General features: G+C 67.2%; 81 protein-coding genes and 1 riboswitch (1 of these 82 running past the window's edge). Of the genes, 37 read left to right on the plus strand and 44 right to left on the minus strand.

All coding sequences use genetic code 11. From position 1 onward, the window contains the following. From Q7V45_RS14035 to Q7V45_RS14110, 16 genes are all read right to left on the minus strand, one after another. A protein-coding gene (locus Q7V45_RS14035; RefSeq protein WP_304852988.1) for a heme lyase CcmF/NrfE family subunit crosses the window boundary here: on the minus strand, positions 1-753 show its 5' portion. 1197 nt of this gene lie to the left of the window's left edge; only the first 753 of its 1950 coding nucleotides appear in the window; its start codon is at positions 751-753; the stop codon falls past the left edge of the window. Between the two features lie 157 nt (positions 754-910). Further along, positions 911-1345: a cytochrome c maturation protein CcmE gene (gene ccmE / locus Q7V45_RS14040; RefSeq protein WP_304852990.1), complete on the minus strand. Its 435-nt coding sequence runs from the start codon at positions 1343-1345 to the stop codon at positions 911-913. Further along, a complete protein-coding gene (gene ccmD / locus Q7V45_RS14045) occupies positions 1342-1482 on the minus strand; it encodes a heme exporter protein CcmD (protein WP_304852992.1) in 141 nt (46 codons plus the stop codon). The genes ccmE and ccmD overlap by 4 nt, the downstream gene beginning before the upstream one ends. After that, the gene (locus Q7V45_RS14050; RefSeq protein ID WP_304852995.1) at positions 1479-2198 is read right to left on the minus strand and encodes a heme ABC transporter permease; all 720 of its coding nucleotides are present in this window, start codon (positions 2196-2198) and stop codon (positions 1479-1481) included. Before Q7V45_RS14050 ends, ccmD begins: the two co-directional genes overlap by 4 nt. Positions 2199-2212: 14 nt before the next feature. Beyond that, the gene (gene ccmB / locus Q7V45_RS14055; RefSeq protein ID WP_304852997.1) at positions 2213-2878 is read right to left on the minus strand and encodes a heme exporter protein CcmB; all 666 of its coding nucleotides are present in this window, start codon (positions 2876-2878) and stop codon (positions 2213-2215) included. Continuing rightward, entirely contained in the window at positions 2875-3549 is a 675-nt protein-coding gene (ccmA, locus tag Q7V45_RS14060; RefSeq protein ID WP_304852999.1) for a heme ABC exporter ATP-binding protein CcmA, read from the minus strand. The genes ccmB and ccmA overlap by 4 nt, the downstream gene beginning before the upstream one ends. 418 nt (positions 3550-3967) lie before the next feature. Then, positions 3968-5143: an ABC transporter permease gene (locus tag Q7V45_RS14065; RefSeq protein ID WP_304853002.1), complete on the minus strand. Its 1176-nt coding sequence runs from the start codon at positions 5141-5143 to the stop codon at positions 3968-3970. Between the two features lie 7 nt (positions 5144-5150). After that, the gene (locus tag Q7V45_RS14070; RefSeq protein WP_304853005.1) at positions 5151-6149 is read right to left on the minus strand and encodes an ABC transporter permease; all 999 of its coding nucleotides are present in this window, start codon (positions 6147-6149) and stop codon (positions 5151-5153) included. A gap of 1 nt (position 6150) precedes the next feature. Then, positions 6151-8103 (minus strand): ABC transporter ATP-binding protein, encoded by a 1953-nt coding sequence (locus Q7V45_RS14075; RefSeq protein WP_304853008.1) that lies wholly within the window; start codon positions 8101-8103, stop codon positions 6151-6153. Continuing rightward, entirely contained in the window at positions 8100-8603 is a 504-nt protein-coding gene (locus tag Q7V45_RS14080; protein WP_304853011.1) for a hypothetical protein, read from the minus strand. Before Q7V45_RS14080 ends, Q7V45_RS14075 begins: the two co-directional genes overlap by 4 nt. Next, entirely contained in the window at positions 8600-9379 is a 780-nt protein-coding gene (locus Q7V45_RS14085; protein ID WP_304853014.1) for a polysaccharide deacetylase family protein, read from the minus strand. The genes Q7V45_RS14080 and Q7V45_RS14085 overlap by 4 nt, the downstream gene beginning before the upstream one ends. After that, a complete protein-coding gene (locus Q7V45_RS14090) occupies positions 9376-10524 on the minus strand; it encodes a glycosyltransferase family protein (protein WP_304853018.1) in 1149 nt (382 codons plus the stop codon). The genes Q7V45_RS14085 and Q7V45_RS14090 overlap by 4 nt, the downstream gene beginning before the upstream one ends. Beyond that, positions 10521-11108 carry a histidine phosphatase family protein gene (locus Q7V45_RS14095; RefSeq protein ID WP_304853021.1) on the minus strand — a complete coding sequence of 196 codons (588 nt, stop codon included), beginning with the start codon at positions 11106-11108 and terminating at the stop codon, positions 10521-10523. The genes Q7V45_RS14090 and Q7V45_RS14095 overlap by 4 nt, the downstream gene beginning before the upstream one ends. Next, complete coding sequence (locus tag Q7V45_RS14100) at positions 11105-12220, minus strand: glycosyltransferase family 4 protein (RefSeq protein ID WP_304853023.1); 1116 nt, start codon at positions 12218-12220, stop codon at positions 11105-11107. The genes Q7V45_RS14095 and Q7V45_RS14100 overlap by 4 nt, the downstream gene beginning before the upstream one ends. A gap of 2 nt (positions 12221-12222) precedes the next feature. Continuing rightward, positions 12223-13500: a glycosyltransferase family 4 protein gene (locus tag Q7V45_RS14105; RefSeq protein WP_304853025.1), complete on the minus strand. Its 1278-nt coding sequence runs from the start codon at positions 13498-13500 to the stop codon at positions 12223-12225. Positions 13501-13514: 14 nt separating this feature from the next. Continuing rightward, on the minus strand, positions 13515-14807 hold the full coding sequence (locus Q7V45_RS14110) for a glycosyltransferase family protein (RefSeq protein WP_304853028.1): 1293 nt from the start codon (positions 14805-14807) through the stop codon (positions 13515-13517). A 170-nt stretch (positions 14808-14977) separates the two neighbouring features. On the opposite strand from Q7V45_RS14110, the gene Q7V45_RS14115 reads away from it, so the two are divergent. From Q7V45_RS14115 to Q7V45_RS14125, 3 genes are read left to right on the plus strand one after another with little or no spacing between them, the layout of a single operon-like run. Beyond that, positions 14978-17698, plus strand: coding sequence for an ABC transporter ATP-binding protein (locus tag Q7V45_RS14115; RefSeq protein WP_304853030.1), 2721 nt, complete (start codon positions 14978-14980; stop codon positions 17696-17698). Between the two features lie 20 nt (positions 17699-17718). Further along, positions 17719-18168: a cyclic nucleotide-binding domain-containing protein gene (locus Q7V45_RS14120; RefSeq protein ID WP_304853032.1), complete on the plus strand. Its 450-nt coding sequence runs from the start codon at positions 17719-17721 to the stop codon at positions 18166-18168. 26 nt (positions 18169-18194) lie between these two features. Further along, on the plus strand, positions 18195-18683 hold the full coding sequence (locus tag Q7V45_RS14125; protein WP_304853034.1) for a class I SAM-dependent methyltransferase: 489 nt from the start codon (positions 18195-18197) through the stop codon (positions 18681-18683). A 4-nt stretch (positions 18684-18687) separates the two neighbouring features. Here Q7V45_RS14125 and Q7V45_RS14130 read toward each other — a convergent pair whose 3' ends face one another. Next, positions 18688-18933: a GlsB/YeaQ/YmgE family stress response membrane protein gene (locus tag Q7V45_RS14130; protein WP_370692602.1), complete on the minus strand. Its 246-nt coding sequence runs from the start codon at positions 18931-18933 to the stop codon at positions 18688-18690. A gap of 12 nt (positions 18934-18945) precedes the next feature. Beyond that, complete coding sequence (locus Q7V45_RS14135) at positions 18946-19767, minus strand: exodeoxyribonuclease III (protein WP_304853037.1); 822 nt, start codon at positions 19765-19767, stop codon at positions 18946-18948. 67 nt (positions 19768-19834) lie between these two features. Here Q7V45_RS14135 and Q7V45_RS14140 point away from each other — a divergent pair, with 67 nt between their 5' ends. Beyond that, complete coding sequence (locus tag Q7V45_RS14140) at positions 19835-20776, plus strand: neutral zinc metallopeptidase (RefSeq protein WP_304853040.1); 942 nt, start codon at positions 19835-19837, stop codon at positions 20774-20776. A gap of 125 nt (positions 20777-20901) precedes the next feature. Here Q7V45_RS14140 and Q7V45_RS14145 read toward each other — a convergent pair whose 3' ends face one another. Then, complete coding sequence (locus Q7V45_RS14145) at positions 20902-21603, minus strand: fumarylacetoacetate hydrolase family protein (RefSeq protein ID WP_304853043.1); 702 nt, start codon at positions 21601-21603, stop codon at positions 20902-20904. A 52-nt stretch (positions 21604-21655) separates the two neighbouring features. On the opposite strand from Q7V45_RS14145, the gene Q7V45_RS14150 reads away from it, so the two are divergent. Next, positions 21656-22267 carry a L,D-transpeptidase gene (locus Q7V45_RS14150; RefSeq protein WP_304853046.1) on the plus strand — a complete coding sequence of 204 codons (612 nt, stop codon included), beginning with the start codon at positions 21656-21658 and terminating at the stop codon, positions 22265-22267. A 106-nt stretch (positions 22268-22373) separates the two neighbouring features. Here Q7V45_RS14150 and hrcA read toward each other — a convergent pair whose 3' ends face one another. Then, positions 22374-23480: a heat-inducible transcriptional repressor HrcA gene (hrcA, locus tag Q7V45_RS14155; RefSeq protein ID WP_304853050.1), complete on the minus strand. Its 1107-nt coding sequence runs from the start codon at positions 23478-23480 to the stop codon at positions 22374-22376. Positions 23481-23614: 134 nt separating this feature from the next. On the opposite strand from hrcA, the gene rph reads away from it, so the two are divergent. The 4 genes from rph to Q7V45_RS14175 are packed head-to-tail and all read left to right on the plus strand — an operon-like array spanning position 23615 to position 26974. Then, on the plus strand, positions 23615-24334 hold the full coding sequence (gene rph / locus Q7V45_RS14160; RefSeq protein ID WP_304853053.1) for a ribonuclease PH: 720 nt from the start codon (positions 23615-23617) through the stop codon (positions 24332-24334). Continuing rightward, positions 24334-24948, plus strand: coding sequence for an RdgB/HAM1 family non-canonical purine NTP pyrophosphatase (rdgB, locus tag Q7V45_RS14165; RefSeq protein WP_304853055.1), 615 nt, complete (start codon positions 24334-24336; stop codon positions 24946-24948). Before rph ends, rdgB begins: the two co-directional genes overlap by 1 nt. Then, entirely contained in the window at positions 24945-26099 is a 1155-nt protein-coding gene (gene hemW, locus Q7V45_RS14170) for a radical SAM family heme chaperone HemW (RefSeq protein ID WP_304853058.1), read from the plus strand. The genes rdgB and hemW overlap by 4 nt, the downstream gene beginning before the upstream one ends. Next, complete coding sequence (locus Q7V45_RS14175) at positions 26096-26974, plus strand: transporter substrate-binding domain-containing protein (RefSeq protein WP_304853061.1); 879 nt, start codon at positions 26096-26098, stop codon at positions 26972-26974. The genes hemW and Q7V45_RS14175 overlap by 4 nt, the downstream gene beginning before the upstream one ends. Before the next feature lie 294 nt (positions 26975-27268). Here the strand turns inward: Q7V45_RS14175 and Q7V45_RS14180 are convergent, their stop codons facing one another. Then, on the minus strand, positions 27269-27928 hold the full coding sequence (locus Q7V45_RS14180; protein ID WP_304853064.1) for a GntR family transcriptional regulator: 660 nt from the start codon (positions 27926-27928) through the stop codon (positions 27269-27271). Positions 27929-28142: 214 nt separating this feature from the next. On the opposite strand from Q7V45_RS14180, the gene Q7V45_RS14185 reads away from it, so the two are divergent. The 6 genes from Q7V45_RS14185 (at position 28143) to Q7V45_RS14210 (ending at position 34539) form a co-directional block, all read left to right on the plus strand. Beyond that, a complete protein-coding gene (locus tag Q7V45_RS14185) occupies positions 28143-29255 on the plus strand; it encodes a BMP family ABC transporter substrate-binding protein (protein ID WP_370692603.1) in 1113 nt (370 codons plus the stop codon). Between the two features lie 306 nt (positions 29256-29561). Then, complete coding sequence (locus Q7V45_RS14190; protein ID WP_304853066.1) at positions 29562-30617, plus strand: ABC transporter permease; 1056 nt, start codon at positions 29562-29564, stop codon at positions 30615-30617. A gap of 2 nt (positions 30618-30619) precedes the next feature. Then, complete coding sequence (locus Q7V45_RS14195; protein WP_304853068.1) at positions 30620-31546, plus strand: ABC transporter permease; 927 nt, start codon at positions 30620-30622, stop codon at positions 31544-31546. 8 nt (positions 31547-31554) lie between these two features. Beyond that, positions 31555-32238, plus strand: coding sequence for a cysteine hydrolase family protein (locus Q7V45_RS14200; protein ID WP_304853071.1), 684 nt, complete (start codon positions 31555-31557; stop codon positions 32236-32238). A 47-nt stretch (positions 32239-32285) separates the two neighbouring features. Continuing rightward, entirely contained in the window at positions 32286-33743 is a 1458-nt protein-coding gene (locus Q7V45_RS14205) for an ABC transporter ATP-binding protein (RefSeq protein ID WP_304853215.1), read from the plus strand. Between the two features lie 133 nt (positions 33744-33876). Further along, complete coding sequence (locus Q7V45_RS14210; RefSeq protein WP_304853074.1) at positions 33877-34539, plus strand: cysteine hydrolase family protein; 663 nt, start codon at positions 33877-33879, stop codon at positions 34537-34539. Here Q7V45_RS14210 and hspQ read toward each other — a convergent pair whose 3' ends face one another. Next, the gene (gene hspQ / locus Q7V45_RS14215) at positions 34540-34911 is read right to left on the minus strand and encodes a heat shock protein HspQ (protein ID WP_304853078.1); all 372 of its coding nucleotides are present in this window, start codon (positions 34909-34911) and stop codon (positions 34540-34542) included. Positions 34912-35110: 199 nt separating this feature from the next. Between hspQ and Q7V45_RS14220 the strand changes: the two genes are divergently transcribed. The 9 genes from Q7V45_RS14220 to Q7V45_RS14260 all read left to right on the plus strand — a co-directional run bounded on the left by Q7V45_RS14220 (position 35111) and on the right by Q7V45_RS14260 (position 43865). Further along, positions 35111-35959, plus strand: coding sequence for an MBL fold metallo-hydrolase (locus Q7V45_RS14220; RefSeq protein WP_304853081.1), 849 nt, complete (start codon positions 35111-35113; stop codon positions 35957-35959). A gap of 10 nt (positions 35960-35969) precedes the next feature. Next, the gene (locus Q7V45_RS14225) at positions 35970-36806 is read left to right on the plus strand and encodes a class I SAM-dependent methyltransferase (protein WP_304853083.1); all 837 of its coding nucleotides are present in this window, start codon (positions 35970-35972) and stop codon (positions 36804-36806) included. Continuing rightward, positions 36806-38158: an adenylate/guanylate cyclase domain-containing protein gene (locus Q7V45_RS14230; RefSeq protein ID WP_304853085.1), complete on the plus strand. Its 1353-nt coding sequence runs from the start codon at positions 36806-36808 to the stop codon at positions 38156-38158. The genes Q7V45_RS14225 and Q7V45_RS14230 overlap by 1 nt, the downstream gene beginning before the upstream one ends. A gap of 90 nt (positions 38159-38248) precedes the next feature. Then, on the plus strand, positions 38249-38968 hold the full coding sequence (locus Q7V45_RS14235) for a Tim44/TimA family putative adaptor protein (RefSeq protein ID WP_304853087.1): 720 nt from the start codon (positions 38249-38251) through the stop codon (positions 38966-38968). A 17-nt stretch (positions 38969-38985) separates the two neighbouring features. Beyond that, the gene (locus tag Q7V45_RS14240) at positions 38986-40086 is read left to right on the plus strand and encodes a murein transglycosylase A (RefSeq protein ID WP_304853089.1); all 1101 of its coding nucleotides are present in this window, start codon (positions 38986-38988) and stop codon (positions 40084-40086) included. Between the two features lie 119 nt (positions 40087-40205). Further along, on the plus strand, positions 40206-40997 hold the full coding sequence (locus Q7V45_RS14245; RefSeq protein ID WP_304853092.1) for a (Fe-S)-binding protein: 792 nt from the start codon (positions 40206-40208) through the stop codon (positions 40995-40997). Then, positions 40997-42415 (plus strand): LutB/LldF family L-lactate oxidation iron-sulfur protein, encoded by a 1419-nt coding sequence (locus tag Q7V45_RS14250; protein WP_304853094.1) that lies wholly within the window; start codon positions 40997-40999, stop codon positions 42413-42415. The genes Q7V45_RS14245 and Q7V45_RS14250 overlap by 1 nt, the downstream gene beginning before the upstream one ends. Beyond that, the gene (locus Q7V45_RS14255) at positions 42412-43098 is read left to right on the plus strand and encodes an LUD domain-containing protein (protein ID WP_304853096.1); all 687 of its coding nucleotides are present in this window, start codon (positions 42412-42414) and stop codon (positions 43096-43098) included. The genes Q7V45_RS14250 and Q7V45_RS14255 overlap by 4 nt, the downstream gene beginning before the upstream one ends. After that, positions 43098-43865: a class I SAM-dependent methyltransferase gene (locus Q7V45_RS14260; protein ID WP_304853099.1), complete on the plus strand. Its 768-nt coding sequence runs from the start codon at positions 43098-43100 to the stop codon at positions 43863-43865. Before Q7V45_RS14255 ends, Q7V45_RS14260 begins: the two co-directional genes overlap by 1 nt. Before the next feature lie 76 nt (positions 43866-43941). Here the strand turns inward: Q7V45_RS14260 and Q7V45_RS14265 are convergent, their stop codons facing one another. Beyond that, positions 43942-45324 (minus strand): porin, encoded by a 1383-nt coding sequence (locus tag Q7V45_RS14265; protein ID WP_304853102.1) that lies wholly within the window; start codon positions 45322-45324, stop codon positions 43942-43944. Between the two features lie 421 nt (positions 45325-45745). Between Q7V45_RS14265 and Q7V45_RS14270 the strand changes: the two genes are divergently transcribed. After that, positions 45746-46285, plus strand: coding sequence for a DUF3576 domain-containing protein (locus Q7V45_RS14270; protein WP_304853106.1), 540 nt, complete (start codon positions 45746-45748; stop codon positions 46283-46285). 30 nt (positions 46286-46315) lie between these two features. On the opposite strand, the gene Q7V45_RS14275 is transcribed toward Q7V45_RS14270, so the two are convergent. From Q7V45_RS14275 to Q7V45_RS14285, 3 genes are all read right to left on the minus strand, one after another. Continuing rightward, a complete protein-coding gene (locus Q7V45_RS14275) occupies positions 46316-47038 on the minus strand; it encodes a response regulator (protein WP_304853108.1) in 723 nt (240 codons plus the stop codon). A 40-nt stretch (positions 47039-47078) separates the two neighbouring features. Continuing rightward, entirely contained in the window at positions 47079-47525 is a 447-nt protein-coding gene (locus Q7V45_RS14280; RefSeq protein ID WP_304853111.1) for a hypothetical protein, read from the minus strand. A 588-nt stretch (positions 47526-48113) separates the two neighbouring features. Continuing rightward, complete coding sequence (locus Q7V45_RS14285; protein WP_304853114.1) at positions 48114-48401, minus strand: hypothetical protein; 288 nt, start codon at positions 48399-48401, stop codon at positions 48114-48116. A 208-nt stretch (positions 48402-48609) separates the two neighbouring features. On the opposite strand from Q7V45_RS14285, the gene Q7V45_RS14290 reads away from it, so the two are divergent. The 4 genes from Q7V45_RS14290 (at position 48610) to holA (ending at position 57392) form a co-directional block, all read left to right on the plus strand. After that, positions 48610-53418, plus strand: a complete 4809-nt coding sequence (locus tag Q7V45_RS14290; RefSeq protein ID WP_304853117.1) for a PAS-domain containing protein — start codon at positions 48610-48612, stop codon at positions 53416-53418. Positions 53419-53517: 99 nt separating this feature from the next. Then, complete coding sequence (gene leuS / locus Q7V45_RS14295) at positions 53518-56112, plus strand: leucine--tRNA ligase (protein ID WP_304853120.1); 2595 nt, start codon at positions 53518-53520, stop codon at positions 56110-56112. A gap of 28 nt (positions 56113-56140) precedes the next feature. Then, positions 56141-56311: a hypothetical protein gene (locus Q7V45_RS14300; protein ID WP_304853123.1), complete on the plus strand. Its 171-nt coding sequence runs from the start codon at positions 56141-56143 to the stop codon at positions 56309-56311. 37 nt (positions 56312-56348) lie between these two features. Beyond that, positions 56349-57392, plus strand: a complete 1044-nt coding sequence (holA, locus tag Q7V45_RS14305; protein ID WP_304853126.1) for a DNA polymerase III subunit delta — start codon at positions 56349-56351, stop codon at positions 57390-57392. Between the two features lie 4 nt (positions 57393-57396). Here the strand turns inward: holA and Q7V45_RS14310 are convergent, their stop codons facing one another. Together Q7V45_RS14310 and Q7V45_RS14315 are read right to left on the minus strand one after the other, a co-directional pair. Next, the gene (locus Q7V45_RS14310) at positions 57397-58212 is read right to left on the minus strand and encodes a family 1 encapsulin nanocompartment shell protein (protein ID WP_304853130.1); all 816 of its coding nucleotides are present in this window, start codon (positions 58210-58212) and stop codon (positions 57397-57399) included. After that, complete coding sequence (locus Q7V45_RS14315) at positions 58209-58604, minus strand: ferritin-like domain-containing protein (protein WP_304853133.1); 396 nt, start codon at positions 58602-58604, stop codon at positions 58209-58211. The genes Q7V45_RS14310 and Q7V45_RS14315 overlap by 4 nt, the downstream gene beginning before the upstream one ends. A gap of 123 nt (positions 58605-58727) precedes the next feature. Here Q7V45_RS14315 and Q7V45_RS14320 point away from each other — a divergent pair, with 123 nt between their 5' ends. Then, the gene (locus tag Q7V45_RS14320) at positions 58728-59198 is read left to right on the plus strand and encodes a hypothetical protein (protein WP_304853137.1); all 471 of its coding nucleotides are present in this window, start codon (positions 58728-58730) and stop codon (positions 59196-59198) included. Positions 59199-59203: 5 nt separating this feature from the next. Here the strand turns inward: Q7V45_RS14320 and rutD are convergent, their stop codons facing one another. The 8 genes from rutD to Q7V45_RS14360 are packed head-to-tail and all read right to left on the minus strand — an operon-like array spanning position 59204 to position 66107. Further along, the gene (gene rutD, locus Q7V45_RS14325; protein ID WP_304853140.1) at positions 59204-59986 is read right to left on the minus strand and encodes a pyrimidine utilization protein D; all 783 of its coding nucleotides are present in this window, start codon (positions 59984-59986) and stop codon (positions 59204-59206) included. Positions 59987-59996: 10 nt separating this feature from the next. After that, positions 59997-60383 (minus strand): pyrimidine utilization protein C, encoded by a 387-nt coding sequence (rutC, locus tag Q7V45_RS14330; protein WP_304853143.1) that lies wholly within the window; start codon positions 60381-60383, stop codon positions 59997-59999. Further along, entirely contained in the window at positions 60383-61141 is a 759-nt protein-coding gene (rutB, locus tag Q7V45_RS14335; RefSeq protein ID WP_304853146.1) for a pyrimidine utilization protein B, read from the minus strand. Before rutB ends, rutC begins: the two co-directional genes overlap by 1 nt. 56 nt (positions 61142-61197) lie before the next feature. Continuing rightward, positions 61198-62181 carry a ParB/RepB/Spo0J family partition protein gene (locus Q7V45_RS14340; RefSeq protein WP_304853149.1) on the minus strand — a complete coding sequence of 328 codons (984 nt, stop codon included), beginning with the start codon at positions 62179-62181 and terminating at the stop codon, positions 61198-61200. Then, positions 62178-63014 carry a ParA family protein gene (locus Q7V45_RS14345; protein ID WP_304853151.1) on the minus strand — a complete coding sequence of 279 codons (837 nt, stop codon included), beginning with the start codon at positions 63012-63014 and terminating at the stop codon, positions 62178-62180. Before Q7V45_RS14345 ends, Q7V45_RS14340 begins: the two co-directional genes overlap by 4 nt. Then, the gene (rsmG, locus tag Q7V45_RS14350; RefSeq protein ID WP_304853153.1) at positions 62935-63573 is read right to left on the minus strand and encodes a 16S rRNA (guanine(527)-N(7))-methyltransferase RsmG; all 639 of its coding nucleotides are present in this window, start codon (positions 63571-63573) and stop codon (positions 62935-62937) included. The genes Q7V45_RS14345 and rsmG overlap by 80 nt, the downstream gene beginning before the upstream one ends. Before the next feature lies 1 nt (position 63574). After that, a complete protein-coding gene (gene mnmG / locus Q7V45_RS14355) occupies positions 63575-65434 on the minus strand; it encodes a tRNA uridine-5-carboxymethylaminomethyl(34) synthesis enzyme MnmG (RefSeq protein ID WP_304853156.1) in 1860 nt (619 codons plus the stop codon). 22 nt (positions 65435-65456) lie between these two features. Beyond that, positions 65457-66107 carry a histidine phosphatase family protein gene (locus tag Q7V45_RS14360; RefSeq protein ID WP_304853159.1) on the minus strand — a complete coding sequence of 217 codons (651 nt, stop codon included), beginning with the start codon at positions 66105-66107 and terminating at the stop codon, positions 65457-65459. Positions 66108-66170: 63 nt separating this feature from the next. Continuing rightward, positions 66171-66371, plus strand: a riboswitch (cobalamin riboswitch). Between the two features lie 141 nt (positions 66372-66512). On the opposite strand from Q7V45_RS14360, the gene Q7V45_RS14365 reads away from it, so the two are divergent. The 5 genes from Q7V45_RS14365 (at position 66513) to Q7V45_RS14385 (ending at position 71977) form a co-directional block, all read left to right on the plus strand. Then, positions 66513-68381 carry a TonB-dependent siderophore receptor gene (locus Q7V45_RS14365; protein WP_304853164.1) on the plus strand — a complete coding sequence of 623 codons (1869 nt, stop codon included), beginning with the start codon at positions 66513-66515 and terminating at the stop codon, positions 68379-68381. Between the two features lie 71 nt (positions 68382-68452). Further along, a complete protein-coding gene (locus Q7V45_RS14370) occupies positions 68453-69241 on the plus strand; it encodes a carbon-nitrogen hydrolase family protein (RefSeq protein WP_304853167.1) in 789 nt (262 codons plus the stop codon). A gap of 176 nt (positions 69242-69417) precedes the next feature. Further along, entirely contained in the window at positions 69418-70236 is an 819-nt protein-coding gene (locus Q7V45_RS14375; protein ID WP_304853169.1) for an ABC transporter substrate-binding protein, read from the plus strand. Beyond that, positions 70233-71189 (plus strand): iron ABC transporter permease, encoded by a 957-nt coding sequence (locus Q7V45_RS14380; protein WP_304853172.1) that lies wholly within the window; start codon positions 70233-70235, stop codon positions 71187-71189. Before Q7V45_RS14375 ends, Q7V45_RS14380 begins: the two co-directional genes overlap by 4 nt. After that, positions 71186-71977 carry an ABC transporter ATP-binding protein gene (locus Q7V45_RS14385; RefSeq protein ID WP_304853174.1) on the plus strand — a complete coding sequence of 264 codons (792 nt, stop codon included), beginning with the start codon at positions 71186-71188 and terminating at the stop codon, positions 71975-71977. Before Q7V45_RS14380 ends, Q7V45_RS14385 begins: the two co-directional genes overlap by 4 nt. A 114-nt stretch (positions 71978-72091) precedes the next feature. Here the strand turns inward: Q7V45_RS14385 and Q7V45_RS14390 are convergent, their stop codons facing one another. From Q7V45_RS14390 to Q7V45_RS14410, 5 genes are all read right to left on the minus strand, one after another. After that, a complete protein-coding gene (locus tag Q7V45_RS14390; protein WP_304853177.1) occupies positions 72092-73003 on the minus strand; it encodes a Ku protein in 912 nt (303 codons plus the stop codon). Positions 73004-73049: 46 nt separating this feature from the next. Then, positions 73050-75683: a DNA ligase D gene (ligD, locus tag Q7V45_RS14395; RefSeq protein ID WP_304853180.1), complete on the minus strand. Its 2634-nt coding sequence runs from the start codon at positions 75681-75683 to the stop codon at positions 73050-73052. A 73-nt stretch (positions 75684-75756) separates the two neighbouring features. Then, positions 75757-77100: a tRNA uridine-5-carboxymethylaminomethyl(34) synthesis GTPase MnmE gene (gene mnmE / locus Q7V45_RS14400; RefSeq protein WP_304853182.1), complete on the minus strand. Its 1344-nt coding sequence runs from the start codon at positions 77098-77100 to the stop codon at positions 75757-75759. Next, a complete protein-coding gene (locus tag Q7V45_RS14405; protein WP_304853185.1) occupies positions 77097-77438 on the minus strand; it encodes a helix-hairpin-helix domain-containing protein in 342 nt (113 codons plus the stop codon). Before Q7V45_RS14405 ends, mnmE begins: the two co-directional genes overlap by 4 nt. Before the next feature lie 11 nt (positions 77439-77449). Continuing rightward, positions 77450-78355 (minus strand): sugar ABC transporter substrate-binding protein, encoded by a 906-nt coding sequence (locus tag Q7V45_RS14410; protein WP_304853188.1) that lies wholly within the window; start codon positions 78353-78355, stop codon positions 77450-77452. Positions 78356-78399: 44 nt separating this feature from the next. Here Q7V45_RS14410 and Q7V45_RS14415 point away from each other — a divergent pair, with 44 nt between their 5' ends. Next, positions 78400-81192: a [protein-PII] uridylyltransferase gene (locus Q7V45_RS14415; protein ID WP_304853191.1), complete on the plus strand. Its 2793-nt coding sequence runs from the start codon at positions 78400-78402 to the stop codon at positions 81190-81192. A gap of 55 nt (positions 81193-81247) precedes the next feature. On the opposite strand, the gene Q7V45_RS14420 is transcribed toward Q7V45_RS14415, so the two are convergent. Genes Q7V45_RS14420 through Q7V45_RS14430 form a run of 3 tightly spaced genes read right to left on the minus strand, consistent with a single transcriptional unit; the run spans position 81248 to position 83503 of the window. After that, positions 81248-82228: a tripartite tricarboxylate transporter substrate binding protein gene (locus Q7V45_RS14420; protein ID WP_304853193.1), complete on the minus strand. Its 981-nt coding sequence runs from the start codon at positions 82226-82228 to the stop codon at positions 81248-81250. A gap of 11 nt (positions 82229-82239) precedes the next feature. Then, a complete protein-coding gene (locus Q7V45_RS14425; protein WP_304853195.1) occupies positions 82240-82647 on the minus strand; it encodes a hypothetical protein in 408 nt (135 codons plus the stop codon). Between the two features lie 22 nt (positions 82648-82669). Further along, complete coding sequence (locus Q7V45_RS14430) at positions 82670-83503, minus strand: pyruvate, water dikinase regulatory protein (RefSeq protein ID WP_304853198.1); 834 nt, start codon at positions 83501-83503, stop codon at positions 82670-82672. Between the two features lie 322 nt (positions 83504-83825). Here Q7V45_RS14430 and hemE point away from each other — a divergent pair. Then, the coding region (gene hemE, locus Q7V45_RS14435; protein WP_304853201.1) for a uroporphyrinogen decarboxylase at positions 83826-84647 on the plus strand (822 nt) is incomplete at its 3' end.

Below are 84647 nucleotides of genomic sequence, written 5' to 3' on the forward strand. Positions count from 1 at the left end.
CGGCATCAGCGAGGCGTTCTCGACAGGATCCCAGAACCAGAACCCGCCCCAGCCCAGGATGTAATAGGCCCACCACGAGCCCAGCGCGATGCCGAGCGTCAGGAAGCACCAGGCGGCCAGCGCCCACGGCCGCACCCAGCGCGCCCAGGCGGCATCGACCCGGCCTTCGAGCAGGGCGGCGACCGCGAAGGCGTAGGTCACCGAGTAGCCGACATAGCCGAGGTAGAGCAGCGGCGGATGGAAGGCGAGGCCGGGATCCTGCAGCAGCGGGTTGAGCCCGTTGCCGTCGGGCGGCGCGGGATAGACGCGCGCGAACGGGTTGGAGGTGAAGAGCAGGAAGGCCAGGAAGCCGACGCCGATCAGCGCCTGGATCGCCAGCACGCGGCTGCGCAACGTGTCGGGCAGGTTGGCGCCGAAGACCGCGACCGCCGCGCCGAACAGCGCGAGGATCAGCGCCCACAGCAGCATCGAGCCCTCGTGGTTCCCCCACACGCCGCTGATCTTGTAGAGCATCGGCTTGGCCGAATGCGAATTGTCGACGACGTTGAGGACCGAGAAGTCCGACGTGACATAGGCCTGCGTCAGCGCGCCGAACGAGACCAGCACGAGGAAGGCTTGCGTGAGGGCGGCGGTGCGGCCGAGGGCCATGAGGCGCAGATCGCCTCTGCTCGCGCCAATGAGCGGCAGCGTGCCCTGCACCAGCGCGACCGCGAGCGCCAGGATCAACGCGAAATGGCCGAGTTCGGGTATCACGACGCCTCCAACGGAAGCGAAAGGTCCCTCGCTACGCGCGGGATGACAGCAATTTTTGAATTAAAGCACTGCGCCAACCACAACAAAATTGTCATACCGAACGAAGTGAGGGACCTTTGCGTCACAGGCGCCAGCCCTGCGTCACAGACGACGGGGCTCACTTCTTGTCCTTCCACTGGCCGCTTTCCTTCAAAGCCTTCGCGACCTCCGGAGGCATATAGTTCTCGTCATGCTTCGCCAGGATCTCGCGCGCCGCGAACACGCCGTCCGGGCCGAGCGAGCCCTCGGCGATCACGCCCTGCCCCTCGCGGAACAGGTCCGGCAGGATGCCGCGATAGACGACCTTCAGCGTCTTGTTGGTATCGGTGATGGTGAAGCGCACGATCTGCCCCTCCTTCTGGACGCTGCCCTCCTCGACCAGGCCGCCCAGCCGGAAACGGCGCTCGGGGCCGAGGCTCTTCTCGGCGACCTGGGTCGGCGAATAGAAGAAGACGAGGTTGTCGTTCAGCGCCGTGAGCACGAGCGCGGCGGCGACGCCGAGCGTCGTCAGCGATCCCAGCAGCAACCAGAGGCGGCGGCGTTTCGGGGTCATCGGCGCTTCTCCAGTCCGCGCGCCGCCAGGTCGCGCCGCACCTTGCGGCGCGCGCCGAGCGAGGCGATCACCAGCCCGCCCAGGATGAAGGCGGAGACCAGCCAGGAGGCGAGGATATAGGCCGCGTGGCTGCTCATGAAGCGGCCTCGGCATTCTCGAGCCGGCGGCGGTCGATCTCGGTCTCGGTGCGCAACAGCACCAGCCAGACGAACAGGAACAGCAGCGAGACCGCCATCCAGAGCAGCGGCACCAGGATCGAATTGTGGATCGCCGGCGCATCGAGCCGCGTGATCGAGGCGGGCTGGTGCAAGGTGTTCCACCAGTCGACCGAGAACTTGATGATCGGCAGGTTGATCACGCCGATCAGCGCCAGGATCGCGGCCGCGCGATCGCCGCGCTCGGGCGAATCGTAGGCGCGGCTCAAGGCGATGTGGCCGAGATAGAGGAAGAACAGCAGCAGCATCGAGGTGAGCCGCGCGTCCCACACCCAGTAGGTGCCCCACATCGGCCGGCCCCACAGCGAGCCGGTCAGAAGGCACACCGCCGCGAAGCTGGCGCCGACGGGTGCGGCGGCGCGCGCCATCAGCGCCGCCAGCGGATGGCGCCACACCAGCAGCGAGGCGCCGAGCACGGCCAGCATGGCGTAGCCGCCCATCGACAGCCAGGCGGACGGCACGTGCACGAACATGATCCGCACCGTGTTGCCCTGCTGGTAGTCCTGCGGCGCCACGAAGAAGGCCATGTAGACGCCGACCGCCAGCATCAGCACCGTGGCAAAGCCGAGGCCCGGCAGCACGCGCTGGCTGAAGCGGCGGAACCGCGCAGGATTGGCGAGAAAATGCAGGTCGGCCATCGGCCCCATCCTCCCTATTCGCCGGCTTGCCGCAAGGCTGCGGCAATCGCCCAAGGCGTCGTGGCCAGGGCGACCAATGCAAGAGCGGCGAGGATCGCGACATGTGTCACGATGCCGTCACCCGCCGCCAGCGTCTCGATCGCGCCGGCGCCGAAGATCAGGGTCGGCACGCAGAGCGGCAGCGCGAGCAGCGCCAGCAGCGCGCCGGATTTGCGCGCCCCCAGCGTGAGGGCCGCCGCGAGCCCGCCGATCAACGACAAAGTGGGCGTGCCCACCAGCAGGGTGGCGCCCAGCGCCAGCAGGCTCTGCCCGTCGAGGCCGAAGGCGACGCCCAGCACGGGCGCCAGCAGGCTGAGCGGCAGGCCGGTCACGATCCAGTGAGCGAGGCATTTGGCCAGCGCCGCCAGCTCGAGCGGCCACGGCGCCAGCAGCAGCAGGTCGAGCGTGCCGTCCTCGTAGTCGGCGGCAAACAGCCGCTCCAGCGACAGAAGTGCTGCAAACAACGCGGCGCACCACAGGACGCCCGCCGCGATGCGCGCCAGCACATTGGTCTCCGGGCCGATGCCCAGCGGGAACAGCACCGTCGCCACGACGAAGAAGGCCAGCACGACACCGACATCGCCCGGCCGCCGCAGCACCAGGCGCAGGTCGCGCATGAGGAGCGTCGTGAAGCCGCTCATGCGACGTCACCATCATGTTCCTCTCCCCCTAGCGGGGGAGAGGTGCTTGAAAGGGTTGGGCCGAGTTCGAGCGAGCGTCCCTCGATGCCCAGCTCCGCGTGGGTCGCGGCGATGGCCAGTCCGCCCGCCGCGAGATGGGCCTGCAGGGCCGTCCGGAAGGCTGCCTGCGCCGGTGCATCGAGCGCGTTCAGCGGCTCGTCGAGCAGCCAGAGCGGCGCCTGGGACAGCACCACCCGGGCCAGCGCCGTGCGGCGACGCTGCCCCGCCGAAAGAGTGCGCACCTCCCGTGCGGCCAGTCCGGTGAGATCGAGGGCCACCAGGGCGCCGTCCAGCCGGTCGCCGGCCTCGCCGCCCCGCAGCCGCTCGGCCACAGCCAAGTTCTCGATCACCGTGAGGTCGCCCTTCAGCCCCTCGAGATGGCCGAGCCAGGCCAGCCGGCCGCGCCAGGTCTCGGGATCCTCGGCGACGTCGACGCCCTGCCAGGCGACCGTCCCGGCCTCCGGCGGCGTCAGTCCGGCGAGCGCCCGCAGCAGGCTGGTCTTGCCGCTGCCGTTGCGGCCCGTCAGCGCCAGCAGCTCGCCCGCGCCCAGCCCGAAGGACAGGCGGTCGAACACCGGCCGGCCGCCGCGGCGGCAGGACAGGCCGGTCACTTCGAGAAGCGGAGGCACCATGGGCGCCCTCGTAGCATGTGGGCAGGGGGCATGCCGCCCGCGGGCAAAGAAAAAGGCCGTCATCTCGGGGGAGGTGAGATGACGGCCTGAGCGCCTCCGAGGAGGCTAGAACGTGGCTTTGGGGGGACCACGTTCGGGGGAGATACCCAACCTAGATGGAAGCCCGGCGTGGCTGTCGCTAGACCCAAATGGGGCAAAATCGGGGTATTTGAGCCGCTTGCGGCTCAAATACCCCGATTTGGCGAGCGGCAGGGCCTGCAGGCGCGCAGCGACGAAGGCCCGAGAGCTCGCTCGGTGCAGAATAGATATGGATTTCGAAGGTTTGAGGGTGTTTCACCACCCTCATCCGTTCTGAACCGTGCGGGCTCCCGGGCCTGATTACAGGCCCTGCCGCCCGCCACGCCTAAGCGCGCAGCGCTTAGGCGTAGGGATCCGCCGCATCTCTCATACCGTCGCCCATGAACTGGTACGCCAGGATCACGAGAATCACCGGCACCACCGGCAGCATCAGCCACCAGTTCACCGCCACGACGTTGATGTCCGTCGCCTCGTTCAGCAGGACGCCCCACGAGGTGATCGGCGGCCGCAGGCCGAGGCCGAGGAACGACAGCGCCGTCTCGGCCAGGATCATCGATGGGATCGACAGGGTGGCCGAGGCGATCAGGTGGCTCATGAAGCCGGGCAGCAGGTGCCGGCCGATGATGCGGGCGGGCTTGGCGCCCATCATCTGGGCCGCCGCCGCGTAATCCTCCTCGCGCAGCGACAGGAGCTTGGAGCGGACGGCGCGTCCGAGGCCCGGCCAGTCGAGCAGCGCCAGGATGATGGTGATGCCGAAATAGACCAGCAGCGGCGACCAGGTCACAGGCAGGGCCGCCGACAGAGCGAGCCACAGCGGCAGGTGCGGGAAGCTCTTGATGATCTCGGTCAGCCGCTGGACGACGCTGTCGATCCAGCCGCCGTAATAGCCCGCCAACCCGCCCAGGATCAGGGCGAGCGCGAAGGACAGCGCGATGCCGATGATGCCGATGGTGAGCGAGATGCGGGCCGCGTAGACGATGCGACTGAACATGTCCCTTCCCAATCGGTCGGTACCGAGCAGGAACAGGGTCCCGTCCTCCGGGGGGCAGACGAAGTGGAAGCGGCCCTCGATCAGGCCCCAGAATTCGTAGCTCTCGCCCAGGCAGAAGAAGCGCAGCTTCTGCGGCTTGGTCGTGTCGGGCGAGTAGATGCGCTGCAGGGTGGCCGGATCGCGCTCCATCTTGAGGCCGTAGACGAACGGCCCGAGGAAGGAGCCCTCGTGGAAGAGATGGACCGACTGCGGGGCGGCGAAGATGTAGCGCGAGTGCCGCGTATGCAGGTCGTAGGGCGCGATGAACTCGCTGATGAGCGTCGAGAAGTACATCAGCAGCAGGAAGACCATGGAAATGACGGCCGGCTTGTGGCGGCGGAAGCGCCACCACATGAGCTTCCACTGGCCCGCCATGTAGTAGCGTTCCTGCTCGGCGGTCAGCTTGTCGGCGACGTAGGGGTCCCACGGCTCCTGCGAGACGAAGTGGGGCGTGCGGCGCGGAGGATTGGGTGTCGTGTCGGTCATGGCACCCTCACTTTTCCGAACTTGCGCCGAAGCGGATGCGCGGATCGAGCGCGGCGAGCGCCAGGTCCGAGATCAGCATGCCGACGACGGTAAGCGCCGCCACGAACAGCAGGAAGGTGGCGGCCAGGTTGACGTCCTGGGTCTTGAGCGCGCTCAGCAGCATGGGACCCGTGGTCGGCAGCGACAGGACCACCGAGACGATGACCGACCCGGAGATGACGTCGGGCAGCAGGCCGCCGATGTCGGCGACGAACGGGTTGATGGCGTGCCGCAGGGGATACTTCACCAGCAGCCTCATCGGCGGCAGGCCCTTGGCCCGGCCGGTGACGACGTACTGCTTCTGCAGCTCGTCGAGCAGGTTGGCGCGCAGCCGGCGGATCATGCCGGCGGTTCCCGACATGCCGATCACGACGACCGGAATGATGAGATGCTGCATCACCGACACGGCCTTGCCCCAGCTCAGCGGCTGGTCGATGTATTCGGGGTCCATGAGGCCGCCGATCGACAGGCCGAAATAGACCTTGCCGACATAGAGCAGCACCAGCGCCAGCAGGAAGTTCGGGATCGACAGGCCGATGAAGCCGATGAACGAGGCAACGTAGTCGCCCAGTTTGTACTGATGCGTCGCGGCGTAGACGCCGATGACGAACGACACGACCCAGATGAAGATGATCGTGCAGGTCTCCATGATGATGGTGAGCATCATCCGTTCGCCGATCAGGTCCGAGACCGGCACCGTGTCCTGGCACGACAGCCCGAAGTCCCAGCGGAAGATGCCGGCGACCCATTCCAGGTAACGCTGCCAGAGCGGGTGATTGAGGCCGTAGAGTTCGCGCAGCTCGTCGGCGCGCTGGTGGGCGTCGGGATCGCCGCGCGCCAGCAGCTCCTCGATCTGCGAGGTGACGCAGTCGCCGGGCGGCAGGTCGATGATGAAGTAGACGAGCGCGCTGATCACGAACAGCGTCGGGATCATCAGCAGGATGCGGCGGACAATGAAGTGCAGCATATCAGACCACCTCTCGTCCGGCGGATTGCGAGACGCGCACGAAATGACCGGGTTCGGCCTCGGTCCAGAGAAGCGGCGTCTGGCCGTCGTCGCGGAATGGCTCGGGCCAGACCGAGGGATCGGACGCCTTGCCCTCCATCAGCGCCCCGAGATCGAGGCGGGCGTCGGGATCGGGCATCGGCACCGCCGACAGAAGGGCCTTGGTATAGGGATGCATGGGGTTGCGGAACAGCTCGCCGGCCGGCGCCAGTTCGACCAGGCGGCCGGCGCACATCACGGCGATACGGTCGGCGATGTAGTCGACCACCGCGAGATTGTGGCTGATGAAGAGGTAGGTGAGGCCGAGCTGCTTCTGCAGGTCCTTGAGCAGGTTCAGGATCTGCGCCTGGATCGACACGTCGAGCGCCGAGACCGGCTCGTCGCAGATCACCATGTCGGGCCTAAGCGCGAGCGCGCGCGCGATGCCGATTCGCTGACGCTGGCCGCCTGAGAACGAATGCGGATAGCGGCTCAGGTGCCGGCGGTCGAGACCGACCATCTCCATCAACTCGGCCACCATCTCGCGTCGATAGGCGTCGTCGCCGATCTTATGGATGACCAGCGGCTCGACCAGGATGTCGAACACCGTCATGCGCGGATTGAGCGAGCCGAACGGGTCCTGGAAGATGAACTGCAGCTTGGTGCGGAAACGGTTGAGCTCTGTGCCTTCGAGGCTGAACACGTCGATCTTGCGGCCCCAGTCGTCGAAGATCACGCGGCCGCCCTGACCGGCGTCGGCCGAGACGCCGCGCATCAGCATCTTGCTGAGCGTGGTCTTGCCGCACCCCGATTCACCGACCAGACCGAGGCACTCGCCGCGCAGCACGTCGAAGCTCACGTCGTTGACGGCGCGGATGGAGCGCGTCGTTCCGCGGCCCATCAGCTGTTCCATCAGCGTATCGGCCTTGCGGATGGTGAACGTCTTGGTGACGTGACGCACCTTGAGCACCGGCGCGTCGGGATTGAACGTCTCGGTGGGGGCGGAGACCGGCTTCTCCTTCAACAGATGGCCGGTCGTGCCCTTGATCTCGCGGATCGGCTGCAGCCGCTCGCCAGGCTCCATGTCGAAGCGCGGTACCGCATGCAGCAGCGCCTTGAGGTAGGGATGCTGCGGATCGCGGAAGATGTCGCGCAGGTCGCCCGATTCGACGACCTTGCCGCGATACATCACGACCACGTCGTCGGCGACGTTGGCGACCACGCCGAGATCGTGGGTGATCATCAGCAGCGCCATTCCCAATTCGGACTGCAGATCCTTCATCAGGCGCAGGATCTGGGCCTGGATGGTGACGTCGAGCGCGGTCGTCGGCTCGTCGGCGATCAGCAACGCCGGCCGGCAGACCAGGGCCATGGCGATCATGGCGCGCTGGCGCAGCCCGCCGGACAATTCGAAGGGATAAGTCCTGAGCGCCCGCTTGGGATCGGGAAAGCCCACCATGCGCAGCATGTCCATCGTGAGCCCGTCGATCTCGGCGCGGCTGAGCTTGCGCCCGGCCTCGCCGCCCAGAGGACTGCCGGGTTGCCCGCCGTGCAGCTCGACGGCCTCGCCGATCTGGTCGCCCACCGTGTGGAGGGCCGACAGCGAGGTCATCGGTTCCTGGAAGATGATCGAGATCTGGCCACCGCGGATGCGCCGCATGGCCGGACCAGCGCGATCGATGCGGGCGATGTCGACGACGCCCTGGTTGACGCGCGGGTCCTGGAACAGGATGGAACCGGAGGCGATGGTCGCGGTGCGCGGCAGCAGACCCATGATCGCCTGGCTGCAGACCGACTTGCCCGACCCCGACTCGCCCACCAGCGCCACCGTGCCGCCGGGCGGGATCGAGAACGACACCTTGTCGACGGCGCGCAGCACGCCTTCGTGCACCCCGAATTCGACGGTCAGGTCCTCGACGCGCAGCAGATCCTTCATAATTCTTCCCGACCCACCACCACGATGCCCATCGATCTCAGGTTCGCCCGCGTCGCATCGCTGAGCGGCGCACCTGTCGCCTCGGCCGCCCGCGCCGCCCGCTCCACGATATCGTGAAAGCCTTCCAGCGTGGAATCGACCTTTATCAATCTGCCGCCTGTCGAGCCGACGCTAAGCTGCATCCATCCGTCCGATCGATCGCGCTTGGTCGAGAAATAGCTGAGTTTCAGCCGGTCGAGACGATTCCACTCCACCAGAGTTCCGACGGGCCCGTCGGCGCAGAGCGTATCCGGCCCCAGGACGAAGCGCGTGCGATGGCGCAGGGCCGTGCGAACCAGAAACAGCGCAAAGAGCGCGAAACCCACCAGCAGGAATGCCGCCAGCCAGCGGTTGACGTCGAGCAGCAGGAGCGGCGCGCCGCACAATGCCACGCCCGCCGCGGCGCGCAGATAGTCCGCCACCAGCGTCTGCTGCGGATAGCGCAAATCTGCGGAAGTCACCCGCGCCCTCCCCGACGTCCGGCTTCAGGAGCAAACAGCTCGCGCGCGCTGCGCACACGGATGTTCTCCAGCTTTGTCATTCTTTCCCACAAGGACCTTAGGAAATCCCATGCCCCGGCGTCCATCGCAAGATGATGACTGAGGATGCCGATCGGCTCGCCGTCGCCGCCGCGTGCACGTGCGAGCGCGGTCACGAGGGCGGCAAGCACCGTCTCTTCACCCGCGAAGGTGCGACCGCCCTTCCAGTCGATCAGGTCGACATGAGTATTGACCTGCAGCAGGCCGCGAACCGGATGGAGACGCGGGCGCGGCCCGAACGTCGAAAGGCCGCGATAGCCGATCTCCGGCAGGGTCGGCACCAGCACCGGCGCAATACGGTTCCATGGCGGTACCATGACAGCGAGCGCCCGCGAGCCGAACAGTCGCTCCAGCGCCATCCAGCCGGTGCCGAGCTCGCCAAGGGTCAGCATCGCAGGGCGCTGCAGGCCGAGCTCGATACTCTTCTCCGGCGCGACCGAATGACTGGTGTGAGCATAGCCATGCTGCAGCACGTCGACGCCGGGCTCTCCGGCAAGTCGGTCCGCCAGTGCCGCCGTGGCTCGAGCCGGCACCACGGCCATCGCCAGCGGCGTTTCCCTGTCGCGTACGATGGCGAGGAGGCGATCGAGAGCAGGGCCGGCATCGGTAGCGTCGTCGTCGCGCCACCACAGCTCGGCGATTCGGCCCTCGTCGCGCCAGCGCGCTGCCTCGTCGGCGAGCGCCTGCCAGCTGCTCATGGCATCACCATCTGCTTCAGCGCGGCGACCGTGGCGGCGGCGCCGTTCGCATCGACCGGCGGAAAGCTGCGGATCGAAGGGCCGGCCCATGCCCTGCCGATGGCGGCCGCGAGGCTCGCGGGCGTCAGATCGTCGGGCGCGACCGAGGCGACCATGCCGCGCTCGACCAGCACGCGCGCGCGATCGGCCTGCTCGGTTTCACGCGCCGTGCCGAACGGCACCAGGACGGCGCGATCGCCATGGCAGAGCGTCTCGACCACCGTGTTGTAGCCGGCCTGCGAGACCGACAGCACGGCGTTGCGGAGCAGCGACGGAAAGTCGGCGCGCACCGGCTCGACGATGATGCCGTCACCGGCAGACGCGCGGAGCACTTCTGTTTCCGCTTCCGGCATGTTCGGCCCGACCAGAAGGCGCCACCGGCGATCGGCCAGGGGCGAGAGCGGCCGCGCCGCGATGGCGGCATGAAGAAGCGGGGCGCCGACGGCGCCGCCTCCGGCCGACACGATCACCTCACCCTTGCCGACAGTGTCCCCGGAAGCCGGCATGGCCTCTGAATCCATGACGTAGCCGGTATAGAGCGCGCGGTCCTGGATGTCGGGCCAGGCGGGGAAACTGTCGTCCAGTCGCACCAGGGCAGGATCGGCGTGGACCAGCACGGTGTCGAAGGCCTCGAACGTCTGGACCATCTCGTCGACCCTTGCCGGCGACGCGGTGCGGCGCAGCACGTCGCGGATCGACGATACGATCCACGGCGCCGATGGCCGGTCCTGCGCCGCCTCGAGCAACGGCAGCAGCTCGAAGCGCAGCTGCGTGCGGCCGAAGGGGAACTGCTCGGTGAGCAGGATGTCGGGTTCCTCGGCCTCGAACAGATCGAGCAGTTGGCGCGTGCGCGTCGCGCGGAAAGCCTCGTCGACCGGCGTGCCGTCGAGCCGCGCCAGTTCCTTGAGCCGTGCGTCGGCGGCGCGCACCGGGGGCAGTTGATGAAGCCGGGCGCCGCCCAGCGCCAGCCCGTCGACCGGGGCGCCGCCGGAGACCAGCAGCACGTCGAAGCCACCTGCCGCCAGCGCCCGCGCCAGGGCAGCGGCGCGGCGCAGATGGCCGATGCCCAGCAGGTGCTGCACGTAGAAGAAGACGCGCGCGGTCATGAGGTGAGCGACACGTTGAGCCGCTCGATCGTCACGCGGCCGTCGCCGTGGGCCACGAAGAAGTGCAGACACGTCCAGTCGAGCTTGTGCGGCGGACGACCCAGCATGTTCCAGCCGGTCGCCCAAGCCAGCAGCGCGCGGATCGCGGCCTTGTGCGATACCGCGACCACGGGTTCCGTCAGCGTCGAACTCCAGTGCGACAGGCGGGCCATCGCGAGGCGCGGCGACTCTCCGCCGGGCGGATGGAAGTCGAGGCCGGCCGCTTCCGCCGCCGCGAAGACCTCGCCGCCGGTCGCGCGCAGCTGCTCCACCGTGAAGCCTTCCCAGACGCCGAAACTCATCTCGCGCAGACGCGAATCGATGGCGACAGGCGCCGAGGGCTGCACGAGTTCGGCCGTCCGGCGCGCGCGTTGCAACGGGCTGCTCAGGCGCTTCCAGTGCGCGGCCGGCGGCGGCAGGCGCCATTGCCGCGCCGCCGCCTCGCCTTCGGGGCTGAGGCCGGTGTCGGTCAGTCCCTGCAGGCGGCCGGCGGCATTCCAGCGCGTCGGGACGTGGCGCAGCAGCGCGAAGGGCACGGCCCTCATCGCTTCACGCCCCGCAAGGTCGCGAGGGCCGCCCGCAGCGCGTGCGCCGCGGCACGCTCGTCGTGATGCGCCGCCACCCGGTGCGCCGCGGCGGTGCCAAGGCGTGCGCGTTCGGCCGGATCCTCCAGCAGCCGGGCCACGGCCGCCGCGAAGGAAGCCGCATCGCCGATCGGCGTCAGCTGACCCGTGACACCGTCGGCCACGACCGCGGGCACGCCGCCGGTGCGGCCGGCGACGACGGGCAAGCCGGCCGCCTGAGCTTCGAGAAAGGCCATGCCATACGCTTCGTTGATTGCGGGCCAAAGGTAAAGGTCCGCCGACGCGTAGAGTGCCGGCAACTCGACGTGCGGCACGGCGCCGGCAAAGCGCACGCGGGAGCCGAAAGGCGCCATCAACCCCTCGATCTCGGCGCGCGCGGGACCGTCGCCGACCAGCAGGGCGCGCCATTCCCTGTCCCCCAGCAGGGCGAAGGCGCGGGCCAGCACGCGATAGGACTCGAGCTTGTCGCGCGTGCGCATCATGCCGACGCTGAGCAACAGGGGCGGCCGGCCGGGGTCTCGGCCCAACGGAACCTGGAACGGCGCGACGTCGATGAAGGGCGGCAGCCAGACCTGGCGCGCACCGGGCCGCAGCCGCGCCTTCACCCCGGCCATGTCCCGCGGATTGACGGTCAGCACGAGGTCGGCCGCAGCCAGCGCCCGCTCGACGGCGCGATGGCCGGCCCGTGTCGGTCCCTGGGCCCGGCGCGGCGCATGCGAAGCCTCGGCGATCACGTAAGGAACACCCAGCGCCTGGGTCACCACGGGACCCAGCCAATCGGGCTTGCGATAGTAGCAGTGATAGGTGAACCAGAGATCGAAGCGCTCCGGATGATGCGCGGGCAGCGCCCGCCAGCGTGTGATCAACCGCCCTGCCTGCGCGCGCGCGCGCCGCTCCAGCGACAGATGCGCGGCGACCGGCGGCACACCGGGCGCGACGCGGCTCGCGTCCGGCATCGTGACCGCGTGGCCGATACGTTCGAGGAGGCGCGCCAGCCCGCGCGCCATCTCGCGATCCCCCGAAGGCACGGGACTGTCGGGTGCCTTCAACGGCGTGTGCAGCAGCACGCGCATGGCTACTCCGCGGCGCGCGCCGTGACGGTGCTCTCGCGGTGCCGGTCCTGCAACGCCGACGCGATCCATTCGACGCCGGCCTCGTAGGAAAAGCGCGTGCGCACGACCTCTCCGGCGCGCTGCGCCAGCCTCTGCCGCAGCACCGGATCGGCGATCATGCGGGCGAGCGCACCACCGAGCTCGCGCGGCGCGGCCGGCGGCACCAGCAGGCCGGTCTGGCCATCCTCGACGAATTCGCCGATGGCCGCGGCCTGCGTCGATACGAGGGGCAGGCCCTGATGCGCCGCCTCCATCAACACGTTGGGCAGTCCGTCCTGGTCTCCGTCGGCGGCCTTCTTGCTCGCCAGCACGAACAGATCGGCACGGGCCAAGGCCGCGAACACCGCCTTCTGCGGCTGGCCGCCCTGCCAGGTGCAGCGATCGGCAATGCCGAGGGCGGCAGCCTGGGCCTTCAGAGCGTCGGAGAGTTCACCCGCGCCGACATGCTCGAAGCGCCAGTGCAGACCGTGCGGCAGCTGTGCCAGCGCGTTCAGAAGATCGTCATAGCCTTTCTTTTCGACCTTGCGGCCGACCGAAAGGATCACGACGGGATCGGCAGGATCCGAACCGTCGCGCGGCGGTCGCGCCGCCGGCGGCGGCGGCAGATGGGCGAAATCGAGCCCGTGATAGACGAGCCGCAGCTTTTCGGGCGCCGGCGCCAGTTCCTTCAGCCGTTGCAGGCCGACATTGGTGCAGGTCACCAGCCAGGCGCAATCCGCCAGCTTTTCGCGCACATCCCAGGGCTCGCTGGTCCAGATGTCCTTGGCATGGGCCGACACGCTCCACGGCAGGCCGCGCAGGGTGGCGGCATAGCGCGTCACCGAGGCCGGCGTGTGCAGGAAATGCGCGTAGAGCCGCTCGATCGTGTCCGGGAGCTCGGCCGCCAGCACCAGCGCCTGGCCCCAGCGTCGCACGCGATTGGCGGTGCGGTCGCGCCGGAGGTCGGCGAGGAACTTGGCGCGCGCCGCGCCGTATCCGGGCAAACGGCGCACCTTGAGCCAGGCCGCGAACACGCGCCTAGGCTCGTCCTTCAGATATTCCGGGAGATAGACGACGCGGGCCGCGACGCGATCGTGCACCGGATGGCGTGCCTTGTCGGTCGGACGACGCATCGACCAGAGTTCCAGCACCACGCCCTGCGCCTCGAGGCCTGCGATCTCCTGGGCAATGAACGTCTCGGAGAGGCGCGGCCAGCCCTTCAGGATGACCGCGACTTTGGGCCCGTTGTTTTCGTTCGACATTCGCCTTCCGGAAATCAGCTTCGGTGGCGTTCCGGCAAGGGGGCCAGCTCCGCCGAGGCGAGCTCGCCGGCCGCGTTCGCAACGGGCGACTCCGCAACGCCGAGCGACGCCGGCCCGCGATGCGGATTGGAAAGCTGCTTGGAGACGAGCCGCCAGACGCTGCCCAGCCCGTCGAGCAGGCCTGGCACCACGACGTCGCTCGGCAGGCCCTGCTGCGGCAGGTGGCGCAGGGCCGTGGCCATCGCCTGCGGGTCGAGGCCGCGGCCGGGATCGAGCATCTCGATCAGGCCGATGTTGCGGGCGGCGCGGGCGCGGATGAACTGCTCGAGGCGCGGGTGCGTGCGCGGCACGATGATCGCCCGCTTGTCGAACGACAGGATCTCGCAGAACGTGTTGTAGCCGCCCATCGCGACGACACCCGCGGCGCGCTGCATCAGCGCGCCGAGGTTGTTGGTGAAGGTCAACGTCCGGATGTTCGGGAACTTCGCGGCCCGTTCCTTGAAGGCCTCACGCGCCGTGGCCGGCATGAACGGGCCGAACACGATGACCGCCCCGTAGGGAATGTTCGGGTCGGTCTCGTAGGCGGCCAGCACCCAGTCGACCAGCTCGACACCGTCGCCGCCACCGCCCGGCGTCACCAGGATGAAGGGACCCTCGATCTCCTCCAATTCGTGCGGCACCTCGCCATGCAGCGGCAATTCGCGCCGCAGATAGCCGGTATAGACCATCTTGTGACGCACCGACGGCGGCACATCGATGCCGGTCAGCGGCTTGTTGATCTGCGGCAGCCCATAGACCCAGATCTCGTCATAGAGATCGCGCAGCGCCGGCACGACGTTCTTGCGTTCCCATTCCTTGGCCAGCTGGGCGGGATCGTCCATCACGTCGCGCAGACCGAGGACCAGCGGCGTGCCGCGCTCCTTCAGGAGGCGCAGGGCGGGACCGACCTCGCCGCGCAGCCCGAGCGGCTCCTTGTCGACGATGAAGAGGTCGGGGCGGAAGATGTCGGCGGTGTCGCGGATGATGCGGGTGCGCATCTCGAGCGTGTGCTCGACGTTCATGCGCAGGTTGGCCGAGTCGTATTCGCCGGTCTCGATCTTCACGACACCGGGAATGCGCACGAAGTCCACGCCCGAGCGGAATTCATAGGAACCGACGACCGGCGAGCCCGACAGGATGAGCACCGACACGGACTGGTCGGCCTCGACGATGGCATTGGCGATCGTGCGGCAGCGACTCACATGGCCGAGGCCGAAGGAATCGTGGCTATAGAGTAGTACGCGCTTGGACCGGGTGCTGGTGGGCATGGGCCTCTCCCTCGCCGAAGCGGCTACTGCCCCGACCGGTGAACGTCGAGCCGACTATGCCACAAGCCGGGGGTGCCGCGAACCCGGGTGCGGCAACCCGGCAAATATCTAATGTAATCAAGGCACTGATCGCCTATAGGGTGAGGCGCGACGGCGGCGACGCAGGATTCATGGAACGCAGTCTCTTCTCCTACATCTGGCGGCACAGCCGGCCCGAGCAGATCGTAATCCTGCTGCTGGTGGTCCTGGCCCAGGTTTTCTACTTCATGTCGCTGACGGTGCCGAAGTCGGTCATCAATAACGGCATCCAGGGCAACGCGTTCAAGGACAGCAAGACCATCCCCTTCCTGGTCTGGGAACTGGACCTCTCCGCCATCTTCCCGGGAAGGGTCATCCGGTTCTTTGACGGATTCCAGGTCGACCAGCTCCAGTATCTCGTGGTGATGAGCTTCGTCTTCCTGGGGGCCGTCATCGTCAACGGCCTGTTCAAGAAGACGATCAACACCCAGAAGGGCCGCATGGGCGAGCGCATGCTGCGCCGCCTGCGCTACGAACTCTACGACCGCATCCTGCGCTTCCCGCCGGCCCATTTCCGCAAGGTCAAGCAGGCCGAGCTCGCCACCATGGTGAAGGACGAGGTCGAGCCGCTGGGCGGGTTCATCGGCGACGCATTCGTGCAGCCGATGTTCCTGGGCGGCCAGGCGCTGACGGCCATCATCTTCATCATGATGCAGAACTGGCTGCTCGGGATCATCGTGATCGTGCTGCTCGCCGTGCAGATGTCGATCATCCCGCGCCTCCGGAAGCCCGTGCTGGTGCTGGGCCGCCAGCGGCAGATTTCGGCCCGCCAGCTCGCCGGCCGCATCGCCGAGACCGCCGACGGCGTGCATGAGATCCACATCCACGGCGCCGCCAACTACGAACGTGCCGATATTTCCGAACGACTGGGACGCATCTTCAAGATCCGCTTCGACCTCTACCAGAAGAAGTTCGTCGCCAAGTTCTGGAACAACATCCTCTCGCAGGCGACGCCTTTCGCCATCTACCTGGTGGGCGGCTACTTCGCGATCACCGGCCAGATGGACGTCGGCGCCGTGGTCGGCGTGCTCCTCGCCTACAAGGACCTGCCGTCGCCGATCAAGGAGCTGATCGACTGGGACCAGCAGCGCCAGGACGTGCAGATCAAGTACGAGCAGGTGATCGACCAGTTCCAGCCCGAGGGCATGATGCCGCCGGAGCTGCAGGCGATCCCTGACGGGCCGCCGCCGCCGCTCGGCAAGGAGCTGGCGTTGGTCGGGGTGGTCGTGACCGAGGACGGCCGCGTGAAGCAGCTCGACACCCTCTCGCTGACCCTGCCGACCAGCAGTCGGGTGGCGGTGATCGGTGGTTCGGGGTCGGGCAAGGAAGTGCTGGGCCAGGTGCTGGCACGCCAGACCCTGCCGGCCAGCGGCACGATCCGCATCGACGGCAAGGATTTTTTCCAGGTGCCGGAGTATGTCATCGGCGCACGGCTGGCCTATGTCGGACAGGACACCTACCTCTTCCCGCTTACCGTCCGCGACAATCTCCTGTTCGGCCTGAAGCTTCGGCCCGTGGCACCGGCAGCCTATGACGAGGCCACGAAGGTGATTCGCGAGGCGTTCTGGAAGGAATCGGAGCGCGCCGGCAATCCGGCCTTCGATCCCAATGCCGACTGGGTCGACTACGAGCTGGCCGGCGCCACCGGCCCGGCCGACCTGCTGCCCTGCATGGTGCGGGTGCTGAAGCAGGTCGAGCTCGACGAAGACATCTATTCCTTGGGCCTGCGCGGCACCGTCGACGCGGCCGTGCGGCCCGATCTGGCCGAGAAGATCCTGAAGGCGCGGCATACGCTGCACGAGCATCTGCAGGACGGCACCTATGCCGGCCTGGTCGAGCCGTTCAACGACGACCACTACAACAAGAACCTGTCGGTCGCCGAAAACCTGCTGTTCGGCACGGCGCTAGGCAAGCAGTTCGATGGCGACAATCTCGCGGCCGATCCCTACGTGATGTCGGTGCTGCAGAAGACCGGGCTCGACGTCGAACTGCAGCGCATGGGTCTCAGCATCGCCGAGACCATGGTCGAGCTGTTCTCCGGACTGTCGCCCGACAATCCGCTGTTCGAGCAGTACAGCTTCATCTCGGCCGACGAGCTGCCCAACGTCCGCCTGCTGCTGCAACGCCTCGGCGGCAAGGGCATCGAGGCGGTGCCCGAGGCCGACCGCATCCGCCTGATGACGCTGCCGTTCCGCTACATCGAAGCGCGCCATCGCCTCGGCCTGATCGATGCGGCCATGGAGGAGCGGATCCTGGGCGCCCGCCGCGCCTTCGCCGAGGGCCTGCCGGCCAATCTGCGCGACGCCGTCGAATTCTACGATTTCGAGCGCTACAACAGCGCCGCCACCCTGCAGGACAACATCCTGTTCGGGCGCCTGGTGTACGGCCAGGCGCAGGCGGGCGAGCGCATCGGCAATTTGATCGCCCAGGTGTTCGACGAGCTCGGTCTGCGCGATTCGGTGATCGGGGTGGGCCTGGAGTACAATGTCGGCGTCGGCGGCAAGAGGTTGCCGGCGAGCCAGCGCCAGAAGCTCGGAATCGCCCGCGCCCTGATCAAGAGGCCACAGCTCGTGGTCGTCAACGAAGCGGTGGCCATGTTCGACGGTCGCACCCAGGACCGCATTCGCGACAACATCCTGGCCGACGCTTCCGAGCGGGCCTCCGGTGTGTTCTGGATCGCCAACCGGCCCAACCAGGCGGAGCCGTTCGATCAGATCGTCGTTATGCAGGGTGGCCGCGTGGTCGCCCGGGGATCGCCGTCGGAGCTGGCGGCAAGAGGCGGGCTCTATACCGAGCTGATGGCGTCGGCGTAGGGCGCATCGAGGAGGACGCGATGAACCTCAACGAAGAGGTGGAGCTGCTGAAGGGTGTGCCGATCTTCTCGAAGGTCGAGCAGGCGAGGCTGAAGCTGCTGGCCTTCACCAGCGAGCGGGTGAACTTCGGCGTCGGCCAGGAAGTCTGTCGCCAGGGCGATCCCGGCGACACGATGTACGTCATCCTGGGCGGCACGGCCGACGTGCTGATCGACACGCCGAGCGGCCAGATCTCGGTGGCCGAGATGAAGCGCAACAGCTTCTTCGGCGAGATCGCCATCCTGTGCGACGTGCCGCGCACCGCGACCATCAAGGCCAAGGAGCCACTCGCCACGCTCAAGATCACCAAGGACATGTTCTATCGCCTGGTCGCTGAGTTCCCGGAGATGGCGATCGAGATCATGCGCGAGCTGGCGCACCGGCTCGAGGACACCAACCAGAAACTTCGCGCCGCCACCAAGGCCGGCTGATCACCCGTGAGAGTCATCGCATCATTATGAGTCGTCTCGACAGCTTCATCGCGCGCATGCAGGCGCAGCGCGACTGCCTGAATTTCCTGAAGCCCGCCCTCGACGCCGTGCCGGGTCCCATCCTTGAAGTCGGCCTGGGCAACGGCCGCACCTACGACCATCTGCGCGAGCTCTTTCCCGGCCGGGACATCTATGTGTTCGAACGCAAGGTGGCGGCCCATCCCGACTGCGTCCCGCCCGACGACCGGCTGTTCCTCGGCGATGCCGACCGCACGATCGACGAAGCCGCCCGAAAGCTCGGCGCAACGGCCGCGCTGATCCACACCGATCTCGGCACCGGCGACCACCAGGCCAATGTCGAAATGGGCAAATGGCTGGGGCCGGCCCTCGACCGGCTTGCCGTTTCAGGCGGCTACGTGCTGGCCAACCAGGCGCTCGACGTCGCGCGCTGGCAGCGCCTGCCCGAGCCTCCGGGCGTGCCGAAGGACCGGTATTTTCTCTATCGCGTGCGTTAGAGGCTCATCTGCCGAAGAGCTGCACGAGAGCCAGCAGGACGATCGCGCCGATCACTGAACCGATGAAGCCAGCCGGTCGGCCGGCACGGTAGAGGCCGAGCGCCTGACCGCCATAGGTGGCAATCACCGAGCCCACGACACCGATCAGGACGGTGATCCAGAAGCCCTGGATCTGGACGCCGGGACCGATCCAGCGGGCCAGGAGACCGACGACGAAGCCGATCAGGATGGTGACGATGATTTGCAGCATGGCGGGCTCCCCCTAGACCTCGAACGTTGCCGACACCGGCACATGGTCCGATGCCTTTTCCCAATCGCGTAGATCGACGTCGATGTGATGACTGCGGATCGCGCCAGCAAGGGCGGGGCTCGCCAGGATGTGGTCGAGCCGCCGGCCGCGGTTGGAGACGCGCCAGTCGGTGTTGCGATAGCTCCACCACGAATAGAGCTTCTGGTCTTCGGGCACGAACTTGCGCGGCACGTCGATCCAGTCGAGCGACGCCTGGAGCCGTTCGAACAATTCCACTTCGACCGGCGTGTGCGAGACGATCTTCAGGAGCTGCTTGTGGCTCCAGACATCGTGTTCCAGCGGGGCCACATTGAGGTCGCCCACGGTGATGCGGCGCAGGCCCTTGCGGGCGCGCGGTCCGGGCTTGCGCCCCGCGTACCAGTCCGCCATCTCGCGGTAGAAATCGAGCTTGTGCGCGAACTTCACGTTGAGGTCGGGGTCGGGAATGTCGCCCCCGGCGGGAATGTAGAGATTGTCGAGCAGGATCGGATCGCCCCCGACATCGAGCGCGACCTCGACATGCCGGCAATCCTCCTTGCCGCAGCGATGATGGATGGTGCCGGCGGCGAACGGCACCTTCGACAGGATCGCCACGCCGTTATAGGCCTTCATCCCCTGCACGAAGCGATGGGTGTAGCCCATGCGTTCGAAGGCCTCGTGCGGGAAGAATTCGTCCGGGCACTTGGTCTCCTGGAGGCACAGCACATCGGGCTGGCGCAACTTCAGGTACCGTTCGACGTTTCCGATCCGCAGCCGGACCGAGTTTATGTTCCAGGTCGCAATGGTGAGACTCATCGCCGGGCACTATAGACGATCCGGAGACGATCTCGCCGGGAACTTCCCGGCCAAGGAGACCTAAGCCATGCAGATGGATGGCGACCAGAGCAACAACATCGAGGATCGCCGCGGCGACGGCGGCGGGTTCGGCGGTGGGGGATTGGGCGGCGGCGGCTTCCCCGTTCCCATGGGCGGAGGTGGCGGCGGCCTGTTCAAGGGCGGCTTCGGCCTGGTGGCCTTCGTCGTCATTGCCATGATCATGGGCGCCGATCCCGGCGCCATCCTGAGCGACATCGCGGGCGGCGGCGGAGGCACCTCGAGCTACGCGCCGGCGCCGTCCTCGGCCAGCCGCACGCCAGGCACACCCGCGCCGGCCGGCGATGCCGAGACCCAGTTCGTGTCGCGCGTGCTGAAGAGCACCGAGGATGTCTGGCAGGACATCTTCCGCGACATGGGTCGCCAGTATCGCGACCCCAAGCTGGTGCTGTTCCGCGGCGCCACGCGCACCGAGTGCGGCGTCGGCCAGTCGGCAATGGGGCCGTTCTATTGTCCGGCCGACCAGCGGGTCTATCTCGACCTCGGCTTCTTCGACGAACTGGCACGGCGCTTCCGCGCGCCCGGCCAGTTCCCTCAGGCCTATGTGATCGCCCACGAGATCGGCCACCACGTGCAGAACCTCCTCGGCATCTCGGGCAAGGTCCAGCAGATGCAGCGGAGCATGAGCAAGCGCGACGCCAATGCGCTATCGGTGCGAACCGAGCTCCAGGCCGATTGCTTCGCCGGGGTCTGGGCCAACCGCGCCGACAGGCAACGCGGCGGCCGGATGATCGACGACAAGGACGTCGATCAGGCGCTGGCGGCTGCGAGCGCGATCGGCGACGACGCGCTGCAGAAGCAGAGCCAGGGCCGGATCGTGCCCGACAGCTTCACCCACGGCACCAGTGCGCAGCGCGCGCGCTGGTTCCGCAAGGGGCTCGCAACGGGAGATCCCCGCCAGTGCGACACGTTTAGAGCGCAGCAACTTTGAAAGACCCCGTCGTCTCGACCGGAGCGCCGCAGGCGCGTAGTGGAGAGACCTCTTTTCCTCGATCGGAAAAAAAGTCCTTCGACTGCGCGCCTACGGCGCTTCGCTCAGGACGACGGGGGAAGTGATCACACCAGCACGCACGTCACCGTGCCACAGCCATCGACGAAACCCGACAGCGTGTCGCCCTTCACCACCGCGGCCACGCCATCGGGCGTGCCGGTATAGATCAGGTCGCCGGCGGCCAGCTCGACGAGGCCCGACAGGTAGGAAATCGTCTCGGGGACGCTCCAGATCAGCGCGTTGAGATCCGACTTCTGGCGGGTCTTGCCGTTCACGTCGAGCTGGATGGTGCCCTTGGCGGGATGGCCGATTTTCGCGGCCGGATAAATCTCGCCGATCGGGGCGGACTGGTCGAAGCCCTTGCCCATGTCCCACGGGCGGCCCATGTCCTTGGCTTGGTTCTGCAGGTCGCGACGCGTCATGTCGAGGCCGACGCCGTAGCCGTACACATGCTCCAGCGCCTTCTCGACGGGAATGTCGCTGCCACCCGACTTCATCGCCACGACCAGCTCCATCTCGTGATGCAGGTTCTTGGTGGCAGGCGGATAGGCGACCCTGGTGGGATTCTTCGGGTCGGCGCAGATCACGATCGCGTCGGCCGGCTTGGTGAAGAAGAAGGGCGGCTCGCGGTCGGGATCGTGTCCCATCTCGCGGGCGTGGGCGGCATAGTTGCGGCCGACGCAGAAGATCCGGCGCACCGGAAACAGATCGCCGGTTCCGTGGACCGGCACGCCGATGGTCGCCGGCGGCGTTACGACATAAGCCATCGCTTTCTCCCTCAAGAGCGTGCCTTTATGAAGGGCACCGGAGTACTGGGCAATGACCGACGAGACTGTCCTGATCGTGCAGGCCGATACGGCCGATACCTCGCTGGGCTGGGCCACCCTGGGGGACCGGCGCTGGCGTTGCGCTGTGGGCGCGGGCGGCATCCGCGAAGACAAGGTCGAGGGCGATTCGGCGACGCCCGTCGGCGAATTCCCGCTGCGCCGGATTTATTACCGCAACGACCTGGTGGTCCTGCCCAAGGTCGCTTTGCCGGCTCGGCCGATCAGCGAGCATGACGGCTGGTGCGACGACCCGCGCTCGCCCAGCTACAACAAGCTGGTTCACATCCCCAACGAGTGGGGCGCCGAGAAGATGTGGCGCGAGGACGGGCTCTACGATCTCGTCGTCGTGGTCGGCTACAACGACGATCCGCCGGAAGGCGAATGGGGCAGCGCGATCTTCCTCCACATCGCGCGCGACGACTATGCCGGCACCCAGGGCTGCGTCGCCTTCTCGCGGAACGATCTCCTGGAACTGCTGCCGTTGCTCACCCGCGAAACGCGCCTGCGCGTCCTCTCACACGCCGCCGATGAGCAGGCAGCGCCCCCCTCAGAGGAAGACGAGCGCGCCAAGCAGTTCGAGGATTTCGACGAGAAGGATTGGTGAGCGCTGACTGTTGTTGCAGGCAAATTTGTCATCCCGAGCGTAGCGAGGGACCTTTAACTGCTTCAGCGCAAAGGTCCCTCGCTACGCTCGGGATGACATCGGTCCCCTAACTCACCATCCGCCCAATCGCACGTGCGGTGTAGTCGACCAGGGGAATGATGCGCGCGTAGTTGAGCCGCGTGGGTCCGATCACGCCGATGGCGCCCAGGATGCGCTCCTGCGAATCGCGGAACGGCGCCACCACCATCGAGCAGCCGGTGTTGGCGAACAGCGGGTTGTCGGCGCCGATGAAGATCTGCACGCCCGACGCGGTATTGGCGAGTTCGAGCAGGCGCACGAAGCTCTCGCCGCGCTCCAGCGCATCGAACAGGATGCGCACGCGCTCCAGATCCTCGATCGCGGTGATATCCTCGAGCAGGCGCGCCTGGCCGCGCACGATCAGCGCGCCGCCGCCCGGCTCGCCGGACCAGGTCGCCAGGCCCGATTCGATCACGCGCGCGGTGAGGTCGTTCAGCTCGGCGCGCTTCAGCTTGATGTCTTCCAGGATCAGCCGGCGCGCTTCGTCGAAGGTGCGTCCGCTCAGCCGCGCATTGAGATAGTTGCTGGCCTCGGTCAGCGCCGACGGCGGCATGCCGATCGGCGTGTCGATGACGCGGTTCTCGACATGGCCCGATTGCGTCACCGTGACGACCAGCGCGCGGCCGGGGCCGAGATTGACGAACTCGATGTGCTTCAGCGGCTGTTCGGTCTTGGGCGCCATCACGAGGCCGGCGCAGCGCGACAGGCCCGACAGCATCGCGGTCGCCTGTTCCAGCGCCTCGGTGACGCTGCGGCCCGAGGGCGCGCAGCGCGCCTCGATCGATTCCCGCTCTTCCTCCGAAACGTTGCCGACCTCGAGCAGGCCATTCACGAACAGTTTCAGCCCGGCGTCGGTCGGCAGGCGGCCGGCCGAGGTATGCGGCGCATAGAGCAGGCCCGCATCCTGGAGGTCGGCCATGATGTTGCGGATGGTGGCGGGCGACAGCGTCTCGGTGAGCTTGCGGGTCAGCGCGCGCGAGCCCACCGGCTCCCCGGTCTCGACATAGCCTTCCACGACGTGGCGCAGCACCTCGCGGGCACGCTCGTTCAGCTCCGCCACGGAGGCGGACTGACGTTGTCCTGTCGGGGAATCGCCAAGGGCGCCCCCGGGAATACCGATGCGGTGGATCGCCATGGAAAAAATGTAGGTAGTGTGGGCAGGGTGGTCAATGAACGCCGGCCTCAACGCCGGCCTCGAAACAAGGGATCCCGGCTGGATTCGCCAACGTTCGGGCGCTACACCGGCCGCCCGCCCCTCAGGAGAAATAAATGCGCCCTTCAGGCCGCGCCCCCGACCAGCTTCGCCCGGTTTCCCTGGAACCCGGCTTTTCCCGTCACGCCGAGGGGTCGTGCCTGGTCAAGTTCGGCGACACCCACGTCCTCTGCACCGCCTCGGTCGACGAGAAGGTGCCGCCGTGGATGCGCAACAGCGGCAAGGGCTGGGTGACGGCCGAGTACGGCATGCTGCCGCGCTCGACCCATACCCGCACGGACCGTGAGGCCGCGCGCGGCAAGCAATCGGGCCGCACGCAGGAGATCCAGCGCCTGATCGGCCGCTCGCTGCGCGCCGTGGTGAACCTGCAGGCCATGGGCGAGCGCCAGATCAACATCGACTGCGACGTGCTGCAGGCCGATGGCGGCACGCGCACCGCCAGCATCACCGGCGCCTGGGTGGCGCTGCACTATGCCTTTGAGCGCCTGATCAAGGACGGCAAGCTGGCGGTCAACCCGCTCACCGGCACCGTCGCGGCGGTCTCGTGCGGGTTGTGGGAGGGCACCGCCGTCCTCGATCTCGACTATCCCGAGGATTCCAAGGCCGATGCCGACGCCAACTTCGTGCTGACCGGCACCGGCGGCATCGTCGAAGTGCAGGGCACGGCCGAGAAGGACCCGTTCACCGAGGCGCAGTTCCACGAACTGCTCACCCTGGCCAAGAAGGGCATCGGCGAACTCGTGGGCCTGCAGAAGCTGGCCCTCGGGAAGAGCTGATGGCGCGGCGCTTCGCCCTGCCCAGGCTCGTTGTGGCGACCCACAATCGCGGCAAGGCGGGCGAAATCCGCTCCATGCTGGCCCCGTTCGGCGTCGAGATCGTCTCGGCCGCCGATCTCGGCCTGCCGGCGCCGGACGAGACCGGTACGACCTTCGAGGACAATGCGACCCTGAAGGCGCTGGCGGCGGCTCGGGCGAGCGGCCTGCCCTCGCTCGCCGACGATTCCGGTCTCAGCGTGCACGCGCTCGATCATCAGCCCGGCGTCTACACGGCCGACTGGGAAGGCCCGACGCGCGACGCCATGGTCGGCATGCGCCGCATCCAGGACGAATTGGCGGCGCGTCACGTACCGCAGACGGACGTGGCTCGGATCGCGACCTTCCATTGCGTGCTGGCGCTGGCCTGGCCCGACGAGCATGTCGAGCTGTTCCACGGCACGCTCGACGGCGCCATCGTCTGGCCGCCGCGCGGCACGGGCGGTCATGGCTACGATCCCTGCTTCCAGCCGGTCGGCGAGACGCGCACGACGGCGGAGATGTCGGACGCCGAGAAGAACGCCATCAGCCATCGTGGCCGCGCCTTCCGGATGATGGTCGAGGCCTGCTTCGGATGAGCCCGGCGCCCCTGGGCGTCTATGTCCACTGGCCCTTCTGCAAGTCGAAGTGCCCCTACTGCGATTTCAACAGCCACGTGCGCGAGGGTGTCGAGCAGGCGCGCTGGCGGGCGGCGCTGTTGCGCGAACTCGAACATGCCGCAAGCGAGGCCCCGGACCGGCGGGTCGAGACGATGTTCTTCGGCGGCGGCACGCCCTCGCTGATGGAACCCGACACCGTCGCCGCCCTGATCGCGCGCACGCGCGCGCTCTGGGACAGCGCGCCCGGGATCGAGATCACCCTGGAAGCCAACCCGACCTCGGTCGAGGCCAGCCGCTTCGCCGCCCTGGCCGAGGCCGGCGTCAATCGCGTGTCGCTGGGCGTGCAGGCGCTCGATCCTGCAGCGCTGAAGTTCCTCGGCCGTGAACACTCGGCCGACGAGGCGCTGGAAGCGCTGGCCACGGCGCGACGTCATTTCGCGCGCCATTCCTTCGACCTGATCTATGCGCGTCCCGGCCAGACGCCCGAGGCCTGGGCGGAGGAGCTGGAACGCGCGCTCGCGCTGGCCGGCGAGCATCTGTCGCTCTACCAGCTCACCATCGAGCGCGGGACGCGGTTCTTCACCGACCACGCCCGCGGCACCTTCGTATTGCCCGATGAAGAAGCGTCCGCCGCGATGTTCGAGCACACGCAGGCGCGGCTGGCCCGGGCCGGCCTGCCGGCCTACGAGATTTCGAACCATGCACGCCCCGGTGCCGCCTGCCGCCATAATTTGATCTACTGGCGGTATCAGGATTACGTCGGCATCGGGCCCGGCGCCCATGGCCGCTTTGCGGTGGGAGCGACCAAGAAGGCGACCCGCCGGTCGAGCGGACCGGAAGCCTGGCTCGAGGCCGTTGAGCGCACGGGCCACGGCACGGCGGAAACCTCGTCGGTCGAAGGACGGGACATGGTGGAGGAGGCATTGATGATGGGACTGAGGCTGGCCGACGGCATCGACCGCGCCACCTTTGCCTCCGTCACGGGTGTCGACCCGGTCGAAGCGATCGACGCGGCGCGGCTCGAACCGCTGGTCCGCGCGGGCTTCCTCGAGGTCGACGCCACTCATCTGCGCGCGACCGCCGAGGGGCGGCAGCGGCTCAACGCGCTGCTGGAGCGGCTGGTCGCATGAGGCTGCTGCTCGGTCTCCTCGCACTGCTGGCGATGACGGGCGTCGCATCGGCCCAGCAGCAACAACCGCCGGCCCAGCCCCCGCAGAAGCCGCCGGCGAAGCCGGCACCGGCCGCCAAACCCGCCGCGACAGCGCCGGCCGCCAAGCCGGGGCCGAAGTCGCCGTTCACACCGCCCGCCTTCAAGATCACCATCGCCACCGAGGGTGCCTTCCCGCCCTTCAACTATCTCGACCGCAAGGGCCTGCCGGCCGGCTTCGAGATGGAGCTGGCGCAGGAAGCCTGCCAGCGCATCAAGGCGGAGTGCGAGTTCGTCGCGCTCAAGTGGGACGAGCTGATCCCCGGCCTGCTGGACAAGAAGTTCGACATCATCATGTCGTCGATGGAAGTGACGCGCGAACGGCGCCAGCGCATGGGCCTGTCGCGCCGCTACTACCTGTCGCCCGGCGCCTTCATCGCGCCCAAGGGCGCGCCTTATGACGGGCCGCCGTCGCTTCTGCGCAACAAGCGCATCGGCATCCAGAAGGATTCGATGCATGCCGACTGGGCCGACAAGAGCTTCCGCCGCTCCGCCCAGCTCAAACGCTATCCCTCGGTCGCCGCGGCGCTGACCGCCCTGGCCAACGACGAGATCGACGCGGTGTTCGGCGACAAGGCGCAACTCTGGCTGTGGAGCCGCAAGCCGGAAGGCAGTTGCTGCGAGCTGGTCGGCCAGGACATCAAGGACACCCAGACGCTCGGCGTCGGCGTCGCCGCGGGCCTGCGCAAGGAAGACGCCAAGCTCCGCGAGGCGCTCAACAAGGCGTTCGGCGAGATGATGGCCGACGGCACCTACAAGAAGATCAGCGAGAAGTATTTCCCGTTCGCGCTGAATTGAAGTCTTTCCGCTTCAAGTCGACCCGCACCCCCTCATCCTGAGGAGCGGCCGCGGGCCGCGTCTCGAAGGATGGGCAACGGACGCGGTGCTTGTGCCCATGCTTCGAGACGCGCTCTTGAGGAGCGCTCCTCAGCATGAGGTGGGTGGTGGTGATTCGATCGGACTCGGAAAGACTCTAGCACACACACCGCCTACTCGGGTCATCCTGAGCGCAGCGAAGGATCTCACGCCGGAAACGGAGTCATCTGGTCGCTCTGCGAGGTCCTTCGCGGCGCTCAGGACGACAACACGACTCTAAGCCGCGTTGATCGCGGCGAAGGCTTCGAAGGCGTCCTCCACCAGACTCACGTGATGGATCATGGCGGCGTGGGCGCCGGCGGCGTCGCCGGAGACGATCGCGCGGACGACGGCGTCGTGTTCCTGGTTGGAGCGCAGCAGGCGGCCGTCCATCCGGAACTGGGCACGTCGGAAGGGACCGACGCGCCGGCGCAGGTTCATCGCATACTCGGCCAGCGGCGCATTGTGGGCGCCGGCATAGATCGCCGAATGGAAGGCGACGTTGGCGTCGGAGTAGGCTTCGGTCTCGCCCGCCGCCGCCAGCGCCATCATCGCTTCGTGCCGCGCCTGCAGACGCCGTCGCTCGATCGGCGTCATGCTCATCGCCGCGAGCCGGGCGCAGGTCGCTTCCATCTCGGCCATGGCCACGAACAGACTCTCGATCTCCTCGGGCGTCGCCTTCGAAACGATCGCGCCCTTGCGCGGGCGCATGTCGATCAGGCCGCTCATCGCCAGCTGGCGCAGCGCCTCGCGGACCGGGGTGCGCGACACGCCATGCTGCTCGGCGAGGCCCACCTCATCGAGGCGTTCGCCGGGCGGCAACTTGCCGTTGAGGATGCCGTCGGCGATCGCCGCGGCGAGCTTGTCGGCCAGGGTCGGGTTGGTGTCGCTGCGCATGCCGACTTGCATACAAGATGGATGCCAAGGCCGATAGTGCACTCAACCATGCCCAAAAAGAATGCAGTAGGATGAAATTGCATACAATTACGCCCGGGGAACCGCCGCTTCTTCGCGGATTCACCCGCATTTGGCGCCTCCCGGGCGTGGCACACCGCTTGCTGTCCTCCTCTCAGGCCACGACGGCCGCATAAGCGATCGAGGGGGACGTTCGATGATCGACAAGTTCAATATCGGCCGGCGGGCACTTCTGGGCGGCGCGGCCAGTGCGGCCGCTCTCGGTCTCGCGGGCGGCGCCCAGGCACAGAAGCCGCTGGTGGTGGGCTTCATCTATGTCGGCCCGCGCGACGACTACGGCTACAACCAGGCCCATGCCGAGGCCGCTTCCGTCCTGAAGAAGATGGCCGGCGTGAAGGTCGTCGAGGAAGAGAAGGTGCCGGAAACCGTCGCCGTCGAGAAATCGATGGAGAGCATGATCAACCTCGACGGCGCCACCCTGCTGTTCCCGACCTCGTTCGGCTACTTCGATCCGCACATGCTGCGCATGGCGGCCAAGTACCCGAAGGTCCAGTTCCGCCACTGCGGCGGCCTGTGGAACCAGGCCAAGAACCCGATGAACACCGGCAGCTACTACGGCTACATCGACGAGGCCCAGTATCTCGCCGGCATCGTCGCCGGCATGACCACCAAGAGCGGCAAGCTGGGCTTCGTCGCCGCCAAGCCGATCCCCCAGGTCCTGCGCAACATCAACGCCTTCACCCTGGGCGCGCGATCGGTGAACCCGAAAGCCACCACCCAGGTGATCTTCACCGGCGACTGGTCGCTTCCGGTCAAGGAGGCCGAGGCCACCAACTCGATGATCGCGCAGGGCGTCGACGTCGTGACCTGCCATGTCGACAGCCCGAAGGTCGTGATCGAGACCGCGGAGCGCGCCGGCATCTTCACCAGCGGCTACCACACCAACCAGGCGAAGCTCGCACCCAAGGGCTACCTCACCGGCGCCGAGTGGCAGTGGGAGAAGATCTACGTCGACTTCGTCGAGACGATGAAGAAGGGCGGCGTGCCGGGCAACTTCGTGCGCGGCGGCCTAAAGGAAGGCTACGTCAAGACGTCGCCCTTCGGTCCTGCCGTATCGGATGCCGCCAAGGCCAAGGTCGAGGAGACGCGGAAGGGCATCGTCGACGGCAGCTTCGCGATCTTCAAGGGTCCGCTGAAGGACAACAAGGGCAACACCATCATCGCTGGCGGCACGACCTACACCCAGACCGAGCCCGTGCTCGAAGGCATGAACTACCTGGTCGAAGGCGTTCTGGGCGCGACGTCGTAAGGACGCCGCGCGCACGCATGAGACGAGCAACTCTTCTCCTCCCCCGTCTCACGCAGGGCAATCGCATATGAAAGTTTCCGTCGTCTCGACCGGAGCGCGCAGCGCGGAGTGGAGAGACCTTCTTTCCACCATTAGCCGTCAAATGGAGGAAAGAAGGTCTCTCCACTCCGCTGCGCTCCGGTCGAGACGACGGGGAGTTTGGGCAAATTCGATATCCCTACCGTCTGACGGGGGAGGAAGGGGAGAGCGGCCGGCTCCTCTTGGTTGGCCGATTCATCTCGCTTCGCTCCAGGGGCTGGCATAGGCATGGGCACCGCCCTCGAACGCATCGCCGTCTCGGCGCTGGCCTTGCTCGCGTCGGCGGTGATCTTCGGCCTGCTGCTGATCTTCTATGCGGGCGTCGATCCGTTCGAGGCCTATGCGCTCATGTACCAGGGGGCGTTCGGCAGCTGGTTCTCCTTCCAGAACACGCTCACGCGCGCGGCGCCGCTGATCCTGACGGCGCTGTGCACGGCGCTGCCGGCACGGCTCGGACTGATCATCATCGGCAATGAGGGCGCGCTGGTGCTGGGCGGCGTCGCGGCCGCGGCCGCCGGCGTCGCCGTCGCGGCCTCCGGGCCACTGGTGACCCATCTCGCCATGGCGGCGGCGGCGATGATCGCCGGCGGCGCCTGGATCGCGCTGGCGGGCGGCCTGCGCCAGTATCGCGGCGTCAACGAAACAATCTCCAGCCTGCTGCTGACCTATATCGCCATCGCCCTGATGAACCATTTCGTCGAGGGCCCGCTGCGCGACCCATCGAGCCTCAACAAGCCCTCGACCCATCCGATCGGCGACGCCAACATGCTGGGCACGATCGGCGGCAGCGACGTCCATTGGGGCCTGGCGCTCGGCATCGTGGCCTGCCTGCTCTGCTATGGCGTCCAGCGCTTCACGACCTTCGGCTTCGCCATGCAGGTGATCGGCGGCAACCCGAAGACCGCGCGCATGATGGGCCTGAACGTCGGGCGTTACGTGCTGGTCGCCTGCGCCGCCGGCGGCGCGGCGGCGGGGCTCGCCGGCATGGTCGAGGTGGCGGCGGTGCACGGCAAGGCCAACGCCTCGCTGGCCGTCGGCTACGGCTTCACCGGCATCCTGGTTTCCTTCCTCGCCCGCCATCATCCGCTGGCGATCATTCCCGTCGCCATCTTGATGGGCGGCATCGGCGCCAGCGGCGGCCTGCTGCAGCGCCGGCTCGACCTGCCGGACGCGGCGGTGGTGGTCCTGCAGGGCATCATCTTCGTCTGCATCCTGGCCAGCGAAACCTTGTACGGCCGCTCGTGGACCTGGCTGTGGCGCTTCCGCGCGGTGGAGGGACGCTGAGCATGGACGGCAGCGACATCGGTCTGTGGGGCGTGCCGTTGGCCATGCTGGCGGGTGCCATCCGCGTCAGCACGCCCTTCATCTTCGTGAGCCTCGGCGAATGCCTGACCGAGCGCAGCGGCCGCATCAACCTCGGCCTCGAAGGCACCCTGATGATGGGGGCAATGAGCGCCTACGGCACGGCGCTGCTGAGCGGCTCGCCCTGGCTCGGCGTGCTGGTGGCGGCCGGCGTCGGCCTGATGCTGGGCGCGCTGCACGCCGCCCTCTGCCAGCTGCCCCGGGTCAATGACATCGCGACCGGCATCGGCCTGATGCTGTTCGGCACCGGCCTCGCCTTCTTCCTGGGCAAGCCCTACATCCAGCCCAAGGCCCCGAACCTCGGCGCGCTCGATCTCGGCGGCTGGAGCAGCATCCCGCAGGTGCAGCAGGCGCTGCAGGTCAATCCGCTGTTCATCGTCGGCATCGTGCTCGCCTTCGCGCTGGCCTGGGCGCTGAAGAACACGCGCTGGGGCCTGATCGTCCGTCTCGCGGGCGAGAGCGTCGACGCGGCCCTGGCGATCGGCGCCTCGGTGGCACGGGTACGGCTGCTGGCAACGGCGGTCGGCGGGGCCTTCGCGGGCATCGGCGGCGCCTTCCTGTCGCTCTATTATCCCGGCAGCTGGAACGAAGGCCTGTCGAGCGGCCAGGGCCTGATGGCGGTGGCGCTGGTGATCTTCGCGCGCTGGGACCCGATCCGCTGCCTGTGGGCCTCGCTGCTGTTCGGCGCGGCCGGCGCGATCAGCCCGGCCCTGCAGTCGGTTGGCGTGACCCAGGGTTACTACCTGTTCAGCGCCGCGCCCTACGTCCTCACCCTCGCCCTGATGATCGCCACCTGTTCGCCCGCCCGCAGCCTGCGCGGCGCGCCGGCTGAACTGGGCGCGGTCAAGTAGGAGCCGTCATGAGCAAGACCCATATCGACTCCCGTCCTTATGCCTGGCCGTGGAACGGCGCGCTGCGCGCCGACAACACCGCGCTGGTCATCATCGACATGCAGACCGACTTCTGCGGCGTCGGCGGCTATGTCGACAAGATGGGCTACGACCTGTCGCTGACGCGTGCCCCCATCGAGCCGATCCAGAAGCTGCTCGCGGCCGCGCGCAAGGCCGGCTGGACCGTGATCCATACCCGCGAAGGGCATCGGCCCGATCTCTCCGACCTGCCGCCCAACAAGCGCTGGCGCTCGCGGCAGATCGGCGCCGGCATCGGCGACCCGGGCCCGTGCGGGCGCATCCTGGTGCGCGGCGAGCCGGGCTGGGAGATCATCCCCGATCTCGCACCGATCGCCGGCGAGCCGATCATCGACAAGCCGGGCAAGGGCTCGTTCTGCGCCACCGACCTCGAGCTGATGCTGCGCACGCGCGGCATCGACAATCTGGTGCTGACCGGGATCACCACCGATGTCTGCGTCCACACCACGATGCGCGAGGCCAACGATCGCGGCTTCGAATGCCTGATCGTGGAGGACTGCACCGGTGCCACCGATCGGGGCAATCACGAGGCGGCGCTGAAGATGGTCGAGATGCAGGGCGGCGTGTTCGGCGCCGTCGCCAACTCGGCGGCAATCCTGAAGGCGTTGGCGTGACCGCGCCGTCCCTCGAACTGATCGGCTTCACCAAGCGCTTCGGCGCGATGGCCGCGCTCGACGACGTTTCGGTGAAGATCGAGGCCGGCGCCTTCCACGCGCTGCTGGGCGAGAACGGTGCGGGCAAGAGCACGCTCGTGAAGTGCGCCATGGGCTACTACGCCGCCGACCAGGGCCAGATCCTGCTGAACGATCGCGAGGTCGAGATCGCCCATCCGCGCCAGGCGCACGAGCTGGGGCTCGGCATGGTCTACCAGCACTTCACCCTGGTGCCGAACATGACGGTGCTGGAGAACTTCGTGCTGTCGCGCGGCGACCTGCCGGCGGTGATCGACTGGGCGGCCGAGCGGCGGGCGCTCAACGCCTACTTCGAGACGACGCCGTTCACCGTCCCGGTCGACGTGGCCGTCGCCGACCTCGCGGCCGGCCAGAAGCAGAAGGGCGAGATCCTTCGCCAGCTCTACCTCAAGCGCAACCTGCTGATCCTCGACGAGCCGACCTCGGTGCTGACGCCCGACGAGGCCGACGAGGTGTTGACCACGCTCAAGAAGCTGACCGACGACGGGCAGATCACCATCGTCACCATCACGCACAAGTTCCGTGAAGTGAACACCTATTGCGACGCCGTCACGGTGCTGCGCCGCGGCCAGCTGATCGGCACGAAGCCGACGAGCGAACTCGACAACGACATGATGGCCGAGATGATGGTCGGCCGGCGCGAGACGCGCACCGTGGTCGAGCGCGAAATCCGAGCGCCAGGCAAGGCCGTGCTGAAGCTCGAAGGGCTGAGCGTCGCCGACAATGTCGGCCAGCTCGCGGTCGAGGATCTGGCGCTGGAGATCCGCGCCGGAGAGATCGTCGGTGTCGCGGGCGTGTCAGGCAACGGCCAGCGCGAGCTCGTCGAGACTCTGGCCGGCCAGCGCGACCACGAGGCGGGCCGCATGCTGGTGCACGGCGAGGTCTATACCGCGACGCGGCCCGAGATGGTCCGCCACAGGATCGCCTGCCTTCCGGAGGAGCCGCTGCGCAACGCCTGTGTCGCGGACATGTCGGTGGCGGAGAACATGGCGCTGCGTTCCTTCGACCAGTCGCCCTCCTCGCCCGACGGCATCCGCCTCCGGCGCGGCCCGATGCGCGAGACGGCGCGCAAGCTGATCGAGGCCTACAAGGTGAAGACGCCGGGCCCGGATGCTGCCATCCGCGGCTTGTCGGGCGGCAACGTGCAACGCGCCGTGCTGGCGCGCGAACTGTCGAGCGAAGGCGACCTGCTGATCGTGGCCAATCCCTGCTTCGGCCTCGACTTCGCCGCCGTCGCCGAGATCCGCGCCCGCATCGTGCAGGCGCGCAACCGCGGCGCCGCGGTGCTGCTGGTCAGCGAGGATCTCGACGAGATCCTGCAGCTCTCCGACCGCATCGTCGTCATGTTCGACGGCAGGCTGGCGCTGCAGACCGACGCGGCCAGCGCCGACGTCGGCGCCATCGGCCGCGCCATGGCGGGACACTGATGAGCGGCGCGAGATGCCGATTCTAGTCTCGTTGTCATCCCGAGCGCAGCGAGGGACCTTTAATTGCCGGCGCGCAAAGGTCCCTCGCTGCGCTCAGGATGACACCTGTTTCTGAACCCCTGTTGGTGCGCCCATGAAGACCATCGCTGCCCAACCGTTCGACTTCACTTTCGATCCCGCGCACACGGCGCTGATCGTCATCGACATGCAGCGCGACTTCATCGAGCCGGGCGGCTTCGGTGCGACCCTGGGCAACGATGTGAGCCTTCTATCCGCAATCGTGCCGACGGTCGGCCGGCTGATCGAGGCCTTCCGCAGCGCCGGGCTGACGATCATCCATACGCGCGAATGCCATAAGCCCGATTTGTCGGATTGCCCGCCGGCCAAGCGGCTGCGCGGCAAGCCGTCGATGCGGATCGGCGATCCCGGCGCGATGGGCCGCATCCTGATCGCCGGCGAACCGGGCGCCGACATCGTGCCGGAACTCAGCCCGAAGCCTGGCGAAATCGTGCTCGACAAGCCGGGCAAGGGGGCGTTCTACGCGACGCCGCTCGGCGACATCCTGGCCGAGCGCGGGGTCACGCATCTCGTATTCGCGGGGGTCACGACGGAGGTGTGCGTGCAGACGACCATGCGCGAGGCCAACGACCGCGGCTTCGAGTGCCTGCTGGCCGAGGACGCGACCGAAAGCTATTTCCCGGAGTTCAAGAAGGCGGCGCTCGACATGATCCGCGCCCAGGGCGCGATCGTCGGCTGGACCGCCCCCGTCGATCAGATCGCCGAGGCGCTGCGCTGACTAGTGCAGCGCACGCTCGCGCGAGACGTAGTGGCCGCGCTTCAGTTCCTTGAAGAACTGCGGCACCTGCGGATGCGACACCGGCTTACCGGTATCGTCGGCCAGCAGGTTCTGCTCCGACACGTAGGCCACGTAGGTGGTCTGGGCGTTCTCGGCCAGCAGATGGTAGAAGGGCTGGTCGCGGCGCGGCCGCACCTCTTCGGGGATCGACGACAGCCACTCCTCGGTGTTCGCGAACACCGGGTCGACGTCGAAGATCACGCCGCGAAAGGGGTAGACGCGGTGCTTCACCACCTGGCCGATGGCGAACTTGGCGCAACGCACGGGCGGCGCGGCGAGCGCCGGGGCAGAAGCCTGATTGATGGGTTCCATAGACAAAGTATTGCTCCGAACTGGCCGGTAGGCAACGCAGTCGGGACGCCGGATTCGACCGCCGACTGCAAGAATACGTGAAAAACAGCCGTATAGATCGCTACGCAAGAATGTGGCCAAGGTGCAAGGACCTCGCGCCTCGGTTGACGGGACGCACCTCGGTGTGGACTCTGGCGAAATACTCGGTGGGAAGGGTTGATTGGTCGAAGGTCTGAAAGTCCGCTTCTGGGGCGTACGGGGATCGATTTCGTGCCCCGGCGCGGAATACGTTCGCTATGGCGGCAATACGTCGTGTCTGGAGATCACCGCCGGGGGCCGGCGCCTCATCTTCGATGCCGGCACGGGTATTCGCACGCTGGGGGTAGAACTGGCGCGACAGCCGCCCCACGACATCGACATCTATTTCACCCACACCCATCTCGACCACATCTCGGGGCTCACTTTCTTTGCGCCCCTGTTCGACCGACGCAATTCGGTGCGCATGTGGGCCGGCCATCTCGAGGCGCCCTACACGCTGAAGAAGGTGGTCGGGCACCTGATGCAGGCGCCGCTCTATCCGGTGTCCCTCGACGTCTTCCAGGCCCGCGTCGAATTCCGCGAGTTCAAGTCGGGCGAGAACCTGTCGTGCGGCGCCGTCGCCGTGCGCACGATACCGCTCAACCATCCCAACGGCGCCACCGGCTATCGCATCGACCATCTCGGCAAGTCGATCTGCTACATCACCGACACCGAACACCGGGAAGGTGAGCGCGACTCCACGATCGTCGACCTCTGTCGCGGCGCCGACGTGATGATCTACGATTCGAGCTACACCGACGAGGAATACGCGCGCTATCGCGGTTGGGGACACTCGACCTGGCAGGAGGGCGTGCGAGTCGCCGATGCGGCCGGCGTCGGCACGCTGGCGATCTTCCATCACGATCCCAGCCACGACGACGCGTTCATGGACGGTGTCGCGCGGGCCGCCGCCCTCGCACGCCCGGGCGTTGCGGCAAGCGGCCTGCCGCGTGTCCTCGTCGCCCATGAAGGCCTCACGCTGACGCCGTGAGCAGACCGCGATGAGCGCCAGATCAAAGTTGCGCGGCCGCTGGCGGCGGTTCGCCCTTGGTTTGCCGACCGTGCTCGGCCTGAAGCCGCGCGGCTGGTTCATTCCGCACCGCTATGCGCCCTTGCTGCCGCCGCCGGGTTCGCAGCCGCCCTATCCCGCGATCGAGCGCCTGTTCGAGGAGCATGCCGACCAGTTCGCCGCCGTGCTCGACGCCGTCGACGCGCGGGCGGAAGCGCTCGAAAGCTGCACCGCGATGTTCGAGCAGTCGTGGTTCCCGTCGCTCGACGCCGCCGTGGCGTATGCGCTGGTCCGCGAGCGCAAGCCGCGACACATCATCGAGGTGGGCTCGGGTCATTCGACCCGGCTGCTGTCCAAGGCCCTGGGCGGCGTCGGCGAAATTCTGGCGATCGATCCGGCACCGCGAGCCGACATTGCCGACCTGCCCGGGGTCCGCGTGAAGTCTTCGACCCTGCAGGCGGCCCCGGACACGGTCTTCGACGGCCTCGTCCAGGGCGACGTCCTGTTCATCGATTCCAGCCACATCCTGATGCCGGGCAGCGACGTCGACATCCTGTTGAACCGCGTTCTGCCGCGCCTGCCGTCCGGCACGCTGGTCCATATCCACGACATCTTCCTGCCGTTCGACTATCCCGCGATCTGGGGCTGGCGTGCCTACAACGAGCAGCAGGGCGTGGTTCCCCTGCTGACGAGCGGCGCTTTCAAGCCGATCTTCTCCAGCGTCTGGGCGGAGCGGCGCATGGCCGACCGCCTGGCCGCCTCGGTGATCTCGCGCCTGCCGCGACCGCCGGATGCGCTCCCCGCCAGTCTCTGGCTGGAAAAGCTCTGATGCTGCGCCATCTGCGCGTCTGGTTGTTCGGCAGCGGCGATGCGGCCCAGCTGCCCGAGCGCGTGCGCGCGGCGATCGAACGCCAGCAGGAGCAGAGCGAGATCCTGATCGGCTGGGTGCAGCTGGTCATCGTGGTGCTGGTCGCCACGGTCTACGAATCGAGCTCCATGCCGAGTGGTGTGGTGCAGGAGGATTACTCCTTCGAGTTCGAGGTGCTGGTGATCTACGGCGCCTTCTGTCTGCTGCGACTGGGCCTCGCCTACGCACGCCTGTTGCGGCCCTGGATGCTCTACCTGTCGGTGATCGCCGACATGCTCCTGCTGATGGGGCTGATCTACTCGTTCCACTACAAGTACGCCCAGCCGGCGGTCTTCTATCTGAAGGCGCCGACGTTCCTCTACGTGTTCCTGTTCATCGCCCTCCGCGCGCTGCGCTTCGAGGCGCGCTTCGTCGTGTTCACCGGCCTCGCGGCGATCGCGGGCTGGATCGGGCTCATCCTCTACGCGTTGGGCGGCCGTGGCGGGCCGGCCAATCCGACCGACGACTTCGTCGAGTACATGACCTCGAACGCATTTCTGGTCCACGCCGAGGCCGACAAGATCATCGCCATCCTGCTCACCACCCTGGTACTGGCGCTGGCCATCTCGCGGGCCCGTCACCTGCTGGTGCAGGCGGTGAGCGAAAGCGCCGCGGCGCAGGATCTGTCGCGCTTCTTCGATCCCGGAGTCGCGGCGCGCATCCGCGGCGCGGCGATTTCGATCAAAGCGGGTGAAGGCGAGCTGCGCGATGTCGCGATCCTCACCGCCGACCTGCGCGGCTTCACACGGCTGTCGATGGAACTCCCGCCGGATGAAGTGATGAAGGTCCTGCAGGACTACCAGAGGCGCGTCTGCCCGCTGATCGCGGAGGCCGGCGGCAGCATCGACAAGTTCCTGGGTGACGGCATCCTGGCCTCGTTCGGCGCGGTCATGCCGTCGGCGACCGCCGCCGCCGACGCGCTCCGGGCGGCCGACGCGGTGATGGCGGCCGCCGCAAACTGGGCTTCGGAACGTCGCGCGGCGGGCCTCCCGCCCCTGGAGATCGGCCTTGCCGTCGCGTCCGGGCGGGTGGTGTTCGGCGCGGTCGGCGATGGCGAACGGCTCGAATTCACGGTGATCGGGGAGGCCGTGAATCTCGCGACGAAGCTCGAGAAGCACAACAAGGAAGAGGGAACCCGCGCCCTGACGGACGGCGAAACCTATGCGCTCGCCGAGCGTCAGGGCTATCGTGCGCCCACGGTGCCTGAGCGGCGGCCGAATCGGAAGGTTGGCGGCGTTACGGAATCTGTCGATATTGTGGTCCTTGCCGCCTGAGGCGCGGGACCGCCCGGGAAGCGGCAGGCGGGGTTGCCTTGCCCTTTGCCCATTCGCAGCCTATGTAATTTGCGACAGTGGAGCGCCATCGTGGGTAATAACTACGACATCATCCTGATCGGGTTGGTCGCGGTCTTCTTGATCCTGCGGCTGCGGTCCGTGCTGGGCAAGCGTACCGGCAACGAACAGCCGCCGGCACGCGATCCCTTCACGCCACCCGCACCGCCACCGCCCCGTGTCGGCGATGCACCGCAAGGAAACGACAATGTCGTGCCGCTGCCGACGGCCAATGCGCCGGCGCCGCGTCAGTCGTCGCCCACCAGCGGCCCCGGCGGCATTCGCGCCACCGTCCTGCCGACGGCAACCGCCGGCGTTGCCGCCATTCGCGCCGCCGACCCGGACTTCGAACCGATCGGCTTCACGGGCGGCGCGCGCGCGGCCTTCACCGCCATCGTCGAGGCCTTCGCCCGCGGCGACACCGCGACGCTGAAGCCGCTGCTCGACAGCACCACCTATGCCAGCTTCGAATCCGCCATTCGCGGTCGCATCGAGCGCAACGAGAAGGCTGAAACGACGCTGATCGGCTTCGAGGCGTCCGATGTTGCCGGCGCGGACATGGAGGGCACGAACGCCGTCGTCACCGTGCGCTTCGTGAGCGAGCAGATCAACGTCGTGCGCAATGCCGACAGCCAGATCGTCGATGGCAATCCGAACGAAGTGCAGAAGGTCGTCGACCTCTGGACGTTCCGTCGCGACACCACTTCCGGCGATCCCAACTGGCAGCTGGTGAAGACCGAAAGCGAAGGCTGAGGGAGGCTTTTCCGGGAATGCGAAGGAGCCTCCTCGCCGGTTGCGTGGCCCTGTTTGCCGCCGCTCTCCTCTCTGCCTGCGCCTCGACCCCCGGCTCCGCGCCCCAGCAGCGCATTGCGATGGAGCCGACCTCCTATAACGAAATCGCCGGCTGGGCCGGGGATCGCCACGCCGAGGCGCTTGCAGCCTTTCGCCGTTCCTGCCCCAGGCTGACCGCTGGCCCCGACGTCAGGATCGCCACCGACGGTGGCGAGAAGACGATCACCGCCGGCGAATGGAAGCACATCTGCGATGCCGCCGGCGCGGTGAAGGTCGGCGACGCCCGCGGCGCACGCAATTTCTTCGAATCGAATTTCCGCCCTCTGATCGTCAAGGCGCCGGGCAAGTTCACCGGCTACTTCGAGCCCGAGATGCGCGGCAGCAAGGTGCCGTCCCGCCTCTTCACCGTCCCGGTCTACCGCAAGCCGCCCGACCTGACCGATCAACCCTATTTGACGCGCGCCGAGATCGAAGCGGGCGCGCTCAAGGGCAAGGGCCTCGAGATCGCCTATGTGCAGGATCCGGTAGGCCTGTTCGAGATGCAGGTGCAGGGCAGCGGGCGCATTCAGCTCGCCGAGGGCGGCAGCATGACCCTCGGCTTCGACGGCTCCAACAACCGCCCCTATACCGCGATCGGCGCCGTGCTGGTCGAGATGGGCATCATGAAGAAGGAAGACGCGACCTGGCCGGCGATTCGCGACTGGCTGAAGCGCAATCCGCAGCAGGCGCGGGACGTCATGCGCCGGAACGAACGCTACATCTTCTTCAGGGACACAAGGACTTCGGCCCCGATCGGCGCCCAGGGCGTGCCGCTCACCGCCCAGCGCAGCATGGCGGTGGACCCGACGCTCACGCCATACGGCACGCCGGTCTGGATCGACACGCGCCGTCCGGTGTATCGCAAGCCCGGCGCCACCGAATCCTATCGCCGGCTGATGATCGCACAGGACACGGGCGCGGCGATCAAGGGCCCGGCGCGCGGCGACGTATTCTACGGCGCCGGCGCGCAGGCAGCCGACTGGGCCGGCCGCATGAACAGCGACGGTCGCGCCGTCGTCCTCGTTCCAAACAAGAACTGACGGCCGGGACGCATTGCCGGCCGTCGGCGGTCGCGCCGGCAGTCCGCCCCCATCAGTCTGGAACAAATTCCGGACAAGTGGTCGTTGCACGCCAAATTCACCGCTGCCATGTTCGGGCTGTGTCCACATCACCGTCCAAACCACCCGCCCGCCCGCGCCGCGTCGCGCTCTTCGTCACCTGTCTCGTCGACCTGTTCCGGCCGTCGGTCGGCTTTGCTGCGGTGAAGTTGCTCGAGGATGCCGGCTGCACCGTTGACGTGCCGCCGGCCCAGGTCTGCTGCGGCCAGCCGGCCTACAATACCGGCGACCGGGCCACGACCCGCGCCATTGCCGCGCAGGTGATCGACGCCTTCGAAGGCTACGACGCGGTCGTGGCGCCCTCCGGCTCCTGCGGTGGAATGCTGTCGCACCACTATCCGGGCCTGTTCGACGACGATCCCGCCATGAAGGCCCGCGCGCAGAACCTGGCCGATCGCAGCTACGAGCTGATCGCATTTCTGGTGGATGTGTTGGGCGTCAGGGATGTCGCGGCGCGCTACGACGGTCGCGTGACCTATCACGACTCCTGCTCCGGCCTGCGCGAGCTCGGCGTCAAGGCTCAGCCACGCAACCTGCTGGGATCGGTGAAGGGACTCGAGCTCCGGGAGATGAAGACCCCCGAAGTCTGTTGCGGCTTCGGCGGCACGTTCTGCGTGAAGTACCCCGAGATCTCGAACGCGATGGTCGGCGAGAAGTCGGCCGATATCGCATCCACCGGAGCCGACACGCTGCTGGCCGGCGATCTCGGTTGCCTCATGAACATGGCGGGCAAGCTGCAGCGCGAAGGCAGCGCCATCCGCGTGCGCCATGTCGCCGAGGTACTGGCCGGGATGGGCGACCTGCCGGCGATCGGCGAACCGGAGCGCAGCTGATGGAATCGACCGCCCATGCCTTCAAGGCGAATGTCGACCACGCGCTGGCCGACCCCAACCTGCAGGACTCGCTGGCCAAGCTTAAGGTCGGCTTCTCCGAGCGGCGGCGCCAGGCGGCCGAGCGGCTGCCGGAGTTCGAGGCGCTGCGCGACCGCGCGCGCGACATCAAGAACCACACGCTGGCCCACCTCGACTTCTATCTCGAAGAATTCGAGCGCAAGGTCATTGGGCTCGGCGGCCACGTCCACTGGGCGCCGACCGCCGCCGACGCACGACGCATCATCGCCGAGCTCTGCCAGAGCGTGAACGCCCGCACCGTCGCCAAGTCGAAGTCGATGGTGGCCGAGGAAATCGCGCTCAACGAGCATCTCGAGGCGCTGGGCATCGCGCCGATCGAGACCGACCTCGGCGAATACATCATCCAGCTGCGCAACGAGCCGCCCAGCCACATCATCGCGCCGGCCGTGCACCTCACCAAGGACCAGGTCGCCGATACGTTCCTCGAGCACCACGCCAAGCTCGGCTTCGACAAGCGCCTGACCGAGCGCAACGATCTCGTCGCCGAAGCGCGCTATGTCCTGCGGCAGAAATTCCTCGATGCCGATGTCGGGCTGACCGGCGCCAATTTCCTGGTGGCCGAGACAGGCTCGTCGATGCTGGTGACCAACGAGGGCAATGCCGACCTCTCCAACACGCTGCCCAGGATGCACATCGTGCTGGCCAGCATCGAGAAGGTGATCCCCACGCTGGAGGACGCGGCGGTGCTGCTGCGCGTGCTGGCGCGGTCGGCGACGGGCCAGGAATCCTCGGCCTACACGACGCTGAACACCGGGCCGAAAAAGCGCGAGGATCTCGACGGGCCCGAGCAGTATCACGTCGTGCTGCTCGACAACGGCCGTTCGTCGGTACTCGGCACAGAGATGCAGGACATCCTGCGCTGCATCCGCTGCGGCGCCTGCATGAATCATTGCCCGGTCTACGGCGCGGTCGGCGGCCATGCCTATGGCTGGGTCTATCCCGGCCCGATGGGCGCCGTGCTGACGCCGCAGCTCGTGGGCGTGGAGGAGGCCAGCAACCTGCCCAACGCCTCGACCTTCTGCGGTCGGTGCGAGAGCGTCTGTCCGGTGCGCATCCCGCTGCCCAAGCTGATGCGCCACTGGCGCGAACGGGAATTCGAGAAGCACCTCACGCCCAAGGCCGTCCGCCAGGGCCTGGCGATGTGGAGCTTCGCCGCCCGCCGGCCCGCGCTCTATCGCAAGCTCACCGCAATGGCCAATCGCGTGCTGGCCCTGTTCGGCCGCGCCGACGGCCGCTACCGGGCGCTGCCACTCGCCAGCGGCTGGACGCGCTTCCGCGACTTCCCCGCGCCGCAGCCCGGCGGCACGTTCCACGCACGCTGGGCGAAGAGGAAGGCATGAGCGACGCCCCGAACGACGCCCGGGCCCAGATCCTGGGAGGCATCCGACGCTCGCTGCGTCGCGGCGAACTCACCGGCGAGGCCCGCAGCGCCGTCGAGACACGCTTGGCCGAACCACCGCGCGGGCCGTCGGTGGCGCGCGGACAGCTGCCCCAGGCCGAGAAGGTTGCGCTGTTCTGCCAGTGGGCCGAGACGCTCAACGCCACCGTGGCCAGGGTCGGGCCGGCTGAGGTGCCGGGCGAAGTGAGCGCCTACCTCGCGCGCAACAACCTGCCCGCGAACGTCGCGATGGCGCCCTCGCCCCTGCTCGAAGGCTACGACTGGGCGAGCCAGAAGATGCTTTCGATCCGGCGCGGTCACGGCCAGGGCAGCGACCAGGTCTCGGTCACCGGCGCCTTTGCGGCCATTGCCGAGACCGGTACCGTCGTGATGGCCTCCGGTCCCGACCATCCGGTCTCGCTCAACCTGCTGCCGGACACGCATGTCGTCGTGCTGCGGGAGGCCGATATCGTGGGCGGCTACGAGGACGTCTGGGGTCGGCTGCGCGCGCGCTATGGCAAGGACCTGATGCCCCGCACGGTCAACACCATCACCGGGCCATCCCGAACGGGCGACATCGAGCAGACGATCGAACTGGGCGCCCACGGCCCGCGCCGCATGCACATCCTGGTCGTGCGCGACTGATGGCCGGCGGCGGCGCCACTCCTGGTGAGCAGCGCCCCGGTGAGCTACGTGTCGTCGGCACGAGCGTTGCGCGCGAGATCGACCTGGTGCTGGACCGGGTGGCCCAGTCGGTCGGGAAGCGGGCGCCCCGGGTCCTGCAGGTCGGATCGCGCACGCTGGTCGCCGACCGCAACGTGCGCAACTGGCGCAAGCTCGTGGCCACGCGCTTCGGCCCCAAGGCCCGATTCGTCGGCCTCGATCTCGTCGAGGGCGCCAACGTCGATTGCGTCGCCGACATCTGCAGCGATCGGCGGACCCTGAAGGGGAAGCTGGGCGAAGAGCCGTTCGACCTTGCGATCTGCTGTCACGTTCTCGAGCATACGCGCCATCCCGCGCGGGCGGCCCGCAACATCGAGCAGGCGCTGCGGCCCGGCGGGTTTGCCTTCGTGGCGGCGGCCTGGTCGCAGGCCTTCCAGGCCACGCCCGATGATTACTGGCGCTTTTCGGTGCGGGGCTTGATGCTGTTGTTCGGGCGGCTCGAGGTTGCCTCGTCCTTCTACAGCGGCGGCGATGTCGGCCTCGACGTCGCCTATCGGATCGAACGGGATGGCAGGCCGGAGCTCGACCCGCGTGCCGGCGCGGTGGAACAGGGCCTCTTCCAGCTCGTCCTCGATCACGAGGACAATCGGGCCGTGCTGGCGCGCCAGGCGACCGAACGCCTGCCGGTGTCGCGGACTTACCTGCCCAGCCTGTTCGTCAACCTGATCGGCCGCCGCGTCTCGCGATAGAAGGCGAACGTCGACCCGCACAAAAGAAAAGAGCGGGCTTTCGCCCGCTCTTTCCGATTTATCGTAGGGTCTGCGACTAGAAGCGCAGATCCATACCCATCAGCAGACCCCAGCTGTTGCCCGAGACGGCAGCAGACGGACCCGACGCCGAGTACAGCAGACCACCGCCGGTGAGCTTCACGCCCGGCCCGAGCGCGTAGTTCACGCCGATTTCCCACTTGTTGACCGACTCCTGGCCAAAAGCGAGGTTGGCGGGGTTGTTACCCGGACCGAAGGCGGTCGAGTTCACACCCGGAACGCCGGTGGCGGCCGGATTGGTGCAGGTGGCAGCGTTGACGGCGATCGTGTTGCAGCCGACGGAGCCGTTACCGTTGTTGTTGTAGGAACCGGTCCAGCCGACCGACATCTGCCACGGGCCGGTCTCGTACATCAGACCCGCGGTGTAGAAGCGCGTGTCGTTGTTCTGACCGGTGAAGTAGTTCGAGCCAAGGCCCTGGTTGTCCCAGCCAAGCGCGCCACCGAGGGTGAAGCCCTTGAAGCCGACCTGAGCGCCGACGACCCACTGCTTCCAGGCGGTCGCGTTGGCACCGGTCGACATGTTGGCGGCACCGGCGAACGGCTGGTTGCCCGGGATGAAGCTGCCGTACAGGAACGCACCGTACAGAGCGACACGGACGTCGCCGAACTTGTTCAGGTAGTTGGCGCCGACGTCGAACACGTCCTGATACGAGTAGTCGTTCGTCAGGCAGTTCGGCGCCGAAGTGGCGTTGGAGTAACCGCAGACACCGGTCGTGCCCGAACCCGGACCGACGCCGAGGCCGGAGCCAGCACCGCCCTGCGGGTTCACGTTGACCTTCGGACGATAGCCGACGCCGATCTGCAGGCCCTGGAAGCGCGGGGTGAAGTAGTTGATGCCCTGCGCGTCCTGGAACTGACCGGCGTTGGTCGTCGTCGTGGCGTGGAACCACGCCTTGTTGTTGGCGATAACGCTCTGGTTGGCCCAGGCGAAGTTCGAGTTGTGCTGGACGGCGCCGAAGCCGATCAGCGCCGACGGCGTGCCGTAGTACATACGGTAGGTCGCCGGGTCGCGCGCACCGAACTCGACGCGGCCCCAGTCGCCGAAGGCGAACAGGAAGGCTTCGTCGATCCAGGCCGCGCCGGCCGTGGCCGTGCTGCCCTGCGCCCAGCCCTCGAGCTCGACGTGCACGCCGACCGAGGTGCCGTTGTCCAGCTTGGTCTGGCCGATGAAGTGGATTTCACCTTCCTGCTGGAAATTGAGACCCTTGTACTGCGCCCAGGTGCCGTTGGTGGCATAGGTCGACTGGATGCCGCCGGCGATGGCGTAGAAGGTGTAATAACCGCCCACACCGAGCTTGATCGGATCGGCAGCCATGGCCGGGGCGGCCATCAACCCGCCGACGACCAAGGCGGTCGAGCCAAGTAGAAGCTTCTTCATCATTCTCCCTCTCTCATTGATCAGAGACTGGTACGTACCAAAAGGCCTGTCCGACCGGCGGGAACTGGAAGCCTGAACACGAGGCCCACCGAATCCACCAATGCGGCAAGGCTATAAAACACTTCGCCAAATCGAGGGTCAAGAAATGGTCGCCCGACGGCTTCATTCTGCCCGCACCTGTGGCGTCTTTGTCACATTTTGCGGGCCTTGCGAGCGGTGGCGGAAGCCTCAGGCACAACAGGTTGCGTGACGAGATTTACAAAAGATCCAAGTCCGTTGCAATGGAGAACTATATGTGCCACATCGCCCACCCGCTTGCAGTTCAGGTATCGTTGAGCCTATGGTCCCCGCCTCTGTCTCCGCCGCGGAATTGCGGCCCATGGGAAGATCAAGGCGCCATTCTATGACGGGACCGTCCAGATTCGTGAGCATTGTCGCAGCTGCGTTGGTGGCTGTCGCCGCTTCCGGCTGCGCCGACGAAACCAGCAAGTACGAGAGGGCTACCGGTCCGTCCGGCGATCGCAGCAGGAACGACGTCCGATCCGGATTGGGTGGCCGTACCCAGGAGCAGGGCACCCTGTTCGGCCCGGGCGGTCTCCTGGGGTCCAAGGCGGAGAAGAGAGACGACACCGGCACCGGCGTGGCGGTGAACGCCTATCTGTGGCGGGCGTCGCTCGACACCATCAATTTCATCCCGCTGGTCTCGGCCGATCCGTTCGGCGGCGTCATCATCACCGACTGGTACACGCCCGCGGAAACGCCCAACGAGCGCATGAAGGTCCAGGTCACCATTCTGGACCGCGAACTGCGGGCCGACGGTATCCGCGTCTCGGTCTTCAAGCAGCAGACCAGCCCCCGGGGCGGCAACTGGGTCGACGCCCAGGTCGATCCGCGCACCAACATCGACATCGAGAACGCGATCCTCACGCGCGCCCGCCAGCTCCGGATCGCCGGCGGGTCCTGAGACGGCCCTTCTGCAGGTCAGAAGCCGCCTTCAGTCTTCGGGCGGCACGAACATGTAGCCCGCGCTGCGCACGGTGCGGATCGACGTCGGGCGGGCGGGATCGACCTCGATCTTGCGGCGGATTCGCAGGATTCGAATATCGATGGCGCGGTCGAAGGCTTCCATCTCGCGATGGCTGGTGGTCTCGAGCAGCCAGTCGCGGCTGAGCGGCCGGTTCGGATTTTCGGCGAACAGCCTCAACAGTTCATACTCTCCCGCCCGCAGGGAAATTTCCTCGCCGGACAGCGTCACCAGCCGACGCGACTGCAGATCGAGCAGGCACTTGCCCATGCGCACGCGCTCACCGGTCGTCGCCGCCTCGGCCCCGCCGGCGCGGCGCAGGACCGCCTTGATGCGCGCGAGCAGGGCGCGCGGGTCGTAGGGCTTGGCGACGTAGTCGTCGGCGCCGGTTTCCAGCCCCACCACCTGGTCGATCGTGTCGCCGCTCGCCGTCAGCATGATGATGCCGGTCTTTCGGCTGCGCTCGCGCAGGAAGCGGGCGAGCGCGAAGCCGTCCTCGTCGCCGGACAGCCGGAGATCGAGCAAGACGAGGGCGGGTGGATCCTTTTCGACCAGCTTGCGCAGCGCCGCACCCGACTCGACACCCGAGGCGCGATAATGATTCCCGCCGAGAAATTCGATCAGCGTCTCGCGCTGGAAGGCCTCGTCCTCGACGACGATGAGGTGCGGTCGCTGGTCTTTTGGCTTCGCCACTGCAATAAGTTAGCGCAAGACCGCACGGGATGAAAGAGCGTCAGAAGGAGCGCGACCAGCGAAGGCTGCCCGTGAAAAGACCGATCGAGCCTTGGTCGAAATAGTAGCGGTGGGCGCCCAATCCGACCGCAAGCGTTCCGCCGGACACGTCGGAGATCGCGTGACCGATCGAAACACTCGTCAGCCTGGCCGTCCCGACAGTGTAACTCGGCAGCACATACTGCGCGTAGTCCATATGCCCGGCCGAAACGCCCACCGAGAATCCGCCGCGGGACCATGAAAGGCCGACCGTCGCCAGGCGCGTCATCGTCAGTCGATCGCCCGAGGGATTCTCGGCCAGGGTCGTGTCGAGGCCGGAAAGCCCGATCGCGAAACCGTGGTGGCTGCCCAGGTCGGTGATCTGAGCGGTGGCGCCTTCGGGACTGAAGGCATGCGCCCTTCCGGCGAGTAGCAGGGCAATGAGGAAGAGGAGGAGAGAGCGAAACATGGGGGCCATCCTTCTTCGACGACGCCAGTGTGTTCGGGTGCGGTATCCGGGGGACTGCCGGCGATCAGCGCCTGATCCGCTGCAGCGTCGGCTGCGAAGACGGAGTCGACACCGCGGGCACGACGCGACCCGGCACCCATGGCGGCAGCACGGACGGACGCGTGGCCGTCGCGCCGGCGATGCTCGCAGCCGGCGCGGACCCTGGGTGCGCGTTCGGGCTCGCCGACCTTTGCGACGGCTGGTCCTCGACGCCGTTGCCATGAAGGTGCTGGGCATGGGCCGCCTGAGCGACCGCGAGGGCAAGAAGGGCGGTTGTGGCAGCCCTGATGGCAGACCTGACAAGCATCGGAGTCTCCGGTTGAGGTGGCGAGCGGCGCACGACGTGCGTCGATGGCAGAACGATAGGACCGTCGCGTTTCCAGAGGACTGCTCGGAAGGTTCATCCGGTTTCGTAGGTTGCGCGGCTCCGGCATGACGGGACACAGGCGCTCGCAAAGTGTGGGGAGCGCCACCCGCCAATGAAAACGGCGCCCGCGAGGGGCGCCGTTCCTGGAGGTGCCGGCGACGAACCGGCCTTGATCGGGTTTCTCAGCGCGAGGGAAGCTTCGGCGGCTTCGGCGCGGGAACCGGCTTCTGCGGGGGGGCCGGCTTCGGCGCGGGCGGTACGTTCATGGTGCCGCTGGTCGGCCGCGGCGGCTGGTGCATCGTGCCGCTGGTGGGCCGGGGCGGCTGGTGCATCGAAGTCGAGGACGTCGAGGCCGATACGGAGTGATTGGACATCGAAGAGTACTTGGACACGAACTGGGCGCTGGCCGGCAGGGCGATGGCGGTGGCGAGAACGGTAGCGGCGGCGGCGATGGCGAACTTGGCGAACATGGGTCTCTCCCCTTGGATGTGGCGGGCGGCGGGATGCCGTCCGTCGATGGGAGAAAGGTAGTCCCCGCCGGTTTCCCGCCGACTGCGCGAGCCGCCCGGTTGGTTTCGTGCGTTGCGCCTTTACGGGGCCGGCGCCTCGCGAAACACACGAAACACTTCCGGGCCTTCGCGTTACAAGCGGGAAACGCGGGAGAGTGTAGAACAAGTCATGTCAGACACCCGTAAAACGATCAGCGGCGAGTCCGCACCCGTTACCGACATCAACGCACTGCAAGCCGAACTCGGGGCAGCCCGCGAACAGGTGGCGACCCTGCATGGGCTGATGGAAACCATGTGCGACGGCATGACGGACGGCATCGCCCTGTTCGACGCCGATCGCCGGATCGTTCACATCAACAAGGCGGCGCAGGACTTCCTCGGGGTCGGGCCGGTGCTGCCCGGCATGAAAGCTGAAGACATCCTGCTGGCGAGGCAGGCCGCCGGCGACGTCGCGGTCGTCGAGGGCGAGACCCTGACGATCGATCAACGCATGGCGCGAATCTTCGTCCCGGAAGGCAGCCGGTTCGAACGCGCGCTGGCGAACGGCCGGCACGGCGAGGTCGTGTTTCGCCCGTTGGCTGGGAGGCAGACGCTCTGCATCTGCCGCGACATCACCGAGCACAAGCGGCGGCAGCGCGAACTCCAGGACGCGCGCGACGCGTTGGCGGACGCGCACAGGCTGACGAGCACGATCCTCGACACGATGCCCGATGGCGTCGCGCTGTTCGACGCCGATCGCCGGCTGGCCTATGTCAACGACGCCCTCCACAAGCACATGGTCCTGCCGGGCAAGGAGGCGATCCGCCTGGGCATGTCGATGGAAGAAATCGCGCGCAGCCGGATCGCGGCCGGCGAGACGATCGTGGAGACGGACCACACGCTCTCGGCCGAGGCGCGTGTCGAGCTCGCCCTCAAGCCCGGGGGAAACCGGTTCATCCGCGAGCTGGCTACCGGCCGCCATGTCGAGTTCATCTTCCAGCCGGTGGGCGATGGCCGGACGCTCGGCATCTATCGCGACATCACTGAACTGAAGCAGCGTGAACGGGACCTGGAGCAGGCGCACGCCGAGACGCAGGAAGCCCGCGAGCTGATGGAGGCCGTGCTCGGCAGCATGAGAGACGGCGTCGCGTTGTTCGGCGACGGCCGGATCCTCTATGGCAATCCGGCGCTGGCCCGGAATTTCGACTTTGCCGATCGGTTCGATCCCTGCGGCATGAAGATCGTCGAGGCTCTCGCTATCCTCGAAGCCGCCGGCGATCGCATGGTCGAGAACGGCGTGCTTCTGTCCACCGAGGAGCGCGCGCAGCGCATCCTCGCCGGCCACCCGGCCACCTACGAACGGGAACTGCCTTCCGGCCGGCACATCGAATACCGGTTCGAACGACTGCCGGATGGCCGGACGGTCGGCCACTACCGCGACATCACCGCCCGCAAGCGCCGGGAAGCCCAGCTGGAGCAGGCACACGCGGAGACCACAAAGACGCGCGCCTTGCTGAGCGAAGTGCTGGACAACATGACGGACGGCCTCGTGCTGTTCGATGCCGACCTGCGGCTCCTCTATTCGAACCAGGCCCTGCGCGACTACTTCGACGTCAAGTCGGCGACGTCGATCCAGGGCAGGACGCTGGCCGAACTCCTGGAGAAGCAGGAGGCCACGGGCCACCGTGTTTTCGCCGACGGCAAACCGATGTCGGTCGAGGAAAGACTGGCACGAATCGCCGATCCGGAGGGAGGACGGGCCGAGCGCGTACTTCGATCGGGCCGGCATATCGAACGCTTCTATCGCCCGCTGAGCGACGGCAGGCGGCTCGGCATCTACCGCGACATCACCGATATCAAGCAGCGGCAGGTGGCCCTGGAAAGGATCCTCGACAAGGTGGAGGCCGGCGAGCGCCTGATGCGCGTCGTGCTGGATGCCATGCCCGACGGGGTCGGCCTGCTCGACGGCGAAAAGGTTCTATATGCCAACAGGACGATGTCGGAACTGTTCGGCTATGCCGGGCTGACCATCCGGCCCGGCACCACGCTGTCGGACATCGTGCGTGCCCAGGAGGCGGCGGGCGACCGCGTGTTCGTCGACGGCCGCCCGCTCACGGTCGACGAGCGGCTGTCGCGGGTCCTGGCGCCGGGCGGGAGCCGCTTCGAGCGCAAGCTGCCCTCGGGCCGCCATGTCGAGTTCCTCTTCATGCCGGTCGGCGCCGATCGGACTCTGTGCGTCTATCGCGACATCACGACCCTGACGGACAAGCAGGGGGAACTGGAAAGGGCGCAGGACGAGGTCAAGGCAACGCGCAACCTCATGTCCGACATCCTCAAGGGTCTGCCGCTCGGCGTGACCGTTTTCGATTCGGAGCGCCGGCTGATCTACTCCAACCGCGAATTCTCCGCCAAGAACCTGGGCCTGGCACCGGAGGCGCTGCCCGATCCCGTTCGGCTGGACGACATCATCCGCGCCCAGATTGCGGTCGGCGACCATCTCTACAGCGACGACGGCACGCCGCTGACGCTCGAGCAGCGGCTGGCGCTCTGCCTCGCTCCCAAAGGCAGCCGCTCGCACCGCGTCCTGCCGTCGGGCCGCCATTTCGAGTTCTCCTTCAAGCCGGTGGGCCAGGGCAACACGATGGCGCTCGTCCGCGATGTCACGGAACTCCGCCGCCGGCAGGCCGAACTGGAACAGGCGCGTGACGAACTGGCCGATGCCCATAAGCTCACCGTCACCATTCTGGAATCCATGACGGACGGGTTCAGCCTCTTCCTGCCCGACGGCCGCATCGCCCTCATGAACAACACCGTTCGTAGAGAATTCGGAATCCCGGAAGACAAGGCGCGCGACATTACCCTCGCAGAACTCGTGCAGATGCAAATTGCGGCGGGCGACCAGGTCGTGGTCGACGGCAGGATCCTTTCGGTCGAGGAACGGATCGCACGCATCCTCGATCCCGCAGGCTGCCAGTTCGAGCGCGTGATGCCATCTGGGATCCATGTCGAGTTCAACTTCCGGCCGGTGGGCGACGGGCGCACGCTCGGCATCTACCGCAACATCACCGAACTCAAGCGGCGGCAGACCGACCTCGAACTCGAACGCGACAGAACCGCAGCGGCGCGCCAGCTCATGAGCACGGTGCTGGATGGCATGACGGACGGGGTGGCCTTGATCGATGCCGAGCAGCGGCTTGCCCTCGTCAGCAGAGGAGCGCGGAAGATATTCGGCTTCCCGTCGGACTCATTTGGACTGGGCAAGAAAGTCGTCGACCTCCTGCAGGCAGAAGTTGCCTCCGGCGATGTCATGATCATGGATGGCAAGGTTCTGTCGATCGAGGATCGAATGGCGCTGATCTTTGATCCCAACGGAAGCCGCTTCGAGCGCGAGCGGTCGGGTGGACGCCATATCGAGTATACCCACATACCGTTGAAGGACGGCAGCACGGTGGCTCTCTACCGCGACATCACCGAACTCAAGCGTCGGCAGTCCGAACTTGAATCCGCCCGCGATGCGGCCGAGGCCGCCAACCAGGCCAAATCCACCTTCCTCGCGACCATCAGCCACGAGATCCGCACGCCGATGAACGGCGTCATCGGCACCGCCGAACTTCTGGAACGCGAACCGCTCGACGAGCGCCAGAAGCGGCTGGTGCGCACGGTGCGCACGTCGGCGACCGCCCTGCTGCGCATCATCGACGACGTGCTCGATTTCTCCAAGATCGAAGCCGGCCGCATGGAACTCGAGGACGCGCCGTTCCAGCTGCGCGCCGTCATCGAGGGCACCGGCGAGACCCTGTCCGTCCAGGCCGAGAGCCGGGGCCTTGCCGTCACCACCGTGATCGAGCCCGGCACCCCCGAACATCTGCGGGGGGATGCGACGCGGGTGCGCCAGATCCTGTTCAACCTGATCGGCAATGCCATCAAGTTCACCGAGGTTGGCGAAATTCGCGTCCATGTCCGAACCGTGTCGGAGTCCAAGGAACGCGTGCGCCTTGCCCTTTCGGTGACCGATACCGGCATCGGGGTGAGCGCCGAGCAGGCGGCCCGGCTGTTCCAGCCGTTCTCCCAGGCCGACAACTCGACGACCCGGCGGTTCGGCGGCACCGGACTTGGCCTTTCGATCGTGCGTCGACTGGCCGAGTTGATGGGCGGCGGAGTCACGGTCGAAAGCGCGCCCGGACGGGGTTCGACCTTCACCGTCACACTCGATCTCGGCCGTGCCGAAGGGCCGGTCGCCGAAGCCACGCCGAAGCCGGCATCGCCCGGCGGGATTGGCAACGGCCGGGTCCTGGCGATTGACGACTATCCGATCAACCTCGAGGTCCTGACCGGTCAGCTTGAAATCCTGGGCGTGTCGGTCGACACGGCGGCCGACGGAATCGAGGGCCTCACCATGTGGCGCAGCAAGACCTATGCGCTGATCCTGACGGACATCCACATGCCCGACATGGACGGCTTCGAGTTGACGCGCCAGATCCGCGCCGAAGAGGCGACAGACACCACCGGCCGTCACACGCCCATCGTCGCCCTGACCGCCAATGCGCTGAAGGGAGAGGCCGAGAAGTGCCTTGCCGCCGGCATGGACGGCTACCTCACCAAGCCCCTGACACTCGACCGCCTGCGCGAGGCGGTGGAACGCTGGATGAGTGCGCCCGCCGAAGGTGCGTCCGGCGAGACGGCCGGCGGGGCCAACGCCCCCATCGATCGGCTGGTCGTCGCCCGGATGTTCGGCGACAACCCGGCCATGATCGACCGCGTGCTCCTGCGCTTCCGCGAGGCCGGCGCCGGACTCGTCGCCGAGATTGTAGCGGCGGGCGAGGACGCGTCGCGGCTGATCGATCTCGCGCACAAGCTCAAGGGCGCCGCGCGCGCCGCGGGTGCGGTGCGCCTGGGCGACCTGGCGGCGGCCCTGGAACAGTCCGGCAGCGCCGACGCCGCCGCCGCGGTACAGGCCGAGTGGCTGCGGGTCATGCGGGTCCTGCCGGGTCCCGCCTGACGCGTCGCCGTTTCCAGCTGGCGCTTGACGTGAGGGGCCGCAGCGGGCATCCGCTGCGGCCTCAGTCTTTTCTGGGAACACCTTTTCGGGAAGAACTCCGTGTCGCCGACGCAAGCCGCACCCACCGTGCGCTACAATTTCACCGAAACCGAGAGCAAGTGGCAGAAGGTCTGGGAAGAGCGCCAGACCTTCCGGGCCGTGATGGATAAGGCGCGGCCGAAATATTACGTGCTCGAGATGTTCCCCTATCCGTCGGGGCGCATCCACATGGGGCACGTGCGCAACTACACGCAGGGCGACGTGATCGCCCGCTACAAGCGCGCCAAGGGCTTCAACGTGCTGCATCCCATGGGCTGGGACGCGTTCGGGCTGCCGGCCGAGAACGCCGCCATGGAGAAGAAGGTCCATCCGAAGAAGTGGACCTACGAGAACATCGCCGCGATGAAGAAGCAGCTGAAGTCGATGGGCCTGTCCCTCGACTGGAGCCGCGAGCTGGCGACCTGCGACCCGAGCTATTACCGCCACCAGCAGAAGATGTTCCTCGACTTCTGGAAGGCGGGCCTCGCCTACCGCAAGGAGGCCTGGGTCAACTGGGATCCCGTCGACAACACCGTGCTGGCCAACGAGCAGGTGATCGAGGGCAAGGGCTGGCGCACCGGCGCGCCCGTGGAGCGCCGCAAGCTCACCCAGTGGAACCTCAAGATCACCCACTTCGCCGACGAGCTGCTGAGCCGCCTCGATACGCTCGACCGCTGGCCCGAGAAGGTGCGCCTGATGCAGGCCAACTGGATCGGCAAGAGCCGCGGCGCCCGCGTCTTCTGGCAGCTCACCGACGCCTCCGGTGCCGATCGCGGAAAGCTGGAAATCTTCACGACCCGCCCCGACACGCTGTTCGGCGCCTCGTTCATGGCGCTGTCGGCCGAGCATCCGCTGGTCCAGGGACTCGCCCCGAGCGATCCCGGCCTGCAGCACTTCGTCGCCGAATGCCGCAAGACCGGCACGGCGGCCGCCGAGGTCGAGACCGCCGAGAAGCAGGGCTACAAGCTGCCGCTGCTGGCCAGGCATCCGCTGGTCCCGGGCATGACCGTGCCGGTCTACGCCGCCAACTTCGTGCTGATGGAATACGGTACGGGCGCGATCTTCGGCTGCCCCGGCCACGACGAGCGCGACCATGAGTTCGCGACCAAGTACGGCCTGCCGATCCTGCAGGTCGTGGCCCCGGCAGACGGCACGAAGCTCGACATCGCCGCCGCGCCCTATGTCGAGGACGGCCTCATCGTGAACTCCGAATTCCTCGACGGGCTCGGGGTCGAGGAGGCGAAGGCCCGGGTGATCGCGCGCCTCGAGGAGATGGGCGTCGGCAAGGGCACGACGCAGTATCGCCTGCGCGACTGGCTGGTCTCGCGCCAGCGCTACTGGGGCTGCCCGATCCCGGCGATCCATTGCGAGAGCTGCGGCGTGGTGCCGGTGCCCGACAAGGACCTGCCGGTGCAGCTGCCCGATGACGTGACCTTCGACCGTCCGGGCAATCCGCTCGACCGCCATCCGACGTGGAAACACGTCCCGTGCCCGACCTGCGGCAAGCCCGCCCGCCGCGAGACCGACACGTTCGACACGTTCATCGATTCCAGCTGGTACTTCGACCGCTTCACCTCGCCGCATCTCGAAACCGCGCCGTTCGATCGCGACGAGAACCACTACTGGATGCCGGTCGATCAATATATCGGCGGCGTCGAGCACGCGATCCTGCACCTGCTCTATTCGCGCTTCTGGACACGCGCCATGCGCGAGGTCCAGATGACCAGCCGCGACGAGCCGTTCGACGGCCTCTTCACCCAGGGCATGGTCTGTCACGAGACCTATCGCGCGAGCGACGGGACGTGGCTGACGCCCGAGGAGATCGAGCGCGAGGGCGGCAAGGTCGTGCGCCTCTCCGACAAGAGCCCGGTCGAGGTCGGCCGCTCGGAGAAGATGTCCAAGTCGAAGAAGAACGTCGTCGACCCGGACGAGATCATCCGCGACTACGGCGCCGACACGGCGCGCTGGTTCATGCTGTCCGACAGCCCGCCGGAGCGCGACCTCGAATGGACCGAGGCCGGCGTCACCGGCGCCTGGCGCTTCCAGCAGCGCCTGTTCCGCATCGCCTCTCAGGCGATCGCGACGCTGCCGGCGATCGGCACCGCGAGACCCGCGACTTTCTCGGACGCCGCCGTCGCGCTCCGCCGCGCCGCGCACAAGGCGATCGCCGGCCTCTCGGCGGACATCGAGGCCTTCCACTTCAACAAGGCCGTGGCGCGTCTCTACGAGTTCGCCAACACGATCGATTCGGTCGAGGCCAGCGACGACAGCACGAGGTGGGCGCTGCGCGAGGCGCTGGAGATCTTCGTGCGCCTGATCGGCCCGATGACGCCGCATCTCGCCGAGGAACTCTGGCACGCGCTCGGCCACAGGAGCCTGCTGGCCGACGCGCCGTGGCCGCTGCCTGAAGATGCACTGCTGGTCGACGACACGGTCACCGTCGCAGTGCAGTTGAACGGCAAGCTGCGCGGCACCATTTCCCTGACCAAGGACACGCCCAAGGAGGCGGCGGAAGCCGCTGCCCTGGCGCTGCCGGAACTTGTCCGGGGGCTCGACGGCAAGACGCCCAAGCGGGTGATCGTCGTGCCGAACCGTATCGTAAACGTCGTGGTGTAGGGCTTCAAAGCCAGGAAGGGGCCAGAACATGGCACGCAAGCCGAACTACGATTTCGAGCGTCGCGAACGCGAGCGCTTGAAGGCCATCAAGGTTGCCGAGAAGGCGGAAGCCAAGCGCGCCGCGCGCGAGCGCGCCAGGCTGGAAGAGGGCGGCGAGGCCGCGGCGGGCGACACCGAGCCGTCAGCCGACAAGGCCTGACGTCGTTGGCGGCCCGGCCCGTGCTATAGACGGGGCCGTGAAGATCGAAGCACGCCAGGTCGAAGCCTTCCTGAAAAAGCCCGATCCCAAGGTGCGGGGGGTGGTGATCTACGGCAACGACGACGGGCTCGTCGCCGAGCGGGCCGTGGCGTTGGCCAGGACCGTCTGCGAGGACCTCAAGGATCCGTTCCGGGTCGTCGACATCAGCGGCGACGTGCTGAAGCAGGATCCGGCCCGGCTGGCGGACGAGTTCGGGGCCCTGTCGATGATGGGCGGCCGCCGCGTCATCCGCGTGCGGCCGGCCGGTGAGGAAACCGTCGCGGCCCTGGAGAACCTCGTCGAGGCGACCGCCGGCGATGCGCTCATCATCGTCGAGGGTGGCAACCTCACGCCACGCTCGACCCTGCGCACCTTGGCCGAGACCGAGGCCACTTTGGCTGCCCTGCCCTGTTACATGGACAACGAGGCCGCCCTCGAAGGCCTCGTCGAGAGCGCCGCGCGTGCGCAGGGCCTGACCGTCGAGCCCGATGCGCTGGAATGGATCGTCGAACGGCTGGGCGGCGATCGCGGCCAGACCCGCGGTGAGATCGACAAGCTGCTGCTCTACAAGGGCACGGATGCCGGCAAGTCCGTAACCCTGGAAGATGCCATGGCCGTTCTGGGCGACACGGCCTCGATCGGAATCGACGACGTGATCGCCGCGACCTTCGATGGCGAACTCGTGGCCCTCGATCGCGCCCTCGACCGCGTCTTCGCGGAAGGAGGCAACCCGGTCCAGCTCGTGCGTTCGCTGCAGCGGCACGCCGACCAGCTGCATCTCGTGTCGGGTCACGCGACAAAGGGCGGCAATCTCGAAGGCGCGATGTTCAAGGCGCGCGGGCTGCCCCGCGGCGGTCCGGTTCGCCAGCGCTTCGAGCGCCACCTGCGCACCTGGCCGCTTTCGCGCCTCGGTGCGGCCCTGACCACGATCCTGGAGGCCGAAATCGACTGCAAGCGAACCGGCTTGCCCGACGAGGCGATTGCGCGTCGCCTCTGTCTGCGGCTGGGGCAGGCCGCGCGTTCGGCGAAAGCGCGGCGCTGAGCTTCTATTTGCCCGTCGGTGTCAGCGGGATCGCCGCCTGCGGCGACAGCACGAGGAAGGTGAAGCTCTCCTCGATGTAGAGCCGCACGCGCTCGGTGTCGTGCTCGAGATAGCCGATCGAGAAATCCTGGCCGACCGTCAACTCGAAGTCACCACCCCGCAGGGAGATCACCAGACCACCCTCGAGACCGGGGGCGGCGTAGACCTCGCCGTCGATCAGGCGCTGGACGTGGCTCAGGATCGGGTAGCCGCCATCGGTGCGCGAGGTCAGATCCTTGTAGAGCTGCTCGCTCAGCACGACGGCGAAGGGGCCTTCGATGCCTTCGTCGCGCAGCTTCTTCAGCGCTGCGGCGACGGCATCCGGATAGTCGGCGTGGCTGGTGCCCAGCGCCACGGACTGGCCCCTCTGGGCCTCGCAGATGCCGGTGATCTGGGCCGCCTCGTAGCCGTGGAAGATGGCACGGTCCTCGGCGATGGCGATCTCGCGCGCCGCAGCCGTCACGCTGTCGAGGTCGGGATCGCGCGCACCGCGGTCGATCGCATCGAGTTCGGCGCGAGTGACTTCGAAGGGAATGCGCAACTCGACCAGCGGCTGGATACGGCGCAGCAGGGCCCGCACGTTGCTGCCGCCCGGCGGCGAGGCGATGGGATCGGCCCGGCCCAGCTCGACATCGGATGCGCCCCAACCCAGCGGCCCCCGGAAATCGACGACACGCCGCGCCGCCAGCAGGGTGCGCAGGGTGCGTTTAGCTTCCTGCTCGATCTCTTCCCAGCCGGCTTCGGTGATGGGCGCGCGGTCGCGGAACAGATGGTTCTTCATTTTTTCACCTGATCTGGAGTCCTGCGCAGGCTGCCGATGCCGAGGCTGCCATCGGAGGCGGGGTTCGCTTCGCTGCCGTCGGGGCCACCGCTCTTCATGTCGGCCTCGATCTCCTTGATCGGACCTTCCTTGAACAGGAACGTCCGGAGATGCTCGTCCATCTTCGGATCGTTGCGCCGCAGCCACTCGAGCGCCATTGCCGCGTGTTCCTTCTCCTCGTCACGGTTGTGTTCGAGGATGGTCCGCAACTCGGCATTGGCGGTGGCCTTGGCGCGCTGGTCATACCAGTCGACGGCCTCCAGCTCTTCCATCAGGGAAACGATCGCGCGATGGCGATCCATGACCTCGGGGCCGAGCTTGGCCGGGTCTTCGTGCAGCGTTTCACTAGCCATGGCGCAGCAACGTTACATTCCCCGCCAGGTTCCACAGTTAATGACGGTCGACACGGGGCCGGGGGAACGACGTCGCGCCGGTCCCGTTGCGGCTCTATCGTTGTAATTTCTGTGGAGAGGGACGTGCGCGCTTTGTATTTCTTTGTAGCGACGTCGTTCCTGTTGGGCGCCTGCGCAACCGTGCCCCTGGCAGGGACCGCAGCGGATATGGAGGGGAAGCGGTTCGACCCGCCACCGCCGGGTCAGGCCGCCCTGTACCTCTATCGCAGTTCGGTCCTCGGGTCTGAGGTGGTATTCTCGCTGGCCGACAATCAACAGCCGATCGGCTCCCTGGCCAACAAAACCTGGATCCGCATCGAGGTCGCGCCCGGGCAGCACGTCATCACCTGCAACGCGCCGAGCTACGCGCCGCTCACCCAGACGCCGGCCGAGGCGGCGACCGTCGAACTCGCGCCGGGGGAAACGCGCTTCCTCGAGGTCGATGTCTGGCCGGGCCTGCCGCTCAGTCCGCGATGCACGGCGACGGAAGTGTCGGCCGACAAGGGCCGCACCGGGGTGACGGGCGGCAACCGCGCGATCGCGTCCGCCAACTGAAGCGATCACGCCTGACGGTCGAGGAAGCCCAGCAACAACTCGTTGAACGCCGCAGGCTCGGTAACGTTGTGCGCGTGCCCACCGAAGGGTGCCACGTCGAGAAGAGCGTCGGGCAGGCGCGCTGCCAGCGCCTCCGACTGGCTGCACGACACCAGCACGTCGTCGCGGGCTGCCGACAGCAGAACGGGCAGGTTCAGCGCGTCGAGCTGTGCTGTGGCGTCGAAGGACAGCAGGGCCTCGATGCGGCGCAGCAGGTTGTCGCTGCCCTGGAAACCGGAGAGCGCATGGGCGTCCTCCGTCGCCATGCGTTCCGCATTCGCCGCCAGCCAGGTCGCGGGGTAGAGGAAGATCGGTTGTGCCCGGACGTAGGCTTCGGGACCGGCGCTCTTCAACAGGGCGACGCGAATCTCGAAGCAGCGCCGCGTATGGGCATCGGCCGTCGCCCAGCCGTTGACGATGGTGAGGGACCGCACGCGGTCCGGATGGCGCAGCGCCAGGTCGACGCCGGCGAGGCCGCCCAGCGCGTGACCGACGAAGTGGCAGCTCTTCGTCGACGTCGCATCGAGGATCTCGCGGACCTCGTCGGCCATATCCGCGATGGCATAGCCCGCGGGAAGGCGGGTCGCGCGGGCGCGGCCGGTGCCGCTCTGGTCGTAGGTGATGACGCGATATCGGGCGGTGAGGGCAGCGAGCTGCGGCGTCCAGTAGCCGGCCGCGCCGCCGAGGCCGGCCGACAGCAGAACCGTCGCGGCCCCGGGCCGTCCGCATTGGTGGACGTCGAAGATCACGTACCGATGATCACTTGCCGATATGCGCGACGGTCGCGATCTCGATCAGCGCGTCCTTCTTCACCAGGCCGCACTGGATGCAGTAGCGCGCCGGCTTGTCGCCCGGAAAATACTGCGCATAGACGGCATTGATGGCGGCGTAGTGCGCCCAGTCGGTGAGGAAGATCGAATTGAAGGTGACGTCGGCCATGGTGCCGCCGGCGGCTTCGATCACCGACTGGATGGTCTTCAGCACATGATGCGTCTGCGCGGTCGGATCGCCGACATGCACCACGTTGGTGTCGGCATCGAGCGGCAGGGTGCCCGAGACGTAGACGATGCCGTCGGCCACCACGCCGGGCGAATAGGGCGCCAGCGTCTTGCCGGTGCCGGGCGGGATCACGGGCTTCATGGGCATCAGGTTGGTCCTTCCGTGTTGAGGCCAGGATGGGCATTGGCCTGCAGGGCATTGCGGAACGCCTCGACTGACGACACCCAGCCGAAGAAGCTCTCGATGTTGAACAGCGACGCCTTCTGGATGTAGTCGGGCCCGGCATGATGCGTGGCGTCGTGCAGGACGATGCCGAAATACTCGAGGAAGAAGCCGTCGCGTAGAGTCGACTCCACGCAGACGTTGGTGGCGATGCCGGTGAAGACCAGCGAGCGGATGCCGCGGGCGCGCAGCACGCTGTCGAGGTTGGTGTTGTAGAAGGCGCTGTAGCGCGGCTTCGAAATGACGATGTCGCCCTTCTGCGGCGGCAATGCGTCCACGAGCTCGTAGTCCCAGCCGCCCTTGGCCAGGAGCTTGCCCTGCAGTTCGGGACGCGCGCGCATCGTCTTCATGGCGTTCGACTTGTGCCAGTTGGGCGAGCCCGGCCCGCCCGCCTCGACATAGTCGGGATCCCAGCCGTTCTGGAAATAGATCACGGGAATGCCGGCGGCACGCGCCGCCGCGGCGGCCTCGCGGATCTTCTCGATCGCCGGTGCGGCCCCCGAGATGTCGAAGCCCGCGAGATCGAGATAGCCGCCGGGCGAGGCATAGGCGTTCTGCATGTCGACGATGATCAGCGCGGTTTCCGACGGCTTGATCAGCATCGGCTCGGGCCGCGCCTCGAGCCGCCGCGCGTCGGGATCCTCGGGCGGGAAGTAGCTGACGGGCTTTGGACCGGTTTCCATGGGGACCTTCCGTGGTGCGTCACGGAGTCCAGCAAGAACCTGACCAGATTGAAGAGCTAACGCCGCGTGAGTTTGTCGACCACCGTGTCGAGCTGATCGAAGTCGCGGATTTCCAGGGTCTGCACGCTATGCTCGCCGAGGCCGCGCAAGCTGAGATCGACCTTGAGCCCGAGTGCCTCCTCGAGGCGCTTCTCCAGCGCCTTCGTGTCGGCACTCTTGGCCGCGCCGCCGGCGGCACCGCCGGCCTTGGTCTTGCCGGCGCCGCCCGGCTTGGCCTTCGTCTTGGTTTCGCCGGCGAGCCGCTCAAGATCGCGCACGGTGAGCTTCTCGGCGATGGCCCGCTGCGCCATTGCCACAGGGTCAGGTACACCGATCAGTGTACGCGCCTGACCGGCGGAAAGTGCGCCGTCCCGGACCATCTCCTGCACCGGCGGCGGCAGGTCGAGCAGACGCAGCGTGTTGGCGATGTGGGGCCGGCTCCGGCCCATCATGCGCGCCAGGTCCTCCTGGGTGTGGCTGTAGTCCTCGACCAGCCGCTTGTAGCCCTGCGCCTCGTCGATCGCGGTCAGGTCGGAACGCTGCAGGTTCTCGACCAGGCCGATCTGCAGCGCGTCCCTGTCGTCGATCGTGCGGATGACGACCGGCACGTCATGGAGCTGGGCCTTCTGCGCCGCCCGCCAGCGCCGCTCCCCCGCGATGATCTCGTAGCTGTCGGCCGAGTCGCGCAGGGGGCGCACAAGTATGGGTTGTAGAAGGCCATATTCCTTGACCGACTCGACCAGCATCTCGATGTCCTCGAAGCTGGTGCGCGGCTGCATCTTGCCGGGCTTGAGCTGGCCGATCGGCAGGGTCAGCGGCGGCAGCCTGCCAGGCGAGGGGCGCACGGCTTCGGCCTCGGTCGGCCCGGCTTGTGCAGTGGCCGGTGGCGGCGCCGGCGAACCAGCGGGTGCGGCCGGCGTCACGGCGGAGGCGACTTCGTCGTCGCCGAGCAGGGCGGAGAGGCCACGGCCGAGGCCGCGGGGTTTGGGGGGCTGGCTCATGGGGCGATTGCCTGTTCTGCGGCGAGGCGCCGGCGGCGGATGAACTCGCTCGCCAGCAGGATGTAGGCCTGCGACCCGGCACAGGCATTGTCGTAGATCAGCACCGGCATGCCGTGCGACGGCGCCTCGGCGATGCGGACGTTGCGCGGGATCGTCGTTCCGAACACCAGCTCACCGTAATGCGCGCGCACGTCGGCCACGACCTGCTGGCTGAGCGTCATGCGGCGATCGACCATGGTCAGGACGACCCCTATGATATGCAACCGGGGATTGAGTCTCTTCTTCACCCGGTCGATCGTGTTGCCGAGCGCCCCGATGCCTTCGAGCGCCAGGAACTCCGCCTGCAGCGGAACCAGCACGGCGTCGACCGCGACGAGGGCGTTCAGGGTGACGAGGCCGAGCGAAGGTGGGCAGTCGATCAGGACGATCGTCCAGCGCCGCCGCGCGTCGTTGCCGGGTGCGGCCAGCGCCTCGGCCAGCCGGCGCTCTCGACGGTCCATGTCGATCAGTTCAATCTCGGCCCCGGCGAGCTGACCCGCCGCCGGCATCACGTCCAGGCCGGGAATCTGGGTGGCCCGAACAGAGGCATCCAGCGGGTTGAGGCCCAGCAGGAACTCATAGGAACCGGGTGAGCGCTCATTTCGCGCTATACCTAGACTCGTAGAGGCGTTTCCCTGCGGATCAAGGTCGATCAAAAGGACCTTCTCGCCTACGGCCGCCAGGGCTGTGGCGAGGTTGATCGCCGTCGTGGTCTTACCGACGCCGCCCTTCTGGTTGGCGATCGCGAAGATCTGCGGCGGTGTAGGAGCCGATTCTGAGGAGGACGGCGTCACGATCGGTCACGCTCGCAAATGCTTCGGGGGAAAAGTCCCATCTCTTCTTGGCCTCGTCCACCTCTGCCTGCCAGTCCTTCCCCTTGTGGAAAAGACAAATAGCGGTATTCATCCTGTGTCGGTCGGACCATTCAAGCAACTGGGTCAAGGGCGCCAAGGCCCTGGCGGTCACCACCTCGGCGTTAGCCGGTGGCGCCGCCTCGATTCGCTTGATCACCAGCTTTGGCTGGCGGACCAGCCCCATCTTACGGCCGGCTTCGCCTAGAAACGCCGCTTTCCGGGCATCGGACTCGATCAGAGTAATCTCCAGATCCGGCCGCATTGCGGCGATGACGAGCCCCGGAAATCCGCCACCGCTTCCCAGATCGGCCAGCGTTTTCGCCTCGGCTGGTATGAGAGGAACAAGTTGTGCCGAGTCGAGGATGTGCCGCTTCCAGACACCGTCCAAAGTCGTCTTACCGACCAGATTGATGGCCTTCTGCCACCGCTCCAGGGTCTCCACCAGTACTTCCAACTGACGGCGTGTTTCACGTGAAACATCGGCGAGCAAGTCGGCCATGTCACGCCGCCCGGCGGCGGACATGCTTCAGCAAGGCCACCAGCGCCGCCGGCGTGACCCCCGAAATCCGCGCCGCCTGACCGAGGGTAGCCGGCCGGTTGGCTTCAAGCTTCTGGCGGACTTCCGTCGAAAGACTCCCAATGGCGCCGTAATCCAGATCGGCCGGAAGGGCCAAGGCCTCGTCCCGACGGTAGGCGGCAATGTCACCCCGCTGGCGGCTCAGGTATCCCTCGTAACGGGAGTCGATCGTCAACTGTTCCGCCACCTCGGCAGATACCGTCCCGAGTTCGGGCCAAAGGCCGACGAGCCGGCTCCAGTCGATCTCAGGATAGGCCAGTAGATCGAGGGCCGACCGCGCGACCCCATCCTGGTTGATGGGGATCCCGCGCTTGGCCAGGGCGGAGGGGCTGATCTTCAGGCCCCCGGCCAGGGAGCGAGCCGCCTCCAGCGCCTGATGTTTCACGTGAAACATTGCCGCCCGCTCGGGCCCGACACACCCGACTTCGACGCCCCGTTGAGTGAGGCGCTGGTCGGCATTGTCGGCCCGGAGCCAGAGGCGATACTCGGCGCGCGAGGTGAACATCCGGTAGGGCTCGGTCACGCCGAGCGAGACCAGGTCGTCGATCAGGACGCCCAGATAGCCGTCGGCGCGATCCACGATGAAGGGCTTTGCCAGCACCGCATTCAGGCCGGCGATGAGACCCTGGGCGGCCGCCTCCTCGTAGCCGGTCGTGCCATTGATCTGGCCGGCCATATAGAGTCCCGGAACCCGGCGGGTTTCCAGGGTCGCGTTCAGCTCCCGCGGATCGATGTGGTCGTACTCGATGGCATAACCCGGCCGCAGCATCTCGGTACGCTCCAGACCGGGAATGGTCTGAAGCATCGCCACCTGGACGTCCTTGGGCAGCGAGGTGGAGATCCCGTTCGGATAGACGGTGAAATCGTCCAGACCCTCGGGTTCGAGGAAGATTTGGTGGCGGTCGCGCTGGCCGAACCTGACGACCTTGTCCTCGATCGACGGACAATAGCGAGGGCCAACACTCTCGATTTGGCCCGAGTACATCGGGGCGCGGTGCAGGTTGGCGCGAATGATCTCGTGCGTCGCCGCCGTCGTCGTCGTGATGTGGCAAGGGACCTGGGGCGTCGTGATGCGCTCGGTCAGGTAGGAGAATGGCCGCGGTGGGTCGTCGCCGTCCTGCCGCTCGAGCGAAGCGTAGTCGATCGTACGGCCGTCCAGCCGTGCCGGCGTCCCGGTCTTGAGGCGTCCCAGCTTGAAGCCAAGCCGATGCAAAGTCTGGGCAAGCGCCGTCGACGGCTCCTCGACTCCATCGCCCCGCACCCGACCGGCCGGAATCCTGGTCTCGCCCATATGGATCAGGCCGCGCAGGAACGTACCCGTCGTCAGGATCACCCGCCCGGCGCCGATCTCGGCTCCGGACTCGGTGACGACCCCGGCACACGCACCGATTGAATCGATGATGATATCCGCAACCGCATCGGCGCGGATCTCGAGACTCGCCTGCTCCGCCAGCAACGCCTGGATGGCCTGCCGGTAGAGCTTGCGATCGGCCTGCGCCCGCGGACCGCGGACCGCCGGGCCCTTCGAGAGATTGAGGGTCCGGAACTGAATCCCGCCACGGTCGATGGCCCGGCCCATGATCCCGTCCAGCGCATCGATCTCGCGAACCAGGTGGCCCTTGCCCAACCCGCCGATCGCCGGATTGCACGACATTTCGCCGATCGTCTCGATCCGATGCGTGAGAAGCAGGGTGCGTGCGCCGAGGCGCGCCGACGCGGCGGCAGCTTCACAGCCGGCATGGCCGCCGCCCACCACAATCACATCATATGAGAAGGCCCGCATGCCGGGCCATTTACGCCTCCGGTCAGCCCCGGTCCAGACGGTCGAGATGGCTGGTGTCGTTGATGAACCCCACCCGCACGTTGCCGTCCGCCAGGATCTCCACCTCATTCAATGCGCATGGGTCCTGCGCCAGCTTCCAATACGCCGACAGCGGCTGGTCGAGGAGCTGCAGCAACAGCGCGCGGTTCACGCTGTCATGGCCGACCAGGACGACCGTTTCGTCGGCGTGCCGCTCCAGGACCATGCGAAGTGCGTTCGAGGTCCGCGCCACCACGTCCTGCAGCGACTCGCCGCCGGGAAAGCGCACGAGATGCGGCGCCCGTCGCCACAGGCGATAGGCCTCCGGCGACTCCATCTCGATCTCCGCGTGGGTGCGCATCTGCCAGGTGCCATAGTCGATGTCGCCCATGCCATCGTGGACCGATGCGGGAATGTTGCCGACTTCTGCAACCCGACCACCGGTGACGACGCAGCGCTGCAGCGAACTCGTATAGACGGCAACGGGCTTCCAGCGCGCGGCGATGCGGGCGGCCAGCGCATCGGCCTGCGCCAACCCCAGGGCCGTGAGCGGCAGCTCCGCGCGTCCGCGGAAGCGGGCGGGATGGATCCCGTCGACGTGACCGTGACGGGTCAGCAGGATGCGAGTCATGCCCGAGTGTAGCGTGCGCGCCACACGGCGCACCCGTGTCGCAGGGCAGCCGATCACGAAATCTTGACGGAGGCTGCCGACGTGCCTTAACGATCACCCATCGACGGTCCTCCTTAACCGGAGGCTAACAGGGAATGCCGTGCTGCTCCTTCGGGAGCTAATCGGCAGCTGTACCCGCAGCTGTAAGCGGCGAGCGACTGCCCAAGAGTCACTGGACTTCGGTCTGGGAAGACGGGCAGGAGCTGCGACCCGCGAGCCAGAAGACCTGCCGGCGATAGCGTCGCTCTTCCGATGGACGGGACAATCCAACGGGACGGTCAACCGAGCGGTGACGCGCCTTGTGCGTGTTCTGTCTTGGGAGATCCGTCTATGACGCCGATCCGTCGATTTCTTTTTGTTTTTCCGTTCCTGGCGCCCCTTGCAGCACCCATGACGGCGCAGGCGCAGACCGAACCGGACGCCATGATGCCCGCGACGGTCGTGACGGCCGACCGCTTCCCGACCGACCCGAGCAAGGTCACCGCCAGCTACACCGTCGTCATGCAGGAAGAGATGCAGCGACGGCAGCTTCGCAATGCCGCCGAAGTGCTGAGGACCATCCCCGGTGTCTCCGTGCAACAGTCCGGCGGCGTGGGCACACAGACCTCCGTCTTCGTGCGCGGCTCGAATTCCAACCACGTGCTGGTGCTCATCGACGGCGTCAATGTCAGCGATCCGTCCAGCGGCAATGGCGCGGTCGACTTCGGCAACTTCCTCACCGAGAACCTCGACCGCATCGAAGTCGTGCGCGGCCCGATGTCCACGATGTACGGCAGCCAGGCGATGGGCGGCGTCATCAACATGGTCACCAAGGCCGGCAAGGGGCCGATGAACGGTGCGGCCTTCACCGAACTCGGCACGCGGCTGACAAGCAACAGCGGCGCCTATGTTCGCGGTAGCGAAGGACGTTTCAACTACAACCTGAGCGTCGCCGGCACGTTCAGCCCGAACGACACGCCGGTGCCGGCGCGGTTCACGCCGAACGGCGGCTTCGTCGACATCGATCCCTATCGCAACATCACGCTCGCGGCGCGCCTCGGCTTCGAGATCAACGAGAACACCCAGTTCAACTGGTACGGCCGCTACATCGACGCCAAGGTGAACTACGACCAGGTCGGACTGGAAGATCCGAACACCAACACCTACACATCGCAGTTCTACACGCGCGGCGAAATCGAAGGCTCGTATTTCGACGGCCGCTGGAAGCCCGTCGTCGGCGTCAACTACAGCACCATCACGCGGCACGATCTCGACTATGCCAGCGTGCAGAACCCGTTTCCGTTCAACACCGACAGCTGGTTCAACGGTCGACGCCTGCAGGCCGATTTCAAGAACCTGGTTAAGGTCATCGACCAGATCGAGGTCATCGGCGGCATCGATTACGACCGGCAGTGGGCCTACACCAACACGGTCGGTCCGTTCACGCCCTACACACAGGCCTGGGGCACGATGGCCCAGACCGGCATCTATGGTCAGCTCCGGCTCAACCCGTTCGAAGGGTTCAACCTCAACGTCGGCGGCCGCGTCGACATGAACGACATGTTCGGCACCGTGGGCACCTGGCGTGCCGGCGCGTCCTACCTGTGGGCGCCGACGGACACCAAGATCAAGGCGTCGTACGGCACCGCCTTCAAGGCGCCGGCGCTGATCGAGATGTTCGGTCCCGGGCCGTTCTGCGGCGGCAATCCCAACCTGCAGCCGGAATACAGCCGCGGCTATGAGGTGGGCGTGGAGCAGGGGATCTTCGACCGCAAGGTGAAGGCCGGCATCACCTACTTCTTCAACACCTACTCGAACCTCATCCAGTGCGCGCCGCCGACCTTCGCCCTGATGCAGAACGTCGCCAACGCGCAGACCGAAGGCTTCGAAGTGACGCTGCAGATCAGCCCGGTGAAGTGGTTCGATCTCTATTTCGACTACACCCACCTGATCGCGCGCAACGTCGATGCCAACCAGCCGCTGCTGCGCCGTCCCGGCGATGTCTTCAACATCCGCGCCGAGGTGCGGCCGTGGGAGAACACGCTGTTCGGCGTCGGCGTGCTGCAGGTCAACAGCCGATTCGACGCCAATGCCGTCACCGGGGCGATCATGACGCCGGCCCCTTACACGCTGGTGCGAATCACGGCCCAGTACGACGTCATCCCGTCCGTCCAGCTCTTTGCCCGCGCCGAGAACGTTCTGGACCGGGTGTACGAGGAGCCGGAAGGCTTCCAGGCGCCGTATTTCCAGGCCTTCTTCGGCGTGAAGGCGAGGTTCTGAGCGGCACGATGCGTCCTCGCCACCGGCGAAACTTGCTGCAAGTCTTCGCCGGTGGCGTAGCTTTCGCTACCGTGACCACAGCCACCGCCACTCCGACGTCAACGATTGCCCTGCTTCATCTCGCGCCCCTGCCCGGGGAGCTCGCGGCGAACAGGTCCGCCCTCGAGCAGGCCGTGCGCCGGGCCGCGGCGAGCGGCGCCCGGCTGATCGTCACGCCCGAGCTTGCCGTGAGCGGCTATGGGTTTCGCGACCTCGTGGGCACCGACTGGATCGCGAGCGGGCAATCCGCGCTGTTCACCTGGGCCGGCGCGCTCGCTCTCGAACACAAGGCGTCCTTGGTGCTCGGCACCCCGGAGGCCGCACCGGAGAACGGTGCCTTATTCAACAGCATGGTGCTGTTCGCCCCGAAGGGCTCGGCAGTGGGCCGGCACCGCAAGGTGAACGCTTTGCGAATGGGGTCGGAATCCTGGTCGACGCCGGGTGATCGTCCCACGGTGCTGACGGTCGACGGCATCGGCCGGGTCGGCTTCTTCGTCTGCGCCGACATGTATTCGACCCGTCTCGTCGACGAGACCGCGGTCCAGGGCGTCGACCTGCTTCTGTCCGCCGCCGCCTGGGCACCGGGCCTTCACGGCCCCGACGGCGAATGGGAACGCGCGTCCGCGACGACCGGCCGGCCCGTCCTCGTCTGCAATCGCACCGGCCGGGATGTCCTCGATTTCGAGGCGGCCCGATCGGTCGCCGCCATCGACGGCGCGATCGCCTTCTCCCACGCCTCGCCCGAACCGAGGATCGCGCTGGTCGACTGGACGCCGGGGACACGCCACCTAACCAACTGGCGCGTTGCCGCGGCGGCCTAAGGCAGTGAGATCATGCAGATTGGATTGAAGACACCCCAACAAAGACCTCATCCTGAGGAGCGCTCCGCAGGAGCGCGTCTCGAAGGATGGGCGCGAGCACCCCGTCCGTTGCCCATCCTTCGAGACGCCGCGCGACGCGCGGCTCCTCAGGATGAGGTTGTTGTCGAACTTTGACGATGGCGCTCCTCCGCAGCTTCGCTAGCTTTGTGCTGCTATTCTTGGCCCTCCCGGCCGCCGCGCAGACCCCGCAGCGGGTGGTCACCCTCAATCTCTGCCTCGATCAGATGGCCCTGCGTCTTGCCGCGCCCGGACAACTCGTGGGTGTCAGCTACCTCTCGCAGGACCCGCGCCTCTCCGCGCTGGCCGACCAGGCTGGCGCCCTCGCCCCGGTGCGCGATTCCTTCGAATCGATCCTGACCCTCCGGCCCGACCTCGTGATCCTGGGCCAGGGCTCGCACGCTTCCCTGAAGCGGCTGCTGCGAGGGGCAGGGGTGCAAATCCTCGAATTGCCGTGGGCGACGTCGATCGGCGAAGCCGAGAGCGTCATCGAGCAGATGGCGACGGCACTGGGCCGCGAAGAAGTGGGCCGAAGCCTGATCGCCGGCATGCAGGTGGAGCGTCGCCGGCTGACCTGGACAGGCGCTCCCCTCGGCACGGCGGTCTATCTCGAGGCCAATCGCGGCACGTCGGGGAAGGACAGCCTGATGGACGAACTGCTGCGACTCTCCGGTTACCGCAATCTCGCCGCCGAGCTCGGCATCGGCTCCTTCGGCCGCCTGTCGCTCGAAACCGTTCTCGCCGGCCAACCCGACCTCGTGGTGTTCGACGGGACCGCCAATGACAACCCGGCCCGGGCCACCGAGTTCGTCGGCCATCACGCCCTGCTCGCCCTGGCGGGCAAGACGAAGCTCGCGTCGGTGCCGACCCGATTTTCAATCTGCGCCGGCCCGGACAATTTCGAGGTCATGCGACGCCTGGCAGAGGCACGGCGATGAACCGCTGGCTCCTCCTGCTGATCGCGGCGCTCTACCTCCTGTCCCTGGCGGTCGGTCCGGCCTGGTGGCCGTGGCGCCTCGGCAACGAGGTCGGCTGGGCCATCGTCTGGGAGCTGCGCCTGCCCCGCGCCACCCTCGGCCTGCTGATCGGCGGTGTGCTGGGCCTGAGCGGTGCGGTGCTGCAGGGCTGGCTGCGCAATCCGCTGGCCGAGCCCGGCGTCATCGGCGTGTCGGCGTGTGCGGGTTTCGCCGCCGTCTGCGCCTTCTACAGCGGCCTCGCCGCCGCCTTTGCGCTGGCGCTGCCACTGGCGGGCATCGCCGGTGCGGCCGTCGCGGTCGCGCTGCTGATGGGCGCGGTGCGGTCGGGGACGGGAACCGTATCGCTGCTGCTGATGGGCGTGGCGATCAATGCCATCGCCGCGGCCCTGATCTCCCTGGTCCTGGCCCTGTCCCCGAACCCCTTCGCCTACCAGGAGATCTCGCTCTGGCTGGCCGGCTCGATCGTCGACCGCGACCTGCACTACCTCGCGATGGCCGCGCCCTTCATGATTCTGGGCGCAGCCATCGTGCTGGGGGCCGGCCGCTGGATCGACGCCCTGTCGCTGGGGGAGGACACGGCGCGCAGCCTCGGCGCCGATACGAGATCGCTGGGCCTCAGGCTCACCCTCGGTGTCGGGCTGATGGTGGGAGCCGCCACATCGGTCGCGGGGGTCATCGGCTTCGTCGGCCTGATCGCGCCTCATCTCGTCCGCGCCAAGGTCGGCTTCCGCCCGGGGGCGACGCTCGTTCCCTCGATGCTGGTCGGCGCCGCGCTCGTGCTGGGCGCCGACGTTGTGGTGCGGCTGCTGCCGACCGCGTCCGAACTTCAGCTCGGCGTCTTCACCTCGCTGGTCGGCGCGCCCTTCCTGGTGCGTGCGGTGCGCAGAGCCCACGCCGCGTGGCTCGCCACATGACCAAGACCGGCAGCACCCTTTCCGTGAGCGGCCTCGTGAGCCGCCGCGACCATGCGGTGGTCCTCGACGGCATCGATCTCGCTTTCGACGCGGGCCAGGTCACGGCCATCGTCGGGCCCAATGGCGCCGGCAAGACGACCCTTCTGCGCCATCTCGCGGGCCTCGATACGCCGTCGGCCGGGCAGGTGCAGCTGCGCGGCCAGCCGCTGGCCTCGCTCGGTTCCGCCATTCGCGCCTGGAGCATCGCCTACCTTCCGCAAGCGGCTTCCGCCTACTGGCCCTTGCGCGCGCGCGACCTGGTGGCACTCGGCCGCCTGCCGCATGGCGCCGATCTCAGCCGCCCCCTCAGGACCCAGGATGTGGCGGCGATCCAGCGCGCGCTCGAACGCGTGGACGGCGTGGGCCTTGCGGACCGGCCCATCGACACGATGTCCCAGGGCGAGCGGGCCCGCATGATGATGGCGCGGGCACTCGCCACCGAAGCGGGGGTCTTCCTGGCCGACGAGCCGGTCGCCAGCCTCGACCCGGCCTATGCGCTGGAGACCATGGGTATCCTGCGGGCCGAGGCCGCGCGCGGCGCCTGCGTGATCGTGGTCCTGCACGACCTTGGCCTCGCCGCCCGCTTCGCCGATCGAATCGTCGTGCTGGCCAACCACAAGGTCGCCGCCGACGGTCCGCCCTCCGTTGCCCTGGCGGCCGGCGTGATCGACGTCGCCTATGGCGTCACCTTCCGCCACGTCACCATCGACGGGATATCCCAGCCGGTGGCGTGGGAGAGACAAGAGTAATTAGCAAGTCGTCCTGAGCGAAGCGAAGGACCTTGCCGAATGACCAGCGGACTCCTTGGCGGGCGTGAGATCCTTCGCTTCGCTCAGGATGACAAGAGGGGAGCTGTACTACCTTTAAGCCGCCCGCTTGCGGGACGCGGTCTTGCGGCGGGTCTTCGTCTTGGCTTTCGCCTTCGGTTTCGCCTTGCTGCGCCCATGTGCCTCGAGGAAGCGGTCGGCCTTCTCGCGCGATGGTCCGCCGCCGCCCTTGAGGCTCTTCTTCAGCGCCTCCATCAGGTCGACGACCTTCTCGTCCTCTTCCACCGGCTGCGTGGACACGACGGGTTCGCCCTTCTTCTTCTTGGCGATCAGCTCGCGCAGCGCATCCTCGTAGCGATCCGTGAAGCGCGTCGGATCGAACTTGGCGTCCTGCTGCTCGATGATCTTCTCGGCGATCTGCAGCATCTGGGCGCTGGGCTTGGGCAGGCTGCGATCGAACACCTCCGACGTGGCGCGGATCTCGTCGTGCGTCCGCAGGGTGGTGAGCAGAATGCCTTTGTCGCGCGGCTCCAGCGCACAGATGCGCTCGCGCTGGTGCATGACGACGCGGCCCAGCGCGACCTTCTTCTGCTTTTCCATGGCGGCACGGATCACCGCATAGGCCTCGATACCGGTCTTGCCCGACGGCCCGAGATAGTAGGGTTCATCCCAGTAGATGCGATCGATCTCGGACGCATCGACGAACTCCTCGATATCCAGGATGCGCGTCGAATCCAGTCGCACGGCATCGAGCTCGTCCTTCTCGAACAGCACGTATCTGTTCTTCGAAACGGCGAAACCCCTCACCAGGTCGGCGCGCTCCACCGGCTCGCCCGTGCCGGCATCGACCGACTGCATGCGGATGCGGTTGTTGGTCTTGGGATTGATGAGATTGAAGTGGATGTCGGCGGTGCGCTCGGTCGCGGTGTAGAGGGAGACGGGGCACGTCACCAGCGACAGGCGCAGATGGCCCTCCCAGGTCGGCCGCATTGCTTTGTGTTTGGCCATGATGTTGCTCCGGGATGACAATTGGGGTGGCTGAACGAGGGGGGCGTCACGCCTTCACGAGTTTCTCGATGGCGGCGCGCAGCGGACGCGCGGACTTCGCGTAGTCCTTCCACGGCTTGCTGCGCTTCAGCAGGGCGGGCGCGGTGCGCACCGTGTACCTCGTCGGATCGAGGCCCTTCTTCACCTGCGTCCATTCGATCGGCATCGACACGGTGGCGCCGGGACGGGCGCGCGACGAGAGCGGCGCGACCGCGGTGGCGGTGCGGTCGTTGCGCAGATAGTCGAGGAAAATGCGGCCGGTCCGTTCCTTCTTCGCCATGTTGATCACGTAGAGGTCGGGCTCGTCCTCGGCCACCCGTCGGCAGATCTCCTTGGCGAAGGTCTTGGCCGTATCCCAGCCGGGACTCTTCCGGTCGTCGGTCAGCGGCACCACGACATGCAGGCCCTTGCCGCCCGTGGTCTTGCAGAAGGGGATCAAGCCCAGCTTCTTCAGGCGCTCCGCGATCTCGCGCGCACCGGCGATCACGGCATCGAAGCCGACGTCGGGCGCCGGATCGAGATCGAAGACCAAGCGGCCCGGAAGCTCGGGATTGCCGGGCTGGCAGTTCCACGGATGCAGCTCGGTCGCACCCATCTGCGCCACGGCGGCCAGACCCTCGACGCGGTCGATCTGGAGATAGGGCTTCTTGTCGCCACTCACCTTCACCTCCGACAGGAGATGGGACGATCCGGGCATGGCGTGACGCTGGAAGAATTTCTGTTTGCCGTCGATGCCGTCGGGCGTGCGCACGATGGAGCAGGGGCGGCCCGCGATGTGATCGATCATCCAGTCGCCCACCGCCTCGTAGTAGCGCGCGAGTTCGATCTTGGTCACAGGCGGCTTCTCATCGGGCCACAGCAGCTTGTCGGGATGCGAGATCGACACGCCCATCACGATGGCGGGGCCCGAGGGCGCCGTGTCGGCCTTGCGCGACCTTGTTCTGGTCTTGCGGGGCGTAGGCTTCGCCATCTCGACCTTCTCCGGCGTCGCGGCGACCTCGGCCTCGACCTCCTTGGCCGGCTTGTCCGCGCGCAGTCCCTTGAACGCAGCCTGGCGCACATTGCCCGCGCCGGTCCAGCCGGCGAACTCGATCTCGGCCACCAGGTCGGGCCGCGCCCAATGCATGTTGGCTTCCTTGGGCGGACTGGCGCCGGCGGCAAAGGGGCTGGTCTTGCTCTCGACCTCGCGCAGCTTCGGGACGAGGGTGCGCATCACGCTCTCGCCGAAGCCCGTGCCGACTCGGCCGACATAGACGAGCTTCCGGCTCTTGCCCTCGCCGCGATGAACGCCCGCGAGCAGCGAGCGCAGGCGCTTGCCTTCGCTGGTCCAGCCTCCGATGATCACCTCGTGCCCCGCCCGGCACTTGGCCTTGGTCCAGCTGCCGCCGCGTCCCGACCTGTAGGGCGCGGCGAGATCCTTCGACACGATGCCTTCCAGCTGCATGCGGCAAGCCGACTGCAGCACCGCATCGCCCGCCGTCTCGAAATGATCGACATAGCGCAGGCCCGGGTGCTTGCCCTTCAACCCTTCGAGCAGCGCCTTGAGCCGCTTCTTGCGCTCCGACAGCGGCAGCGGCCTCAGATCCGCGCCTTCCAGGAACAGGAGGTCGAAGGCGAAGAAGATCAGTTTCTCCGAAGTGCCTTCCGAGAGCGCCCCCTGCAGCGCCGCGAAATCGGGGGCGCCCTGCTTGTCGAGCGCCACCGCCTCGCCGTCGAGGATACAGTCCGGCAGTTTGCTGGCCTGCCGGGCAAGGGCGGCGAACTTCTCCGTCCAGTCGAGTCCCTTGCGGGTGCGGAGGCGCGCCTCGCCCTCTTCAACACGAAGCTGCAGGCGATAGCCGTCGAATTTGACCTCATGCGCCCAGCCTGCCGCCGCCGGGGCGCGCTCCACCAGCTTGGCCAGTTGCGGCTCGACGAACTTCGGCATCGAGGCAACCGTCCTGGTCTTGGCTTTGCTCTTCGCGGACGGAGCGGCCTCGCCGCCATCCTTCTTGTTGCTTTGCCACACGGCGCCGGCGCTGCGCCTCTTGCCGGTCATGAACGGTTTGGGCGCCTTGCCCGCGCCGAGCGCGATTTCCTTGAGAGTACGGCCCGAGGCAATCGACTTGGGGTCCTTCAGGATCTTGTCGTCGTCGCCTTCGTGCGCCGCGGCATCGCGATGCTTGATCAGCAGCCAGTTGGTGCGCTTGCCGCCCTTGCGGTCCCACTTCATGCGCACCAACACCCAACTTCCCTCGAGCCGCTCGCCCACGAGTGAGAACTTCAGGTCGCCACGCTTCAGCCCGTCATGGGGATCGCCCTCCGGAATCCAGTAGCCGCGATCCCAGAGCTGGACCGTGCCGCCGCCATACTGGCCTTCGGGAATCGTGCCTTCGAAGTCGCCATAGTCGAGCGGATGGTCCTCGACCTCGACCGCCAGGCGCTTGACCGTCGGATCGAGCGAGGGGCCCTTGGTGACGGCCCACGACTTGAAGGTGCCGTCGAGTTCGAGGCGGAGATCGTAATGCAGCCGCGTCGCGTCGTGACGCTGGATGACGAACCGAAGCTGCTTGGATTTAGGGATGGAGGTTCTGCCCGACGGCTCCTCCGTCAGGTTGAAGTCGCGCTTGGCGCGATAGGGAGCGAGACTATCCTTCCGCATGAACCACCAATCGCGAACTCTGCCGGGACCTGAACGTCGGACGCCGTCAGTCGTTGCAATCCCGGCCGCGTCTTCACTTGCCGATGCAGAAGTCCCGGAAGATCACGTCGAGGAGCTCGTCGAGGCGCACGGTGCCGGTGATGCGACCGATGGCGCGCAGGGCCAAGCGAAGATCTTCCGCCGCCAGCGCAACCTCCGGTGCGTGCAGCGCGCGTTCCAGCGATGCCTGGCACTCCAGCAGGGCCTCGCGATGGCGCGCTCGCGTGAGCGGCGGTGCGCCAGCCCCTTCCTGCATCAAAGCTTCGGCGGACGTTTCCAGGCGCGCCAGCAACCGGGGCAGGCCGGTCCCGCTCCTGGTCGACAAAGCGACGACGCCGGGGTCGTCGATTGCCACGAGATCGGCCTTGTTCGCCACCACGATGTCCCGCGCGCGGTTCCAGCGTTCGGTCGAGTCCGTGATGGCCTGCATTTCCGAACGCCAGTCGCCGCAAACGTCGAGCACCAGCACGCGCAGGTCGGCCGCGGCCGCCCGGGCGCGGGCGCGCCGCACGCCCTCCTGCTCGATCGCATCTCCCGACTCGCGCAGGCCCGCGGTGTCGGCCAGCACCACCGGCCAGCCGCCGAGATCGAGATGCACCTCGATCACGTCGCGCGTCGTGCCCGCGGTCTCCGAGACAATCGCCGCCTCGCGTCGGGCCAGGAGATTGAGCAGCGAGGACTTGCCGGCATTGGGAGGTCCGATGATCGCGATGGAAAGCCCGTCGCGCAGCCGCTCGCCGCGACGATCGTCCAGATGGGCCGCGATCTCCTTTTGCAGGCCGGTAGCGGCGACACGCACCTCGTCGGCCAGCCCCTCGGGCAGATCCTCGTCGGGAAAGTCGATCGCCGCCTCGAGATGGGCCAGTGCCCGCAAGCCCCGGCTGCGCCAGTCCTCGTAGAGCCGGTGCAGGGCGCCCTCCATCTGCTGCAGCGCCTGCCGCCGCTGCGCTGCCGTCTCGGCCGCCACCAGATCGGCGATGCCCTCGGCTTCGGTGAGGTCGAGCTTGCCATGCTCGAAGGCGCGGCGCGTGAACTCGCCCGGTTCGGCCAGCCGGCAGAAACCCAGATGGGCGAGGGCGTCCAGCGCCGCGCCCACGACGGCGCGGCCGCCATGGAGATGCAGTTCGGCCATCGGTTCGCCGGTCTCGGTATCGGGCGCGGCGAACCACACGACCAGGCCCTTGTCGAAGGCCTCCCCGGTCGCGGGATCGACGAGGGTGCGCAGGACCATGCGGCGCGGCGTCGGCAGAGGCTTGCGGGTGAGCTGCTCCACCACGTCGCCCGCGCGCGGCCCGCTCAGCCGGACGACCGCGAGCGCGCCGGGATGCGCGCGCGTGGGCGTCGGCGTGCCCAGCGCGTAGATCGTGGCGTCGGTCACGTCCGCTTGGGCGCCGGTTGAGCGGGGCGCGGCGCGGGGGCTGCCGGCACTGGGCGCGCCATGACCTTGTCGGCGATCTTCTCGTACAGCGCCTCGGGGATCAGGCGCCGCTCGACCAGCTCGGTCTTGGCCTTGAAGGGCCGCGCCCGGATGATGGCGTCGGCGCGCACCTCGCCGATCCCGTCGAGAGTCATGAGATCGTCGCGACTGGCGCTGTTCAGGTCGATCTGACCGGAGGCTGCAGGCGCCGCCGGCGGGGCAGGGCGCGCGCCCTGGGCATGGACGGCGCCGCCGCTCAGCAGAATCGCCATCGTCGCGAGGAAGGCTTTGAACGACATGATGGCGCTCACTATCGCACGAAATCGGCCCAATTCGGGATCGGTCGCTGCGCGAAGGGCACCTTCCAGCGATGGCAGTTCGACCGGTCGATCAGCTCCGCCGGAACCATGATCTCGGATGGCACCGGCTGGCCCGCGAGATGCCGCAGCACGGCCTGGGTGGCGATGGCCGCAATATTGAAGGCGCTGAAATCGACGCTCGCCAGCATGATGCCGCGCTCGATGTACCCGATCGCGGCCGGCAGGCCGTTGATGCCGACGACGGTCGCGGTCCGCCCGGCCTCCTGCAGCGCGCTCAGCGCCCCGAAGGCCATGACGTCGTTGGCCGTCCACACGCCGTCGATCTGCGGATGGCCGTGCAGCAGCTCTCCCATCGCCTTCCGGGCCGGAATTTCCTGCAGATACCCGATCCTCGATCCCACCAGTTCGATCCCGGGACTTTCCGCCAGCGCCCGCCTCAGCCCCTCGGTCCGGTCGCGCGCGGTGCGGGCGCCCGGCGTGCCGTCCAGTGCCACGACCTTTCCCGTCCCGCCCAGCCCCTGGAACAGGGCACGGGCGATCGTCTCGCCCACCCGGACGTCGTCCGAGCCCACGAACGTCAGGACCGGCACGTTCATGCGGTTGATGAACACCGCCACGGGGAGTCCGGCCGCGGAGATCCGCGCCACATCCTCCTCGAGGGCGACGTCGTCGGTCGGGTTGAACAGGACGGCATCCGGCCGCGACGCCAGCGCCTCGGCCACCAGCGCCTTCTGCTCGCCGACATGGTCGGGCATGGCCGGCACATAGTGCACCGTGCGGGCGCCCGCCTCGGCCGCGACCCGGTCGACGGCGAGCCGGGCGGCATCATAGGCGGGATTCACACGGTTCTTGGTGAAAACCGCGAGGGTGAACGGCTGGCGCGGAGGTTCGTTCATGGGGCCTACTTTAGGCCATCGCCGCCCTGTAGTATCCGCCCGCCATGGCCCAACCCTACGACGAGATCCCGGACCGCCGCGCCATCGTGCGCCGTCGCACCCTCGAGGCGGCCCTCGCCCGCCTGGTCGAGGACCTGCCGGACGGTGGCGAGCCGCCGCGCCCGCCGGTGCTCGCCCTGCTGCGCGATGCCCTGACCAAAGGCCGGGCCGAGATCCGCCGTCGTTTCGAGGAGCCGGGCCTGCTCAAGAACGACGGGCCGGCGGTGCTGGCCGCGACCTCCTATTTGATGGACCAGATCATCCGGGTCCTGTTCGACTTCGCCGATCAGCACGCCTATCCGGCCGCCAACCCCAGCGCCGCCGAGCGGCTGGGCGTGGTCGCGACCGGCGGCTATGGCCGCGGCGAACTGGCGCCGCTCTCCGACATCGATCTCCTGTTCCTGCGCCCCTACAAGCAGACACCGCGGGGCGAGCAGATCGTCGAATTCATGCTCTATCTGCTGTGGGACCTCGGCCTCAAGGTCGGCCACGCGACCCGCACGGTCGACGAAAGCCTGCGTTACGCCGAGCGCGACCAGACGATCCGCACCGCCCTGCTGGAGGCTCGGTACCTGTGGGGCGACCGCGACCTGTTCGACGAGCTGCAGCGCGGCTTCGCGCAGAAGTTCTATACGGGCGATGGCCGCGACTTCGTCGATGCCAAGCTGGCGGAGCGCGACCAGCGTCATCAGCGCATGGGCGATTCGCGCTACGTCGTCGAGCCCAACGTCAAGGAAGGCAAGGGCGGGCTGCGCGACCTGCACCTGCTCTTCTGGATCGCCAAGTATCTCTACCGGGTGAGCGAGCCCGGCGAGCTGGTCGCCAAGGGCGTCCTCACGCGCGAGGAGGCGCGGCATTTCGAGCGGGCCGAGCGCTTCCTCTCAACCGTGCGCTGCCACATCCACTACCTGACGGGCCGCGCCGACGATCGCCTCTCGTTCGACCTTCAACGCGAGATCGCCACGCGCCTCGGCTATCAGGACCGGCCCGGCAGCCGCGGCGTCGAGCGTTTCACCAAGCACTATTATCTCCACGCCAAGACCGTGGGCGACCTGACGCGCATCTTCGTGGCTGCCCTCGAGGACAGCCGCCGCCGCAAGCCCAAGCTCGCCGCGCTGTGGGAAAGCCTGCGGCCGCGCGAGCTCGAAGGCTTCCGGCTCGACGGCGAACGCCTGGCCGTCACGGCACCCGATTCGTTTGCCAAGGATCCCGTGGCGATCCTGCGTCTCTTCCACGTCGCCCAGGAGAACGACCTCGACATCCATCCGGCGACCCTGCGGCTGATCACGCAGAACATCCGGCTGGTCGACCGGCTTCGCAACGACCCCGAAGCGAACCGGCTGTTCATGGAGATGCTGACGTCGCGCCACGATCCCGAGACGACGCTGAGGCGGCTCAACGAGGCCGGCGTGTTCGGCCGCTTCGTGCCCGATTTCGGCAGGGTGGTCGCGCAGACGCAGCACGACATGTATCACACCTACACGGTCGACGAGCACACGATCCGCGCCATCGGAATCCTCTCGAAGATCGAATCCGGCGTGCTCAAGGAAGACCATCCGCTGTCGGCCGACGTGGTGCACAAGATCCTGTCGCGGCCGGTGCTGTATCTCGCGGTGCTGCTGCACGACATCGCCAAGGGCCGCGGCGGCGATCATTCCATCCTGGGCGCCGATGTGGCGATGCAGCTCGGACCTCGCCTCGGCCTCAGCGCGGCCGAAACGGAAACCGTGGCCTGGCTGGTGCGCTATCACCTCGCCATGTCGGCCACGTCGTTCCAGCGCGACCTGATGGACCCGAAGACCATCGAAACCTTCGCGGCCCTGATCCAGTCGCCCGAACGCCTGCGCCTGCTGCTGGTCCTGACGGTGTGCGACATCCGCGCGGTGGGCCCGAACGTGTGGAACAACTGGAAGGCCGCCCTCCTGCGCCAGCTCTACAGTGCGACGGAGCAGGTCCTGTCGGGCGGCACGCTGAGCGGGGGCCGCGCCGAGCGCATCAAGCACATCCAGGCCGAGGTCGCGAAGCGACTGCCGGGCTGGAGCGACGCTGACAAGGAAGCGCATTTCGCGCGAGGCTACGCCTCCTACTGGCTCTCCTTCCCGATCGAGACGCTGGTCCGCCAGGCCGAACTGGTGCGGGGCGCCGAAAGGGGCAAACAGCCGCTCGCCATCGAGCATAGGGTCGACGAAGAGCGTTCGGTGACCGAGGTCACGATCTACACGCTCGACACGCATGGCCTGTTCGCGCGTCTGGCTGGCGCCATGGCGATCAGCGGCGCCAACATCGTGGACGCCAAGATCTTCACCCTGGCCAACGGCATGGCGCTCGACACGTTCTGGATCCAGGACCTCGAGGGCAAGCCGTTCGACGGGCCGCAGCGGCTGGCGCGGCTGGCGGCGCGCGTGGAGCTGGCGCTGTCCAACCGTCTCGACATCCAGCGTGAACTCGACAGCCAACGCGGCTCGTGGCCCAAGCGCGACCGCGTCTTCACCGTCGAGCCGCGCGTGCTGATCGACAACAACGCCTCCGACGCCTTCACGGTGATCGAGGTCAACGGCCGCGACCGGCCGGGCTTCCTGCATGTTGTCACGCGCGCGCTCACGCGCCTCAACCTGCAGATCGCCACCGCGCATGTCACGACCTACGGCGAGCGCGCGGTCGACGTCTTCTACGTCAAGGACCTGTTCGGCCTGAAGGTCGTGCACCCCGACAAGCTGAAGCAGATCTCGGCGGCCCTCGAAAGCGCCATCCGCGACTTCGACTCCCGCTTCGATCCGGTGGCGAAGGCGGCGGAGTGACGGCCTTTGGCCGTCATCCGGAGCCTTTGCGAGGGATCTCTTCGCTGCTCTGAAGCTATTCAGGCTTGAAGTTGGCTTCCTTCAGCAGCGCGGTGTTGGTTTCGACCTCCGACTTGATGAAGGCGGCGAAGTCCTTGGGGCCACGGGCGGTCGGCACGATGCCGAGCGACGTGGTCTTGTCGATGAAAGCCTTGTCGCTCGAAACCGCGGCCATGCCGGCGGCCAGCTTGTTCACGATCGGCTCGGGCGTGTCCTTGGGCGCCCAGACGCCGTACCAGGAGCTGAGGTTGAAATCCTTGAGGCCGACTTCGGCCGACGTCGGGATGTTGGGCGCGAGCGGCGTGCGCTCCTTGGACGTCACGAACAGGCCCTTGGCTCGGCCAGATGTGGCAAGCGGCAGCAGCGCCGTCCAAGGATCCATGAAGAACTGGACGCTGCCCGACATCAGGTCGGTGTTGGCTGGCGCCGTACCCTTGTAGAGGATCTGGTCGAGCGGAATGCCGATGCGCTTCAGCCATGCCAGGGTGGCGATGTGGCCTGCGGATCCGCCGGAGGAGATCGCGACGAAGAACTTCTTGGGATCCTTGGCGACCGCCGCCATGACCGCCGCATAGTCGGCGCCCGGCACGTTGTTGTTGGCCAGCAGCACCAGCGGCGCCTCGCCGGCCTGGGCGATCGGGCGGAAGTCCGTCTGCGGATCGTAGGGACAGGACGGCACCACCGTCTTGCCCAGCACGAACAGGCTCGCGTTGAACAGGACCGTGTAGCCGTCCGGTTCGGCGCGACGAACCATCTCGGAGCCGATAGTGCCGGAAGCGCCGCCGACATTCTGGATGACGATCTGCTGGCCGAGCTTCTCCGACAGGAACTGTGCCGTGATTCGTCCGAGACCGTCCGTGCCGCCGCCGGGCGGGTAGGGCACGATCATCTTCAGCGGCTTGCTCGGATAATCCTGGGCGAGGGCGGCGCCAATGGTCGGGGCGGCGAGAAGCGATGCGCCTGCGGCGCCGAGCATGGTCCTACGACGGAGTTTCATGGAAGACTGCCTCAGGGTTGCACGAGCACGGAAGATGCACACACTGTGCCATGTTCCGTCTCGCAAATCGTGCGGGAAACACGTCGTTCGCTGACTTCTCCGCAGGGAACGCCCAAGGCCCGGGACGTATCAAGATGCTGCCGCAGCGTCGCCCGGGCGCCCGGGGCAATGGGGGCAGGCGCCCCTTCTCGATAACCCGACTTCAATTCGATGATGCGCTGGCGGCCGTCGCGCAGGGCAAGCACGACATCGACTTGAAGATAATCGATGGTCTCGCCCGACTTGTTCTCGACCACCAGGCTCGGCACGCAGTTGCCATAGACATTGGAATCGCTGCCGCGCGTCACGGCGATACCGTTGGCGGCAAGGGCCGCCGCCGACGAGAGAACCCCACCCAACGCTACCCAGGCTGCCTTCATGGTCGCCTCCTGTTTCGTTTTCCTAAGGTGTCTGAAGCCTCTGCTCCCGGCGGGTCGCCAGCATCTGCAGGATCGTCGCCGCGGTCTCCTCGATCGACCGGCGGGTCACGTCGATGGTCGCCCACTTGCGGCGGGCATAGAGACGACGGGCATCCTGGATCTCGCCCTGCACGGTATCCATGTCGGTATAGTCCGTCTCGGTCTCCTGCTGCATGAGCCGAAGCCGGTTGACGCGGATCTGCACCAGCCGTTCCGGGTCGGTGATCAGGCCGACGATCAACGGCCGCTTGGCCTCCTCGAGTTCCGCTGGCGGCGGTACCAGCGGCACCAGCGGCACGTTCGCCGCCCGCACGCCGCGGTTGGCCAGGTAAACACAGGTCGGTGTCTTCGAGGTGCGAGAAGGCCCTACCAGGATGACGTCGGCATCGTCGAGATCGTGTGTCGACTGGCCATCGTCATGTGCCAGCGTGTAGTGCATCGCGTCGATGCGGTCGAAATAACCTTCGTCGAGCTGATGCTGGCGGCCCGGCCACTGTTCGCTCTTGGAATGGAAATGCACCGCCAGCACGCTCATCGCCTGGTCGAGCACGCCGACGCAGGGAAGCTGCAGGCGCCGGCAATGATCGCGAACGACATCGCGCAGGTCAGGATCGACCAGCGTATAGAGGACGGGACCGCGGTCGCGCTCGACCGCCTGCATCACCTTCTCCATCTGCGCCGGCGACCTCACCAGCGACCAGACATGCTCCTGGACGAAGATGCCCTCGTACTGGACGAGGCAGGCGCGCGCGACGCTCGAGACGGTCTCGCCGGTCGAATCGGACACGAGATGGACGTGGAAGTTACGGTTGGCCACGGCCCCTTTCTACCCCACAGGGAGGCTGGGAGAAATGCGGGATTGGTCGGGGCATTTCGGGGACAAGCGACGTCTCGAGCCGGAGCACCCGGATTCGGGACCCGACTCGCCCGGCCCATCCATTTTATCGTCCCCTGCGTACAGATCGGGACGAATGGCCTGCGAGTCGTGAATCACCCGTGCGAGTGCCATAAAACAGCCTTGCACGCTCCACAGGCGGCTGGGGAGAAATCACGAATAGGGCGCATCCCCAGATGCCACAGGCCCTACTACTGCTACTACCTATTATGAATAGAGTAGAAGGAAGCATGAGGGACAGAGTGTGAGCGGCGGTAAACTCCTGGAGACACTGGCCGGAACGAGACATCCGACGCCACCCGTCTGGCTGATGCGTCAGGCTGGACGCTACCTGCCGGAGTACCGTGCCGTGCGGTCGACGACGCGTTCCTTCCTGGAATTCTGTTACACGCCCGACAAGGCCGTCAAGGTGACCCTGCAGCCGATCCGGCGGTTCGATCTCGATGCGGCGATCATCTTCTCGGACATCCTCGTGGTGCCCGATGCGCTCGGCCAGAAGGTCTGGTTCGCAGAAGGCGAGGGACCGAAGCTGGAGGCACTGACCGATCCTTCGCAGTTCGGCCGGTTGTCCCGCGCCCGCCTGCAGGAGCACCTGGCACCGGTCTACGAGGCGATCCGCCGGACGCGTGCCGAGTTGCCGAAGGACAAGGCGCTGCTGGGATTCGCCGGCGCGCCCTTCACGCTGGCCTGCTACATGATCGAGGGCAGCGGCAGCAAGGACTTCGCCAAGGTGAAGAAATGGGCCTATGCCCATCCCGAATCCTTCGGGTTGCTGATCGATCTGCTGGTCGAGGCCGTCGTCGATCACCTCGCCTACCAAGTCGAGGCAGGTGTCGACGCAGTTCAGCTCTTCGATTCCTGGGCGGGCGTGCTGCCGGAGGAGCAGCTCTTCCACTGGTCGCTCGATCCCATGGTGCGCATCGCCAAGGGATTGCGCGAGCGTCATCCCGACGTTCCGATCATCGCCTTCCCGCGTGCGGTCGGACCCGCGATGCTGATGTACAGGCGGCCGGATACTTTCTCCGCCCTGTCGATCGATACCGGCACTGGCGCGCACTGGGCCGCC

The organism is Reyranella sp. (genome assembly GCF_030651995.1).
Taxonomy (GTDB): domain Bacteria; phylum Pseudomonadota; class Alphaproteobacteria; order Reyranellales; family Reyranellaceae; genus Reyranella.

Excerpts from the sequence above, each read along its gene's own strand:
- Q7V45_RS14290 (WP_304853117.1), top strand. The coding sequence starts at position 48,610 with ATGTCAGACACCCGTAAAACGATCAGCGGCGAGTCCGCACCCGTTACC.
- Q7V45_RS14265 (WP_304853102.1), bottom strand. The coding sequence starts at position 45,324 with ATGATGAAGAAGCTTCTACTTGGCTCGACCGCCTTGGTCGTCGGCGGG.
- ligD (WP_304853180.1), bottom strand. The coding sequence starts at position 75,683 with ATGCGGAAGGATAGTCTCGCTCCCTATCGCGCCAAGCGCGACTTCAAC.
- Q7V45_RS14285 (WP_304853114.1), bottom strand. The coding sequence starts at position 48,401 with ATGTTCGCCAAGTTCGCCATCGCCGCCGCCGCTACCGTTCTCGCCACC.
- Q7V45_RS14140 (WP_304853040.1), top strand. The coding sequence starts at position 19,835 with ATGCAGATGGATGGCGACCAGAGCAACAACATCGAGGATCGCCGCGGC.
- Q7V45_RS14420 (WP_304853193.1), bottom strand. The coding sequence starts at position 82,228 with ATGAAACTCCGTCGTAGGACCATGCTCGGCGCCGCAGGCGCATCGCTT.
- Q7V45_RS14385 (WP_304853174.1), top strand. The coding sequence starts at position 71,186 with ATGACCAAGACCGGCAGCACCCTTTCCGTGAGCGGCCTCGTGAGCCGC.
- ccmB (WP_304852997.1), bottom strand. The coding sequence starts at position 2,878 with ATGAGCGGCTTCACGACGCTCCTCATGCGCGACCTGCGCCTGGTGCTG.
- Q7V45_RS14405 (WP_304853185.1), bottom strand. The coding sequence starts at position 77,438 with ATGTCGTTCAAAGCCTTCCTCGCGACGATGGCGATTCTGCTGAGCGGC.
- Q7V45_RS14125 (WP_304853034.1), top strand. The coding sequence starts at position 18,195 with ATGAGTCGTCTCGACAGCTTCATCGCGCGCATGCAGGCGCAGCGCGAC.
- Q7V45_RS14145 (WP_304853043.1), bottom strand. The coding sequence starts at position 21,603 with ATGGCTTATGTCGTAACGCCGCCGGCGACCATCGGCGTGCCGGTCCAC.
- Q7V45_RS14225 (WP_304853083.1), top strand. The coding sequence starts at position 35,970 with ATGAGCGCCAGATCAAAGTTGCGCGGCCGCTGGCGGCGGTTCGCCCTT.
- Q7V45_RS14415 (WP_304853191.1), top strand. The coding sequence starts at position 78,400 with ATGGCCCAACCCTACGACGAGATCCCGGACCGCCGCGCCATCGTGCGC.
- Q7V45_RS14175 (WP_304853061.1), top strand. The coding sequence starts at position 26,096 with ATGAGGCTGCTGCTCGGTCTCCTCGCACTGCTGGCGATGACGGGCGTC.
- Q7V45_RS14315 (WP_304853133.1), bottom strand. The coding sequence starts at position 58,604 with ATGGCTAGTGAAACGCTGCACGAAGACCCGGCCAAGCTCGGCCCCGAG.
- Q7V45_RS14180 (WP_304853064.1), bottom strand. The coding sequence starts at position 27,928 with ATGCGCAGCGACACCAACCCGACCCTGGCCGACAAGCTCGCCGCGGCG.
- Q7V45_RS14135 (WP_304853037.1), bottom strand. The coding sequence starts at position 19,767 with ATGAGTCTCACCATTGCGACCTGGAACATAAACTCGGTCCGGCTGCGG.
- Q7V45_RS14195 (WP_304853068.1), top strand. The coding sequence starts at position 30,620 with ATGGACGGCAGCGACATCGGTCTGTGGGGCGTGCCGTTGGCCATGCTG.
- Q7V45_RS14255 (WP_304853096.1), top strand. The coding sequence starts at position 42,412 with ATGAGCGACGCCCCGAACGACGCCCGGGCCCAGATCCTGGGAGGCATC.
- Q7V45_RS14070 (WP_304853005.1), bottom strand. The coding sequence starts at position 6,149 with ATGCTGCACTTCATTGTCCGCCGCATCCTGCTGATGATCCCGACGCTG.
- Q7V45_RS14190 (WP_304853066.1), top strand. The coding sequence starts at position 29,562 with ATGGGCACCGCCCTCGAACGCATCGCCGTCTCGGCGCTGGCCTTGCTC.
- Q7V45_RS14085 (WP_304853014.1), bottom strand. The coding sequence starts at position 9,379 with ATGAGCAGCTGGCAGGCGCTCGCCGACGAGGCAGCGCGCTGGCGCGAC.
- rph (WP_304853053.1), top strand. The coding sequence starts at position 23,615 with ATGCGCCCTTCAGGCCGCGCCCCCGACCAGCTTCGCCCGGTTTCCCTG.
- Q7V45_RS14310 (WP_304853130.1), bottom strand. The coding sequence starts at position 58,212 with ATGAAGAACCATCTGTTCCGCGACCGCGCGCCCATCACCGAAGCCGGC.
- Q7V45_RS14090 (WP_304853018.1), bottom strand. The coding sequence starts at position 10,524 with ATGACCGCGCGCGTCTTCTTCTACGTGCAGCACCTGCTGGGCATCGGC.
- Q7V45_RS14110 (WP_304853028.1), bottom strand. The coding sequence starts at position 14,807 with ATGCCCACCAGCACCCGGTCCAAGCGCGTACTACTCTATAGCCACGAT.
- rutB (WP_304853146.1), bottom strand. The coding sequence starts at position 61,141 with ATGGAAACCGGTCCAAAGCCCGTCAGCTACTTCCCGCCCGAGGATCCC.
- rsmG (WP_304853153.1), bottom strand. The coding sequence starts at position 63,573 with ATGGCCGACTTGCTCGCCGATGTTTCACGTGAAACACGCCGTCAGTTG.
- Q7V45_RS14380 (WP_304853172.1), top strand. The coding sequence starts at position 70,233 with ATGAACCGCTGGCTCCTCCTGCTGATCGCGGCGCTCTACCTCCTGTCC.
- Q7V45_RS14390 (WP_304853177.1), bottom strand. The coding sequence starts at position 73,003 with ATGGCCAAACACAAAGCAATGCGGCCGACCTGGGAGGGCCATCTGCGC.
- Q7V45_RS14185 (WP_370692603.1), top strand. The coding sequence starts at position 28,143 with ATGATCGACAAGTTCAATATCGGCCGGCGGGCACTTCTGGGCGGCGCG.
- Q7V45_RS14150 (WP_304853046.1), top strand. The coding sequence starts at position 21,656 with ATGACCGACGAGACTGTCCTGATCGTGCAGGCCGATACGGCCGATACC.
- Q7V45_RS14365 (WP_304853164.1), top strand. The coding sequence starts at position 66,513 with ATGACGGCGCAGGCGCAGACCGAACCGGACGCCATGATGCCCGCGACG.
- hemW (WP_304853058.1), top strand. The coding sequence starts at position 24,945 with ATGAGCCCGGCGCCCCTGGGCGTCTATGTCCACTGGCCCTTCTGCAAG.
- Q7V45_RS14130 (WP_370692602.1), bottom strand. The coding sequence starts at position 18,933 with ATGCTGCAAATCATCGTCACCATCCTGATCGGCTTCGTCGTCGGTCTC.
- ccmE (WP_304852990.1), bottom strand. The coding sequence starts at position 1,345 with ATGACCCCGAAACGCCGCCGCCTCTGGTTGCTGCTGGGATCGCTGACG.
- Q7V45_RS14075 (WP_304853008.1), bottom strand. The coding sequence starts at position 8,103 with ATGAAGGATCTGCTGCGCGTCGAGGACCTGACCGTCGAATTCGGGGTG.
- hrcA (WP_304853050.1), bottom strand. The coding sequence starts at position 23,480 with ATGGCGATCCACCGCATCGGTATTCCCGGGGGCGCCCTTGGCGATTCC.
- ccmD (WP_304852992.1), bottom strand. The coding sequence starts at position 1,482 with ATGAGCAGCCACGCGGCCTATATCCTCGCCTCCTGGCTGGTCTCCGCC.
- Q7V45_RS14100 (WP_304853023.1), bottom strand. The coding sequence starts at position 12,220 with ATGCGCGTGCTGCTGCACACGCCGTTGAAGGCACCCGACAGTCCCGTG.
- Q7V45_RS14095 (WP_304853021.1), bottom strand. The coding sequence starts at position 11,108 with ATGAGGGCCGTGCCCTTCGCGCTGCTGCGCCACGTCCCGACGCGCTGG.
- Q7V45_RS14240 (WP_304853089.1), top strand. The coding sequence starts at position 38,986 with ATGCGAAGGAGCCTCCTCGCCGGTTGCGTGGCCCTGTTTGCCGCCGCT.
- Q7V45_RS14065 (WP_304853002.1), bottom strand. The coding sequence starts at position 5,143 with ATGACCGACACGACACCCAATCCTCCGCGCCGCACGCCCCACTTCGTC.
- Q7V45_RS14115 (WP_304853030.1), top strand. The coding sequence starts at position 14,978 with ATGGAACGCAGTCTCTTCTCCTACATCTGGCGGCACAGCCGGCCCGAG.
- Q7V45_RS14340 (WP_304853149.1), bottom strand. The coding sequence starts at position 62,181 with ATGAGCCAGCCCCCCAAACCCCGCGGCCTCGGCCGTGGCCTCTCCGCC.
- Q7V45_RS14210 (WP_304853074.1), top strand. The coding sequence starts at position 33,877 with ATGAAGACCATCGCTGCCCAACCGTTCGACTTCACTTTCGATCCCGCG.
- mnmG (WP_304853156.1), bottom strand. The coding sequence starts at position 65,434 with ATGCGGGCCTTCTCATATGATGTGATTGTGGTGGGCGGCGGCCATGCC.
- Q7V45_RS14205 (WP_304853215.1), top strand. The coding sequence starts at position 32,286 with ATGGCCGCGCTCGACGACGTTTCGGTGAAGATCGAGGCCGGCGCCTTC.
- Q7V45_RS14280 (WP_304853111.1), bottom strand. The coding sequence starts at position 47,525 with ATGTTTCGCTCTCTCCTCCTCTTCCTCATTGCCCTGCTACTCGCCGGA.
- Q7V45_RS14260 (WP_304853099.1), top strand. The coding sequence starts at position 43,098 with ATGGCCGGCGGCGGCGCCACTCCTGGTGAGCAGCGCCCCGGTGAGCTA.
- Q7V45_RS14425 (WP_304853195.1), bottom strand. The coding sequence starts at position 82,647 with ATGAAGGCAGCCTGGGTAGCGTTGGGTGGGGTTCTCTCGTCGGCGGCG.
- Q7V45_RS14230 (WP_304853085.1), top strand. The coding sequence starts at position 36,806 with ATGCTGCGCCATCTGCGCGTCTGGTTGTTCGGCAGCGGCGATGCGGCC.
- rutC (WP_304853143.1), bottom strand. The coding sequence starts at position 60,383 with ATGCCCATGAAGCCCGTGATCCCGCCCGGCACCGGCAAGACGCTGGCG.
- Q7V45_RS14050 (WP_304852995.1), bottom strand. The coding sequence starts at position 2,198 with ATGGCCGACCTGCATTTTCTCGCCAATCCTGCGCGGTTCCGCCGCTTC.
- Q7V45_RS14300 (WP_304853123.1), top strand. The coding sequence starts at position 56,141 with ATGGCACGCAAGCCGAACTACGATTTCGAGCGTCGCGAACGCGAGCGC.
- Q7V45_RS14250 (WP_304853094.1), top strand. The coding sequence starts at position 40,997 with ATGGAATCGACCGCCCATGCCTTCAAGGCGAATGTCGACCACGCGCTG.
- Q7V45_RS14375 (WP_304853169.1), top strand. The coding sequence starts at position 69,418 with ATGGCGCTCCTCCGCAGCTTCGCTAGCTTTGTGCTGCTATTCTTGGCC.
- rdgB (WP_304853055.1), top strand. The coding sequence starts at position 24,334 with ATGGCGCGGCGCTTCGCCCTGCCCAGGCTCGTTGTGGCGACCCACAAT.
- Q7V45_RS14200 (WP_304853071.1), top strand. The coding sequence starts at position 31,555 with ATGAGCAAGACCCATATCGACTCCCGTCCTTATGCCTGGCCGTGGAAC.
- ccmA (WP_304852999.1), bottom strand. The coding sequence starts at position 3,549 with ATGGTGCCTCCGCTTCTCGAAGTGACCGGCCTGTCCTGCCGCCGCGGC.
- Q7V45_RS14410 (WP_304853188.1), bottom strand. The coding sequence starts at position 78,355 with ATGAACGAACCTCCGCGCCAGCCGTTCACCCTCGCGGTTTTCACCAAG.
- hspQ (WP_304853078.1), bottom strand. The coding sequence starts at position 34,911 with ATGGAACCCATCAATCAGGCTTCTGCCCCGGCGCTCGCCGCGCCGCCC.
- Q7V45_RS14120 (WP_304853032.1), top strand. The coding sequence starts at position 17,719 with ATGAACCTCAACGAAGAGGTGGAGCTGCTGAAGGGTGTGCCGATCTTC.
- Q7V45_RS14105 (WP_304853025.1), bottom strand. The coding sequence starts at position 13,500 with ATGTCGAACGAAAACAACGGGCCCAAAGTCGCGGTCATCCTGAAGGGC.